This is a genomic window from Pseudomonas sp. MH9.3 (assembly GCF_034354675.1).
Classification (GTDB): Bacteria; Pseudomonadota; Gammaproteobacteria; order Pseudomonadales; family Pseudomonadaceae; genus Aquipseudomonas.
The window spans coordinates 171,909-287,251 of sequence record NZ_CP133785.1; the positions used below are offsets into that span (position 1 = coordinate 171,909).

At 61.3% G+C, this 115,343-nt stretch carries 94 protein-coding genes (2 of these 94 cut by a window edge); 58 read left to right on the plus strand and 36 right to left on the minus strand.

The genetic code is table 11. The features are described 5' to 3' along the window. The 3 genes from RHM60_RS00785 to RHM60_RS00795 form a co-directional block, all read left to right on the plus strand. Positions 1–1,005, plus strand: partial view of an efflux RND transporter periplasmic adaptor subunit gene (locus RHM60_RS00785; RefSeq protein WP_322213282.1) — the 3' portion only. Its footprint begins 96 nt before the window's first position; 1,005 of the gene's 1,101 nt are visible here — the last part of the coding sequence; its start codon lies off the left edge, out of view; it ends in the stop codon at positions 1,003–1,005. Continuing rightward, positions 1,002–4,064 carry an efflux RND transporter permease subunit gene (locus tag RHM60_RS00790; protein WP_322213283.1) on the plus strand — a complete coding sequence of 1,021 codons (3,063 nt, stop codon included), beginning with the start codon at positions 1,002–1,004 and terminating at the stop codon, positions 4,062–4,064. The genes RHM60_RS00785 and RHM60_RS00790 overlap by 4 nt, the downstream gene beginning before the upstream one ends. A 280-nt stretch (positions 4,065–4,344) precedes the next feature. Continuing rightward, on the plus strand, positions 4,345–4,839 hold the full coding sequence (locus RHM60_RS00795; RefSeq protein WP_322213284.1) for a DUF2165 domain-containing protein: 495 nt from the start codon (positions 4,345–4,347) through the stop codon (positions 4,837–4,839). Between the two features lie 226 nt (positions 4,840–5,065). Here the strand turns inward: RHM60_RS00795 and RHM60_RS00800 are convergent, their stop codons facing one another. From RHM60_RS00800 to RHM60_RS00835, 8 genes are all read right to left on the minus strand, one after another. After that, the gene (locus RHM60_RS00800; RefSeq protein WP_322213285.1) at positions 5,066–7,000 is read right to left on the minus strand and encodes an avidin/streptavidin family protein; all 1,935 of its coding nucleotides are present in this window, start codon (positions 6,998–7,000) and stop codon (positions 5,066–5,068) included. 132 nt (positions 7,001–7,132) lie between these two features. Continuing rightward, positions 7,133–8,476, minus strand: a complete 1,344-nt coding sequence (locus RHM60_RS00805; protein WP_322213286.1) for an MFS transporter — start codon at positions 8,474–8,476, stop codon at positions 7,133–7,135. Positions 8,477–8,501: 25 nt separating this feature from the next. After that, entirely contained in the window at positions 8,502–9,323 is an 822-nt protein-coding gene (locus RHM60_RS00810) for an aspartate/glutamate racemase family protein (protein ID WP_322213287.1), read from the minus strand. 24 nt (positions 9,324–9,347) lie between these two features. Beyond that, positions 9,348–10,238 carry a hypothetical protein gene (locus tag RHM60_RS00815; protein ID WP_322213288.1) on the minus strand — a complete coding sequence of 297 codons (891 nt, stop codon included), beginning with the start codon at positions 10,236–10,238 and terminating at the stop codon, positions 9,348–9,350. A gap of 127 nt (positions 10,239–10,365) precedes the next feature. Then, a complete protein-coding gene (locus RHM60_RS00820) occupies positions 10,366–12,024 on the minus strand; it encodes a hydantoinase B/oxoprolinase family protein (RefSeq protein ID WP_322213289.1) in 1,659 nt (552 codons plus the stop codon). Next, the gene (locus RHM60_RS00825; protein ID WP_322213290.1) at positions 12,024–14,120 is read right to left on the minus strand and encodes a hydantoinase/oxoprolinase family protein; all 2,097 of its coding nucleotides are present in this window, start codon (positions 14,118–14,120) and stop codon (positions 12,024–12,026) included. Before RHM60_RS00825 ends, RHM60_RS00820 begins: the two co-directional genes overlap by 1 nt. A 162-nt stretch (positions 14,121–14,282) precedes the next feature. Beyond that, positions 14,283–16,937 (minus strand): LuxR C-terminal-related transcriptional regulator, encoded by a 2,655-nt coding sequence (locus tag RHM60_RS00830; RefSeq protein ID WP_322213291.1) that lies wholly within the window; start codon positions 16,935–16,937, stop codon positions 14,283–14,285. 286 nt (positions 16,938–17,223) lie between these two features. Beyond that, positions 17,224–17,901: a GntR family transcriptional regulator gene (locus tag RHM60_RS00835; RefSeq protein ID WP_231421760.1), complete on the minus strand. Its 678-nt coding sequence runs from the start codon at positions 17,899–17,901 to the stop codon at positions 17,224–17,226. Positions 17,902–18,196: 295 nt separating this feature from the next. Here RHM60_RS00835 and RHM60_RS00840 point away from each other — a divergent pair, with 295 nt between their 5' ends. The 6 genes from RHM60_RS00840 to RHM60_RS00865 all read left to right on the plus strand — a co-directional run bounded on the left by RHM60_RS00840 (position 18,197) and on the right by RHM60_RS00865 (position 25,518). Then, the gene (locus RHM60_RS00840) at positions 18,197–19,282 is read left to right on the plus strand and encodes a phosphotransferase (RefSeq protein ID WP_322213292.1); all 1,086 of its coding nucleotides are present in this window, start codon (positions 18,197–18,199) and stop codon (positions 19,280–19,282) included. A 25-nt stretch (positions 19,283–19,307) separates the two neighbouring features. Then, the gene (locus RHM60_RS00845) at positions 19,308–20,663 is read left to right on the plus strand and encodes an aspartate aminotransferase family protein (protein WP_322213293.1); all 1,356 of its coding nucleotides are present in this window, start codon (positions 19,308–19,310) and stop codon (positions 20,661–20,663) included. Positions 20,664–20,855: 192 nt separating this feature from the next. Then, positions 20,856–21,524 carry a haloacid dehalogenase type II gene (locus tag RHM60_RS00850; protein WP_231421763.1) on the plus strand — a complete coding sequence of 223 codons (669 nt, stop codon included), beginning with the start codon at positions 20,856–20,858 and terminating at the stop codon, positions 21,522–21,524. 4 nt (positions 21,525–21,528) lie between these two features. Beyond that, a complete protein-coding gene (locus RHM60_RS00855; protein WP_322213294.1) occupies positions 21,529–22,401 on the plus strand; it encodes a GNAT family N-acetyltransferase in 873 nt (290 codons plus the stop codon). A gap of 69 nt (positions 22,402–22,470) precedes the next feature. Then, positions 22,471–23,748, plus strand: coding sequence for an NAD(P)/FAD-dependent oxidoreductase (locus RHM60_RS00860; protein ID WP_231421765.1), 1,278 nt, complete (start codon positions 22,471–22,473; stop codon positions 23,746–23,748). 132 nt (positions 23,749–23,880) lie between these two features. Continuing rightward, entirely contained in the window at positions 23,881–25,518 is a 1,638-nt protein-coding gene (locus tag RHM60_RS00865) for an ABC transporter substrate-binding protein (RefSeq protein WP_231421766.1), read from the plus strand. A 14-nt stretch (positions 25,519–25,532) separates the two neighbouring features. On the opposite strand, the gene RHM60_RS00870 is transcribed toward RHM60_RS00865, so the two are convergent. Continuing rightward, positions 25,533–26,411, minus strand: coding sequence for a LysR family transcriptional regulator (locus RHM60_RS00870; RefSeq protein ID WP_322213295.1), 879 nt, complete (start codon positions 26,409–26,411; stop codon positions 25,533–25,535). Positions 26,412–26,569: 158 nt separating this feature from the next. Between RHM60_RS00870 and RHM60_RS00875 the strand changes: the two genes are divergently transcribed. From RHM60_RS00875 to RHM60_RS00925, 11 genes are all read left to right on the plus strand, one after another. Beyond that, positions 26,570–27,607: an amino acid ABC transporter substrate-binding protein gene (locus RHM60_RS00875; RefSeq protein ID WP_209981045.1), complete on the plus strand. Its 1,038-nt coding sequence runs from the start codon at positions 26,570–26,572 to the stop codon at positions 27,605–27,607. A gap of 35 nt (positions 27,608–27,642) precedes the next feature. Next, on the plus strand, positions 27,643–28,797 hold the full coding sequence (locus RHM60_RS00880) for an ABC transporter permease subunit (RefSeq protein WP_322213297.1): 1,155 nt from the start codon (positions 27,643–27,645) through the stop codon (positions 28,795–28,797). 2 nt (positions 28,798–28,799) lie between these two features. Beyond that, complete coding sequence (locus RHM60_RS00885; RefSeq protein ID WP_209981049.1) at positions 28,800–29,894, plus strand: amino acid ABC transporter permease; 1,095 nt, start codon at positions 28,800–28,802, stop codon at positions 29,892–29,894. Further along, positions 29,891–30,661: an amino acid ABC transporter ATP-binding protein gene (locus RHM60_RS00890; RefSeq protein WP_209981052.1), complete on the plus strand. Its 771-nt coding sequence runs from the start codon at positions 29,891–29,893 to the stop codon at positions 30,659–30,661. The genes RHM60_RS00885 and RHM60_RS00890 overlap by 4 nt, the downstream gene beginning before the upstream one ends. Next, a complete protein-coding gene (locus tag RHM60_RS00895) occupies positions 30,658–31,626 on the plus strand; it encodes an isoaspartyl peptidase/L-asparaginase family protein (protein ID WP_209981054.1) in 969 nt (322 codons plus the stop codon). Before RHM60_RS00890 ends, RHM60_RS00895 begins: the two co-directional genes overlap by 4 nt. A gap of 56 nt (positions 31,627–31,682) precedes the next feature. After that, entirely contained in the window at positions 31,683–32,786 is a 1,104-nt protein-coding gene (locus RHM60_RS00900; RefSeq protein ID WP_209981056.1) for an alpha/beta fold hydrolase, read from the plus strand. A gap of 244 nt (positions 32,787–33,030) precedes the next feature. Continuing rightward, a complete protein-coding gene (locus RHM60_RS00905; RefSeq protein WP_322213301.1) occupies positions 33,031–34,377 on the plus strand; it encodes an OprD family outer membrane porin in 1,347 nt (448 codons plus the stop codon). Between the two features lie 126 nt (positions 34,378–34,503). Further along, complete coding sequence (locus tag RHM60_RS00910; protein WP_322214563.1) at positions 34,504–36,135, plus strand: methyl-accepting chemotaxis protein; 1,632 nt, start codon at positions 34,504–34,506, stop codon at positions 36,133–36,135. A 126-nt stretch (positions 36,136–36,261) separates the two neighbouring features. Next, on the plus strand, positions 36,262–36,618 hold the full coding sequence (locus RHM60_RS00915; protein ID WP_209981062.1) for a hypothetical protein: 357 nt from the start codon (positions 36,262–36,264) through the stop codon (positions 36,616–36,618). A gap of 70 nt (positions 36,619–36,688) precedes the next feature. After that, on the plus strand, positions 36,689–37,021 hold the full coding sequence (locus RHM60_RS00920; RefSeq protein WP_209981064.1) for a hypothetical protein: 333 nt from the start codon (positions 36,689–36,691) through the stop codon (positions 37,019–37,021). 144 nt (positions 37,022–37,165) lie between these two features. After that, on the plus strand, positions 37,166–37,807 hold the full coding sequence (locus tag RHM60_RS00925) for a glycoside hydrolase family 25 protein (RefSeq protein WP_209981066.1): 642 nt from the start codon (positions 37,166–37,168) through the stop codon (positions 37,805–37,807). 89 nt (positions 37,808–37,896) lie between these two features. Here the strand turns inward: RHM60_RS00925 and RHM60_RS00930 are convergent, their stop codons facing one another. Continuing rightward, a complete protein-coding gene (locus RHM60_RS00930; RefSeq protein ID WP_209981068.1) occupies positions 37,897–38,673 on the minus strand; it encodes a hypothetical protein in 777 nt (258 codons plus the stop codon). Between the two features lie 195 nt (positions 38,674–38,868). Here RHM60_RS00930 and RHM60_RS00935 point away from each other — a divergent pair, with 195 nt between their 5' ends. Continuing rightward, the gene (locus tag RHM60_RS00935; RefSeq protein WP_322213303.1) at positions 38,869–40,182 is read left to right on the plus strand and encodes an APC family permease; all 1,314 of its coding nucleotides are present in this window, start codon (positions 38,869–38,871) and stop codon (positions 40,180–40,182) included. Here the strand turns inward: RHM60_RS00935 and RHM60_RS00940 are convergent. The 7 genes from RHM60_RS00940 to RHM60_RS00970 form a co-directional block, all read right to left on the minus strand. Then, positions 40,172–41,800, minus strand: coding sequence for a methyl-accepting chemotaxis protein (locus RHM60_RS00940; RefSeq protein ID WP_322213304.1), 1,629 nt, complete (start codon positions 41,798–41,800; stop codon positions 40,172–40,174). The genes RHM60_RS00935 and RHM60_RS00940 overlap by 11 nt on opposite strands. Before the next feature lie 158 nt (positions 41,801–41,958). After that, on the minus strand, positions 41,959–43,545 hold the full coding sequence (locus RHM60_RS00945; protein WP_322213305.1) for a rhamnogalacturonan lyase B N-terminal domain-containing protein: 1,587 nt from the start codon (positions 43,543–43,545) through the stop codon (positions 41,959–41,961). Then, on the minus strand, positions 43,545–44,768 hold the full coding sequence (locus tag RHM60_RS00950; protein WP_322213306.1) for a pectate lyase: 1,224 nt from the start codon (positions 44,766–44,768) through the stop codon (positions 43,545–43,547). Before RHM60_RS00950 ends, RHM60_RS00945 begins: the two co-directional genes overlap by 1 nt. Positions 44,769–45,185: 417 nt before the next feature. Next, entirely contained in the window at positions 45,186–46,424 is a 1,239-nt protein-coding gene (locus RHM60_RS00955; RefSeq protein WP_209981079.1) for an alginate lyase family protein, read from the minus strand. Beyond that, positions 46,421–49,489, minus strand: coding sequence for an efflux RND transporter permease subunit (locus RHM60_RS00960; protein WP_322213307.1), 3,069 nt, complete (start codon positions 49,487–49,489; stop codon positions 46,421–46,423). The genes RHM60_RS00955 and RHM60_RS00960 overlap by 4 nt, the downstream gene beginning before the upstream one ends. Then, positions 49,486–50,604 carry an efflux RND transporter periplasmic adaptor subunit gene (locus RHM60_RS00965; protein ID WP_322213308.1) on the minus strand — a complete coding sequence of 373 codons (1,119 nt, stop codon included), beginning with the start codon at positions 50,602–50,604 and terminating at the stop codon, positions 49,486–49,488. Before RHM60_RS00965 ends, RHM60_RS00960 begins: the two co-directional genes overlap by 4 nt. Continuing rightward, positions 50,601–52,082: an efflux transporter outer membrane subunit gene (locus RHM60_RS00970; RefSeq protein ID WP_231421776.1), complete on the minus strand. Its 1,482-nt coding sequence runs from the start codon at positions 52,080–52,082 to the stop codon at positions 50,601–50,603. Before RHM60_RS00970 ends, RHM60_RS00965 begins: the two co-directional genes overlap by 4 nt. 96 nt (positions 52,083–52,178) lie before the next feature. Here RHM60_RS00970 and RHM60_RS00975 point away from each other — a divergent pair, with 96 nt between their 5' ends. From RHM60_RS00975 to RHM60_RS00985, 3 genes are all read left to right on the plus strand, one after another. Beyond that, a complete protein-coding gene (locus RHM60_RS00975; RefSeq protein WP_209981087.1) occupies positions 52,179–52,868 on the plus strand; it encodes a response regulator in 690 nt (229 codons plus the stop codon). 5 nt (positions 52,869–52,873) lie between these two features. Then, positions 52,874–54,049, plus strand: a complete 1,176-nt coding sequence (locus RHM60_RS00980; protein WP_231421777.1) for a sensor histidine kinase — start codon at positions 52,874–52,876, stop codon at positions 54,047–54,049. A gap of 256 nt (positions 54,050–54,305) precedes the next feature. After that, entirely contained in the window at positions 54,306–55,553 is a 1,248-nt protein-coding gene (locus tag RHM60_RS00985; protein WP_231421778.1) for a glycoside hydrolase family 68 protein, read from the plus strand. A gap of 53 nt (positions 55,554–55,606) precedes the next feature. Here the strand turns inward: RHM60_RS00985 and RHM60_RS00990 are convergent, their stop codons facing one another. The 4 genes from RHM60_RS00990 to RHM60_RS01005 all read right to left on the minus strand — a co-directional run bounded on the left by RHM60_RS00990 (position 55,607) and on the right by RHM60_RS01005 (position 58,827). Next, positions 55,607–57,919 carry an FdhF/YdeP family oxidoreductase gene (locus RHM60_RS00990; protein ID WP_231421779.1) on the minus strand — a complete coding sequence of 771 codons (2,313 nt, stop codon included), beginning with the start codon at positions 57,917–57,919 and terminating at the stop codon, positions 55,607–55,609. Between the two features lie 60 nt (positions 57,920–57,979). Next, a complete protein-coding gene (locus tag RHM60_RS00995; RefSeq protein ID WP_209981097.1) occupies positions 57,980–58,225 on the minus strand; it encodes a hypothetical protein in 246 nt (81 codons plus the stop codon). Beyond that, positions 58,222–58,479, minus strand: a complete 258-nt coding sequence (locus tag RHM60_RS01000) for a DUF6555 family protein (protein WP_209981099.1) — start codon at positions 58,477–58,479, stop codon at positions 58,222–58,224. Before RHM60_RS01000 ends, RHM60_RS00995 begins: the two co-directional genes overlap by 4 nt. A gap of 66 nt (positions 58,480–58,545) precedes the next feature. Continuing rightward, the gene (locus tag RHM60_RS01005) at positions 58,546–58,827 is read right to left on the minus strand and encodes a hypothetical protein (RefSeq protein ID WP_209981101.1); all 282 of its coding nucleotides are present in this window, start codon (positions 58,825–58,827) and stop codon (positions 58,546–58,548) included. A 206-nt stretch (positions 58,828–59,033) separates the two neighbouring features. Here RHM60_RS01005 and RHM60_RS01010 point away from each other — a divergent pair, with 206 nt between their 5' ends. The 9 genes from RHM60_RS01010 (at position 59,034) to RHM60_RS01050 (ending at position 66,852) form a co-directional block, all read left to right on the plus strand. Then, positions 59,034–59,735 carry a glycosyltransferase gene (locus tag RHM60_RS01010; RefSeq protein WP_209981102.1) on the plus strand — a complete coding sequence of 234 codons (702 nt, stop codon included), beginning with the start codon at positions 59,034–59,036 and terminating at the stop codon, positions 59,733–59,735. A gap of 2 nt (positions 59,736–59,737) precedes the next feature. After that, the gene (locus RHM60_RS01015; RefSeq protein WP_003235658.1) at positions 59,738–59,986 is read left to right on the plus strand and encodes a hypothetical protein; all 249 of its coding nucleotides are present in this window, start codon (positions 59,738–59,740) and stop codon (positions 59,984–59,986) included. A gap of 236 nt (positions 59,987–60,222) precedes the next feature. Further along, positions 60,223–61,113, plus strand: a complete 891-nt coding sequence (locus tag RHM60_RS01020) for an amidohydrolase family protein (protein ID WP_231421781.1) — start codon at positions 60,223–60,225, stop codon at positions 61,111–61,113. A gap of 33 nt (positions 61,114–61,146) precedes the next feature. Further along, positions 61,147–62,115, plus strand: a complete 969-nt coding sequence (locus RHM60_RS01025; protein ID WP_322213309.1) for an alpha/beta hydrolase — start codon at positions 61,147–61,149, stop codon at positions 62,113–62,115. Between the two features lie 343 nt (positions 62,116–62,458). After that, on the plus strand, positions 62,459–63,388 hold the full coding sequence (locus RHM60_RS01030; RefSeq protein ID WP_231421783.1) for a GlxA family transcriptional regulator: 930 nt from the start codon (positions 62,459–62,461) through the stop codon (positions 63,386–63,388). 208 nt (positions 63,389–63,596) lie between these two features. After that, entirely contained in the window at positions 63,597–64,286 is a 690-nt protein-coding gene (locus RHM60_RS01035) for an ABC transporter permease (protein ID WP_322213310.1), read from the plus strand. Beyond that, positions 64,283–65,254 (plus strand): ABC transporter ATP-binding protein, encoded by a 972-nt coding sequence (locus RHM60_RS01040; protein ID WP_322213311.1) that lies wholly within the window; start codon positions 64,283–64,285, stop codon positions 65,252–65,254. Before RHM60_RS01035 ends, RHM60_RS01040 begins: the two co-directional genes overlap by 4 nt. Positions 65,255–65,256: 2 nt before the next feature. Continuing rightward, positions 65,257–65,925, plus strand: coding sequence for an ABC transporter permease (locus RHM60_RS01045; protein WP_209981115.1), 669 nt, complete (start codon positions 65,257–65,259; stop codon positions 65,923–65,925). Positions 65,926–65,964: 39 nt separating this feature from the next. Beyond that, positions 65,965–66,852, plus strand: coding sequence for a glycine betaine ABC transporter substrate-binding protein (locus tag RHM60_RS01050; RefSeq protein WP_231421785.1), 888 nt, complete (start codon positions 65,965–65,967; stop codon positions 66,850–66,852). Positions 66,853–66,966: 114 nt separating this feature from the next. Here RHM60_RS01050 and RHM60_RS01055 read toward each other — a convergent pair whose 3' ends face one another. Continuing rightward, complete coding sequence (locus tag RHM60_RS01055; protein ID WP_416195171.1) at positions 66,967–67,170, minus strand: hypothetical protein; 204 nt, start codon at positions 67,168–67,170, stop codon at positions 66,967–66,969. 222 nt (positions 67,171–67,392) lie between these two features. On the opposite strand from RHM60_RS01055, the gene RHM60_RS01060 reads away from it, so the two are divergent. The 3 genes from RHM60_RS01060 (at position 67,393) to RHM60_RS01070 (ending at position 73,825) form a co-directional block, all read left to right on the plus strand. Beyond that, positions 67,393–67,542: a hypothetical protein gene (locus RHM60_RS01060; RefSeq protein WP_209981120.1), complete on the plus strand. Its 150-nt coding sequence runs from the start codon at positions 67,393–67,395 to the stop codon at positions 67,540–67,542. Between the two features lie 295 nt (positions 67,543–67,837). After that, positions 67,838–69,559 carry a ShlB/FhaC/HecB family hemolysin secretion/activation protein gene (locus RHM60_RS01065; RefSeq protein ID WP_322213312.1) on the plus strand — a complete coding sequence of 574 codons (1,722 nt, stop codon included), beginning with the start codon at positions 67,838–67,840 and terminating at the stop codon, positions 69,557–69,559. 45 nt (positions 69,560–69,604) lie between these two features. After that, entirely contained in the window at positions 69,605–73,825 is a 4,221-nt protein-coding gene (locus RHM60_RS01070) for a YDG domain-containing protein (RefSeq protein ID WP_322213313.1), read from the plus strand. A 109-nt stretch (positions 73,826–73,934) separates the two neighbouring features. Here the strand turns inward: RHM60_RS01070 and RHM60_RS01075 are convergent, their stop codons facing one another. Next, entirely contained in the window at positions 73,935–74,819 is an 885-nt protein-coding gene (locus tag RHM60_RS01075) for a LysR substrate-binding domain-containing protein (RefSeq protein WP_322213314.1), read from the minus strand. 148 nt (positions 74,820–74,967) lie between these two features. Between RHM60_RS01075 and RHM60_RS01080 the strand changes: the two genes are divergently transcribed. Beyond that, positions 74,968–77,997 (plus strand): FAD-binding and (Fe-S)-binding domain-containing protein, encoded by a 3,030-nt coding sequence (locus RHM60_RS01080; protein WP_322214564.1) that lies wholly within the window; start codon positions 74,968–74,970, stop codon positions 77,995–77,997. Here the strand turns inward: RHM60_RS01080 and RHM60_RS01085 are convergent. From RHM60_RS01085 to RHM60_RS01115, 7 genes are all read right to left on the minus strand, one after another. Further along, complete coding sequence (locus RHM60_RS01085) at positions 77,987–78,856, minus strand: oxaloacetate decarboxylase (RefSeq protein ID WP_322213315.1); 870 nt, start codon at positions 78,854–78,856, stop codon at positions 77,987–77,989. The two genes, RHM60_RS01080 and RHM60_RS01085, sit on opposite strands and share 11 nt — an antisense overlap. A gap of 128 nt (positions 78,857–78,984) precedes the next feature. Next, complete coding sequence (locus RHM60_RS01090) at positions 78,985–79,296, minus strand: hypothetical protein (RefSeq protein ID WP_209981133.1); 312 nt, start codon at positions 79,294–79,296, stop codon at positions 78,985–78,987. A 241-nt stretch (positions 79,297–79,537) separates the two neighbouring features. Then, the gene (locus RHM60_RS01095; protein WP_322213317.1) at positions 79,538–80,599 is read right to left on the minus strand and encodes an ATP-binding protein; all 1,062 of its coding nucleotides are present in this window, start codon (positions 80,597–80,599) and stop codon (positions 79,538–79,540) included. After that, positions 80,596–81,324 carry a response regulator gene (locus tag RHM60_RS01100; protein WP_322213318.1) on the minus strand — a complete coding sequence of 243 codons (729 nt, stop codon included), beginning with the start codon at positions 81,322–81,324 and terminating at the stop codon, positions 80,596–80,598. The genes RHM60_RS01095 and RHM60_RS01100 overlap by 4 nt, the downstream gene beginning before the upstream one ends. Before the next feature lie 438 nt (positions 81,325–81,762). Then, positions 81,763–83,100 (minus strand): c-type cytochrome, encoded by a 1,338-nt coding sequence (locus RHM60_RS01105; protein WP_209981140.1) that lies wholly within the window; start codon positions 83,098–83,100, stop codon positions 81,763–81,765. 15 nt (positions 83,101–83,115) lie between these two features. After that, the gene (locus RHM60_RS01110; RefSeq protein WP_322213320.1) at positions 83,116–85,353 is read right to left on the minus strand and encodes a xanthine dehydrogenase family protein molybdopterin-binding subunit; all 2,238 of its coding nucleotides are present in this window, start codon (positions 85,351–85,353) and stop codon (positions 83,116–83,118) included. Next, a complete protein-coding gene (locus RHM60_RS01115) occupies positions 85,353–85,808 on the minus strand; it encodes a (2Fe-2S)-binding protein (RefSeq protein ID WP_209981143.1) in 456 nt (151 codons plus the stop codon). The genes RHM60_RS01110 and RHM60_RS01115 overlap by 1 nt, the downstream gene beginning before the upstream one ends. 278 nt (positions 85,809–86,086) lie before the next feature. On the opposite strand from RHM60_RS01115, the gene RHM60_RS01120 reads away from it, so the two are divergent. The 3 genes from RHM60_RS01120 (at position 86,087) to RHM60_RS01130 (ending at position 89,418) form a co-directional block, all read left to right on the plus strand. Then, positions 86,087–86,833: a hypothetical protein gene (locus tag RHM60_RS01120; protein WP_322213321.1), complete on the plus strand. Its 747-nt coding sequence runs from the start codon at positions 86,087–86,089 to the stop codon at positions 86,831–86,833. Positions 86,834–86,960: 127 nt separating this feature from the next. Beyond that, a complete protein-coding gene (locus RHM60_RS01125) occupies positions 86,961–87,233 on the plus strand; it encodes a hypothetical protein (RefSeq protein ID WP_231421793.1) in 273 nt (90 codons plus the stop codon). A 73-nt stretch (positions 87,234–87,306) separates the two neighbouring features. Next, positions 87,307–89,418, plus strand: coding sequence for a TonB-dependent receptor family protein (locus RHM60_RS01130; protein ID WP_322213322.1), 2,112 nt, complete (start codon positions 87,307–87,309; stop codon positions 89,416–89,418). A 19-nt stretch (positions 89,419–89,437) separates the two neighbouring features. Here RHM60_RS01130 and RHM60_RS01135 read toward each other — a convergent pair whose 3' ends face one another. Further along, the gene (locus tag RHM60_RS01135) at positions 89,438–90,583 is read right to left on the minus strand and encodes a PAS domain-containing sensor histidine kinase (protein WP_209981151.1); all 1,146 of its coding nucleotides are present in this window, start codon (positions 90,581–90,583) and stop codon (positions 89,438–89,440) included. Next, positions 90,573–91,388, minus strand: a complete 816-nt coding sequence (locus RHM60_RS01140; RefSeq protein WP_322213324.1) for an alpha/beta hydrolase — start codon at positions 91,386–91,388, stop codon at positions 90,573–90,575. Before RHM60_RS01140 ends, RHM60_RS01135 begins: the two co-directional genes overlap by 11 nt. 130 nt (positions 91,389–91,518) lie before the next feature. Here RHM60_RS01140 and RHM60_RS01145 point away from each other — a divergent pair, with 130 nt between their 5' ends. Then, a complete protein-coding gene (locus RHM60_RS01145; protein WP_322213325.1) occupies positions 91,519–92,718 on the plus strand; it encodes a TPM domain-containing protein in 1,200 nt (399 codons plus the stop codon). 9 nt (positions 92,719–92,727) lie between these two features. On the opposite strand, the gene RHM60_RS01150 is transcribed toward RHM60_RS01145, so the two are convergent. After that, a complete protein-coding gene (locus tag RHM60_RS01150; RefSeq protein ID WP_209981156.1) occupies positions 92,728–93,222 on the minus strand; it encodes a DUF1543 domain-containing protein in 495 nt (164 codons plus the stop codon). Between the two features lie 106 nt (positions 93,223–93,328). Between RHM60_RS01150 and RHM60_RS01155 the strand changes: the two genes are divergently transcribed. Next, the gene (locus RHM60_RS01155; protein WP_231421797.1) at positions 93,329–94,150 is read left to right on the plus strand and encodes an aldo/keto reductase; all 822 of its coding nucleotides are present in this window, start codon (positions 93,329–93,331) and stop codon (positions 94,148–94,150) included. 69 nt (positions 94,151–94,219) lie between these two features. On the opposite strand, the gene RHM60_RS01160 is transcribed toward RHM60_RS01155, so the two are convergent. Continuing rightward, positions 94,220–94,735 (minus strand): Hcp family type VI secretion system effector, encoded by a 516-nt coding sequence (locus tag RHM60_RS01160; protein ID WP_003235468.1) that lies wholly within the window; start codon positions 94,733–94,735, stop codon positions 94,220–94,222. A gap of 556 nt (positions 94,736–95,291) precedes the next feature. Between RHM60_RS01160 and tssA the strand changes: the two genes are divergently transcribed. The 16 genes from tssA to RHM60_RS01240 all read left to right on the plus strand — a co-directional run bounded on the left by tssA (position 95,292) and on the right by RHM60_RS01240 (position 114,934). Next, positions 95,292–96,761, plus strand: a complete 1,470-nt coding sequence (gene tssA / locus RHM60_RS01165) for a type VI secretion system protein TssA (RefSeq protein WP_322213328.1) — start codon at positions 95,292–95,294, stop codon at positions 96,759–96,761. A 36-nt stretch (positions 96,762–96,797) separates the two neighbouring features. Then, the gene (gene tssB / locus RHM60_RS01170; protein ID WP_209981164.1) at positions 96,798–97,295 is read left to right on the plus strand and encodes a type VI secretion system contractile sheath small subunit; all 498 of its coding nucleotides are present in this window, start codon (positions 96,798–96,800) and stop codon (positions 97,293–97,295) included. A gap of 25 nt (positions 97,296–97,320) precedes the next feature. Continuing rightward, complete coding sequence (gene tssC / locus RHM60_RS01175; protein ID WP_322213330.1) at positions 97,321–98,796, plus strand: type VI secretion system contractile sheath large subunit; 1,476 nt, start codon at positions 97,321–97,323, stop codon at positions 98,794–98,796. Continuing rightward, complete coding sequence (tssE, locus tag RHM60_RS01180) at positions 98,793–99,212, plus strand: type VI secretion system baseplate subunit TssE (protein ID WP_245228934.1); 420 nt, start codon at positions 98,793–98,795, stop codon at positions 99,210–99,212. Before tssC ends, tssE begins: the two co-directional genes overlap by 4 nt. Continuing rightward, complete coding sequence (tssF, locus tag RHM60_RS01185; protein WP_322213331.1) at positions 99,202–100,989, plus strand: type VI secretion system baseplate subunit TssF; 1,788 nt, start codon at positions 99,202–99,204, stop codon at positions 100,987–100,989. Before tssE ends, tssF begins: the two co-directional genes overlap by 11 nt. Then, on the plus strand, positions 100,953–101,960 hold the full coding sequence (gene tssG, locus RHM60_RS01190; RefSeq protein WP_322213332.1) for a type VI secretion system baseplate subunit TssG: 1,008 nt from the start codon (positions 100,953–100,955) through the stop codon (positions 101,958–101,960). Before tssF ends, tssG begins: the two co-directional genes overlap by 37 nt. A 6-nt stretch (positions 101,961–101,966) precedes the next feature. Beyond that, positions 101,967–104,411, plus strand: a complete 2,445-nt coding sequence (locus tag RHM60_RS01195; RefSeq protein ID WP_322213333.1) for an AAA family ATPase — start codon at positions 101,967–101,969, stop codon at positions 104,409–104,411. Then, the gene (locus RHM60_RS01200) at positions 104,408–105,928 is read left to right on the plus strand and encodes a sigma-54 interaction domain-containing protein (RefSeq protein WP_322213334.1); all 1,521 of its coding nucleotides are present in this window, start codon (positions 104,408–104,410) and stop codon (positions 105,926–105,928) included. Before RHM60_RS01195 ends, RHM60_RS01200 begins: the two co-directional genes overlap by 4 nt. Positions 105,929–105,996: 68 nt before the next feature. Further along, positions 105,997–106,140 (plus strand): type VI secretion protein, encoded by a 144-nt coding sequence (locus RHM60_RS01205; protein ID WP_209981176.1) that lies wholly within the window; start codon positions 105,997–105,999, stop codon positions 106,138–106,140. Positions 106,141–106,142: 2 nt separating this feature from the next. After that, positions 106,143–107,315: a type VI secretion system-associated FHA domain protein TagH gene (tagH, locus tag RHM60_RS01210; RefSeq protein ID WP_322213335.1), complete on the plus strand. Its 1,173-nt coding sequence runs from the start codon at positions 106,143–106,145 to the stop codon at positions 107,313–107,315. A 5-nt stretch (positions 107,316–107,320) separates the two neighbouring features. Further along, a complete protein-coding gene (gene tssJ / locus RHM60_RS01215; protein ID WP_209981179.1) occupies positions 107,321–107,806 on the plus strand; it encodes a type VI secretion system lipoprotein TssJ in 486 nt (161 codons plus the stop codon). 1 nt (position 107,807) lies between these two features. Next, complete coding sequence (gene tssK, locus RHM60_RS01220) at positions 107,808–109,136, plus strand: type VI secretion system baseplate subunit TssK (protein WP_322213336.1); 1,329 nt, start codon at positions 107,808–107,810, stop codon at positions 109,134–109,136. A gap of 5 nt (positions 109,137–109,141) precedes the next feature. Continuing rightward, the gene (icmH, locus tag RHM60_RS01225) at positions 109,142–110,008 is read left to right on the plus strand and encodes a type IVB secretion system protein IcmH/DotU (protein WP_209981183.1); all 867 of its coding nucleotides are present in this window, start codon (positions 109,142–109,144) and stop codon (positions 110,006–110,008) included. A gap of 14 nt (positions 110,009–110,022) precedes the next feature. Further along, positions 110,023–113,385: a type VI secretion system membrane subunit TssM gene (gene tssM / locus RHM60_RS01230; protein ID WP_322213337.1), complete on the plus strand. Its 3,363-nt coding sequence runs from the start codon at positions 110,023–110,025 to the stop codon at positions 113,383–113,385. After that, positions 113,382–114,101, plus strand: a complete 720-nt coding sequence (locus tag RHM60_RS01235) for a PP2C family serine/threonine-protein phosphatase (protein ID WP_322213338.1) — start codon at positions 113,382–113,384, stop codon at positions 114,099–114,101. Before tssM ends, RHM60_RS01235 begins: the two co-directional genes overlap by 4 nt. Beyond that, positions 114,098–114,934 carry a serine/threonine-protein kinase gene (locus RHM60_RS01240; protein ID WP_322213339.1) on the plus strand — a complete coding sequence of 279 codons (837 nt, stop codon included), beginning with the start codon at positions 114,098–114,100 and terminating at the stop codon, positions 114,932–114,934. The genes RHM60_RS01235 and RHM60_RS01240 overlap by 4 nt, the downstream gene beginning before the upstream one ends. 7 nt (positions 114,935–114,941) lie before the next feature. On the opposite strand, the gene RHM60_RS01245 is transcribed toward RHM60_RS01240, so the two are convergent. After that, positions 114,942–115,271 carry a DUF6388 family protein gene (locus tag RHM60_RS01245; RefSeq protein ID WP_209981191.1) on the minus strand — a complete coding sequence of 110 codons (330 nt, stop codon included), beginning with the start codon at positions 115,269–115,271 and terminating at the stop codon, positions 114,942–114,944. Between the two features lie 22 nt (positions 115,272–115,293). Beyond that, a protein-coding gene (locus RHM60_RS01250; protein ID WP_209981193.1) for a hypothetical protein crosses the window boundary here: on the minus strand, positions 115,294–115,343 show its 3' end. 205 nt of this gene lie beyond the right edge of the window; 50 of the gene's 255 nt are visible here — the last part of the coding sequence; the start codon falls outside the window, past its right edge; it ends in the stop codon at positions 115,294–115,296.

Here is a 115,343-nt window from a genome sequence, read left to right on the forward strand (position 1 = left end):
CAACCGCCTCTGGTCAGGGCTGCCGCTCTCGCAAGGGCTGATAACACCGAGCGTTCCTTTACCGGTGTCGTGGTCGCGCGCGTTCAGAGCGACTTGGGATTTCGAGTGTCCGGGAAGGTGCTGGAGCGATTGGTCGATACCGGTCAAACCGTCAAACGAGGTCAGCCGCTCATGCGTCTTGACCCCATTGATCTCAGCTTGCAGGCGCAGGTCCAACAGCAGGCGGTTGCGGCGGCTGCAGCAAGAGCCAGGCAGACCGAGGAGGATGAAGCCCGTAATCGCAAGCTGGTAGCGGCCGGTGCGATATCCGCTTCAGCCTACGACCGCATAAAGTCCCAGGCTGACACGGCAAAGGCAGACCTGAATGCCGCGCAGGCTCAGGCCAACGTTGCTCGTAACGCAACCGGGTACGCCGTTTTACTGGCTGACACCGATGGCGTAGTGGTCGACACCTTGGCTGAACCCGGACAAGTCGTCAGCGCCGGCCAGCCCGTGGTCAGGCTTGCAAAGACTGGACAGCGGGAAGCCATTGTCCAGTTACCCGAAACATTGCGCCCGCCCATCGGTGAGCAGGCTCAGGCCAGGTTGTACGGCAACAGTGCGAGCGTTTTCCCTGCAACGCTACGGCTGCTCTCAGACGCTGCGGATCCGCTTACGCGCACTTTCGAAGCCAGGTATGTGCTCGAGGGCGCAAATGCCAATGCGCCGTTGGGCTCAACGGTCACGCTCGATATTGCGGGTAGCAAAGGTGCACAGGATGCGCTGACGGTACCCATTGCCGCCATCCATGACCTTGGTCAGGGGCCGGGTGTTTGGGTCATTGCCGGTACGCCGACACAAGTGACCTGGCGTGCTGTTCAAGTGCTGGGTCTCAGTGACGATTCGGCGAGGGTCAGTGGCGCTCTTGAGACCGGTGAGCAGGTCGTGGCACTGGGGGCACATTTACTTCACGAAGGTGAAGAAGTGCTGATGCCGGGTACTGGCGGCACCGGGGAACGACCATGAGCGTGGGACGTTTCAATCTGTCTGCACTGGCCGTTCGCGAACGGTCCATCACGCTGTTTCTCATCTTCCTGATCGGAGTGGCCGGTACGCTCTCATTTTTCAAACTGGGGCGTGCGGAAGATCCACCGTTTACCGTCAAGCAAATGACCGTCATTTCTGCATGGCCTGGCGCAACTGCGCAGGAAATGCAGGATCTGGTCGCTGAGCCGCTTGAAAAACGCATGCAGGAATTGCAATGGTACGACCGTAGCGAGACCTACACCCGGGCCGGTCTGGCATTCACCATGGTGTCACTGCTGGACAAAACCCCGCCGTCGCAAGTGCAGGAGGCGTTTTATCAGGCGCGTAAAAAACTCAGTGATGCGGCGAAAACCTTGCCCGCGGGCGTTATCGGTCCGATGGTCAATGACGAATTCTCGGACGTGACCTTTGCGCTCTTTGCGTTGAAGGCCAAGGGCGAACCGCAGCGGTTACTGGTGCGCGACGCTGAAGTGCTGCGCCAGCGTCTGCTGCATGTCCCTGGCGTGAAGAAGATCAATATCATCGGTGAGCAGGCCGAACGCATCTTCGTATCGTTCTCCCATGACCGCCTGGCCACCTTGGGCGTCTCGCCTCAGGACATTTTTTCAGCACTCAATAACCAGAACGTTTTGACACCTGCAGGCTCCATTGAAACCCGTGGGCCCCAGGTGTTGCTGCGCTTGGAGGGGGCCCTCGACACGCTTGAAAAAATCCGCAACACGCCAATTGTCGTGCGGGCTAAAACGCTGAAGCTTTCTGACGTCGCGACAGTGAAGCGCGGTTACGAGGACCCTGCAACTTTTCTGGTGCGCAACCAGGGCGAGCCTGCGTTGTTACTGGGTATCGTGATGCGCGACGGCTGGAATGGTCTTGACCTCGGTAAAGCGCTGGATGCCGAGACGGCTGACATCAATCAAAGCATGCCATTGGGCATGACACTTTCGAAGGTCACTGACCAGTCGGTAAACATTGGTTCGGCCGTTGACGAGTTCATGATCAAGTTCTTCGTCGCGCTGCTCGTGGTGATGCTGGTGTGCTTCCTCAGTATGGGCTGGCGGGTCGGGGTGGTGGTTGCTGCGGCTGTGCCGCTCACACTGGCTATCGTCTTCGTCGTGATGGAAGCCACGGGCAAGAACTTTGACCGAATCACTTTGGGGTCATTGATCCTGGCGCTGGGCCTGTTAGTCGACGACGCCATCATTGCCATCGAAATGATGGTGGTGAAAATGGAGGAAGGTTACGACCGGATCAAGGCATCGGCTTACGCCTGGAGTCACACAGCGGCACCCATGCTTGCCGGCACATTGGTGACTGCTGTTGGCTTCATGCCTAATGGTTTTGCGCAGTCGACTGCTGGCGAGTACACCAGCAACATGTTCTGGATTGTCGGTATCGCTTTGATTGCCTCCTGGGTAGTCGCAGTGGTCTTTACGCCTTATCTGGGTGTGAAGATGCTGCCTGAAATCAAGCCGGTTGAAGGCGGGCATGCTGCGATCTATGACACGGCACATTACAACCGTTTTCGACGAGTACTGGCCCACGTTATCGCCCGCAAAGGGTGGGTGGCGGGCGCAGTAATCACCGCGTTTATCGTGGCGATTCTCGGAATGGGGCTGGTTAAAAAACAATTCTTCCCGACCTCGGACCGTCCGGAGGTGCTGATCGAAGTGCAGATGCCTTATGGCACATCCATTGAGCAGACCAATGCCGCAACAGCAAAAGTAGAGGCATGGCTGCAAAAGCAGGATGCAGCAAAGATCGTCACGTCTTACATCGGGCAGGGTTCGCCGCGTTTTTATCTGGCAATGGCTCCGGAATTGCCGGACCCCTCGTTCGCAAAAATCGTGGTGCTGACTGAAAGCCAGGAAGCACGTGAGGCGCTCAAGCTAAGGATTCGTGAGGCGGTGGCCCAAGGACTCGCACCTGAAGCTCGGGTTCGCGTCACACAACTCGTGTTTGGCCCTTACTCGCCGTTTCCTGTGGCGTATCGCGTGACGGGACCAAACCCCGACACATTGCGTGAGATCGCAGCACGGGTTGAAGCCGTCATGCTGGCGAGTGCGATGCTGCGGACGGTCAACAGCGATTGGGGATCTCGAGTGCCCACGCTGCATTTCTCTCTGGACCAGGATCGATTGCAGGCAGTCGGCCTGACGTCGAGTTCGGTTGCCCAACAGTTGCAGTTTTTGCTTTCCGGTATCCCCATCACTTCTGTGCGCGAAGGCATCCGTTCAGTTGAGGTAATGGGGCGAGCAGCGGGTAATATCCGCCTGGATCCTGCGAAGATCGAGGGCTTTACGCTCGTGGGCTCCGCCGGTCAGCGCATTCCTCTTTCACAGATAGGAGAGGTCGGAGTACGTATGGAGGATCCGATTCTGCGCCGTCGCGACCGCGTACCCACCCTCACTGTGCGCGGCGACATTGCTGAGCATCTGCAACCTCCGGATGTGTCCTCCAGCATCATCAAGGAGCTGCAACCGGTCATGAATAGCCTGCCGAACGGCTATCGCATTGAGCAGGCTGGATCCATTGAGGAGTCCGCCAAGGCCACTGTCGCGTTGCTGCCGCTGTTTCCGATCATGGTCGCAATCACTTTGCTGATCATCATCCTTCAGGTGCGATCGATAGCGGCGATGGTGATGGTGTTTCTTACCGCGCCGCTTGGGTTGATTGGCGTCGTGCCGACATTGCTTCTGTTCAACCAGCCCTTCGGTATCAACGCCCTTGTCGGGCTGATCGCGCTGTCCGGGATTCTTATGCGTAATACCCTGATCCTGATCGGCCAAATCGATCTAAACGAAAAGGAGGGGCTGGATCCATTCAACGCGGTGGTTGAAGCAACGGTACAGCGCGCTCGACCAGTATTGCTCACGGCCGTGGCTGCGATCCTGGCCTTCATTCCTCTGACCCACTCAGTATTCTGGGGCACCCTGGCTTACACCTTGATTGGAGGCACCCTGGGAGGGACTGTCATGACCCTGGTCTTCCTCCCTGCGATGTACTCGATCTGGTTCAGGATCCGTCCTTCCAAACACTGAGAAAAACGTGCTCATAACCCTTACGGGGTTTTCGCGGTCGCAAATACGCTCAAGCCCTGATCGATTCCAATACGCTTGCGGCGTCTCTCGCCGGAGGCAGTCCAAAAACTTGAGCATAGTCTCGACTGAATTCTTCTCTCGGAAAGACTAAGCACCCTGTCGACCGTTGTGCGCAGGCGATTCAGACGGTTCTTACTTAACAAACGGATATTTGCCGGATTTCGCGCTGTGGCGCAGGTGTAGCGTGCTGAGCACTTCAGCGCTCACTCAGGAAATCAGCATGCTTACCCGTTACGCAAAAATGGTCATGGTCGCGATGTTGGCGGCCTTCGCTGCGCTAGCGGCGTTCAATAACCTCAGCGATTACACCTCCAATTTCAACTTCGTCCAGCACGTACTGAGCATGGACACCACCTTTCCCGGTAATCGTGCCATGTCGCGCGCGATCCATGCGCCATGGCTGTGGCATGGCGCCTATTGGTTGATCATTGCCACAGAGGCGTTGACGGCCATACTGCTGAGCGCCGGTGTGCTGATGTTGTGGCGCGCCAGGCACCGCAGTGGTCAGCAGTTCAACCGCGCCAAGGCCTGCGCCGTTGCGGGCTTCACTGTGGGCCTGCTGGTCTGGTTCTTCGGCTTTATGGTGATCGGCGGCGAGTGGTTCTTGATGTGGCAATCCGAGGAATGGAACGGCCAGAACGCGGCATTCAAGTTCTATGCGGCGATTTTGGGCGTGCTTGTGTTTCTCAACCAGTCGGATGCGGATCGCGACTGACGTGCTTCATGCCTGCATCCACCTGGATAACAGATGCGTCCAGGGCCTCACCAATCTCCACTGAGGTTTTCAAGCGCTGACCGGGGAGGATTCGAAGCCTGTCGAGCACCCTGCGCTGCGCATTGGAGACCTAGAGTGTTTCGCAGCTCTGGTCGGTGGTCTGGAAGGTTGTCCGAGACGCTGCGAGCCTCGCTAATCGTGAGTACTACAATCGCTGGAAAGCAGACTAGCTGATCCGCTTGAACGTGGCTGACGACAACCGTGTCTGTACATAGGTCAGGGTTGGCGCGGTGGGTGTGCAGGTCAGGATTGACAATTCAAGCACGTCGCTCTTCAAATCCAGCGTGCCGCACAGCGACAGTACGCCGGTTTCCAGCGCAGCAGTGATTGCTGTCGATTGCAGGGTGAGCCCACGTTCAACAGCGCAGATGTCGGTGAACCCGGTTACCTCCATCGCTCCTGCAGGGCCTGACAGCGTGCCAGTCACGCGGCCAAAGCGGCCTTTGCTCTGCGCCTCTACAGTCAGCGTCAGCACGTTTGCATCAGGTGTCATCCAACGGCCGGTTAATGGGTTATCGATCTTCGTTTGAAGGAAGGTGTTTGCGTCCAGACGCTCTGTCACACCAGGGCTGCACCGACGATAGCGCAGCGTGTCGACGTAGGTACCCTGCTGCGCCAACCCCGGAAAGTCACTGCTGGCCACCAGAAGGTGCGAGAGCTCCAGCACCTCTTCATGTTCCACAAGGCTGATTTGGCCACAGAGCCCGGATGTCCAGTTCCAGCTTGGGTCCGCTGGCTCTTCACCCATGGAATGCCAGTCGATGGCGAGTGCGACGGGCAGGCCTAGATTCGCTGTCGCCGCAGAGCTTGATTGGTAGCCCGTTACTGCGTACTTGCCGGTGGACCCGGTGGACGACTGGTAAACCCCTGAAATCTGGTTGCCTGTGACGGTAAGCGTCATCACCGATCCATAGTCATTTTTCCAGGTGCCCGCTACAGACGTCGAACGCAGGGGGTGAACGGCGGGAGCGGGAAGGGTGACCTTGCCCGTCGCCACCGGTCGTGCGCCCGCAATAAAACCACGCGATGAAGATCGCGTGATGATCTGCGGCCCGTCCGGCCGGTTGAACAACCAGACGCCCACCGGTGCCAACGAGTAAACCTCACGCCCGCATTTCACCACCTGGTATTCGTACACGGTGTAGCAATGCTCCATGACCAGTGAGCCAACCAGTACCAGGTCCGCCAATCCCAACGGTGCAAATTGTGGCAGCGTCCTGCCCTTGTCGGGGCCTTCTTCGATCAGCACGTTGTACAACTGCGCCCCCAGGGTGATCTCACCTTCGGCAAATTCCAGCACGACCTCAGGACTTCCTCCCCGGGCAATCCGCGCCAGGGTTTGCTGCATGATGCGGTCATCCCCTTTGAACTGTGAGGATCCAGAGTCCAGCGCGAACGTGACGTCGGTGGCCAGTGTTTCATCGCCCACCGAATAGGACTTCAGGTCGGCAGACCAGATGTACTCCACGCCAGGCACTTTGCTGTACATCGACCACGGCAGAAACACATGCGGCCCGTGGGTTTTGGATTGATCGATGGCGCCCATTTGGCAAGTGCCCCCTCGATCATTCGCGTTCCAATCGAAGGCTACGTAGGGATGGGCCGGGTCGAGCTGTCCGCTGCGCAGCAGCTCCTGAAACAGGAATGAGCTGCGGCCTTCGACATAGGCGCTGCTGCACGGCAGGCCAATACCGCCATCCCAGTCCAGCTGTTTGAACTGTGCGCCGCCATAGCCCGCCGCGAGAAACAGCTTCATTGGCAACGTAGCGCCGCTGGGCGTGTTCAGTACGTCCGAGGCTGATTCAATCTGCAGGGTGCCCCAGGGGCCAAAGCTGTACGGGCGTTGCAGGCAATCGGTGAAGGTAAAACTGCTCGACGCCTGATAGTCGAACCGACCTGCGCCAAAGTGAGTGCATTGATCGGGTGGGCACAGTGTCGAGGTCACCCAGGTGATATTGGTCCCGCTGTCGATGGCCAGCTTCAACGGCTGACCCGGTGTACCCAGCGCTATGGTCGAGTACCAGGGTGTGGCGCCGTTATTCTGGAAGGGGCCGCGCTGCATTGGAAATACCAGCCTTTTGTCCGGTAACGAGGTGTTCATGATGAATTCCGTTTCTAAAGTGAGAGTTCCCCCGCAGGGTGCGGGAGCGCTCTATTCAAACGGACCGGCCGGCAGCGCGCTGTCGGGCAGGGGCGCGCTGTCCATTGCGAAACAGCGCTAACTGCCTGCCGATCAACGCAATGCCTCGCCCTCGGTTTCCGGGATAAATACCACCAGCAGTACAGAAACCAACATAAAGGCATTGATGAAGGTGGTGGTCACGTTGAACGACGCGCCATAGGCCACCAGCGCGCCTATCAGTGAGGGCGCGAGGATATTGGCCACGCGCTGGGCAAAGATCGCCCAGCCATACCCCAGCGTGCGCAATGGCGTGGGGTACAGTTCCGACACCCACGTCCCCCAGACCCCCCAGGCGCCAAGGCTGAAAAACGCCAGTGCGAAGTTGCTCAGATAGAGCATCTCCAGAGACTGTGAATTGGCAAAGCCGTAGCCCGCCAGCACTGCGGCACTGATGAACGTAATGAGGATCTTTTTGCGCCCGAAGCGGTGGGTCAACCAGGAGGCGGTCATGTAGCCCGGGATCATGCACACCGCCGACAACGCGATAAAACCATAGCTTTGCGGCAGGCTCAGGCCGCGCTGTTGCAGCAGGGTCGGCAGCCAGGTCTGCAGGCCCCAGTAACCCCAGGAAAAGGTGAAATTGACGAGTATCTGCAAGGTGCTGATCTTCAGCATCGGCGCAGTGAACAGGTCCCGTTGCCGGCCCCGGGTCGTCTGGTCGACCCCTAACTGGCAGTCTTCGGGTACTTGCACCGCGCCACGGCTGAGACGTTCGATCACCTTTCGCGCCTGGGCTTGACGGCCAACCCTGGCCAGCCAGTACGGCGACTCCGGCACCCAATACGCGATCACCAACGCCCACACGCTGCCCAATGAACTCAACACGATGATTGCGCGCCATCCCCAAGGCATCAGCCAGACGGTTGCCCCCAGTGCCAGCAGCATACCGATCGGCCAACCCGAGGCCAGGTAGACGGTCAGCGCGCCGCGATGTCGCACCGGCAACAGCTCCTGATAGTGGGCAAAGATGACCACCATCATGCCCACCACGGCGATGCCGGATAGCAAGCGCAATGCGTACAGGCTGACGTAGTCGGGCGCAAAGGCACTGGTCATCGAGATCATGCCGTAGAGCACCAGGCTCAAAAGAATCGCTTTTTTACGGCCGATACGTTCAGCGACATTGCCCCACGGCAGCGCGCCCAGCAGCATGCCGATGAACATGGCTCCGATCAGGTTGCCCACGGCGACTGCATCCAGGGCAAAGTCCTGAGCGATCAACGGCGCGGTGTAGACGATGATCATCATCTCCCAGGCCTCGATCGCCAGTAAAAAGAACAGTGCCAGGCAACACTTAAGGTGTTCGCGCGTCAGGGGGACATCCTTGAAGACATCGCCCACCTGCCGGTAAGACGTGTAGCCATCCATCAAGGGCGTCGAAGGGGTGGTGTTCATGGTGGTTTATCCCAGTGAGAGAGGGTTACGCCTTGACTCGATTGCCAATCGGCACCGGCCCTTGAAACAGCCCGAACGCCTTCATTTCGGCTTCCGGTGGCGGCTCGCAGCTCCCCACCCGGCTGGGTGACCAGCCAAACCGGCGCTTCATGCCGGCCAGGGTCTCGGCCATCTTGAAAGCGGCCACCACCGGGTCGATCACGGGAACACCGACTTCACGCTGCACCTGTTCGAAGAAACCGAATTCGATGGTGCAGCCGAGCACGATCGCTTCAGCGCCATCTTCTTCGACGGCGAGCATGGCTTGCTCAATGATTCTGCGACGGGTGACGGCCGGGTCTTTCTGGAATTCATCGACGCCCATACCCAGCGACCTCATCGACGCAAGCCGGTCCGCCGCGCCATAACGGCGCACCCGTTCGTGCATCTGCTCCATCCATTTGGTGCGGCCTACGATGATCGAAAACCGATTGGCCAGGTGCTCGACCACCTGCAGGCTGGCCTGGCAAGGCGCGACGACAATTGTGTCGCCGGAAATTTCCCGCGCATCCTCAAGGGCCGGGTCGTAGAAGCAGCCAATCACCAGCGCGTCGATGTGCTGTTGGCCGCAATCGCGCGCGATGCGCAGGGTGCGCTCATAGGTAAGTGCTTCATACGCGCGATATTCCAGGTGTGTCGGGCTGTGTGGCATGTCGAACGACACCACTTCGATTTGGGTGGACGGTTGCTTGATGCCATGCAGCAAGTCGGCAATCGGCGCGTCGAAGGTTGGGCAGCCGATGGGGTTGAGCCAACGCACGCTAACGGGAACATCCTGTGGCTGGGTGGCGAGGGTATGAGTGTCCATGCTGTATTCCTTGGAAAAACGCGCTTAGAAGAACTTCACCAGTGCCATGGTCAGCTCATTGGAGCGAGACAGGTTGGCGCTGCGGTAATAGTCGAAATTCAGATTGGCAGACAGGTAGAACCCTTGTTGGGCAAAGCCGGTGTACGTCATGGACGGGCCGATCTTTCCAACTCGCGATTCAGCAACGTCAGACGCGGCGGTGTTGTTGATGTGATAAACGTGATGCACGCCCAGCCATAAATCGTCGGTGACCAGGTAGCCGGCAGCGACGTCGGCCAGCCACAGGCTGACACCGCCACGCAGGCGCTGCGGATCAGCCGTGCCAACGTCGGTGGCATTGCGGTTACGGGCGGCGTAATGAATACCGGCGGGTGTGAAGGTGACCGCAAAGCGCCCGACGCGCAGATAGTTGGCGAGGCTGAAGCTCACGGCATAGCGATTGGCGAAGGCGCCGTAGCCGGCCACCTCGTCATTGCCATTGGGGAATTCGACCATCAGGGTCGGGTTGGTCCAGAAGGTGGTGTAGTCGTCCGCTCCGTACTCGGTGGTGGGTTCGACCACGTTGTAGTAATAGGAAAATCCTAGATTGGGCGAAGCAATCCCCCACGGGCTGGCGTCCCGTGCATCCTTGTTGCTGGCGTAGCCCGGAATCGCGCCGACCCAGAACTGCAACTGGTCACGCGTTGTGTCGGTAAAGCCTGTTTCGGAGAAGTACGCCAGCACGGTATTGCCACCGGCACGCACGTTGCCTTCGGCGGTACGGTTGAACACCGGAAATGATTCCAGCGCCCACTTGCCGGGCAGTCCCGGTTGACCGAAACCGATGAATTGTTCGGCGCGGGCGGTGGCCGCGTGGGTCAGACTGAAGGCGAAGAAAAGCCCCGCGCCGAGGCGCAGCAGATGCGGTGTAAACATGATGAGTCTCTCTTGTTGTTATGTGAGATGAACGATCACGCCATTGCGCCTTCGATCGCTGCGGCCTGGTGGCGTCGGGTATCAACCGTTGCTGCGAACATGGGTTACCTCTGCAACGGTTGCTGGATCAAAGCGGCACGCCATAGACCGAGCGGGCGGTGTCGACATCGACGTAGCCATTTTTCACGTCGTCCCGTACCGCCTGCGGATCGCGGTCTGCCGGCAGGCCATAGCCACCGCCGGCCCCGGTGCGTACCCGCACCAGATCACCGGCGTTGAGGCTGATGCTGCTGGCCATCGCATAGCGTTCGTGCGCGCCATCCTGGCGGACGACTACGATGTAATTGGGCGTGCCTTGCAGGCCTTGCTCCAGGCCCCAGGGTGGAATGACGGCGCGGGTATAGCCGCAGGTCAGAAAGCTGGCATCGGCGCGAACGCGGTAGTCGATGCAGATCCCGCGACCTCCGCGGAACTGCCCATGCCCACCCGGCTCGTCATTCAGGGCCATGCGTTCGACGTAGAGGCCATAACGGGCTTCACACACCTCAACAGGGCAGTTGAAGGTCTCCCCATGCAGGCCCGAGTACACGGCGTTATTACCGTCACGCCCGCGCTCGGCGCCCCAGCCACCGATCTCGGGTTCCACCAGGGTGAAGGCCCGCCCGGTGTCGGGGTGCACGCCGCCGATAATGGTGGCGCACACCGAGGCGAAGTTGCCGGCGGGCAGGCGCTCCGGAAAACGCTCGGCCAGGCACCGCAGGATCAGGTCGTGGACGCGGATCAGGTTCTCGAAATAGAACCCTTCGGCGGCGGGGGGGCGTGCATCGAACAGCGAGCCGGGGCGGGTCAGCACGCGCAGTGGACGAAACGTGCCGCCATTGGTCACGCCTTGCGGCGCAGTCAGCGCCTTGAACGCCATCTGAGCTGCGACCACTGCACCATCGCGGCTGAGGTTGGTAGGGCCTGCGCACTGGTCGGGATTGTCCCGCAGGTCGATGATCAGTTCGCGCTCGCTGATCTGAATGGCAACCTTGAACACGCTGCCGTCGTCCTGCAATTCCTCTTTTTGCAGTCGCCCGGGCGGCAAGCTGCGTAGCGCGCTCAGCGAGGTTTTCTCGCCCAGCTCCATAAAGGCCTGCATCGCCGCCAGGAACACCTCGATGCCGTATTTCCCACTCAGTGCCTGCAAGCGTGTGGCGCCGCCACGTACGGCAGCAATGCCGGCCCACAGGTCGCCTTCCATGAAATCCGGCATCCGTGTGTTGCAGCGCAGAATCTGTAACACCGAACGAATCGGCTGGCCTCGGCTGATCAGCTTCACCGACGCCAGACGCAGGCCCTCCTGAAAAATGTCCGTGGCCTCGGTCGACAGCGAGCCCGGCACCATACCGCTGACGTCGTTCCAGTGAGCGATATTTGCGGTCCAGGCCAGCAAGCGACCCTCGGCAAAGACCGGCATTGCCAGCACCACATCATTGAGATGGGTGACACCGCCGCTGTGGGGATCGTTGGTGATAAACACATCACCTTCCTCGATCTCGCCAGGCGCCGGATGTTGCAGCAGGATCTGCTTGACCGCTTTGTCGAGCACCCCGACAAACGCCGGAATACCCGCGCCGGAGCTGGCGATTTCGCCTTGGGCATCGGTGATGCCGGTGCCCATGTCCAGCACTTCATAGATGATCGGGCTCATGGCCGCCTTGCGCATGGCCGTGAACATTTCGTCGGCGATGGCCTGCAAGGAGTTCTGGATAATATCCAGGGTGAACACATCGAGGTGGCTCATCAGGCTGCTCCTTCCTGGGTGAGGGTGATATGCAGGTTGCCAAGCCGATCAACCGACACCTGGTTGCCCGGATGCACCACCACGGTGGAGCCGGCGTCTTCGATAATGGCCGGGCCGCTGAAGTGCATCTGCGGTTCAAGCAGGGCGTAGTCGTAAATCGCCGTGTCATGAATCCCTTCCAGGGCAAAGTCCACCGGGCGCTGGCCTTTGTGTGCGTCGGCCAGGGGGCGGCCCGTGACGGGTAGCGCTTGCAGGTTCAACTTGCCGATCTGCGCAACGGCCACCAGGTGGAAACCAATCACCTCCAGCGGCGCCTGCAGGCGGTAGGTGTAATGCTGCTCATAGAGGGCATGGAAGCGCTGCGCGATGGCCGGCCAATGCTCGGTCAGCGACTCGCCGATGTTCAGCGCAACTTCGACGGCGTGCTCCTGGTTTTGATAGCGCAACTTGCAATACACCTGCAGGTCGACCTGCTCCGGGGCGATGGCTTCGCTGATGAATTGCGCGCGGGCGTTGTGCATCAGTTCGTCAAGAAATACCTGGGTCTGCGCCAATGCACCGGCGCGTTCAGCCTCGACAAAACGATTGACAAACAAATCGCGGCGCAGGTCCGACATGGTCATGCCCCAGGCGGAGAACACCGAGGCGCCGCGCGGTACGATGACTTTCCTGACGCCCAGTTCCTGGCCCAGCGCCACTGCATGCATCGCGCCGCCGCCGCCAAAGGCGACCAGGGTCAACTCGCGGGGGTCATGACCGCGGCTTAGCGAAACCAGCTTCAACGCATTGACCATATTGTCGTTGGCGATGCGCACAATGCCGCGTGCCACTTGCTCTATGGGCAGCTCCAGGCGCTTGCTCAACGGAGCGAAAGCCCGCTGCACCGCCGCCATATCGGCAACCAGTTCGCCGCCGCAAAAGTAATCGGGATTGATTCGACCCAAGACCAGGTTGGCGTCGGTGGTCGTGACCTGAGTGCCGCCATTGCCATAGGCGGCAGGGCCGGGCAGGGCACCGGCAGACTCGGGGCCGACATGCAATTTGTCGAATTCATCGACCCAGGCGATGGAGCCGCCGCCGTTGCCGATTTCCACCAGATCGACCACAGGCACCATGATCGGATAGCCGGCATTCAGGCGGTTGCGTTCGATCCAGTAATCGGTCTTGATCGACACCTGGCCGTTGCGCACCAGCGAACATTTGGCCGTGGTGCCACCGATATCGAGGGCCAGCAGGTTGGGTTCGTCGAGTAGCCGTCCGAGTTCGGCTGCCGCCCAGAAGCCACTGGCCGGGCCTGACTCGACCATGGTGATGGGAATATCACGGGCATGTTTGACGCTGTCGACGCCGCAGTTGGATTGCATGATGTACAGCGGGTGCTGGTAGCCGCCCTCTCGCAGGCCCGCTTCCAGATTGTCCAGGTAGCGCGCAGCGATAGGCTGCACATAGGCCGAGAGTACGGTGGTGCTGGAGCGTTCGTATTCACGCCATTCGCGGGTGATTTGGTGAGAGGCAACGACTGACACTTCTGGCCAAAGACGCCGTACCTCGCTTAGCACGGCTTGCTCATGGGCGGGATTGGCATAGGCGTGCAGCAGGCAGATAGCGATGGCTTGCACGCCGTCTTCGCGCAAGCTACCCAGCATGTCAGGCAGCTGTGACAGATCCAGCGGCTCGCGCTCGCTGCCATCGGTATGCAGTCGGCCACTGACCTCCCGGCGAAGATAGCGCGGTATAAAGGGGGCCGGTTTGACCCACTTCAGGTTGAAGTAGTCCGGGCGATTGGCGCGGGCGATTTCCAGGATGTCGCGAAAGCCCTGGGTGGTAATCAACGCCGTCTTCACGCCGCGCCGCTCGGTCAGCGCGTTGATCACCACGGTGGTGCCGTGGACCAGAAAGTCGACGGTGTTCAAGTCCACCTCGGCCTTGTGGAGCACATTCAGCACACCCTGCGCAAAGTTCGGTGGCGTGGTGTCGACCTTGGCCGTACGAATGAGTTGATGGCCGGTGGCCGCATCGCTTTCGAAATAAACCAGGTCGGTAAACGTTCCACCGACATCGGTCGCTACACGTACAGTTTTGCCGTCCTTTCCCACGGGCAACTCCTGGAATAGTTGTTGTTATGAAGGCAGGAGACAGTGATTGCCCCCGCCGGTAGGACCGATGCTAGGTGCGGATAGACGTGCCCTGCCACGGGCGGCGAGGGTAGGTCGCAGGGGGGGTGGCTTGCGGCCTACCCGGATGGGTAGCGGGGTGGGTTACAGCGGCGGATCAAGCAGGCCAAGACGCAAGGCCGCGCTGATCGCGGCGGTGCGGTTGTCCACTGAAAGTTTGGAAAATATATGCTTGAGATGGAATTTCACGGTGTTTTCCGAGATATCCAGGGCCTGTGCAATCGCTTTGTTGGATTGTCCGTGGCCCAGCAATGTGAGGAGGTGGGTTTCCTTGCCGCTAAAGTGCAGACGCGGGCGTGCCGGGTGCGCGCGCCAACCGCGCAAGCGCGTGAGGATGGCAGCCTGGCCGGGGAAACGATCTGGACAGGCTTCCAGGGCGGGCAGCAGGCAGGGGCCGGCTTCAAGCAACAAGCCGGGGATGGCGTGTTCAATGACGGGCGCCAGCGGTTGCATCAGGTCACTGAGCGATTCAGGTAACTGGCCATTGCGATAAGCCGCCAGGGTCAGTAGTTGCAGGCGCCAGGTGGGCAAGCATAAGCCCTTGTTCTGCAGCGTCTCGCTGGCGCGTTTCAGCCGGCTCAACGCGGCGCTGGAGCTCCCGGTCGCCAGTTGCAAGCGGGCCAGCGCCAGGGTCGCTGCTTCGTGATTGCGCCAATCGGCGATATTGCCCGCCACGCCTTCCAGGTCGCTACGCAATGCTTCCTGACGACCCTGCACCAGCGACCCTCCCTGCACCAGCACATCCACCCGCCAGGCGCTGACCAGCCGCATCAGTCGTTGCCAGTTGCGGGCGCTGGCCAGTTGATTGACTTTTTCCAGCTCACCCAACGCGGCCTGTACGCCCTGCGCCCGCAACGCCGTGCGCCAAGCGACTTCGGCGGTTACGGCGGCAATGTCCAGCCAACCATCGGTGTGTTCGACAGCTGCCCAGCCGTCACGTAGCCAGGGAGTGGTTTCAGCCCAGGCGCCCTGCAAATACAGGTGCTGTGCCTTGAGGCAACCCGCCAGGGCCCTGACGGAGCTTTCACTGCCAAAATGGTCATCCGTAAGCGCCAGGGCTTCATCGACCCTACGCCTCGACGGTTGAATGTTTCCCGCCAGAGTGAGCGCCTGGGCCTCATGTACACGGCAGTAGTTTTCGCCGCGTGGATTGTTGATCACGCGCATCTTGTCGTGCGCTGCGCGGATTGTGTGCAGCGCGCCGGGCAGGTCGCCGCGTGTCAGGGCTTTGAGGGCGTGCACGCACTCCAGCGTGGCCTGGGTCAGGAGTTCGTCTGCGCGCAGTTGCTGCAGGTCAAACGCTTCGCCAGCGTCGTCTGGAAAGTAATCGGAGTAAGCGTTTACCAGGGTTTGGACGATATAAAAGTCCCGCGCCAGGCGTCGGTTGTCCTGGATGAGTCCACGCGCCAGCTGCAGCAAGTGAGCTGCCAGCACATGATCGCCAAGTTTGGCATGCAGATAGGCCTGTAACAGCAGAAGGTCAGGATCGTTGCGCAGGGTGGACGTGTCGAACTGTTGCAACAGGCTTTGCGTGTAGCGGATGCCGTGGTGCAGAACGGTCTCCCATCCGCCTGCACGCACCACCAGGCTTACCGCGAGCGCGCTGTCGTCGGCGCGCAATGCATGGCTGACCGCCTGCACCCAGTCGCGCTCCCGGGCCAGCCATTGGGCGGCGCAGCGATGAATCCGCTGGGCATCCTGAGCGTCAATCCTCAGACTCAGGAAGTCACGCAACAAGCGATGATAACGAAACCACTGACGTCCGACGTCCAGCGGCACCAGCAACGCGTCCAGGTGGCTTAATTGCGCCAGCAACTGCGCGCTGTCCCCACGCGCTCGAACCGCATCGGCGAATCCTGCGTTGAAGCGTTCAAGCAACGCAGTGTCGAGCAGAAAGGATTGGCAGTCCAACGGCAAGCGTTCGACCACTTGTTCGGTCAGGTACGCGGCCATATCGCTCACCCGCCCGGAGAACTCTTCCAGGCGGTAAAGCGAGCCGTTATCGCTGACTCGCCAGAGCCGCGCCAACTGCACGGCTACAGCCCAGCCTTCGGTTGTTTCGTGCAGGTGCTGCAGGTCGGGTTGTGAAAGGTCCGAGCCAAAAATACTGTGGGTTTCGGCAAGCGAAAGGGTCAACTCGCGCGCTGACACTTCATGCACCCAGCCCATGGTTTTCCAGCGCGCCAGCGGCCATTTGGGGCGTGTACGGCTGGCCACCACCCACTGCAACCAGGGAGCCGCCTGCTCCAGCAGGGTTTGCACCAGATGATCGATCTGCTCATTTGCTGCACTGTGGTAATCGTCCAGCAGCAGCGTGACCTGCCGGTTTTCTCGCGCCAGGGCATGCAGCAACGCGGTGATCGTGCGCTGTGGTTGGGCATCCAGCGACTGGGACTCAGCCAGTGGACGCAAATGCCCCAGATCAATACCCGCATGGTCAAGTGCGAGGATCAAATACGCGAGAAAGCGGTTGGGTTCGGTATCCACCTCATCGAGGGACAGCCAGGCAACGGTCGTGGCGGGAGAAAGGCGCAGCAGCTCCTGGCGCCACTGCATCAATAACGTGGTTTTTCCATAGCCGGGCGGTGCGATCACCAGCACCAGCGGGCCCTGAATCCGCGATTTTAACGAGGCCAACAGGGCCTGACGCGGCATCGAGGTCAATAACGTCAGCGGTGGCGTCAGTTTGCCTACCCAACGCCAATCCTGGGACGAGTTGCAAGAAAGGTCATAAGTCACGACGAACTGGCCCGTGCAGAGAGTAGCTGAAGGAGTTATCAGCAATAGCCGGACAGCGGTGATCTGATGGGTTACGGAATGTTTATTTTTTAAAGGAGCGTGTGGCGCCCAGCAGAATACTGGCGGGCATGTTCAGGCCGAATACGCAGTTATAGAGCGCTTGCTTGTTTGCTCCTACGCGAGGTGAAGGAATTTTCTGAATCTTTATGGAGGGGCGTTTTGTGCAATCGGTTGTCGAAGCGGTATGGGGGGGTGATCGTTGTGGTGATGCGGTGATTCATAACGCTCATCGCCGACTCTCGAAATTCGCGCGCAACAGCTTCGTGCTCAAATCCTCCCAGTGCTCGACAAACGCCGCCCGAGCCGTCTCGAAATCCCGACTGCGCAAGCACTCTATCAAGTGCTCGTGGTCGGCGACGATGTCCTTGGGGTCTTCGTAGCAGGGTTGTTGCAGCACCAGCAGCAATTCGATCTCGCTCTCCAGCATGGCGTAGCTGCGTTGTAATCGCGGGCTGCCGCTGGCGCGGATTATTGCCCGGTGAAAGTCACCATCGGCAACCACAACCTCTGAACGGGGCGCGTCGGCGGGGGTCTGGCGCAACTTTTCCACGGCGCTCAGTGCGTCAGGTGGGATCACGCCGCTCAGAATAATCATGCGCACCGCTTCGGTTTCCAGCACCCCGCGCAACCTGGCGATATCCACGATTTCGTTCGGCCCGAACTCGGGTATGCAAAAGCCGCGATGCGGCACTTTGAGCAGCAGGCCGAATGAAACAAGCAGCTGCGCAGCGCTGCGGAACGTGTTGCGGGCGACTTCGTATTCCTCCGCCATTTTGATGTCGCGCAGAAATTCACCGGGCTCGAAATCACCGTTCAGGATTCTGGCTTTGAGCTTGGCAGCCAACACCTCTACCGCCGACAGGTTGGCGGCAGGGGCTTGGATGTTGGTGGTCAGAAAATTCATTTCGTGCAAGACCCGGGTGGAGGCGCGGCTGAAGGCGATTCTAATACGTGTTGGGGATATTGCACCAGTGAGGATCTGAGTAGTTTCTAAAATTGTGCGACAATTACAAAAAATCAAAAAAATTTTAATTTAATTTTTTTATTAAAATACAGATAGTTATGCGTGAGTCGTGTGTTTTTCAAGACGGATTTTCAGCGAATCTCTATTTTCTCCTCTTTAAAATTAAAAAGTTGTAGCACAATATTGTTCCATCGAAGGCTGCTCTACACGGTCTTCCAAGGCCTGGAGTTCAGCAATGCGAGAGATGCACGAAGCTGTAGATACGGACGGCCTTACGGCGTTGCAGGGCGATCTGGCGGCCCCTTTTACCCCGATTGCATTAGAAAAGGCCGGGCTGATTCTGCAGGATCAGTTCGGGATCAAAGCCGATCTGACGCGCTTCTCGACGGAAAAGGACGACACATTTCGCTGTGACACGGCTGACGGAAAATCCTGCGTTCTCAAAATTTCCAACCCCCGGGAAGTGCCGGTTGAGCTTTCGCTGCAAATCGAGGTCATGCGTCACATTGAGCATACGGCCCCTGAGCTTCCGGTTCCCAGGGTTTACCCCTCGCTGCAGGGTGAGTACCTCACGCCCATCGAGACGGTCAGTGGCGATGTCAGGCACGTGAGGCTGATGAGTTTTCTGCCGGGCATGCCCCTGGATAAAACCAGCGCGAATGCTGAAATTCGTGAGCACATCGGCGAAATGCTTGCACGCCTGAGGTTGGCCACCGCCGGGTTTTCCCACCCGGGCGAGTCTCGAAAAGTGTGCTGGGATGTTCAGCACCTGAGCACGCTTGAGCCCTTGATGAGCTACGTGCCCGAGCGCGCGCTTCGGCAGTTGCTGGAAAAGGCGCTCACTCGATTCCTGGACATCGAGGGCTTGATTGCCGGTTGTCGCAAACAGGTGCTGCATAACGACTTCAATACCTCAAACATCGTCGTTGACCCGCACAACCCGACGTCCGTCAGCGGCATTATCGACTTCGGTGACGCCGTCAAAACGGCCATTGCCATTGATGTTTCCACCGCAATGATGAACCAGTTGGGCGTGGTCGGCGCAGGCAACGACGTGGATATCTTTGCCCCGGCAAACGATGTGCTGAGGGGGTATTTGCGTGTCGCCGATCTGACCGCCGAAGAGCTCTCCCTGATTCCCCATCTGGTCATGGCGCGTCTGGTCACCCGAGCCCTGCTAACCACCTGGAGGTCGCAGCTTTTTCCGCAAAACAGTGCCTACATTCTCAGGAATGCTGCCCCAGGCCTAGCTCAGCTGGACTGGATACTGGGCCGTTCACCGTCACACCTGTCAGCGCTTCTGATGCCCTTCGCCGATTGATCCATCCTTGAGAGTGAGGATTCAAATGAGTAATGCAAAAATCGAGGCTGTCCGCGGTGATATGCCCAACGGCTTCAACCCGGCCCATACCGAGCACCTGGACGCTGCGGCGCGCGAGCATATACAGCGGCGCACCAACCTGCTGGGGCCTGGCTATCGGCTGTTCTATAACGAACCGGTAGGTGTGGTCCGCGCCAAGGGTGCCTACCTCTACGACAAGGACGGTAACGAGTACCTGGACGCCTACAATAATGTGGTGTCGGTAGGGCATTGCCATCCGCGCGTTGTGGCGGCGATAACCCAGCAAATGAACACCTTGTGCAGCCACACCAGGTACATGCAGGAGGGGATTCTTGATTATGCCGAGCAATTGCGCGCTACCGCAGACGGTGAGATGGCGGCCGATGGCCAGATGATGTTTACCTGCAGCGGTTCGGAAGCCAACGATCTGGCAATCCGTATTGCACGCCATCACACCGGCAATACTGGCGTCATCGTCACTAGCGAGGCCTACCACGGCAACTCGGCAACGGTGGCGGCTTTTTCGCCGTCGCTGGGTGCCAATGCCAAACTCGATCCCTATGTACGTCGCGTGCCCGCGCCGGATTCTTACCGTATCCCGCGTGAAGCATTGGGGCGCTATATGGCCGATCAGGTCTCTGCCCAGATCCAGGATATTCAGCGCCATGGCGGCGGGGTCGCTGCCTTCATTGCCGACTGCCTGTTTTCGTCTGACGGGCTGTTCTGTGATCCGGTGGACGTGTTCGGGCCGATTGCCGACGTGGTGCGCAAGGCCGGCGGCCTGTTTATTGCCGATGAGGTGCAGTCGGGATTTGGTCGCAGCGGCACGCATTTTTGGGGCCATCAGCGCCACGGCGTGGCTGCAGACATCATCACCATGGGCAAACCCATGGGTAACGGCTACCCCGTTGCCGGGTTGATGGTGCGCCCGCAGGTGGTTGAGAGCTTTGGCCGTGACATGCGTTATTTCAACACCTTTGGCGGTAACAGCGTGGCCATTGCTGCCGCCCAGGCCACCCTCGACGTCATCCAGCAAGAGCAGCTCATGCTCAACGCCAAGCGCATCGGCGGACTGATCCTGGCAGGTCTCAGGGACCTCGCCGAGCGGTATGAGCAGATTGGCGACGTGCGCGGCACGGGCATGTACTTCGCCGTCGAGTTGGTCACAGACAGGGCCAGCAAAACCCCGGACATGAAAACCGCACTGCGGCTGGTCAACCATTTACGTGACAAGCGTGTGCTCATTTCCGCCACGGGACCTGACGCAAGCATCCTGAAAATTCGCCCACCCCTGATCTGGACCGAAAGGGAGGTGGGGCGGCTGCTGGACGCCCTGGAGAGCGCTTTCGCGGCGTTGTGAAAAACACACGCCGGCTGCCTCGGCAAAGTCTGCCGGAGCAGGCCTCTCAAACAGTGTTTTGTACCAGTTAAACGTTACTTTCAATCGGTTTACAGGGCGTCGGGGTGTTTCAATAAATCCATCACAAACCGCCGTGTGCACCGAGTAAGGCTTGACCCGTTGCGACCTCATTAATCATTCAGGACTGCACTCATGAGCTTTCTTCGCCCCAAGTACATTACTTTCGACTGCTACGGCACGTTGACCAATTTCAAAACCGCTGCCTTGACGCGCGAGTTTTTCGCCGATCGCGTCCCGGCCGAGCGGATGGATCAGTTCATCAAGGACTTCGCAGCCCATCGGCTCGACCAGGTGATGGGCGACTGGCGACCCTATGACGAGATTCTCAAGACAGCCCTGGCGCACACCTGCACGCGTTGGGGGATTGAATACCGGCAAGAAGGCCAGCTGTATTACGACGCAGTGCCGACCTGGGGCCCACACGCCGACGTACCCGCAGGGCTTTCAAAAATTGCCGGCAAGATTCCCTTGGTGATTTTTTCCAACGCCATGGACGAGCAGATCATGCACAACGTCGACAAGCTTGGCGCACCCTTCCATAAAGTCTTTACCGCCCAACAGGCGCAGGCTTACAAGCCACGCCTGGCGGCGTTCGAATTCATGCTCGATAACCTGGGTTGCGGGCCGGAGGATGTGTTGCATGTGTCCTCAAGTTTTCGCTACGACCTGATGTCTGCCCACGACATGAAAATCAAGCACAAGGCGTTCGTTGCCCGCGGGCATGAACAGCCGGCGAACGCTGCCTTTGGCTATCACCAGATCCCGGACATTGGCGGGCTGCCAGGCCTGGTCGGACTCTAACCCCATGAAAACCGCATCAGCGGACCCTCAAGTGATGCCCTTGCGCGCAGATCATCTGCCGCAGGCGGTCGATCTCTCACGCGCCTTGGCGTGGCCGTACCGTGAGGCTGACTGGCGCTTTGCCTTTGAGCTTGGCGCCGGTCTCGCGGTGGAGGCAGAGGGCCAACTGGTCGGCACTGCACTGTGGTGGCCGCAAGGCGAAAGCCATGCCACGGCAGGCATGATCATTGTGGCGTCAGCCATGCAGGGCAAGGGCATCGGGCGCGCGCTGATGGACGCTCTGTTGCAGCAGACCGGCGAGCGAACGCTGATGCTCAATTCCACCCAAGAGGGCCTGGCGCTGTATACCCGCCTGGGGTTCATCGCCCACGGGTGCATTTATCAGCATCAGGCGTTGCTGGAGCAGGCGTCCCATTTTGCCGGCCATGATGGGGCGCCTGTCAGGTTCATGCAGGCCGAGGATGAGCCGTCGGTGCGACAGCTGGACCGGGCTGCCACCGGCAGGGATCGCAGCGCATTGTTAAGTCACTTGTTCGACATCGGCAGCCTCCTCGTCGTTGATCACGGTGACGGCGTGGCGGCTTATGCCTGCGCGCGCGAATGGGGCCGTGGCGTGGTGATCGGTCCGGTGATTGCCAGTGGGTCAGAGGCCGTGCCGGATGGCAAAGCGCTTATCGCCGCACTTGCAGAGGCTCATCGAGGCCGTTTCATTCGCATCGACGTGACCGAAGACAGCGGCTTGTCACCCTGGCTGAGCGAGAACGGCTTGCCCTGCGTGGGTCATGCCACACCCATGGTGCGCACCACGCAAGCTACCCCCAACGCCGTTGAAACAGATGCGCGATTGTTTGCCCTGTCCAACCAGTCGATCGGCTGACCCCGGCAACCGCTGCAAAGCCTGCATGGCGCCAATGGCCCACTTACCCTCAGAGGATGGATGTTGCGTATGAAGATGATGCCCTATTGGCTGGACACCGCTCCCAGGTTTGCCGCGGGTGAACGTGACGCGCCCAGTGGTGAGGTCGACGTGGCGATTGTCGGCGCCGGTTTTACCGGCCTGTCGGCTGCCATCGCGCTGGCCAAAAAGGGCGCAAAGGTCGCGGTGTTCGAGGCCGGGCTGGTCGGCAACGCAGCGTCCGGACGCAACGGCGGGATGTGCAATAACGGCTTTGCGCAGGACTACCACGCGCTGTCGACCGCTATCGGACGCGAGCGCGCGAACCTGCTGTATCGCGCCTTTGACGCTGGCGTGAGTAAAGTGGAGTCACTGATCACGGAAGAGAACATTGACTGCAGTTTCAAGCGCGTCGGTAAGCTCAAACTGGCGGCAAAGCCTGAGCACTTCGACAAGCTGGCCCGGTCCCAGGCGCTCATGGCACAGGAATGCGACCCCGACACTTGCATGCTGACGCGCGAGCAGTTGAGCGGCGAAGTCGGCACAGACCGTTATTTTGGCGGGCTGCTCTTCGGCAAGAGTGCCGGCATGCACGTGGGCCGCTATGGTCAGGGGCTCGCCGAGGCCGCCGCCCGACGTGGCGTGCGTATCTACGAGCAGGCTCCGGTGCTTGGCCTGTCCCGTCAGACAGGCACCGTGCATCAGGTGAAGACGCCACGCGGCGAGGTGCGTGCCAAACAGGTCTTGCTGGCGACCGGCACGTCTGCGGTGGGGCCGCTTTCCTGGTTTCGCCGACGCATCGTACCGGTGGGGGCCTTCATCATTGTCACCGAGCCCTTGTCCGTCGAGATGCTCGACCGCCTGGTGCCGAGTCGGCGCATGTACACCGATACGAAAAACTTCGTTAACTACTTTCGCATCACGCCGGACAATCGTTTGTTGTTCGGTGGCCGTGCGCGCTTTGCCACGTCCAACCCTGCCTCCGACGCGAAAAGCGGGGTCATCCTGCAAAGAGCGCTGATCGATATTTTTCCCGAGCTGAGCGGTACGCGCATTGATTACTGCTGGGGAGGCATGGTGGACATGACCCGCGACCGGCTGCCCCGTGCCGGTGAGCACGACGGATTGTTCTACTCCATGGGTTACAGCGGCCACGGCACGCATATGGCGACCTACATGGGCGCGATCATGGCCGAGGTGCTCGATGGTCGCGCCGACCTCAACCCATGGCGGGACTTTGATTGGCCCGCTATCCCGGGGCATTTCGGCAACCCCTGGTTTCTGCCGTTGGTGGGCGCCTATTACCGGTTTCAGGACTTGGTGCGCTAAGCCGCGACCTGGATCGTGACACGCTGCACGCTAGTTACATTGATGTTGGCATCACCGTCGTTCGCGTTTGAAAGGACGTTCCGCTCAGTCGGGACACGCCGTTTTTCTCATTTTTCGACAGGTACAACTGAAATGACCGACACCGAAATCGACTCCCAACTGATCAGCGGCCAGGAAAGTCTGCGCGTCTTCGAAAGCCTGAATCGTGATGTCTCTCGACGCAGAACGCTGCAGATGCTGGGACTCGCCGGTGTCGCCGCCGCCGGGGCCGGTAGCCTGTTCGGCGCCGCCGGCAAACTGCTCGCCGATGAAGCGGCCGCCCCCGGCAAAGGCAAGCCCGGTGGACGTATCCGTGTCGCCGGCATGAACAGCTCCACCGCTGACACCCTCGACCCGGCCAAGGGTTCCGGCTCTACCGACTACACGCGCCATTACATGTTTTACAACGGGCTGACGCGTTTCGACAGTCACATGGTGCCGCAGCTGGAGTTGGCCGAGCGCTTTGAGACCACCGATGCCACGCTCTGGGTGATCACCCTGCGAAAAGAGGTGACCTTCCACAACGGCAAGCCCCTCACGGCGGCCGACGTCGTGTTTTCGTTGTTGCGGCACAAGGACCCCATCTCCGGCTCCAAAGTCCTGTCGCTGGCAGAGCAGTTCAGCGAGATCAAGGCACTCGGCCAGAACGAAGTGCAGATCCGCCTCACTGGGCCGAACGCCGAGCTGATGTCGATTCTCGCGGTGTCGCACTTCCTGATCGTGCCCGAAGGCACCACTGACTTTAACCTGGGCATCGGCACGGGCCCGTTCAAGGTCAAGGAGTTCAAGCCCGGCGTGCGCTCGATTGCCGTGCGCAATAGCCACTACTGGAAACCGGGGCTGCCTTACCTGGATGAAATCGAATTCATCGGCATTGCCGACGAACCTGCAAGGATCAACGCGTTGCTTTCGGGCGATGTGCATATCACCAATGAAGTCGACCCGCGCTCCACCGTGCGCATCAAGGCCAGCAACACGCACAAGGTGATTTCATCTCCTTCGGGCAACTACACCGACCTGATCATCCGGCAGGATCAACTGCCAGGTCAGAATCCGGACTTTACCCTGGCGATGAAATACCTGCTGGACCGTGAGCAGGTGGTATCCGCCGTGTTCAGGGGGTTTGCCGTGGTCGGCAACGATCACCCGATTGCGCCGAGCGCGCGATACTTCAATGCCGCGCTGCCGCAACGCGCCTACGACCCGGAAAAAGCCAAATTCCTGCTCAAAAAAGCCGGCATGGAGAGCATCACCATGCCGCTGTTCGCCTCGCCGGCGGCCACCGGCTCGGTTGAAATGGCGGTGCTCCTGCAACAGTCGGCGAAACAGGCCGGGCTCAAGCTCGACGTCAACCGCATGCCAAGTGATGGTTACTGGAGCAATCACTGGGCCAAGCACCCGCTGACGTTCGGCAACATCAACCCACGGCCGAACGCCGACGTGATGTTTTCACAGTTCTTCAAGTCGAACGCCCCTTGGAACGAGTCCGCCTGGAAGAACGAGCAATTCGACCAGTTGCTGCTGCTGGCCCGTGCCGAAACCGATGACGCCAAGCGCGGCACTATGTACGCCGACATGCAGACACTGGTGCACGATCATTGCGGCATTGGCGTACCGGTGTTCATCAGCAACATTGACGGTGTCGATCAGCGCGTCAAAGGCTATGGCGCCAATCCGCTGGGCGGTTTCATGGGCTATATGTTCGCCGAGCAAGTCTGGCTGGATGCCTGATCGAGGCGGTGCAATCAGGCGCCCGCCAGACGCGCCCATAATGCTTGCGCCTGCGTGTTGCGGTTACCCAGCCAGCGCACCAGTATGACCTCGAGATGGTCAGGCTCCATTTGCGGATACAGCCTGACCAGCTCGCCCTGTTCAATCATCCCCGCGACCATGGTGTGGGGCATGCAAGCGACACCGTGGCCGTTGGCGACCATGGATTTGAGCGCCTCGGACACCGTCGCTTCGAATACCCGTTGCAGGCGTTCGGGTTGAGGGTGGCGACTGACCTGGGTGCGCGAGAGTTCGTGCAATTGGGCGCTGCGCGAATAGGTCAGCCACGGAATCGGGCCATCTGACTGAGTGCAATGCTCGGCCAGTTGGGGCGTGGCCACCCAATAAAGCTCGTCGTGACCCAGCGACAGTGTTTCGAACTCCTCACGCTGGGCGTAAGCCTGCGATTCGGCTTCCCGATAAAACAGGATGAAGTCGCAGCGGCCGGACAACAAGGCCATGTAGTAATCATCCGTGCTGCGGTAGCTGGTGTCGATGCGGGTAAACACCCGCTCGCCTGGCGGCATTGCGTGGCTGATCCAGTCCGGAAAGAAATTGCAGGCCAGGGTGTGCAGCGATGCGAAGCTCAACGGGCAGTCGAGAATCTTCACGCTCTGCTCACAGTCGCGCGCCAGACGTACCAGTTCCAGGGCGTTCGGCAGCAAGGCCTGGCCGGCGACCGTCAAGCGGATGGGATTCTTGCTGCGGTCGATCAGGACTGCGCCCAGGCGCGTTTCCAGCAATTGGATGCGCCGACTCAAGGCGGATTGCGATGAGCCACGCATGCTCGCAGCGGCGGTAAATTTTCCCGTGTCTGCCAATGCGAGGAAATCCTCATACCACTCAATATCCATAGTTATTCCAATAGTCGATAGGCCGAACTGGAAAGTGAATCAATCGGCGCTAACGTTACCTTTCGATGGCTGGTTATTGTATTGACGAACCCAAGCCTGCAAAGACCCTTTGGGTGCATCGTCGATCATAAGAACAACTACCGCTCTGGGGCAATGTTATGCATAAAGTGAATGGTCTGAACGCGTTGCTCAAGACGTGCTCGCTGGCGTTGATCCTGTTCGGCGCCTGCACGGCACAGGCAGGTGTGCTGGAAAACGTAAAAGCGCACGGTAGCCTGCGTTGTGGCGTCGCCAGCGACAAGCCGGGGTTTTCGATCATCGATAACCAGGGCCGATGGACCGGCATGGATGCTGACCTTTGCCGAGGCATCGCGGCTGCAGTGCTGGGCGATGCGAACAAGGTGGAGTTCATTGCCACCACCGGCAAAAACCGTTTCACCGCGCTGGCTTCTGGCGAAATTGACGTGCTGTCGCGTTCCACTTCATGGACGGCGGACCGCGTGGCGAGCCTGGGCGTCGACTTTACGGCGATCTGGTTCTATGACGGGCAAGGCTTCATGACGCACGCCGAGGACAAGATCGCCAAGCTCACCGACCTGGCAGGCGCGACCTTCTGCCTGTCGCCAGGCACCACCTCTGAGCAGAACCTTGCAGACTATTTCGGCAAGCGCGGCCTGACCTTCCGCACGGTGGTCATTGAGAAGAGCCCTGAACTGTTCGCCGCCTTCCAGAAGGGCCGGTGCAATGCCATCACCAACGACATGTCCGGCCTGGCGGCGCGCCGCGCGTTGTTCAACAAGCCTGACGATTACCCGCTGCTGACTGAGGTCATTTCCAAGGAACCGCTGGGGGCCTACGTCGCGCAGGGCGATGCCGTGTGGCGCAACATCGTGACCTGGACCGCCTATGCGTTGATCACGGCCGAAGAGCTGGGCGTGGACTCCGACAACGTCGATAAACTGCACGCGGACAAAACCGCGTCAGCCGACGTCGCGCGTTTGTTGGGCACCGATGGCAACGTCGGCAAGGCGTTCAGCCTGGACAGCGATTGGGCGTACCGGGCGATCAAACAGGTCGGCAACTACGCGCAGATTTATGACCGTAACCTCGGTCCACAAACCGGTTTGAACTTCCCCCGTGAAATGAACCGCCTCTGGAAAGACGGCGGGTTGTTGTATGCGCCGCCGATCCGCTGAGTGGCCAACTTCAATCAACGAAACGGGATGTCGTCATGCTGACCCAACGTTTTAACCGTGCACGCCTGCTGAGTGCGCTGCAGCAGGGGCTCGTGCTGCTGCTGGTGGTGCTGGTGTTTTATGGCCTGGCACACAACGCAAGCCTCAACCTCAAAGCCCTGAACATTGCGTCCGGTTTCGGCTTTCTGACGGACCGGGCAGGCTACGACATCAGTTTCCAGCTGATCGACTACACGCCCTCCGACAGCTACGGGCGGGCGTATCTCGTTGGCCTGCTCAATACCTTGCTGGTGTCAGTCATCAGTATCGTGCTGGCAACGCTGATCGGTGTGCTGCTGGGCGTTGGCCGGGTTTCGGAAAACTGGCTGGTCAATCGCCTGTGCGGGATGAGTATCGAGTTTCTGCGCAACGTCCCGTTGGTGGTGCATCTGATCTGGTGGTACGGATTGATGCTCGCACTGCCCAGCGTCCGCCAGGCTTTCTCGCTGGCAGACGTGTTTTTCCTGAGCAACGCGGGCCTGCAGGTGCCGTGGCCGCAGCAGGGCGCAGCCGTCGGCTGGGGCCTGGTGTTAATGGGCGTGGGCGCACTGTCCGCCATCGTCGCCTTCAAGTGCCGTGATGCCCGTGCCCGCTGGCGTGGTATTACGCCACGCCGCTGGCCCTGGGTGCTGGCGTGCGCGTTATTGCTGCCGCTGCTGGTGTACGCGGCCAGCGGTACTGCGTTGCACTGGGACGTGCCGACCCGCCAGGGCTTCGGGTTTCACGGCGGTGCCACCCTGGTGCCGGAGTTGCTGGCGCTGTGGCTGGCGCTTTCTTTCTACAGCGCCAGTTACATCGCTGAAACGGTGCGTGCCGCCATCCAGGCGGTGCACCGAGGCCAGTACGAAGCAGCGAAGGCGCTGGGCTTTGTGCGAGGCACCGCCATGCGTCAGCTGATTGCACCGCAAGCGCTTTACGCCATGGTCCCGCAAATAACCAACACCTACATGAACATCGTCAAGAACTCATCGCTTGGCGTTGTGGTTGGGTTCATGGAACTGGTGTCGTCGACTGGCGGCACCACGTTGAACCAGACGGGGCAGGCTATCGAATGCATTGTGCTGGTGATGGCGACCTATTGCGTGATCTGCCTGGTGATTTCTCTGGCGATGAACGTTTACAACTATCGCATCGGCAAGCGGGGGCACTGAGCATGAACGAATTGACTCATATCGTCCCGGTGCGTTTGCCACCGCAGTCGACCCTCTCGGTGCGCGTCTGGCGCTGGGTGCGCCAGTCGATGTTCCCCAGTGTCGGCCACTCGTTGCTGACCCTGCTGGTGCTAGCTTTGCTGGCAGTGTGCATCCCCAAGGCGCTCAACTGGCTGGTGCTGGACGCGACGTTCGTCGGCAGCACCCGCGACGCCTGCAACCCTAACGCCGCCTGCTGGTTACCGGTCATCGAGCGCTGGAATCTCTTCGTTTACGGTTTCTACCCGGAAGCTCAGCGCTGGAGAGTCAACCTGGCATTCCTGCTGGCGGTCGGTGCGTTTGTCCTGTTGTTTTTCAAGCGTCTGGACCGCCGCGCCTTACTGGCGTACCTGGTGATGTTGCCGCTGCTGATGTGGTGGCTGCTCAAGGGCGGCGCAGGCCTGCCAGGCGTTTCGTCAACGCAGTTTGCCGGCATGACCGTGACCGTGATGCTGGGCACCATCGGCATGATTTTCGCGCTGCCGCTGGGCATTCTGCTGGCGCTGGGGCGGCGCTCGAAGAAGCCGGTCATCCGCCTTCTCTGCGTGCTGTACATCGAGCTGGTGCGCTCGGTACCGGTGATCAGCCTGTTGTTCATGGCGTCGCTGATGATCCAGTTGTTCCTGCCGCCGGGTGTGGCGTTCGACATTCTGCTGCGGGTGCAGGTGGTGCTGATCCTGTTCACCGCGGCCTACATGGCCGAAACCGTGCGCGGCGGCTTGCAGAGCTTGCCCAAGGGGCAATACGAGGCGGCGCAGGCGCTGGGCTTCGGTTACTGGAAAACCATGGGGCACATCATCCTGCCGCAGGTGCTCCGGCAGACCATTCCTCCACTGTTGACCCAGTTTATCGGCCTGTTCAAGGAAACCACGCTGGTGATGGTTGTCGGCGTGCTGGACATCGTCGGCATCGCCAGCAGCACGGCCGCGTCCGCTGAATGGGCGGGGCATGACCACGAGATCTACATCTTCCTTGCTCTGTACTTCTTCATTATTTGCTTCGCGTTGTCGCGCTATGCCCGCCATCTCGAAAATAACCTGGAGCATGACCGCTCATGAACATTGCCAATCACACCGATGTCGGCCCTGTCGTGCGTATCGAAAACCTCAACAAGTGGTACGGACAGACCCACGTGCTGCGCGATATTTCACTGTCGGTGGCGCCGGGTGAAAAGCTGGTGATCTGCGGGCCTTCGGGCTCCGGCAAGTCGACGCTCATTCGTTGCATCAACCAGCTCGAGCAGCACCAGCAGGGCACGATCGAAGTCCTGGGCCACGCACTTGACGGCAAGCATCTGGAGCAGTTGCGTCGCCAGGTGGGTATGTGTTTCCAGAGCTTCAATCTGTTCCCGCACCTTACGGTGCTGAAGAATTGCACCCTTCCTCAAACGGCCAACCTGGGTGTGCCGGTGGCCGAAGCCATCGAGCGCGCCTTGCAGTTGCTGGACAAGGTGATGATGCGTGATCACGCCAACAAGTATCCCTCGCAGCTCTCCGGCGGCCAGCAGCAACGCATCGCCATCGCGCGCGCACTGTGCATGCAGCCACGGATCATGTTGTTCGATGAGCCGACCTCCGCACTGGACCCGGAAATGATCGCCGAAGTGCTTGAGGTGATGACCGGCCTGGCCGAAGACGGCATGACCATGATCTGTGTGACCCACGAAATGGGTTTCGCTCGCAAGGTGGCCGACCGTGTGGTGTTCATGGATGGTGGAGAAATCATTGAGCAGGCGCCGCCTTCCGAGTTTTTCCATTCGCCGCAGTCGCCACGCACGCAACGCTTCCTCAACCAGATTCTGAACCATGGGGCGCAGCCGGCATGACATCTCCTATCGCAATCGCGTTGCACGGCGGGGCCGGCGTCCTGCAAGCGGGCGTTTTGAGCGCCGAAGACGAGAACGCCGTGCACGCCAGTCTGCTGAGCGCGCTCAAGGCCGGACTGAGCATCCTGGAGGGGGGCGGCAGCGCGCTCGACGCCGCCCAGGCCAGCGTGGTGGAACTTGAGGAGTGTCCCTGGTTCAACGCGGGCAGAGGCGCCGTATTCACGGACAAGGGCGATCATGAAATGGACGCCGCGATCATGAGCGGCGACCACCGTGAAGCGGGCGCCGTGGCCGGGATCCATTTTGCGCGCAACCCCATCAAGGCTGCGCGTGCGGTGCTCGAACACAGCGACCACGTGCTGTTGTCTGGCGTCGGTGCCGACCAGTTCGTTGCCGCCCAGGCGCTGGAGCAGGTCGACAATGCATGGTTCGACACCGAACTGCGCCGCAGGCAATGGCAAGCCCAGCGCCTGAGCCCGCAAACGCTCAGCCTGGAACCCGGCGGTATCGAGAAAAAGTTCGGCACGGTGGGGGCGGTGGCGTTGGATCGCAGCGGCCAGGTGGCCGCAGCGACATCCACCGGCGGCATTACCAACAAGCGTTACGGACGCATCGGTGATACGCCGCTGATTGGTGCCGGCACCTGGGCCGACAACCGCAGCGCGGCTATTTCCGCCACCGGGCATGGCGAGTTTTTCATTCGATGTGCCGTCGCCCACGACATCGCCGCACGCATGCGATACGCCGGCGCCAGACTGCGCAAGGCGTGCGACCAGGTGGTGCTGGGTGAGCTGAAAGCGGTGGGCGGCAACGGCGGCGTGGTTGCCGTGGCCCCCAACGGTGACACCGCGCTGGTGTTCAATACACCCGGCATGTACCGCGCCTGGCGCGATGCCGAGGGCGGGCTGCATACGGCGATCTACGCCGCAGAGGATCGGTTGCACGTTCAAGAGGCAACGACCTGAGCGTTTTGACGAATGTTGATGTTGTGATGAAGACCCCTTCAACCTGGAGCGCAATGATGAAAATAATAAAAACGTTGAAGAACGCCAAAGGTGTTCTGCTGTGTGTCCCCTTGTCCATCGCACTGTACGGATGTCAGCAGTTACCGCCTAAAGCGGTGGTTGCCAACGCCGACGCCGTACTGGATGAACCGGTTAAAAAAGTAGGCAATCAGCAACTGCTGGTCCGTGGCCCGAGCGGCGAAGGCGTGATTCCGGTGTTTGCCAGTGGCGATATCAACGCGGTAGCGCCGGACGTCACGAAAGTGTTTATCGTCATACATGGCACGCTCAGAAACGCCGACACCTATTTCGCAACGGGTCAACAGATCCTCGCGGGCGCTGGATCGCTGGGCAAAGGGGCAATGATGGTTGCCCCGCAATTTCTGACGGCTCCGGATGTGAAAGCCTTTTCGCTGCCTGCCCGGAGTCTGGCGTGGACGCAGGAGGGCTGGAAAGGTGGAGAGGCGGCGGTCGGGCCTGTGCCCCTCAGTTCCTTCGCGGCGCTTGACGCGCTGCTCGAGCATTTTGCCGATAAACGTCTGTACCCGGCGCTGTCCAGCGTGGTGTTGATGGGGCACTCGGCCGGCGCGCAGATCCTGCAACGTTATGCCGTAGTGGGGCGCGCCGATCCGATATTGACGCGTGCCCATATCGATCTTCGCTACGTGGTTGCCAATCCATCCAGCTATTTGTACTTCAGTGACGAACGCCCCGACAGCCAGGCTCTGGCAGGCGGTGCGTGCCCGGAAGCGACCAAATGGAAATATCAACTCAAGGACGGCCCCGAGTATGTGTCATCGCAGAATGTGAAAACGCTGGAGTCCGACTATGCCGCGCGCAATGTCGTGTACCTGCTCGGTGAGGCAGACACAGACCCCTACAAACACTTCATCGATCGGTCATGCGCGGGTATGTCGCAAGGGCCTTATCGGCTCGCGCGAGGACGCGCTTATTTCGATTACATGAAAAAGCGGCACCCGGCGCACTTGAAACAGAAGGTGGTCATGGTGCCAGGCGTCGGCCACGATAATTTGAAAATGTTTACCTCCAACTGCGGGATGGCTGTGTTGTTTGATCAACCGACACCCAAGACCTGTCCGGTTATAACGGGCGCTAAATAACCAGCGTGGACTCAAAGCGTCTTTTGATAGCGCTCCATGAGTTAGCGCGCCAATAAGACGCTCCGCGTTTGGATACTGTTAGTCAACAGGTCAGAAAGTTCCAGCGTTTTCATTAATCTCAGGGGTGCCCGTCAGTGATCATCATTGATGGGCTGGCCCGCGGACCCATTCAACTATAAAAAAGCGCTGCTTATCGCTGCGGTGTTAATAAGCCACGTTCGTTGGCACACTATTTGGGGGCAGTATGAACAAGCAAACTCTGGCGGTGGCCATTGCGCTCGCCAACGTATCGTCGTTCAGCGTATATGCCGGCGAAGCAGCAGGCGCAGGCGACTTTATCTCTGGATCCAAGGCAAGCATCAGCTCGCGCACCCTGTATTTCAATAACGACAACCGCGCCGGTGGTGCGGATCAAAAGGAAGCCGCCCAGGGGCTGCTCTTCAATTATGCGTCGGGCTATACCCAAGGCACGATTGGCCTGGGCCTGGATGCGCAAGTGCTCACGGGGATTCATCTGGATGGGGGCAGGGGGCATCATCCGGATAAAAACACGTTTTCGCCAAGCGATTCGGATGGCTCTGCTGAACAGACCTGGAGTCGCGCGGGCGCCAACGTGAAGGTCAAACTCGCCGATACAACGCTGAAGGTGGGCAATGCACTAAGTCCTGAACTGCCGATTCTCAATGCCAGCGAAAGTCGTGTGCTGCCGCAGACTTTCCAGGGCGGTATGTTAACTTCCAAAGTATTCAATGATGTAACGCTGAACGTTGGCAAGATCACGGACGCTGTTGGCCGTGCCTCCAGCAATAGTTCCGGTCTGTCTGTATCCGGCGCAACAAAGGACTCCAACAGTTTCCAGTTTGCGGGAGCCGACTGGAAGATCACCAGGAATTTGACTGCTCAAGCCTATCACTCTCAACTCAAGGATTTTTACAATCAAACCTTCCTCGGCCTGGTTTATCTGGTGCCGATTGGCAATGATCAAACCCTGAAAACCGACCTGCGTTACTTCGATAGCAACTCCGATGGCAAGAATGGCCAGGTGGGTTATCGCTTCAACAACAATGGTGGTTACGCAAAAGATACAGGTGAGGTTTCCAACAAGACATGGAGTGCCATGTTTACTTATGCCCTAGGTGGTCACTCCATCATGGTCGGTCATCAGCGCGTGAGTGATGATGGCGGGTTTGTGTGGGTCAATAATGGAAGCATCGCCGACAGCCGTGGGCGTAACGAGGGCCAGGGCGGGTCGGATTTCTATCTGTTCACCAACAGCATGATCAATCAGTTCGCCCGTGCAGGGGAAAATACGACATTCGGCCAATACAGCTTCAGCTTCGCTTCCATGGGCATCTCCGGTTTGAAAATGAGCGTCGCCTACTTGCACGGTGATGACATCAGGGACGTGAAAAACGGCAGTGATCATTCTGAATGGGAACGCGACATGCGTGTTGCCTACACCGTGCAGGAAGGACCGCTGAAAAACCTGAGCGCGACGCTGCGACACGGTGCGTATCGAGGCGACGGCTCGGGGGGATCCAATACCGATCAAACCCGCCTTATTTTCGATTACACCTATAACTTCATGTAAGGCCAACGGGAGGAGAAGTTGCATGCAGCAGCGGGGGAGGTCGTTAGAGCTCAAGGCTTATAACGGCTCTCGCAACCGACTCCCGCTGATTCGCTATTGGCCTGTATCCTATTGAGTCGCCCCATCATTACGCTTCGTAATCTTGGTATCGCGCCGCGTGCCTCACTCTTTTTTGCCTTCATGGCCTTGCTTGTACTGTTCCTCGGTGTAATGAGCCTGGGCAAGATGGCTGACCTGTATCACACGACCCAGTCCATCGTTAAAGGCGGGCTGGCGCCCACTCGCCTTCTGGGAGAATTGGCGGACACGACAGCGCGCCTTCGCACCATGTCTTATGCGGTATTGGTCAACCGTAGCGCAGGCCAGGCGGATATTGAAAAGTCTGATGCGCGCATCGAAGAGTTGACTAAAAAAGCAGACCGAATAGTCAATGACTACGAGCCGCTGCTCAATGGCGATGAAGAAACGGCCAGGTTTGGCCAGTTCAAGGAAGCGCTTGGTCATTATGTGAAGGCGCAGGATGAACTGCGCAAGGCATCGCTGGCCAACCGTGAAGATGAGATCCGGGCTTTGATCAAAGGGGATCTCAAGAAGTACTCAAGCCAAATGGCGCCACTGGTTGACTGGCTGCTGGAGGATAACCGCAAGGATTCAGAAGCTGCAGTGATGGCGTCTTCCAGCAACTACCTGACGGCACGTAACGTCATCATCGCAGTACTGATATTGACGGCCGTTCTGACCGCGTTACTGGCCGTTATCCTGACGCGAAGCATTATTCGTCCCCTCAATGACGCCCTACGAACAGCCGAAGACGTAGCCCGAGGTGATCTGACCCAGACTGTGCACATTCAGGGCCGTGACGAGGTGACTCGCCTGCAACAGGCTTTGACAGCCATGCAGACCAACCTGCGCGATACCTTGCAGCATATCTCCGGCTCGGCGACCCAATTGGCGTTGGCCGCCGAAGAGCTCAACGCCGTCACCGAGGAAGGCTCAAGTACGCTCGAGCAGCAGAACAACCAGATCGAGCAGGCGGCGGCAGCCGTCAATCAGATGACCGCCGCCGTTGAAGAAGTGGCCAGCAATGCTGTGAGTACGTCGACCGCCTCGCAACAGTCGAGTGCGGCGGCGATGCAAGGCCGTCAGCGCGTCCAGGACACGGTCAATGCCATTGAGCAGATGACCACCGATGTCGAGGTCACTGCCGAGCAAGTGGGCAGCCTGGCGGGTCAGACGCGCGACATTGGCAAGGTGCTGGATGTGATTCGCGCCATTGCCGAGCAAACCAACCTGCTGGCCCTCAACGCGGCCATCGAGGCTGCTCGAGCCGGTGAGGCGGGCCGAGGTTTTGCCGTCGTTGCCGACGAAGTGCGGGCGCTGGCTCATCGCACGCAACAGTCCACTCAGGAAATCGAGGTGATGGTCAGCGGCATACAGCAGGGCAGCAGCCAGGCGGTCGCGTCAATGCAAAACAGCAGTGTTCGAGCCCAGGCCACACTGGGTGTGGCCCGCAGTGCGGGGCAAGCACTGGAGGAAATTACCCGCAGCGTTGGCGAAATCTGCGAGCGAAACCTGGTGATTGCCAGCGCCGCCGAAGAGCAGGCCCAGGTGTCGCGAGAGGTTGACCGCAACCTGGTTAACATCCGTGATTTGTCACTGCAAACATCAGCAGGTGCCCATCAGACCAACTCGGCGAGCCATGAGCTTTCGCGCCTGGCGGTTGAGCTTAATCAGAGGGTCATGCGGTTCAAACTATAGATCGCGACACGCCTGGCTTTTTCCGAGGGGCCGGAAAGTCTGTATGACAACGTTCCCTGCATGTCTGCCAAAAAAACCAACAGGGTGTCAGCCTGGTAACAGTGGTAAAAAAACAGGAGTTCCTCAATGGATCATCACTTCGAGCACCATATTAAACACGTCTTCGAAAGCGCCATGAGTGCTGCGCAGATGGCAGCGCTATGCAGTCTTATGGACGACTCGAGGGCTGACGCGAAACCTGTGCGTGGTCATGCCGATATTGTTGTAATCAATGCAAGTGAAAGGCTGCTGGACGCGCTCGGTACCTATACGAAAGTCGCTGAAGTAAAGCCAGGCCTGTGGGTGCTGGGTGATTTCACGCACAGGCTGGTCGACTGTTCACTCTTTGTCAAAGAGGCCGCCGTTGACGCTGCATTAAGTATCTTGTCGGAAGGGGTCGACGAAACGGATGGCCATTTTCGCGCGCCCAGTTGGGTCGAATAGAAAGTTTCCGGGGTCGTCTGTGTCACACCGCTGTCTATAACGTGCGTATTTAAAATGGAGTGCTACGGCTATGAAGTATCGGCTTTTATTATTGATTGCAGGCGTGTTGTCCGTCTCGTCGCTCAACGCTGGAGCGACGGAAATAAAGACGCCTTCGTCACACGTCCCGTCCACGTTCATCGTCTTGTGTGATTGTAATACCCACCTCAAGCGCACGCTGATCCAGCGTGAAATCAATAAAGCCGGCGCAAAGATCCTGTTTACTTATGACAATCTTGGCGGCTTTGCCGTCAAGACGCCGAAGTCAGATAATCCCGACCAACTTGAACAGAGGTTGCGTGGCATACCCGGAGTCAAGTCGGTAGAGCTTGATGGCGAGGCAGGCATCAATACTGGGAGCTGAACAGGGGAGACGCCGGTGCATCCTTGAGTAGGCGTGACTATGCAAGTCCACTACGCGCACCCCCAGAAAGTGCTACTCCGATAGTGCATGTGAGCTGATCGCCGATGGAAAAATGCGACGATCACCCATTGCAGGAGAGCAGAGATGAGTTGTGAAGAATCGAACAGTCGGGAAAATGCATGCGGTATCGACGTGTCGCGCTGGCAGGGCAACATCGACTGGGCGCGCGTGGCGGGCGCCGGCATCACCCATGCGATAGCGAAGATGACCGAGGGCGGTGACTACACCGATCCCACATTTGTCGAGAACTTCCAGGGGATGAAGGCGAACGGCTTGAAGGCCGGGGTTTACCACTATTTCCGTGCGTTGAGCAGCACGCCGTGTGAGCAACTGGCCAATATCAAGGCGCGCCTTGCCGAGGTGGACTTCAAGCTCGGGCAGGACATTTTGGCCATTGATGTCGAGACCCATCGCAACGAAAGCGCCACTGCGGATCAGATGGCGGACGCCCTGTTCCAGTTGGTGACGCTTGTTCGGGTTTCGCTGCTGGAGGGGGCCTATCCGCATATTTATGCCTCGCCCAACATCTGGAACAACCGCGTGGCCTGGCACACATATGACTTTAGCGAATGCCCGCTGTGGATCGCCAACTGGAACGTCACCGAACCTACAGTTCCGCAAACATGGAACAAGCAGGGCAAGAGTTGGCGATGGTGGCAGCACAGCAGCAAGGGACAGGTTGACGGTATTCAGGGGGCGGTGGATCTGAATTGGGTCAGGCTCTGATCGCAAGCAGCACAACGGCGCTTATGTGGGCCGTTGTCTGCTGCGCGAAGATCAGCGCCTGTTGCCCTCCTTGCCAGCGCCCCCGACCGCTAAGCAGCAGGCCTGACCCGAAAGGCCAGAAACACCGGGCCTGCGGGAAAGGAGCTGATTTCCAGCTCGTCCAGTGGATTGAGCGTGTTCATGCGGCTGCCGGCGTTGCTGTACAGCGTATGGTCGCCCGCAGCAGCGAGGTTGATCTTGCCGGCGGCGGCCTGGATCAGCGTCACCTTGAACCCTTCGGTGACTTCCTCACCTATCGTCAGGGTGACGTCGGTGTTGCTGATGACCAGAATCGATTTGCCTGAATCGGCCATGGTCAGGGGGCGACTGCCGGTGATCGAGGTGTTGGTGTGCACGTGGCCACCGGCGTGGTAGGTCACCATCCTGGGGTCGGCAAAGACGCGGGCGAAAGCGCCCACGTAATTGACGCTGGCGCGCATGTCATCAAATTGCTCGACCACATAAGTGCCGATGCTGCCGGTGGTGTCGGCATCGGAGTCAAACACCCATTTGCGACCGACCATCAGCCCGATCTGGGTGTTGGTGCGTACGCCCGTGCGCAGTTCTTCGAGGTACAGCGTGCCGATCTGGCCGCCGCCCTTGCCCTGCACGTAGGTAAGCCGCGCAATGGAGTGGCTGTCGCCCGTCGGGCTGCCCTGGGAGGTGTCGACCCGATAGTCGACACAGTCTGCCGAGAGGATGGTGGTGGTGGTGTTGGTATTGGGGGCCCAGGTGAACTCCAGCACCCTGCCGGCCTTGGCCTGTTCCAGTGAGACAGTGGTCTGCGAAGTGGTGCTGGAGCCTGACTGCTTCAGATCGTCGGTCATGATACTTGTCCTTAAGTGAGGTGTTTTTTTACTGTTCATTTATACAGTAGTTGCGATGTGGACGGTGCGCGAGGTGAGGCGACGAAATGCACGGGCGAGCCTCATTTGCCCGCAGCTTCGCCATCCTGATGGAACTTCAACTGTGCAACAGTCCTCCACCAAGGATGCCTTCATCACCTGCCGCCAGAGCCGCCCATGACCCAATCCCCCAGTAGCGCCAAACCGTCCCTGCGCCGGGCCATTAGCGGCCCGATGCTGTTTCTGTTCATCCTCGGTGACGTGCTCGGCGCCGGCGTCTATGCGCTGGCCGGCACCATTGCCGGCGAGGTGGGCGGGGCGATCTGGGTGCCGCTGCTGGTGGCACTGTTCTTCGCCATGCTCACTGCCGGCTCCTACGCGGAGCTGGTGACCAAATACCCGCACGCGGGCGCCGCGTCGGTGTTCGCCGAAAAGGCCTTCAAGTCGCCGCTGATTTCCTTTCTGGTCGGCTTCAGCATGCTCGCCGCAGCGGTGACCAGCGCCGCCGGGCTTTCGCTGGCGTTTGCCGGCGACTACCTGGCAGCGTTCATCGATATCTCGCCCCCTCTGGCTGCGCCGATCTTTCTGCTGGTGATTGCGCTGCTCAATGCGCGCGGAATCAAGGAGTCGCTGGGCGCCAACATGCTCATGACGGCGATTGAACTGTCCGGGCTGTTGCTGGTGGTGGTCGCGGCGGCCTGGTGTTTCCAGATGGGCGACGCCAACCTGGGCCGCGCGTTCGAATTCAAGCCCGGCATCAACCCGATGCTCGCCGTGCTCGGCGCGGCGTTGCTGGCGTTCTACTCGTTTGTCGGCTTCGAGACATCGGCCAACCTCGCCGAAGAAATCCGTGACGTGCGCAGGGTGTACCCGCGTGCGCTGTTCGGCGCGCTGATGACGGCGGGCATTGTTTACATGGCGGTAGGTGTCGCCGCGTCCACCGTGCTGCCAATGGACAGGCTGATGGCGACCTCGGCGCCGTTACTGGAAGTGGTGCGCGCCTCAGGCTTGAATATCCCGCCCAGGCTGTTTGCGTTCATTGCCCTGGTGGCGGTGGCCAACGGCGCGCTGCTGACCATGATCATGGCCAGCCGCCTGACCTACGGCATGGCCCGCCTGGGCCTGCTGCCCGAGCCGTTGTCGCGGGTGCTGCCCAAGCGGCGTACGCCCTGGGTGGCAATCATCGCCAGCAGCCTGGTGGCCATTGCTTTGACGTTGACCGGCACCCTGGCGGCCTTGGCGCAGACGGTGGTGCTGTTGCTGCTCTTTGTGTTTCTGAGCACTAACCTGGCGGTGCTGGTACTGCGCCGTGACACCCTCGACGTCGACCATTTTCGCGTGCCCACCTGGGTGCCGGTGCTGGCGATTGTGTCGTGCCTGCTCCTGCTCAGCCAGCAGAGCCTCGACACCTGGTTGCGGGGCGGCGCGCTGCTGCTGTTGGGCATGCTGTTGTACGGCTGCAACCGGCTGGCGACCCGGCCTAAAGCTTGAACTGGCGGGTCAGCTGATTGAGGTCGGTCGCCAGCTTGGTCAGTTCGGCCGTGGCAATCGCCGTCTGGTTCGAGCCTTCGGAGGCCTCGCTGGACAAGTCGCGGATGCTCACCAGGTTGCGATCCACTTCGCGCGCGACCTGGGCCTGTTCCTCGGCGGCGGTGGCAATCATCAGGTTGCGCTCGTTGATCTGACTCAGGGAGTCGGTGATGTCGCCCAGCACTTTGCCGGCGCCGTTGGCCATGTCCAGGGTCTTGCTGGCTTGAGCGCTGGTCTGGTTCATCGACGACACCGCATTGCCCGTGCCCGTCTGGATCGAGCTGACCATCTGCTCGATTTCCTGGGTGGATTTCTGCGTGCGATGGGCCAGGGCTCTTACTTCATCGGCCACCACCGCGAAGCCACGACCGGCTTCACCGGCGCGCGCGGCTTCAATGGCGGCGTTCAAGGCCAGCAAGTTGGTTTGCTCGGCAATCGCCCGGATCACGTCCAGCACCTTGCTGATGTCATTGGCCATGGTCGCCAGCACTTGCACTTCACCGGAGGTGGACTGCACGTTGGCGACCATCATGTTGATGGCCGCGACCGTGTCGTTCACCTGATTGCGCCCGGCGATGGCGGCCGAGCTGGATTGCGCGGTCAGATCGGAGGTGGTGGCCGCATTGCCTGCGACTTCCTCCACGGCGGCGGTCATTTCGGTCACGGCGGTGGCGGCCATTTCGATTTCATGGTTCTGCCGCTGGATGGTGCGCGACGCGCCCTCGGTCACGGCGTGCATTTCTTCGGCGGTGGCCGCCAGTTGCGTGGAGGAGTCGCCGATCAGCGCCAGTGCATCACGCAGATTGGACTGCATGGTGGCGATGGCTTTTGACAGTTGCGCCGCTTCGTCGGAGCCGTCCACCTCGATGCGCTGGCTCAAGTCATTGGCGGCAATGCGCTGGGCCATCAGCAGGGATTGATTGATCGGCACTGTGAGGCTGCGGGTGTAAAGCCAGGCCAACAGTAAAGAGGCGGTTATCGACAGGAGCAGGAACACGCCGACGATCATCAGTGTTTGCGCATAAACGTCATCGGCCTCCTGTCCGGCTTTTTTTGCTTTGTCCTGGTTAACGCTGATAAGCGCCTTTAATGCAGTTTCGACATTATCCGCCGCTACTTTCATCGGCCCGTTTGATATGGCGACTGCGCCTTCCAATTGCTGTGCGCTAACTAACGCAAGGTAATTGTCCTGAGTCTTGAAATAGTCGGCTTGTACTTCGCGTAAACGTGCAAACGCTTCCTGGCCTCGCGGCGTGACGATAAAGTTGTTCAAGGACTGCGCATATTGATCGATCAACTGCCGCGATTGCTGGATATCGCTGACCGCCTTGGTCCGGCGCTCCTGGGGCTCAATCGGGTTGCGCACCCGGGCGTTGTTGCCTCGGATGGTGACAAACTCCCGGTCCAGTTGGCCCAACAGTTGTACGCTGGGCAACACGTTGGTTTCGACATACTTCTCTGCTGTTCTAAGCAGCCCGGCTTGCCTGAGTGCCAGCAACCCCATCGCAATAATGATCAGGCAGAAAAAACCGAAACAAACAGCCGATCGCGGTGCGAGATTTAGTTTTCGCAAAAACATGGTAACTCCTCAGGTGTGGGCGCTTTCACCCGTGGAATTAATATCGACACTCTTGTTCGAAACTTTAAGTTTGTTCGAAATATAGTGTTGATTTTTTTTGGCTCTGTATTGAGTCTAATAACAATTAGATGTCTAATTGTTTCAGGGTTCGCGAGGCATCAGTCCTGCACCCACTGCACACTGTCGAACACAAAGCCCGGGCTCAGAAAACCCTGGCCCGTTTTACCCGAAGCCACGCCAATCTCCAGCGAATTTACCCCTGCATGCAAGGCCGTGGCCGGCACATTGACGTCGAACACCGTGTTGTTGCCTCGATACGTCCCACGGGTGATGCCACGGCTGTCCGGCTGGTTGGAGGCCTGCGGCACCGGCGCCGTCCACTGCTGATTCACGCTCACCGTCGGCCGCCCGCCAGCCTGGGCCAGCGAGATGAACAGGCGCAGGCGGTAAGCGCGCAGCTCATTGGCAGCCAGGACGAATTGGATGCGCGTAGGGCTGTTGACGTCGCGCCATTGCGCGGCGGGGAAGGCGTCGGGCCTGCTGGTGCCAACGCTGTAGGTGACGGGCGCCCAAGGGGTCATGCGCGCATCACTGGGATGGGCGCAGCGCAGCAGACGCGCATTGAGAAACCCGGCCGGCGTGCCATCGGGTGTGCCGATCTGCCATTTCACCTGACCCGCTGGCGGGTGTGCCTGCAAGCTCGCCTGGCTGGTAGCGCCTGCGCTGATATCCACCCAGCTCTGCGCCACCTCACGTTCACCCTGATACAGCGTCATGCGGTAATGCCCCGGCCGCATCGCCGTCAACTGGAACCGCCCGTTGCCGTCGGCCCGCGCCCAGTATTGGGCGTTGGCATTGCTCAAGCCCACCACTGCCGGCAGGCCATGGGCCACGCCGCCAACCTGGCCGGCGAGGGCACCGCGTTCTGCGCTGCCGACAAAGCCGGCAAGTCCCAGGCGGTCGTCGACGAACCCAAGGTCGGTCAACGCTGCGCCTGGCGCGTCACCGTCGGTGAACAGCAACCCATAGACGCCGTGCAGGCCGCCGCGATAGGGCTCGGTCTGGGTGTGGTTGGAGAACATATAGTTGTACAGCTCGTGGGTGACCGGGGTTTTCTGCGTGGCGATGTCCTTGAAGAACGGGCCACCCGCGCTCAGCTCGCGGTTGCCCATCAGCATGTACACCGCCACCCCCGGGCCTTTGACGCCGTGCAGGGGGTCATCGATCATCGGTTGCGCCGAATAGAACTTGGAACTGGTGCGCCCGTCGGCCAGCAAAAACACGTCCTTGCCTTCGATGGCCGTGCCGACATTGGAGTCGGTGCCACGCTGGGCCTTGGGCAGCTTGCTGACATCCAGCCGCGCCACAAAGCGCAGCTCGCCCACCGGCAGCAGGGTCGGCGCGTAGGTCGCCATGTAGATCGCCGCGCGGCCTTTGTTGGCGAGGTAGTAGTGGATCAGCTCACCTGACCGAGCGCTGATCACAATCACATCGCCCACGGTGCGCGCCTCCACCTGAGCACTGCCAAGGCCCGAAGCAATCTGCGAAGCCTTGGGTTCGGTGGTCTGCAGTTCGTTGCCGCGATAGCGCATCGAGACCAGGTCGCCGTTGTGCGTGTCCACACTGAAGACCAGGTTGGCGCCGGTGTCGACCACGATGTGCGAGTCACTGCGGGTAAAGCCGAAACCGGCGGAGTGGGCCTGGGCCGCCAGGGTGCACAGCATGATCAGCATGAGACGTCGCATCAGCTTTTCTCCAGGTTCATATGGCCCGCACCGGCATCGCGGGGCACCTGCAGGCGCACCCTGTCGGGCGGTTGCGGTGCGACGAGGTACTGGCGGTATTGGCTGAACGCCTCCAGTGCCGCCGCGTCCTGCGGTCGATAATCGTTGCCACTCTGATGCTGCTGGTTCGGCACACAGGGCCTGCCGATGGCTGCCCGGCACGCGTTATCGGCGGCCGGGGCGAAGAGGGCGAAGGCGGTGCCGGGCTGGCGGGTATCGTTGAACAGCGGGTGGGACACGTCGTCGAAGACATTGCCTTCCACCAGCAGATGGGCGCTGGCGGTGCGCGACATGATCGCGCCCTGGTAAGTCAGGTGGGCGAACACATTGTTGACCAGTTGCGCACGCACCTCGGCATCGCCCATTCCGCCGGCGTGAGGCGCACGTCCCGAGGTGTCGTGCACGTAGTTGCCCACCAGCGTCAGGGTGTCGTGGTGACCGAGAAACAGCCAGACCCAGTAGTGGTGACTGTCACAGGTCGCCGAATAGGGCGTGCGGCCGTCGAATTCATTGTTGGAAATCGTCACATGGGTGGCGCTGCCCCAGCCGCTCACGATCATCTGCCGGCCGATCCGCGCGAAGGTGTTGTGGTCGATCCACACGCCGTCGGCGTCGTCCAGCGTCAGCGCATCGCCGCCCCAGACCACGCGGGGGTTAATGTCCGAGAGCGTGAGGTTACGCACGATGACATTGCGCGCGCCGCCGCCGATGAACAAGCCCATGCCCTGAATCCCGGCATGGGCGCCCACGCCCAGCAACGTTTTGTTCGAACCGACTTTCAAGCGCTGCAGGCCGGCCTTGTCATAGCTCACCGTGGCCGGCGGCTTGGACTGGCAAAAATGGTTGGCGCCGTCGATGGCCCACTGGCCACCGCCCTTGGGGCAGGCGTTGGCCATGCAGCCGGCCTCGGTCACCCGGGCGCTGCCGTCGGTTACTACGGAGCCGCGAAAATCGAACGTATGGTCCAGAGCGATCACGCGCGGCGTGGTGTCGATGCAGTTGCCGCGCGCATCGAAGCGGTCGCACAGAGCGTTTTTCAGCTCCGCCAGGGTGGCGGGGTGCACGGCGGCAGCCTGGCCGCCGCCGCTGACCCCTCGGGCAAAGCCTTCAGGCGCCGCAGCGGCGTGGCACAGCGGCGCCGCCAGCAAACACAGGCAGAGCACAAAAGAATTTCGACGCATCATCGGCATGTTCCTGAGTGGCCTACCGCAGGCCGGCCATCATCCAAATACCCGGACGGCTTTATCAAATGGTTTGAAACCGATTGCGATGTGCTTCAGCTGCCGTTCAGTTGCGGGCAAACCGGCGCTGTGGCTAAAGAGCTTATTGTGGCGAGCGTTTTTTTTGTGGTGAGCGAGCGTGTTGTGGCGAGCGGGCTTGCCCCGCGTTGGGGTGCGAAGCGCCCCCAATCGAGCAAAACGCGGTGTACCTGATACGGCTCAGCGCCTGGCTTTGGGGCTGCTGCGCAGCCCAACGCAGGACAAGCCTGCTCGCCACAGGGAATCTGCGCTTAACTGAACGGCATTAGGGCTTGCCACAACGAGCCCGCTTGCCACGCAAACCTGCTCCCTATACCAAGCTCGATTGCCACAACGCCTGCCTCACGGCACCAGTTCAGCCTTGCTCAAACCATACTCCCCCAGCGAATACAGCAAGGTCCCATACCCCAACTGATCGTAACCGCCGCTGTCGGGGCCGTAGTCGCCGCCGCCGCCTTCGGGCTGGACCTTTTGCGCGAAGGCTTTCACATAGGGCGCGTTGAGGCCCTTGAGTACCACGTAGTGGTTGTAGAGCAATTCCCAGATCGGACGGATATCGCCACGCTTGTCGGGCGAGATCACCTTCTGCTTGAACGCGCTGTTGATAAATGGGGTGAACGGCACTTCATGGTTCAGGTTGTACTTGGCCACATACTCGGCGCCTTGCAGCACGCGGTTGTTCTGATAGCCGAACAGATCGTCGCCCTGGCTCCAGGCCATCTGGCAGAAGCTGCCGAGCAGGGCGATGTCGAGCATCGTGTGGGCCTGGTCGCGGCCGCTTTCCTGGACTTGGCCCAGGCCCTCGGGGTAGAGCTTCCACACCGCGTGTTCGATGGCGCCGTTGCCGGCCCCGTGCTTGAAGTAGTCGATGGCTTCGTTATAGAGATCGCGGCGGTCGGTCAACACGCCGATGGCCAGGATCGAATTCATGTTCGCCAGGTCCCAGTTGGCCCAGTGGTGATCCGGCAGCATGCCGTCCTGATGGACCAGGAAGTCATGGTTGATGGGGTAGAACACGCTGAGCATCATGCTTTGAAATCGGTGAAAGTCCTCAGCCTTCCATTTCGGGTAGCCGCGCAGGATTTCCCCGGCATTGGCCAGTTGGTAACCGTACAAGCCTGCCGCCAGGGACCTGCCGTTTTCGCCCTCGATGCCGGTGAGGGTGGAGGCCCACTGGTCGAGGATACTCACGGCCTTGTCGGCATAGGCCGCATCGCCGGAGATCTGCCAGCGCAGGGCCAGGGCATAGGCTGCCGCGGCGTCGTTGAACAGTTTGTTGTAGTTGTTGGGGCCGCCGGAGGTACGGTAAACCACCGGCACCGGGTTGGCTTGCCAGGTCAGTGACGCGTGCCTGTTGTCGATCAGCTTCTGCCAGCCCTCCAGCCAGGGATGGTTACGGTTGACGATTTTTTCGCGGATGCGCGTGAAGTCCTGCTGGGTCTGCAACAGGCCCGGGTGCACGAAGGCCCCGGTGTGTGTGGTGGAGGCGAGGGCGCCGAGACTCACCGACAACGCGCCAAGCAGCACGGCCCCTTTGGATAATTGCTGGATACCGCGCGTTGCCTTGAGCAGAACGTTCATCGTGTTGTCGCCTCTGTGTGTGGAATCCTGCGCTGCGTGAACAGCATGACGTAAAGCACCGGGATCAGTCCCAGCGTGACCAGGGTGCCAAGCGCCAGGCCGCCCATCAGGGTGATCGCCATGCCTTCCCATAGCGGCCCGGCAAACAGCATCAGCGGGACCAGCCCGATGATGCAGGTCAGTTTGGTCATGACGATGGGGCGCAGGCGTTTGACGGCGGCATTCACCACCGCGTCGTGCACCGCCAGGCCGTCCTGCAGTTCCGCTTCGACGCGTTCGAGCAGCAGCACCGCGTTGTTGACGATAATCCCCGCCAGTGACAGCAGACCGAACGTGGCCATGAAGCCGAACGGGTAGCCGGTGATCAGCAGCGCGGCCGCCACGCCGATCAACACGAACGGGATGGCCGAGACCACGATCAGCACCTTGCGCAGCGAATTGAATTGCCAGACAAACAGCAACAGCATGGCCACCAGCGCGTGTGGCAGGTATTGCAGGAGCGCCTGGTTGGCCTCCGCCGAATCTTCGATCTCGCCGCCCAGCTCAATCCGGTAGCCGGGCGGCAGGCGCAGGGCGGCCACGTGCGGCGCGAGCCGTTCGACGATGGAGGTGGCGGTCAATCCCGGGTTGTGCCCGACCACGGTGATTGCCCGCTCCCCATTGCGGCGCACCAGGGTCGACGGCTCGCTGGACGCACGAATCTGTGCAATCGCCGTCAACGGCACGGGCGTCGAGCCATCGGCCGGATACACCAGAATGCCGCGCAGGTCAGGCGTGGCGCCGCTCACCGGCGCCGGCTCGCGCACCACCAGCGGCACGCGGGTTTCACCGTCCTGCAGGGACGAAACCTGGAGGCCGCCAAAATGCAGTTGCAGGGCCTGGGCGATGGCCTGGGTGTCCACGCCGGCGCGCCGCGCGCCGGGCTGATCGACCTCGACGGTGTAGCGCGTGAGCCGCGTGCTCCAGTCGTCGCGCACATCCAGGGTGCCCGGCACGTGCAGCAGGGCGGCTTCGATCTGCGCAGCGAGGGCGCGCAATACGTTTTCATCCGGGCCGATGACGCGATAGATCGCCACGCCGGCCTCGGTGGTGCCCAGGGAAAACCGTTTGGGCTCGGCGCGCAGTTCCGGGTGTTGCTTGAGCAGGTAGCGGCGCACGTTGGCGATCACCGCGTCGAGGTCGCTACCGGCCTTGACGCTGACGGTGAAGTACGCGGTCTCCGGCGCCGGCAGCGGCGGGTTGAGGCCCAGCACGATGCGCGGCCCGCCGTCGCCGACGTAGCCGATGCTGTCGACCACCGCCGGCTCCTTGCTCAGCCACAAGCTGATCTCGCGCACGCTTTGCAGGGTCTTGCGCGAACCGCTGCCCGGCTCCAGGGTGATCGGCACCTGGAACTGCAAACGGTCCGACTGCGGCAAAAAGTCATAGGGCACGCGCATCAGCTCGAACACGGCGGCGGCCAGCAGCACCAGCATCGCCATCAGGAACAGCAGCTTGTGCTGCAACACGCGGCTGATCACCGCGCGATAGCCACGGTAAAAGCCGCTGTCGTAACCCTCGTCCGCCGACTCGTTGGGCGCGGCCCTGGTGAAGTACAGGCACAGCAGTGGCGTCACTGTGATGCTCAGCAGCCACGAGCCGAGCAGTGTCAGCGCCAGCACGATGGCCAGCGAGCGCAGGTATTCGTTGGTGCTGGTCTGGCCCAGAAAGAACGGCGAGAACGCCAGCACGATCACCAGCGACGAAGTCAGCAACGGAATCGCCAGGGTCCGTCCGGCCTCCACGCAGGCCTGGCGCCGTGCCTCGCCGGCATGCAGGCGACGCTCGATGTCCTCGGCGATCACGATGCCGTTGTCCACCAGCAAACCGAGGGCGAGGATGATCGCCGCAATCGACACGGTCTGCAGTTCGACGCCGAGCATGCGCATGGCAATCAAGGTGCCGAGAATGGTCAACGGCACGATGGCGCCCACCACCAGCCCGGTGCGCCAGCCGAGAAACAGCATCACCACCGCCATCACGATGACCACCGTCTCGATCATCACGTGCTTCATCTTGCTCATCTGCTGATCGACCACATCCGCCTGGAACGTCACCATATGGGTGGCGAACCCCAGCGGCAATTGCGCTTCCAGCTGCGCCAGACGGCTGCGCAGCGCGGCGCCGAACTGCTGGATGTTCTGCCCGGCGGCCATGGACACGGCCAGCACCACCGCGTCTTCACCCTGATAGATCGCGGCAGTCTGCGGCGGGTCGGCGGCCATCACCGACACCTGTGCGATGGCGCCGAGCGCGACCGACTGCGCGCCGCCGGCGGCGCCCGGCAACTGGATCGGCAACTGGCGCAGTTGCTCCACGCCGAGCAGTTCGCCGCTGACCGTGAGGGTGGTGCTCTGCCCGCCGATCTCGGCGATGCCGCCGGGCGCCAGCACGTTCTGTTGCTGCAACTGCTGGAACAGCTGCTGTGGCGACAGGCCCAGCCCCGCCAGGCGCTGCGGGTTGAAGTCGATGGACAGTTGCTGCTCCTGAACGCCGTGTAACGTCACCTGGCCGATGCCGGGCAAGCCGCCCAACTGATCGCGCAGGCGTTTGAGCGGCCCGCGCATCTCGCTCATGCTGTAACCGGGCGCGGTGACGGCAATGGAGGCCACGGCGACCCGACCGAAATTGTCGTCCACAAACGGCCCCTGGGTGCCGGGCGGAAAGCCCGCGCCAGCCTCGGTCGCCTTGTTGCGCACCTGTTGCCACAGCACGCCGAGGTCCTTGATGTCGTCGCGGGCGGTCACCTGGATGATCACGCTGCCGGGGTGGAGGGTGGTGGCGATGGTCTTGATCTGCGGCAACTCGCGCAGTTTTTCTTCGGTGGGCCGCGCCAGCAGTTCTTCCACGCGCTCGCTGGGCAGCCCCGGGAACTGGATGCTCACCAGTGCATCGCGGAGGGTGACCGACGGTTCTTCCTGGGTCGGGAAAGCGAGGAAGGTGGCCACGCCCGCCAGCAGCATCAGCAGGGCGCTGAATAACGTCAGCCGGCTGGCATTCAAGGCATGCAGGGTCAGGTTACTCATTGGGTGACGCTCAAGCGGCTGGAAGATGGCAGCAGGTTGACGGGCTGGCCGTCATCGAGAAACGCAACGCCGGTGGTCACCACCTGTTCGCCGTCCGCCAGGCCCGCGTCGATGGCGACGCGGCCCTGGTCGATCAGGCCGATGCGGATGTCGCGCAGCGTGACCTTGCCCTGGGCCGGGTCATACACGAATACCTGCACCTGCCTGGGGTCGGCGCCGATGCGCAGCGCCTGGGTCGGAATGGACAGCGGCAGCGGCGCGCCACTCACCAGATTCACCGTGAGGTTCACGCCGCTGGGCAGCGCAAGGTCGTTGGCGAGCAGGCGAAAGCGCGCGTTTTGCAGCACGCCGTTCTGCGCGCGCATCGACAGGCCCTCCAGCACCAGCGGCAGGCTTGAGCCGGGCGCGCTCGGGTCGGTGGCGACGGCGCGGTCTCCCGGTTTGAGGCCGATGGCCTGTTCCACCGGGATCGGTACGATGACCTGCGCAGCATCGGCGGCCTCCAGCTCCATCACCACCTGACCCGGCGACAGCTCGCTGTACAGCTGCGCCGTGCGCGCCACGATGCGCCCGTTGAACGGCGCAACAAGCTGGCCCTGGCGCTGATCGCGGCGCAGCAGATCCAGCGCCGTTTCATCCGCGGCCTGTTGCGCGACGGCCGCTTGCCAGGCCGTTTCGGCTTGCTCCACGGCGCTGGCGGCGACGCTGCCCTGGGCAAACAGCTGTTGCTGGCGCAGCCGGTTGCGCTTGCGTTCGCCGGTCTGCGCGACGCTGGCAAACAGGCTGACCTGCGCCTGCTTCAGGCGCAGTTGCACCACTGCGCTGTCCAGGCTCGCAAGGACCTGGCCCTGCTTTACGGTATCGCCCACGTCGACATTCAACGCGACCAGGCGTCCCGCGCCCTCAAAGGCCAGTTCGGCACGTTGGCGCTGGCGCACCACGCCGGTCAACGGCAGGCCCTCGGCATCGGCAGCGTGCACGCGGGTGACCTTCACCGACCTCACGGCCGGCTCCGGCAGCGGCTCCTCGCGCGAACAGGCTGCCACCACCAGGCAGGTCAGGCCAAGCAGCAGGCAATGGGCCCAGAGGCGAAGCGCGGAGGTGCTCACGTTCATGGTGAAACCCTGTCTGCAAAGGAGGCCAACGGTGCGCCCGACAGCGCGCGATACAGCGCCAGGCGATTGAACAACACGGGGTAGGCGGCGTTGCGCAGTTGGAGGGTGGACTCGGCGAGGCGAATCGCGGCGACCGGTTGCTCCAGTTGCGCTGCCGCACCGACGGCAATCTGCTGCTCGACACGTCTGACCTGCGCTGCCGTCAAAGCCGCCACCTCGACCTGCGTGGCGGCATCGGCCAGGGCTTGCCGGCGCTGGCTCAGCAGGTCGGCGATGTCGCGGAAGGCGTCCTGCACGGTCTTTTCGTACTGGGCGACGGCCGCTTGCTGGCGCACGTGGGCCAGGTCAAGGTTGGCCTGATTGCGCCCGCCGTCGAACAGCGGCAGGTTCAGTTGCGGCGTGAACAGCCAGGCACCGCTGCCGGAGGCGAACAGGCTGCTCAGGTGCGGGCTGGCGATGCCGGCGCCGGTGCTCAAGGTGATCGACGGGAAGAACGCCGCACGGGCGGCACCGATGTTGGCATTGGCGGCGCGCAGTGCCTCTTCGCACTGGCGCACATCGAAGCGCTGCAACAGCCGTTGCGAGGGCAGGTCGACCAGCCATGGCGGGGTGCTCAGGTCCACCGAGGGGCCGAGGGTGGCCGCCGTTGAAGGGGCCACCTGATAGCCGCTGACCCACGACAGCGCCTGCACGGCGCGCTCATGCCCGGCACGCGCGTCCTGCGCTTGCAGCGCGGCGCGGCGCACCTGCAGGCGTTGCGTGTCGAGTGTGTCCTGGGCCACCAGGCCTGCCTGTTGCTGGCCGTCGATCAGGTGCAGCAGTTGGTTCTGGTGCTCGAGGAGGGTCTGGGTATCGAGCTGGATACCGGCCTGCAAGCGCTCCTGCAAATACAGGCGCGCCACCTCGACGATCAACGCCTTGCGCGCGGCAAGGGCGCCGTAGCGTGTGGCCAGGTAGTCATGCCGGGCCGCGTCGGACAGGCTGCGGACCCGGCCGAAAAAATCCAGTTCGAAATCCGCAATGCCCACGGACGCCACCGCGATGTCCTGCCCGTAGCGCTCGTCGGCGGCCTGGTCGTGCAGGTGCTGGCGGTTGCGTTGCAGCCCCAGGCCGACGGTGGGCAGGCGCTCGGCACGAGATAGGCCGTACTCGGCGCGGGCCTGTTCGACGCGCAATATCGCCAGGCGCAGGTCGCGGTTGTAGGCCAGCGCCTGCTCAACCAAATGGGGCAACTGCGCCGAGCTATCCAGCCCGGTCAGCAGTTGTGTTTCTTCGCCGGACAGCGGCTCCACGGGGTTTTGCGTGGTGGGCGCCAGCGCGGTTACCGGTGCGTCGGTCCAACTGCCCGGCACTGGCAGCGCTGGCGTCTGGTAGGCAGGCGCCAGTGAACAAGCAGTCAGCGCGCCGTTAAGCAGCAAAACCGCACAGAGGCGTTCAGGCAGCTTGATAGGCTTGGACAGCGGTGCGGTGGTCGGCATAGCATCGGTTCGCGAAAGTCGGGGTAGGGCGATACTGACAGCGGACTTTCAATAAACCGTTCGTGAATTATCAAGGTTTCATCAAGAGGCTTCTTTGTGTCAGGAAAACGTATCCTCATTGTCGAAGACGACGCCGACAGCGCCAATATCCTCGAAGCCTACCTGCGCCGCGACGGCTTCGAGGTGGCCCTGGCCGAGGATGGCCGGCGCGCGCTTGACCTGCACAAAAGCTGGCAACCGGACCTGATATTGCTCGACGTGATGCTGCCGCACCTGAGTGGCACCGACGTGTTGTCCGCCGTGCGCCGCAGCAGCGACACACCTGTGATCATGGTCACGGCCATGGGCGACGAGCCGGAAAAACTCGGTGCCCTGCGCTATGGCGCCGACGACTACGTGGTCAAGCCCTACAGCCCGCGCGAGGTGGTGGCGCGGGTGCATGCGGTGCTGCGGCGCACCGGCGCCAGCCAGCCAGTGGAGCAGGTGCTGCGGCACCAGAACCTGCGGGTGGACCTCGACGCCTTCACCGCCGCGATTGAACAGCGTGACGCGCCGCCGCAGTGGCTGGACCTCACGCCCACCGAATTCAAGTTGCTGGCGACCCTGCTCAAGACCCCGTCCAAGGCCTTCACCCGCGACGAGTTGCTGGAAATCTGCCTGCCCGACAGCGAAGCGTTGGCCCGCGTGGTCGATGCCCACGTGCATAACCTGCGGCGCAAACTGGAAACCCATGGCATCGCCGGCGTGCTGGTGACGGTACGCTCCATTGGCTATCGGTTCCGGTAATCGCCATGACTGAGACGTCTCGCGTCAACGACAAGCCCCTGTGGCGTTGGGTGGGCATGCGCATGAGCCTGCTGGCGATTGGCGCGGTGGTGGTGATTGCGCTGTGCATGTGGATCAACTTCTGGGTGTCGGACTGGTATTTCCTCCAGCACCTGCCGCCCGAAGCGCGCGAGGAGTTGCTGCAACTGCGCGCCGAGCCGCAACTCAACGAGGTGCGCCTGCGTCAGTTGGTGGCCGAGTATTACCCGGTGGAGTTCTTCCAGCCGGACATCGCCAATCGCGACTGGCTGATCCTCGCCGGCCTGGTGCTGGTCGCCATTCCGATCATTATTTTCTTTGGCCTGTGGTTTTCGCGGCCCTTGTCCAGCCAGTTCTCGGCGATTGCCCAGGGCGCGCGACGGGTCGCCGGGGGGGATTTCCTCACACGCCTGCCGATCCAGCCGCATACACCGGACGAACTGCGCCGCCTGATCGGCGACTTCAACAGCATGACGACCCAGTTGCAGCGCTACGAGCGCGATGTGCGCGAGTCCAGCGCGGTGATCGCCCACGAGTTGCGCACCCCGTTGAACGCAGCCATGGGCCGGGTGCAGGGCATGCTCGATGAGGTGTTCCCCAGCGATGCCGTGCAACTGAGTATGGTCAAGCGCCAGCTCGACCAACTGCGCAAACTGGTGGATGACCTGCACCTGTTGTCGATGGCCAGGGCAGGGCGGCTGGTGCTGGAGCGCGGCGAGTTCTCCCTGGCAGCGCTGGTGAGCGAACGCTTGGCGTGGTTCCAGCCGCAACTGGACGAGGCCGCCATCGAGACCCACGTCAGCATTGCCCGCACGTTGTCGATCAATGCCGATCGCGACCGCCTGGGCCAGGTGCTCAACATCCTCATCGACAACCTGCTGCGCTACGCGGCCGGTGGCGGCGCGTTGACCATCACCGCGCAGCAGGTCCAGGCGCGCATCGTGATCGAGATCGCGGATCGAGGGCCGGGCATCGAAGCCGAGCACCTGGACAGCGTGTTCGATCGCTTCTGGCGTGCGGAGCGCTCCCGTGCCCGTTACTCCGGCGGCAGCGGCCTGGGCCTGTCCATCGCCCGCGCCATCTGCCAGGCCCATGGCGGGTCGATCACCGCCAGCAACCGCGAGGGGGGCGGTACGCTGATCAGGGCGGAATTTTTGCTGTAGCGGCCGGGTTGGTTATATAGCAGTCTTGATTGATCTAGTTGTAAGTAGTTGCTCAAGGCCATCAACTTGCCATGTTGTAGATAGTGGCCTTTGACTCCTTAAATAATTTTTCATAATGCCTGTTGCAAGTTCTATGTTAAACCTTGTTTCGCACTATTAGCGCTGTTCGACTGAATGCCATTAATCATTCGAAGTCATTGTGCGCCTTGAATTCAAATACCGCTTGTCACTTGAGCGTCAGTAAAAGGACATCAACATGAAACCTGCGAATCACACACCCACACGCTGGACCCGGGCTGATGCGCTGAAAGTCAATGAAAATGACCCGACTACCACGCAACCGTTAGTACGGCCTGACTTCCCCGTCATGAGTGACACTGTCTTTATCTGGGACACCATGCCCCTGCGCGACCTCGACGGCACGGTGGTTTCCGTCGATGGCTGGTCGGTGATCTTCACGCTCACCGCCGACCGCCGCCCCCACGACCCGCAGTTTATCGATGCCAACGGGCGCTATGACATCAAGCGCGACTGGGAGGATCGCCATGGCCACGCGCGCATCTGCTACTGGTATTCACGCACCGGCAAGGACTGGATTTTCGGCGGCCGTGTCATGGCCGAAGGTGTGTCGCCCACCACCCGGGAATGGGCCGGCACGCCTATTCTGTTAAATAACAACGGTGATATTGACCTGTATTACACCTGTGTTACGCCGGGCGCGACCATTGCCAAAGTAAAAGGCCAGATCGTGACAAGTGAAGAAGGCGTGCAACTTGTCAATTTCAATAAGGTGAAGTTTTTATTTGCGGCAGACGGCACTTATTATCAAACCGAAGCACAAAACGCGACGTGGAACTTTCGTGACCCGAGCCCGTTTATCGATCCGCAGGACGGCAAGTTATATATGGTGTTCGAAGGCAATGTAGCCGGCGAGCGCGGCACTCATACGGTCGGCCCTGATGAAATGGGCCTGGTCCCGCCGGGGCATGAAGAAGTCGGCGGCGCGCGTTTTCAGGTGGGCTGTATCGGCATCGCCGTGGCCAAGGACCTGACGGGCGAAGAATGGGAAATACTGCCGCCTCTGGTGACGGCAGTCGGCGTCAACGACCAGACCGAACGCCCGCATTACGTATTCCAGGACAACAAATACTACCTGTTCACCATCAGCCACAAGTTCACCTATGCCGACGGCGTTACCGGCCCGGATGGCGTCTACGGTTTTGTCAGCGAACACCTGTTCGGCCCGTACCGCCCGATGAACGCCTCCGGGCTGGTGCTCGGCAATCCACCCGCGCAGCCTTTCCAGACCTACTCGCATTGCGTGATGCCCAACGGCCTGGTGACGTCATTTATCGACAGTGTCCCCACTCAGGATGGCGACTTCCGCATCGGCGGCACCGAGGCGCCCACCGTCAGAATCGAGCTGCACGGCGACCGCTCGTTTGTGCGCGAAGCCTATGACTACGGCTATATCCCGCCAATGCGCGATGTGGTGTTGAGTTAAGCGATAAACCCCCGCTTGCCTGCGTGCAGCAGGCAAGCGCCTTGCGGCCACCTTCAGTGGCCGTTTACCCTTTTCGCGCTGAGCCGCACCGGCACCGATTTGGCGGCCGGCACCTTGCTGCGTTCGGCGTGGTGCCACAGCGGCAGCAGCGGGTTGCATTCAGGGTAATACGCGGCGGCGCAGCCTTCGGGAATGTCGTAGGCGATGATCTCGAACGGCCCGACCTGGCGCTTTACCGCAGGCTCGATGGCGGTGGTCAGCATGACCTGCTGGCCGGCCGCGAACCCCAGGCGCACGATGTCGTTGGCATGCAGGAAAATGACCTCACGGGTGCCGCTTACCCCGCGAAAACGGTCGTCGAACCCATAGATGGTGGTGTTGAACTGATCGTTGCTGCGCAGCGTCATCAGTTGCAGCACATCGCGGTCAGGTTCGGCGAGGTTAACGTCATCGTCTTCGGCGAGGGTCACGGGGGTGACGAATTGCGCCTTGCCGCTGGGCGTCTCCCACTGTCTTTGCGCGGCGGCAATCGGGCGATGGAAGCCGCCGGGCTCGGCCATGCGGGTTTCCATGTCGTGGAAAATCTTCGGATAGACCGTGGCGATGGCGGTCCGGATCCTGGCGTAGTCGTCGTTCCAGGCTTGCCAGTCGATGGTGCAGCCGTTGGCGAGGGTGGCCATGGCCAGCCCGGCGACGATGCTGGTTTCGGCGCGCACCTGCGGCCCGACTGGTTCGGCATTGCCGCGCCAGCTGTGGATGCAGCCGGTGCTGTCCTCGGTGGTATACAGCTGCGGTACGCCGTTCTGGCGATCGATTTCGATGCGTCCCAGGCAGGGCAACAGCCACATGGCGCGCGCGGGCAGCAGGTGAGTGCGGTTGAGCTTGGTCGCCACTTGCACATTCAGCTGCAGATTTTGCCAGGCCGGTTCCATGCGCGAGGTGTCGGGAATAGCCCGCAGGAAGTTGCCGCCCAGGCCGATGAAGCCGCGCACACGGCCGTCGAGAATGCCTTCGCAGGCATCCACCGTGCACAGGCCCTTGTGCGGCGGCACGCTGAAACCGAAGTGCTGTTCGATCAGGTCCACCGGGACTTTCTTCGGGTCTTCGGTAATGCCCACGGTGCGCTGGCCCTGCACGTTGGAATGGCCGCGCACCGGGCAGATGCCCGCGCCCGGCTTGCCGATATTGCCGCGCAGCAGCAGCAGGTTGACCAGCATCTGCACGTTCGTCACGCCGTGTCGGTGCTGGGTGATGCCCATGCCATACACCAGCATCACGCGCTGGCTGCGCGCATACACGGTGGCGGCGGCTTCCAGCGCGCCACGGGTCAGCCCGCTCTGGCGTTCCAGTTGCGCCCAGTCGCAGCCGCGTACGTAGGTGGTGAACGCCTCGAAGCCTTCGGTGTGGCTGGCGATGAAGTCATAGTCCAACACCGCCGGCGTGCCGTGCTCGGTGGCCTGGTCATCCATGGCCAGCAACGCCTTGGCGATGCCGGTGATGGCCGCCGTGTCGCCACCAATGGCGACCTGGTGGTATTGGGTGCTGATCAGGGTCGACTCGGGCGTGAGCATTTCTCTGGGCGACTGCGGGTTGACGAAGCGCTCCAGGCCGCGCTCGCGCAAGGGGTTGAAGGTGATGATCGGCACGTCGCGCCGGCGTGCATCCTGCAGTGGGTGCAGCATGCGCGGGCTGTTGCTGCCGACGTTCTGGCCAAAGAAGAACAGGCAGTCGGTGTGCTCGAAATCGTCGAGGGTCACGGTGCCCACCGGCACGCCGATGCTCTCCTGCAAACCCACCGAGGTGCTTTCGTGGCACATGTTGGAGCTGTCGGGCAGGTTGTTGCTGCCGTAGGCACGGGCGAACAGCTGATACATGAACGAGGTTTCCAGCGACGCACGCCCCGAGGCATAAAACACCACGCTGTCCGGGTCCATGGCCTTGAGCTGCGCGCCGATGTCGCGGTAGGCCTCTGCCCAGGAGGTTTCGCGGTAGCGGTCCGTGACGGGGTCGTAGCGCATGGGGTGGGTCAGGCGACCCTGTTGCTCCAGCGCATAGTCCGACCATTCGCGCAGCTCGCTGAGGCTATGCTCGGCAAAGAAGGCCGGGTCGGTCTTGAGTGAGGTGAGTTCCCAGGCGGTGGCCTTGGCGCCGTTCTCGCAAAACTCCAGCGCATGGGGACGGCCGGGTTTTGCCCAGGCGCAACTCACGCAGGCGAAGCCGTCCGGCTTGTTCTGTTTGAGCAATGCCGCCGGCGCTTTACCCAGCGCCTGTTCGCGCCACAGGATGCGCATTACCGATTGGGCAGAACCCCATCCGCCACTGGCGTGGGTGTAGGGCTGGAAGTGACTCTTGGGGTAGATGAGCATCAGGCACTCCCAGGCATCGGCCGGAACCGGTCAAGGTCCCTGTTTGGTGCAAGCTTCGCGCTACGTGCGCATTGCGCGCTGAATGCGCATCCATTCGCGATACGCCGCTGTGCGCTGGGTATCAGCGAGTTTTTTCGCTTCGGTAAAACGTGCCCAGGTGAGCGGATCGCCGCTGTAGGACTCGATCAACTGGTACGCCAGGGCGTCCAGTCGGTCGGCTTCGAAGAACAGGGCGGTGTTCTGCGCGATCTCGTCATCCCAGGTATGGCTGGGGCTGGTGCTGCGATTGAGTGTCTGACTGTTCATGATGTAACGCTCTGTGCCCAATTAATCTCGGTAGCGCTGCTCCACTGCACATCAGTGATGCCGTATTTCTCGGCCGTGGGGCGGGAGACACGCTTGAGGTTCTGCTGACCAAACCTGGGTATCACAGCCACCCCTGCATCGCAGCTTGCCCAATGCCAGGCTTCGGCATTGTTCATCTGCGATGCCCGCACGATGAAGGACTTGGGGTCACCGTGCAGCTGGTAGTAAATAGTGAATAAATCGTTGCGTTTCATGAGACCTCCCTATGCTCATGAGTAACAGATGATTGACGTCACAGAAGATTCAAAATAACTGAGACGTCAATCGTCCACGGTGAAGGTGACAAAGCCTGGCCCGTCATTTGGCCGTTCAATCTCGACGATCACACCACCCACGGTGGTGCCATCAGGCAGGTTGACGGTCACATGGTTGGGGTGACCCGGCCACTGCAGCGGCGTTTGGAAACTCAGGCGCACGATGGTCGGTTTACCACTGCCGGTCATCTGGATATCAACCGACTCATTCAGGCGTTCAACGGCCTCGGTGCCCAGGTGGCGCGACGCGGTGATAACGCTGGCAGGACCTTGATAGTCGTAAGACATGCGGAGTTACCTCAGGTGATAGGGGCAATCTTGCCAAGCGGTAGAGCCCGCGGCGCGGGCGATCGTTCAATGCAAATATCGTAGTGTGCATCCTGTTGGCATCCATGTACTGCCTGGAAAGACTGCGCACCCGCACGTTCAAAACTCTTTAAACCTTCTGCTCACGCACAGTGTCGATTGCTCAGGACACGTCGGAGGGAATGTAAATGATAGGGATCGTGATACCTGCCCATAACGAAGAGCACTATATCGGCGAATGCCTCGACTCCGTGTTGCGCGCCACCGAGCATCCGGCCCTCAAGGGTCAGACGCTGGAGATTCTGGTGGTGCTGGACGACTGCTCGGATGGCACGCCCGCGCAGGTGTCGGCAAAGCAGGTAGAGCGCCTGGACGTGTGCTTTCGCAATGTCGGCAAGGCCAGGGCCACAGGCGCCGAGCAGCTCTTGAAGCGCGGCGCGCGCTGGCTGGCCTTTACGGATGCCGACACGGTGGTGCCGCCGGACTGGCTGGCACGCCAGATCGGCTTTGGGGCCGACGCGGTGTGCGGCACCGTCGACGTGGATGGCTGGAGTGAACACGACGAAGCCGTGCGCTCGCGGTACATGGCGCTGTACCAGTTCATCGAAAACCATCGCCATATCCACGGCGCCAACATCGGCCTGAGCGCCGAGGCCTATCTGACGGCCGGCGGCTTTCAGCACCTGGCTGCCCACGAGGATGTGCGCCTGGTGGCAGATCTTGAACGGACCGGTGCACGCATCGTCTGGACCGCCACCAACCCGGTGATCACCAGCGCACGTCGCGACTACAAGTGTCGCGGAGGGTTTGGCGAATACCTGGCCACGCTGGTGCCCGGCCTTGGCGTCGACGCGTGTCCGGGAGCGAGCGCTGCGCTCGGGGTGGAGTAGAAGTGGATCTGGTTGACTGGGTGCAATGGCCCGCCATGGCCGTGACCGTGCTTTCGGCCTGGTTCATCGGTTCGCAACGCCCGCGCCGACGCATGCTCGCGTTCTGGGGCTTCATCCTCAGCAACACGCTGTGGGTGGCTTGGGGCTGGCATACCAATGCCTACGGCTTGATCGTGCTCGAATGCGTTCTGCTGGGCATGAACGCGCGGGGCTTCACAAAGAACCTGCGCGCGCAGCGCAATGCCGGATGATCTTGATCAGCGATTTTGCACTTGTCTTTATTTCGTATCGACGCAAAACCCGCAAATCAATATCACACGGAAGATAGGGCTGACGGGTTCTTTGAGTCCTACGCCGACAAAGTGGACGGGTGACGCGGGTAGGCATGCCTTGCATGGCGAGAATCTGATAAGCCCCGTCGAATTGCCGGGAGCGGCCAGGCACCTCCCACGATTATTGTTCCTGCACCTTTGCAGGAACGATCATCATGCAGCCGCCGCTCCCAAGCATCGTCAGTCGATTCGATAATCACGTTCACTTCTACTCGTCAGCCGATCTTCAGCGCGTGTCAGGCTCGTTGCCCTACAGCTTGCCGGCACCGCATCCGCTGACGGCGTACCTGGACCGGCTGATCGATGCCGGCACGCTCCCCGCCGTCATCAACAATGTTCACCTGAGCATCCTGCCGGACTCGCACAATGTGTTCGCCTCATTCGATGAGCTGAAGGCGCTTAAGGCTGCCGACCCCCGGCGGTATGGCGGTGTAAGGCTGGTCGGCACGATCAAGGCGCACCCGGTCTACGCAACCCACGCGCGCCTCGCTCATCCGCAGGTTATTGGCGCGCGTATCGTGCTGCACGATGCGCCGCCTGAAAGCATTCATGGGACGCGCTTTTGCACCGCGCACTGGTTGGCGTTCTACGCTCGGTTGCTGCCGCACCAGCACGTGCATATTTATGCAAAGGAAGCCGCGACCACTCTGTGCGTGTTACGTCAGGTGCCGCAAGCCGTGCGGGTCATCATCGATCACCTGGGCAGTTGCCACGGCGAACGTGGCGCGATGGAGCCTGCCTATCTTGCGCTGCTCACTGAAGCGCGACGGCGCGGTACGGTGTGGTTCAAGGGGCCGGGTTATCGAACCTCGACCAACCCGCAGACGGCTGCCCAATTCGTCACGCAGATTGTGCGCACCGTCGGTGCCGACAAGCTGCTGCTGCAAGCCAGCGATGCGCCGCACGTGGGAGTCGACGAAAACGGTGTGCCCTATGCCCACGGTCTTGACGTGGCCAGTGCCTTTGAGTTTGTCGACGCCGTTGCGCGGCACGTAGGTGAGGCGACCCGCCTGCCGGTCAGTCAGCTGCTGCGAGGCACTTGCTGAACCACTCCTTTTCACCGTCCGGGATACCCAGTAATGAACAGCATCCGTAGCAAGGAAATGACCTTCGCCGTCCACTATGGCGATGCAACGTTAAACCTCAAGGGCTGGGTGTTCGAGCCCGATTCGGCTTCGTCCACCTCATTGCCACCGGTGGTCTTCAACTCGGGCTTCACCGGCGGCGTCAGCATGTACGGCCAGTTGTTCGGGCGTGCGCTGGCGGCGCGGGGTTACCGCGTGATGACCTATGACGTGGCGGGCTTTTTTTCCAATAAATACGTACGCAACACGCTCAAGGCCGAGGGCATGGAAATCACCCGGGTGATACTCGAAGACCAGCGGGACGAAGTCCTCGGCGCCGTTGCCTGGGTACGTGAGACCTTCGGTGAAATGCCGGTGGTGGCGTCCTGGGCGCTGGGCGCGGTGGCAAGCCTTGGCGCCGTGGCTGAACTCGCGGCGGCGGGGGGCGAGCAGATCCGTTTATGGGTGCCGATGAGCTACACCGGCACCCGTCAACTGCAAGCCTTGCGCACCGACAGTCAAGCGGCCGATGCGGCGATCCAGCAATTGCCGGATGACGCACCGATTCCGCCGTTCGATATCGGTACCGAATCAACCCGTCTGGGCTTTTATCCGCTGGACCCCGAAACCCAGGCCTACGTGGACCAGCAGTTGGGCAGCTATACCGAGGCGGGCGGTGCTGATCGTTGGCCGGGTTGCAGCCACGTGACGGCAAAGTCCTACAAAGCCTGTGTCGCCTATGACCCGGAGCGCGGTATCGAAGGCGCAGCAGGCTTTGCGCCTGCATTGATTATCCACGGCGCCGACAATACCCTGCACAGGCCGTCCGAATCCGAGCGGCTGTATCGACACTATCCCGGTGATGCCGGCGCGGGCGTGCTGCTAATCGCGCAGATGCAGCACGGCCAGCAGAATCAGGCGGACAATCCGCTGTTCCAGAGCATGATCCACAGCATCGATGAGGCGATTCGTGCGCGCGGCTGAATAGGCCGTCAATCCTCAGGGTCTGCAAATGTGGTGAGCGGGCTTGCCCTAATGCCGTTCAGTTAAGGAAATTTTGTGGGCTTATTGTGGCGAGCGGGCTTGCCCCGCGTTGGGGTGCGCAGCGCCCCCAATCAAGCAAAACGCGGTGTACCTGATACGGCTCAGCGCCTGGCTTTGGGGCTGCTGCGCAACCCAACGCAGGACAAGCCTGCTCGCCGCAGGGAATCTGCGCTTAACTGAGCGGCATTAGGGCTTGCCACGGGTCTGGTTTAAACACGTTTCCCCAGGTGGGCGCCCACACGAGAATTCGGCGATGACGACTCCCAGGCACATTGGTTTGCTCATGCTTCCCCAGTTCTCGATGATGGCGCTTGCCGGCGCCAGCGAGCCGCTGCGGGCGGCGAATCGGCTTCGCGGCACACGGTTGTATGAGTGGACGCTGCTGAGTGAAACCGGTGGGCCGGTGTGCTCCAGCAGTGGCCTGGAACTGCAGACGGTGGCGATCGAACACGCCCCCGCGCTGGACCGCGTGTTCGTGCTGGCCAGCCTGGATATCGAGACACAGAAACCGCCGAAGATGCTGCGCTATCTGCAACGCGCGGCGGCCCGGGGCATAACGGTAGGCGCCTTGAGCACGGGCACTTTCATTCTTGCCCGCGCCGGTTTGCTCGATGGAAAACGCTGCACCCTGCACTGGGAATGCATCGGCCAGTTTGCCGAGGAATTTCCCCTCATCGAAGTGACCCGCGACCTCTACGTCAACCATGACAACCGCTGGACCTGCGCCGGTGGCACGGCGGCCATCGACCTGATGCTGGCGCAGATAGCGCTGGATTTCGGCAACCCGCTGGCGGCAGGCGTCGCCGAACAATTTTTGCATGCCCGAATCAGGGCGCCCGAAGAACACCAGCGCATGTCGATCCAGTGGCGTTTCGGGGTTCACGACCGGCGGCTCACGGCGGCGATTGCCGCGATGGAAAACAACCTGGAGCACCTGGTTGGCATCGAGGTGATCGCCGAGCGCTGCAACCTGTCCCATCGTCAGTTGGAGCGCCTGTGGCAACAGCACTTCGGCAAGACCCCGAAAAAATTCTACCTGGAACTGCGGCTTAACGAAGCGCGCCGCCTGCTGCGTGAGAGCGCCCAGCCTATCGCCCATATCGCCCACCGTTGCGGCTTCGTTTCAGCCTCGCACCTGGGCGATGTCTACCGGCGCACATGGGGCTGCACGCCCGGCGAGGAGCGGCGGAAATTTGATGAAACCCATTCCTGATGTCAGGGCATGACCCGGCAGCGCTAATCTTTTGCCACCTCGTCATACGGGCGCTGGCGCACTCGGAAACGTCGATTTTTTGATATAGCTCGTCGGGGATACAGCGCAGATACCGTGCGCTGACGGGGTAAGGTTCGTGGCAGGTTCAGCGCGCCTTTCGGCGCTGTGCCAATCACAACAACAATGACCTGAAGAAGGCCCTGCAACCATGGAAACCTTGCGCTTCATTCTGGACAATCACGGCCTGATCAGCTTTCTGTTGGGGCAGCACCTGTTCATCGTCGCGCTTGCCGTCGGTCTGGCGATCCTCACCGGTGTGCCCGTCGGCATCGCGATCTCCCAGCACGCCGGCTTGCGTCGCTGGGTGCTGGCCTTCGCCGCCGTGCTGATGACCATTCCTTCGGCCGCGTTGTTCGGGCTGATGATTCCCGTGCTGTCCCTGGTGGGCTACGGAATCGGTGTCGTACCGGCGGTCATTGCGCTGTTTCTGTATTCGCAGCTGCCGATCATCCGCAATACCAGCACTGCGATTTCCAACATCGACCCGGCCTTGCGCGAAGCAGCCATCGGCATGGGCATGTCCCCCTGGCAGCGCCTGCGCAAGGTCGAACTGCCGCTGGCGGTGCCGCTGATCATGGCGGGCGTCAGGATGGCCACGGTGATCAATATCGGCATCGCAGCCATTGCCGCCTACATCGGCGCCGGCGGCCTGGGCAGTCTGATCATTCGCGGTATCACGCAAACCGATACGCGACAATTGCTGGCCGGTGCCCTGGTCATCAGCGTGATCGCCATCGCGGCCGACTATGCGCTGTACGCCCTGCAGCGGCTGCTGACACCCCGCGGCCTGAACACCAGCACGCTGATAGCCGGTCGACTGAAAGAGGCTACGACATGATCCAGATCGAACACTTGAACAAGACCTTTGGCGCCATCACCGCGGTAGAAGACGTCTCGTTGAGCGTCGCCGAGGGGCAGATCTGCATCCTGCTAGGCCCGTCGGGCTGCGGCAAAACCACCACCCTGAAGATGATCAACCGGCTGATTGCGCCTACCTCCGGCACCATCAGGATTGCCGGGCGCGATACCGCCGAACTGGACAGCGTCACCCTCAAACGCTCCATCGGCTATGTGATTCAACAGGTCGGTCTGTTCCCCAACATGACCGTCGAGGACAACATCTGCGTGGTGCCCGATCTGCTCGGGTGGGACAAGAGCAAAAGCCGCAGGCGCGCCGCTGAGCTGCTGGAAGTAGTGGCACTGGACCCGGCGACGTTTCTCAAGCGCTACCCCTGTGAACTTTCGGGCGGCCAGCAGCAGCGGGTTGGTGTGGCCCGTGCCCTGGCGGCCGACCCGCCGGTGATGTTGATGGACGAGCCGTTCGGCGCCATCGACCCGATCAATCGCGAAGTGATCCAGGACGAGTTCATGCGCATCCAGCGCCAGGTCGGCAAGACCGTGCTGTTTGTCAGCCACGATATCGACGAGGCCATGAAGATGGCCGATTGTGTCGCGTTATTCCATGACGGCAGGATCGAACAGTTCGGCACCCCGGACGATCTACTGGCCCGGCCTGTCAGCGAGTTCGTCGCCAGCTTCATGGGCGGTGACCGCATCATGAAGCGCCTGCGCCTGATGCGCTCGGTGGATGTGGCCAGCCAGGTGCCGCCTCGGCAGGGCGGTTCTTCCTCCGCGCAACTGGTGGTCAAGCCTGGGGATGACCTGCGTCAGGTGTTTTCGCAATTGCTGGGGTGCGGTCAGGACTGGGCGCTGTGCAATGACAGTGACGGACGTTTTGTCGGCTACGTGCACCAGGCCGATATCCTGGCGCGGCTGGCGGACCACACGACGCATGGGGTGCACTGACGATGCCTGAGTTCATCAGCCGATTGAGCGCCGGGCTTGAGCTCTATTGGGGCGATATCAGCTACCTGAGCGTTCAGCACCTGCAAATCGTCGCCATCAGCGCGGCACTGGCCTTGCTGGTGGCGCTGCCCCTTGGCGTATGGATGAGCCGCACGGCGAGCCAGCGCCATGCCATGGCGTGCATGCAGCTTCTCAATGTGGGGCAGGCCATTCCCAAGCTCGCCCTGCTGGCGCTGGCCATGAGCTTTGTCGGCGTGGGCAGTAGCGCGGCCATCTTCGCCTTGTGGGTGGCAACCTTGCTGCCCGTGGCGGTAAACACCTGCGAAGGTTTGCGCGCGGTGCCCCGGCACGTGATCGAAGCGGCCGAGGCCATGGGCATGACGCCGACGCAAGTGCTGTGGAAAGTCGAGATACCGAATGCGATGAACGTGATCTTCGCCGGTATCCGTACGGCCCTGGCCATCAACGTCGGCACGGCGCCGCTGGCCTTCCTGGTCGGCGGGGGCGGGCTGGGCGAATTGATCTTTACCGGTATCGACCTGAACGATTTCGACATGATGCTGGCCGGTGCCGTGTCCACCGCATTGCTGGCCATCGTGATCGACCTTGCGTGCGGCCTGATCCAGAACCTCAGCGTTTCCCGTGGATTGCGTTTGGCCGGACGCGTTTGAAATCTGTCGACACACAACACTGAAACGAGGTGCAGGATGATGTATCGAGCGTTGGTCAGTCTGATGTTTACGTTGTGTCTGGTGGGCGGTGCCTCCGCCAACAGCACCCTCGTCGTCGGCGGCAAGAAATTTACCGAGCAGCAACTGGTGGCCGAACTTACCACTCAGTTGCTGCGCGCCAATGGCTATCGGGTGGATAAACGCCCGGACCTGGGCTCCTCGATCCTGCGCGCGGCGCAGGAAAACGGCCAGGTCGACGTGTACTGGGAATACACCGGCACTGCGTTGATCGTTCACAATAAGGTCAATGAAAAGCTGGATGCCGAAGCAGCCTACAACAAGGTCAGTGCCCTGGACGCGCAGAAGGGCATCACCTGGTTGAATCCATCCGGCGCCAACAACACCTACGCACTGGCCATGCGCAAGGAGCAGGCGGACAAGGACGGCATTGCCTCGATCAGCGACCTGGCCAGGAATATCGGCGACGGCAAGCTCTACACATTTGCCTCCAATGCCGAATTTTTTTCGCGCTCTGACGGGCTGCGACCGCTGCAACAAACCTATGGGTTCGAGTTCGGGCGTAAAAACGTGATCCGAATGGACGGCGGCCTGACTTACCAGGCCCTGCGTGACAGCCAGACGAACGTGGCGCTGGTGATGTCGACTGATGGACGCATGTCCGCGTTCGGGTTTGTTGCGCTGAAGGACGACAAGGGATTTTTTCCCAGTTACGCACTCACCCCCGTCATCCGCACCGAGGTTCTGAAGGCCAACCCGAAGGTCGGGCAGTTGCTCAACGCACTGTCTTCCACGCTGGATGACGCCACCATTGCCGCGCTTAATGCGCGTATCGAAGTGGGCCGTGAATCCATCGAAAATGTATCCCGTGAATTCCTCCAGCAACGCCAACTGTTCCAGATGAACTGACTAAACGCTGTCTGGAGGCGACCCCCGGCCTCTTTGGCGAGCAGGCTTTTTGTGCAAGCCCGCGCGGGGCTTCACAAAGAACGTGCGCGTGCAGCGCAATGCGGATGATCTTGATCAGCGATTTTGCACGTTCTTTCTGAAGCCGCGCAGGTTCATCAGGCACAGGCATATCTGCAGCACGATCAGCGCGTACGCATGGGCATGCACGCCCCAGATGACCCACAGAATATTGCTCAAGATAAAACAGAAAAATCCTGCCATCCGCCTTGCTGGGCGCTGAGACCCGATCAGCCATGCCGCCATTACGGTGACGGCCATGGCAGGCCATTGCACCCAATCCACATCGCTCAAGCCAGCGTCCTCGTTCTTTATTCCATATAAAACACAGAGGGCCGCCTGGGTGAATGATTCAGATTTTTTGCCGACGGTGCCTTGACCGCCTGTCAGCCAGGCAGACTATTTGTTGAACAGGCACAGGTGTGTCCGGGCCAGATAAAACAAGGGCTGACGGCCCGTGTTTGAATTCGCCTGGAGATGATCATGAAAAGACTCTCGATGTGCCTGAGCCTGTGCAGCGTGTTCCTGCTGCACGGGTGCTTTGACAATGCCGACAACACCACCAAAGGCAATACCGATGGAAGCAAGTCGTCGGTGCAGATGCAGGAAGGGAAGGTGGAGGGGGGGAAGTGAGTGGTAGTTGAGCCATGGCGGGCCGCCTGAAGTGCATGATGGGCGGCAGTCTGTTGCGTGTGACTTTATTGAGTTATCGGTTTTTGATTCCGCAATGACAGTGGAAGAGTTGCTCAGGTTTCAGGCCGAACACTCTCTTCTTATTAGTAAAAGTTTGATTGATCATGTCAGCCAGCCAATTGCCAGGAGCCAAAACGACCGCTAATGAAAAATTCATAAAAGCTGCCTGGATAAAGTATGAAAATAATCTAGATTAAATGCTCGTGTGTTACGTGTTTTCAACCGGACATTAACAATGCGAACGACGTGCTCATGTGGTGAACGTCCAATAACACGTCTGGTCATAGGCGCCGCTTTTTTCTGTGCTTCAGCGGCTCAAGCCCAGGTTGCGCCGGACGCGGGCCAGCTTCAGCGCCAGATAGACCAGAACCTGCAGAGGCCGGTCGTTGCACCGTCGCCAGCCGCACCGGCGCCCATTTCAGGCGCTGATCACCGCGGGCCCAAGGTTGTTATTCGGCGTGTCGATATTGTCGGCGCCAAACTGATACCGGTTAACGAGCTTGCATCTCAACTCGACCCTTACCTTAATCGTCCTTTGACGTTGGGTGAAGTGCAGGCTGCCGCACAACAACTGGTAGGTTACTACCGCGAGCGCGGATGGTTTGTAAGAGTGCAATTGCCTACGCAGGATGTCAGCGACGGTACGCTGCGCATCAACATCGTTGAAGGGCGCTTTGGACGTCTGCAAGTTGCACCCGGTACAGGTCGTGTCCGCAGAGATTTCGTATCCACTCTAGCCGGCCGAGATCTCAATGCTGATGAACCGTACTCTCTGTCACAACTTGAGCGCGGGCTATTGCTGGCCAACGATCTACCTGGAGTTCGGGCTGAAGGTACGCTGCGCCCAGGTCAGGCGCCGGGCACCAGTGATCTGGCGTTGCAGATCAGCGACACGCCTTTATTCGCGGGGCTTGTCGGCGCCAACAACTTTGGCAACCGTTTCACCGGGCGAGGGCAGGGCTTCGGCACCGTCAGGCTCGACAATCCCAGCGGCTTCGGTGATCAACTGCAGATCAGTGGGATTCTTAGTGAGCGACTCGATTATGAGAGCGTTTCCTACAGCGCGCCTGTGGGTTATGACGGCCTGCGCGCCAGCGTCGGCTATGGTCAATTGCATTACCAACTGGGTAAAGAGTTTGCCGATTTGGACGCACGCGGCCAGAGTCGCACCCTGTATGCGGGCCTGAGCTATCCATTGTTGCGCAGCACAGAACGCAATATCACGGTGGGGCTGGACGTCAGCCATGCGCGTCTGGAAGACGAGGCCTTTGATGTCACCCTGCGCCGGCGAGATATTCAACTGGCGACGCTCGAACTGCGCGGCGACGCCAGGGATGGTTGGGGCGGTGGCGGTGTCACCGCCGCAAGATTCTCACTGGAGGGCGGGCGCGCCGCGCTGCGGATTGCCGCGGACCGTGATCAGGACGCCCAAAGCGCGGGCGTTGAAGGCGGCTTCGCTGCGCTTGGGGTCGAACTTCGCCGCGATCAGGTACTGGCTCCGGCGCTCTATCTGAGAGGGCGCTTCGCCAGTCAGCTCGCTTTCAATAACCTTGCCTCGTCGCAACAGTTCAGCCTGGGTGGCCCCTATGGCGTGAGGGGGTATCCGGTCAACGAGGGCAGTGGCGACAGTGGTGCCCTGATGCAACTGGAACTGCATAGCCTGCTACCCATGCTGGGTATTGCGAACCTGGATGGTTATGCCTTCTTTGATGCGGGTGTCACACGCCAACATCAAACTCCCTGGCGAGGCTGGGATACTGCAGGTAGCGGCCGTAACACCTATCCCCTTTATGCCAGCGGCGTCGGTCTTGCCTGGACCCATGCGCGTGGTTTCGCCATCAATGGGATATTCGCGGTGCCGCTGGGCAACAATCCCGGTGGTACCCGCAGCGATCAAGACCAGGATGGTGGCTCGACCGGACCGCGTGTCTGGCTCACCGCCAGTCAAAGCTTCTAGGTTGATTGACTCACAACTGCTCAGACTTTTGCGCGGGACATAACCATGAAACGACAAGCCCCCCTTGCAACTCCCTGGCCTGCGGCGTCACGTGCACTGAACTGCGAACCTGCGGCGTGGTTGAGGTGGACTTTCAGGGTTAATGTCCCCTATCGAAAACCAGCGTTTCATTCAGTGCTCCTGGCGATGGTGGTAAGCCTGTTGATGGTGTCCACACCTGGCGTGGCGCTTGAGCCCGGTGCACTACCAACGGGCGGGAAGGTCGTCGGCGGCCAGGCATTACTTCATCAGCAGGGCAATCAGTTGGTTGTCGAGCAGCATTCCGATCGTGCCATCCTTGACTGGCAATCCTTCGACATAGGTCAGAACGCAAGTGTGCGCTTCAACCAGCCAGGCGCGAATGCGACAGCCCTTAATCGCGTCACGGGCGGCGGTGGTCAATCGCTGATTCAGGGCAGCCTTTCCGCTAATGGCAGGGTGTATCTGGTCAACGGCGCAGGCGTACTCTTCGGCCCCAGCGCCCAAGTGAACACGGGAGGTCTGGTCGCCTCGACGCTGGATATTGCCAACGAGGACTTCCTGGCCGGGCGGGACCGATTCGTGCTCACAGACCAGAGCAAGGGCGAGGTTATCAACCAAGGTCACATCAGCGCCAGGAATGGCACCGTAGCACTGCTGGGGCGAACCGTCGGCAACACCGGCAGTATATCGGCCGATAACGGCAACGTCGTGCTCGCGGGCGGTCAGGAAGTCAGCTTCGCGGCGGGTGCCGACGGCCATCTGCAGATTGCCGTCAGTGCGTCTGAGTTGCAGTCCAGCATCCGTAACGGCGGTGCAATCTACGCTGATGGTGGGCAGATCGTACTCAATGCTCAGGGCGCTAACGCGCTCGCCTCGGCAGTGGTGAGCAATACTGGCACGCTGCAGGCTCACACGGTGGCGGAACACGAGGGCAAGATTCTGCTATTGGCCGATCTGGAGCACGGTGGGCGTGCCGAGGTGGCCGGCACTCTGGATGCCAGCGCCATCAACGGTGGCAACGGCGGTTTCGTCGAAACGAGTGGTGCACAGGTACAGATAGCACCGGCGACTCGAGTCACTACTCAGGCGCCCAAGGGACAGACCGGCAAGTGGCTTGTCGACCCCACCGATTTCACCGTATCGGCGGGTGGCCGAGCTCAAACCACCAGCGGCATTGGCGCAGACACTCTCGTCTCCAATCTGGCCAGCACCAATATTCTTCTGCAAACTGACGCTCAAGGCAGCGAGCCTGGAGATCTGAATATCCAGGCGCCAATCAGCTGGAATGCCGCGACTACCCTGAGCCTGCTTACGTTGCGCGACCTGAATATCAATGCGCCCATCAGCGCCGTCAATGGCGGCCTGACACTGAGCATAGCGCGCAACGTTAACGTCAACGCTGCGATTGATGTGGGAACCTTTAACTTCCTGGGGGGAACCTGGACTCAAAACAGTGCAAACCTATCTACATTTCAGGCCCATGACTTTCGCTTGAATGGCGGCTCCTTCCTGCGCGCGAACGGGGGGGATGGAAGTTCAAGCAACCCTTACCTGCTCACCGACGTTTATGGTGTGCAGGGGATGCAAGGGTTCCTGAGCAGCCACTTCAAACTGGCCAATGATATCCAGGCTGTAGGTACCCAGAACTGGAACTGTGATTCCTCTTGCAGTGGATTTGTGCCTATCGGCAACTTCGATCGACCTTTCACAGGCTCTTTGGACGGTGGCGGTCACCTGATCGATAAGCTTCAGGTCTCGGTCCATGCCTCCTCGCAAAGCACCAACGCTGAGGCCGGGCTGTTTGGCACTTTAGGAAGCGCGGCTCATGTTACCCACTTGGGCCTTACTGACGGTTTTTTCTCGGCTTCCGGCGGCAATGATAATTTTGCTGGTGGCCTCGCCGCGCGCAATTTGGGGAGTATCGACAGCAGTTATTCCACGGGTTCCGTTACAACTGGCGACGCCAACGCGGATCAAAATATCGCTGGAGGATTGGTAGGCAATAACACCTCCACAACGGTGAACGGTACCGCGCAAGGGGGCACTATCAGCGGCAGCTACTCCACGGCGTCAGTCATCGCGTCCGAGGGCAAAACGTCTGCATTCGCGGGAGGTTTAGTCGGTACCAATGTCCAGGGAACCCTCTATCAAAGTTACGCCGTGGGATCTGCGTCCGCCAGTGACGGTATCGATTCGAACTATGCCGGCGGGTTGGTCGCAAGCAATATCGGTACAGTGCAGCAAAGTTACGCCTTGGGCAGCGCAACAGCCTTACGGGGTAATCGGACCTTCGTTGGCGGTTTGCTCGGGCAGCACAGTGGCAATGCCATCACCGACTCCTTCTACGCGACCACCGATAGCTCAGGTGCGGGCATTAATAATGCGAGCAATTACAACAGCTTTGGCATCGGTAAGAGCCGGAGCGAGCTGACCACGCTCAGCACTTTCCAGAACTGGGACATCGATGCTACGGGCGGGACCGGGAGGGCTTGGCGCCTATACGAGGGGCAGACGACGCCGTTGCTGCGCAGCTTTCTCAAACCAGTGAATGCAACGGTGAACAATAATGGCCGGGTCTACGACGGGAGCACTGCAACGGTAAGTGGAAATGGCTTTACGCTATCAGCTAGCAGTGTCCAGGTCCTGGGCACGCCGATCTATGCTAGCACCTCTGCCCGTAATGCCGGAGCCTACGCCCTGAGCATGAGTGGCCTCTACTCCGATCAGCTCGGCTACGACATCAGTTACGTCCAGGGGACATACACCATCTCCCAACGCGCGATTGGCGGTGCATTCACCGCCGACAACAAGGTCTACGACGGCACGACTAGCGCCACTGTGCATGGCGGTCTCGACAGCAACACAGTCGTGGCGGGTGATGACTTGAAAGTCACCACCAGCGGTCTTTTTGCCGACAAAAATGTCGGTCAAGGCAAAGCCGTCAGCGTCTTCGGCAGTCTGACCGGAGCCGATGCGGGCAACTATCAATTTATCGCTCCGAGTAATGGCAGCGTTGTCGCGGCCATTACCCCAAGGACGATTGGCGGTGCATTCACCGCCGACAACAAGGTATACGACGGCACGACTAGCGCCACTGTGCATGGCGGTCTCGACAGCAACACAGTCGTGGCGGGTGATGACTTGAACGTCACCACCAGCGGTCTTTTTGCCGACAAGAACGTCGGCCAAGGCAAAGCGGTCAGCGTCTTCGGCAGCCTGACCGGAGCCGATGCGGGCAACTATCAATTTATCGCTCCGAGTAATGGCAGCGTTGTCGCCGCCATCACCCCAAGGACGATTGGCGGTGCCTTCACCGCCGACAACAAGGTCTATGATGGCACCACCACCGCCACTGTGCATGGCGGTCTCGACAGCAATACTGTCGTGGCGGGTGATGACTTGAACGTCACCACCAGCGGTCTTTTTGCCGACAAGAACGTCGGTCAAGGCAAAGCCGTCAGCGTCTTCGGCAGCCTGACCGGAGCCGATGCCGGCAACTATCAATTTACTGCCCCGAGTAATGTTGTCGCGGCCATCACGCCAAGGACGATTGGCGGTGCATTCACCGCTGACAACAAGGTCTACGACGGCACCACCACTGCCACAGTGCATGGCGGTCTCGACAGCAACACAGTCGTGGCGGGTGATGACTTGAGCGTTACCACCAGCGGCCTTTTTGCCGATAAGAACGTCGGCCAAGGCAAAGCGGTCAGCGTCCTCGGCAGCCTGACCGGAGCCGATGCGGGCAACTATCAATTTATCGTTCCGAGTAATGGCAGCATCGTCGCTTCAATACTTCCGGCTACCTTGAAGATAACGGCGAACGACCAGGTTGTGCCTTGGAGCGGTCGCCCCTATTCGGGAGGTAACGGCGTCCGTTATGCCGGATTCGTGGCAGGCGAAGATGCAAACGAACTCGCTGGTCTGCCCCTGCGCTATGCAGGCTCCGCCCAAAACGCTGTTGCAGCGGGAACTTATTCTATTGCACCGCTGGGGCCACTAACGTTCGGCAACTATATTATTGGTTACGAGAATGGGAGCTTGCGGATCACATCAGTTCCCGTTTTACCGAACTTGATACCTCCTCCAGCAGGCGAAATTGAGCGTGGTTTGAGTCATTCCCAGAGGGTCGAGTATTTGGGGGTCGAGGCGGTGCCACTGCGGGGGGATGACGACTTAAGGAGTGGTCGTTACAGACTGCCACTTAACTTCACTCCTGGTGGTTTCATCCACGCGGGCAATTAACCCCGAGCTGCGCAGTTCATAGCGCGTTTCGACATTATCGGCGGGAGCCGCTAACGACACATGGAGTTGCAGGGCTGGCTTAAAAATGCCTGAAGGGCTGCGGCCTCACTCACAGTTGCTCCAACAGCCAGGTGCGAAACGCAATCAACGAAGGCAGCCTTTCATTGCGCGGCGGATAAACCAGGTAATAACTGCGCTGACTGGCGAAGGGCTGCCCCAGGCTGATCAATTCGCCCTTGGCCAGTTCGTCGCTCACCAGGATACGCGGCACCAGGCCGATGCCGATGCCTGCGCGCACGGCCTGGATCAGGTGCGACGTCAGCTCAAAGCTCGGCCCCAGGCGCATCAGGCGATGGGGCAGGCCGTGGTGGCTGAACCACTCGCCCCAGACGCTGGCATTGTTTGCCACATTCAACAGCGTCTGCTGCGCCAGGTGCTGCGCTTGCCAGTCTTTATGGGCCAGGGCGGCTTCGGGCGACATGATCACCAGCAGTTCTTCCATGTGCAGCCGATGGCTGATCAGTCCTGGCAGATCGGCACTGCCCACGACGATGGCGGCATCGATGCCGCTGGTTTCGAAGTCGATGGCGTCGATCCGCGAATGGATGTGCACCAGCATGCCGGGGTGGCTTTTGTAAAAATCATGCAGGCGCGGCAACAGCCACTTTGAGCCAAAGGTCGGCAAGGTGGCCAGGCGCAGGGTGCCGCTGCCCGATTGGTAGGCCAGGGCCTGCAACGTGGCGCTGCGGATCAGGCCGAGCGCATGGCTCATCTCGCGCTGATACAGCCTGCCCACGTCGGTCAACTGGACGTGCCGGCCTTCGCGGCGAAACAGCGTCAGGCCCAGTTGCTGCTCCAGTGCCTGAACCTGTCGACTCACGGCGCTCTGGGTCAGGGACAGCTCCACGGCCGCGCGGGTGTAGCTTTCGTGCCGCGCAGCGGCTTCAAACGCCAGCAGCAGCGACATCGAAGGGGTGAGGTGACGGTAATTCATTCGTAAAAGTCATCGATAGCGGCAGGATTATGCGTTTGTAGCGCGCCGTAACCTGCAGGATCATGGGCCAAACCAACGACCTGAGGCTGACCTATTAATGCCCAGGCGACAAGTATTTCGACTTTCCGTGACCAGAGACCTGCCCGCGATGATCGCCCCGTTGCCTACCGCTGCACCTGCGCCGCATTACCCGGAGTTTCTGCAGGCCTTGCAGGCCAGCGGCTTTCGCGGCCAGCTCAGTGCCGACTACGCCACCCGCACCGTGTTGGCCACCGATAATTCGATCTATCAGCGCCTGCCCCAAGCGGCGGTGTTTCCCCTGGACGCCGACGATATTGCGCGCATCGCCACCCTGATGGCCGAACCGCGCTTTCGCCAGATCAAACTGACCCCGCGCGGCGGTGGCACCGGCACCAACGGCCAGTCGTTGACCGATGGCATCGTGGTCGACCTGTCGCGCCACATGAACGCGATTCTTGAGATTAACGTGGCCGAGCGCTGGGTGCGGGTGCAGGCAGGCGTGGTCAAGGACCAGCTCAATGCCGCGCTCAAGCCCCACGGGCTGTTCTTCGCCCCGGAGCTGTCCACCTCCAACCGCGCCACCGTGGGCGGCATGATCAACACCGACGCCAGCGGCCAGGGCAGTTGCACCTACGGCAAGACCCGCGACCATGTCCTTGAACTGCACAGTGTGTTGCTCGGCGGCGAGCACCTGCATAGCCGGCCGCTGTCCGACAGCGAGCTTGACGCGGCGTGCGCGCAGGGCGGGCGTATCGGTGAGGTGTACCGTACCGCGCGGCAGATCCATGACACTCAGGCCGAACTGATCGCCTCGGTGTTCCCCACGCTCAATCGCTGCCTCACCGGTTACGACCTGGCGCACCTGCGTGACGAGCAGGGGCGTTTCAACCTCAACAGTGTGCTGTGCGGCGCCGAAGGCTCGCTCGGCTACGTGGTCGAGGCCCGGCTCAATGTGCTGCCGATTCCGCGCTATTCGGTGTTGGTCAATGTGCGCTACGCCAGCTTCATGGACGCGCTGCGCGATGCCAACGCCTTGCTTGCGCACGCGCCACTGTCCATCGAGACCGTGGATTCCAGGGTGCTGCAGCTGGCAATGAAGGACATTGTCTGGCACAGCGTCGCCGAGTATTTCCCCACCGAGGCCGTGCGCCCGACGCTGGGCATCAACCTGGTGGAATTCAGCGGCGACGATGTGGCGCAGGTCAACGCACGGGTGGCGGCCTTTGTCGCGCACTTGCAGAGCGACGCCACCCTCGAGCGGCTGGGCCACACCCTGGCCGAAGGCGCCGAAGCGGTGACCCGCGTCTACGCCATGCGCAAACGCTCGGTGGGGCTGCTGGGTAACGTCGACGGTGAGATTCGCCCGCAGCCCTTTGTCGAAGACACTGCCGTGCCGCCGGAGCGTCTGGCCGATTACATCACCGAGTTTCGCGCCTTGCTCGACAGCTATGGCCTGGCCTATGGCATGTTCGGCCATGTCGACGCCGGCGTGCTGCACGTACGCCCGGCGCTGGACATGAAAGACCCGGCCCAGGCCGCCCTGGTCAAACCGATCTCCGACGCCGTGGCCGCCCTGACCCAGCGTTACGGCGGGCTGCTGTGGGGCGAGCACGGCAAGGGTTTGCGCTCCGAATACGTGCCTGCATTCTTCGGCGAACTGTACCCGGCGTTGCAAGCGCTCAAGGGCGCCTTTGACCCGCACAACCAGCTCAACCCTGGCAAGATCTGCACGCCGCCAGATGCCGCCCAGGGGTTGCTCAAGGTTGACGAAGTGACGCTGCGCGGCGACCTCGATCGGCACATCGACGAACGCGTGTGGCAGAGCTTCGGCACCGCCATGCATTGCAACGGCAACGGTGCCTGCTACAACTACGACCCCGACGACGCCATGTGCCCCTCGTGGAAGGCCACCCGCGAACGCCAGCATTCGCCCAAGGGCAGGGCGTCGCTGATCCGCGAGTGGTTGCGCCTGCAGGGCGCAGCCAATATCGACGTACTGGCCGTGGCCCGTGGCCGACTGGCCTGGTTGGGCGGGTTACCGGCGAGGCTGCGCAACAACCTGGCGCGCTCGCGCGGTAAGGCGGACTTTTCCCATGAGGTGTATGACGCCATGGCGGGCTGCCTGGCGTGTAAATCCTGCGCGGGCCAGTGCCCGATCAAGGTCAATGTGCCGGAGTTTCGCTCGCGGTTCCTGGAGCTGTATCACGGTCGCTATCAACGTCCGTTGCGCGACTACCTGATCGGCTCGCTGGAGTTCAGCATTCCCTACCTGGCTTACGCGCCGGGCCTGTACAACGCGGTCATGGGCGCCGGTTGGATGAGTCGCCTGCTGGCGCGCCATGTCGGCATGCTCGACAGCCCGCTGATCCACCGCCACGACCTGCAGGCCACGCTCAACGCGTGCAAGGTCAAGGTTGCCAGCGTGCCGACCCTGCGCGAGCTGACGCCTGCGCAACGCGAGCGCAGCGTGGTGCTGGTGCAGGATGCATTCACCCGTTACTTCGAAACACCGTTGCTGGCGCACTTTATCCAACTGGCTCATCAGTTGGGCTATCGGGTGTTTCTGGCGCCCTATAGCGCCAATGGCAAACCCTTGCATGTGCAGGGCTTCCTCGGCGCCTTCGCGAAAGCGGCGATTCGCAATGCCACGCAACTCAAGGCGCTGGCCGACTGCGGCGTGCCGCTAGTGGGGCTGGATCCGGCGATGACGCTGGTGTATCGCCAGGAGTACCGCAAGGTGCCGGGGATTGGCGAATGCCCGACGGTGCTGCTGCCTCAGGAATGGCTGGTCGACGCGCTGCCGGAGCGCACGACCCACCGCTCGCAGACCTTCCGGCTGCTGGCGCACTGCACCGAAAAGACCAACGCCCCGGCAAGTACCGCGCAGTGGCAAGCCGTGTTTGCCCGATTGGGGCTCATGCTGGTCAGCGAGGCGAGTGGCTGTTGCGGGATGTCCGGCACTTACGGGCATGAGGCCCGCAATCAGCACACGTCGAAGACCATTTTCGAGCAGTCATGGGCGGGCAAGCTGGACCCGCCCGGTGAGGCGCTGGCCACCGGGTATTCCTGCCGCAGTCAGGTCAAGCGTCAAGCCGGCAAGCACCTGCGCCACCCGTTGCAAGTGGTGCTGGAGCATGCCGTCAGCCTTACTCTTTGACGTCCATGAACTCTTCGGCCCACGCCATGTAGCTGGCCGGCAACGTGTAGGTGTGCGTGAGTTCGGTGGCGCTGAGGTTGGAGGTGCGGTGGGTCAGTTGGCGCTGCGCGCGCAGGCTGTCGTAGGTGGCCTTGATGGCCGCAAAGTAGGCGCCATGGCCGGCCACCACCACGCGCACACCGAGGCTGGCCAGGCGTGCTGCGTCGTTGAGCTTGGGGTTGGCGTAGGTCACCAGCATCAGCGGCACGCTGAGGTTCTCGGCGATCTGCTCCAGGTGCTCGAAGTCCTTGACGCCGACCATGCAGATGCCGTCGGCACCGGCCTTTTCGTAGGCCCTGGTGCGCTTGATCACGTCCTCGGTGGGCAGCACGCCGGCGTTGGTGCGCGCGATGATCGACAGCGCGGGATCGACCCGAGCCTCGAGGGCTGCCCTGACCTTGCCGATGCCTTCGTCGATGGAAATCAGATCGGTGGATTTGCGCCCGAATTGCGCGGGCAGCAGGGTGTCTTCGATGGTCAGTGCGGCCACGCCGGCGCGTTCGAGCTCTTCGACGGTGCGCATCACGTTCAGGGCATTGCCGTAACCGTGATCGGCATCGGCGATAAAGGGCAGTTGGGCGACGCGACCGATGCGCGTGGCCTGTTCGACGAACTCGCTGAGGGTAATCAGCGCGAAATCGGGCGCCGCCAGCACCTGCAACGAGGCGACCGAGCCGCCCAGGATGCCGACCTCGAAACCCAGGTCGGCCGCAATGCGTGCGGACATCGGGTCGAACACAGAAGCTGTTTCGACGCAGTGGGGGGCGGCAAGCAACTCACGAAAATTGCAGCGAAGCGCTGAGTGGGAAATTTTTGGCATGATCTTTCCTGGTTCTGGCCATCGTCTAATGCACGATCAATGCCTGTTTATAAACCAGCGAGCCTACCACGCAGATGAAATCAGCGTTATGACGTTTAAGAATGGGCCATGCGCCAGGCACATAACCCTCAAGGGCAGGCATAGCGATGCCTGGCGGTCCTGAGCAGGTCGCGCAGTTTATCGGCCTGCAACGCCAGCGTCATTTGCCGCTCGTCAATCACGATTTCGGCGACGATCAACGCAAGGATCAACGGCGCGGTCACCATCCAGTGCGCATAGAACTCGGTGATCAACGAGAAGAACACCCCCAGAATCCACAGTCCCAGGACCCATTTTGGTGCGCGCTGCTGCAAGGGCACCCACAGCCGCTGCCACTTTTTCAACCGGGTGGTGTGCAGTCTCAGTGAGTCTTCAAGCTTGGACAGATACGTGTTCGACATAAGAGTAGGCCACTGCGTACAGGATGAAGGTTGTTAAACGGTTCGGGCTCTGCCGGGCAACGGTCTGCCCAGCCAGCTCAGGTTGATCTCATGGACGGCGACCCAGTCCCCGTTGGCAGGCTGGGCCGTACAGCGTTTGAATGCGATACACACGCCCTGGTTATCCAGTAAAGCGAAGTCCCGGTAGTCGGGGGTGGAGCTGAACAGCCAGGCAAAGACGCGCATCGCGGTATCCGGTTGATCAAATGGGCCAGCTGAATTCGAACAGAGTGCCGCCGTTTTCCATGCGTCGGCAGCTCACCGCACCGCCGTGGGCGAGGGCAATCGCGCGCACCACCGCCAGGCCCAGGCCGCTGCCGCCCTGGGCCCGGGAGCGCGAGTTTTCGCCGCGCTGGAAAGCTTCGAACAGGTGCACGGCAAATTCGGCGTCGATGCCGGGGCCATCATCGCGCACCCGCAGATAATGGATCGCGTCGCGCGTGCTCAGGTGGATGTTGACGTTACCCGGCGTGGCGTGGCGGCGGATATTGTCCAGCAGGGCGAGCAAGGCCTGGCGGATCCGCCCGGGATCGCAGCGCATCAAGCCGCGTTGCAGGTCCAGGTGCAGCACAAACCCGGCGGCCGTGAGGCTCGGTTCGAACAGCCGCACATCGTCCTCGATCCCGGCAGCGAGGTCGGCGTTCTGCAGGTGCAGTTCCAGGTAGCCGCTGTCGGCCAGCCCGACCACCCGCAGGTCTTCGATCAGCCGCGTCAGCCCTTCGACCTGACCCAGCAGGCTGTAGAACTGCGCATTGTCCGGTTCGAACACGCCTTCGGCCAGGCCTTGCAGGCGTCCGCGCAGGATGGTCAGGGGCGTACGCAGCTCGTGGGCAATCGCCGCGTTCCAGAACGCCTGCTCCTGGGCCATGCGTTTAAGGCGCTGAGCCATGCTGTTGAAGTCATCCACCAGAATCGCCGCCTCGCCGATGGGGTGTTCACCCGCCACGGCTTGCGCTTCCAGGTCACCGTCGGCCAGTTTGCGCAGGTTCTCGGCGACCGAGTTCAAGGGCATCAGAATCCGGCGCGACAACTTCAACGCCACCACCGCGCCCACGGCCAGGCCCACCAGGGTGATCAGCCCCATCCAGGCCCACTCGATATTGGACGGCATCCACGTGTCCACGTCTTCTTCGGACAGCGGCCAATAGGCCCACAACAGCGAATAGAACACGTAGGAGCCGACCACGGCGAGGGTGATGACGCACAGCACCACGGCTGACATCGACACAATGATCTGGCGGCTCAAACCGTTGAGGATTTTCACGTCACACTCCCAAACCGGTAACCCACGCCCCGGATACTTTCGGGCACGCCTTGCAGGCCGAGGTCTTCGATCTTGCGGCGCAACTTGCTGATGTGGCTGTCCACCGTGCGTTCCAGGCTGTCGCTTTCCGGCGAGCACAGCGCCAGCAGCTCGGCGCGGCTGAACACGCGCTTGGGCGCTTTGGCCAGTTGCGCAAGCAACTTGAATTCGGTGGCGGTGAGCAGCAGCGTTAATGCCTCACCCGCTCTGCGCACCGTGACTTCGTGGCTTTCGATATCGATCTCGAACGCATCCACGCGCAGCACGCTGCTGGCCGACACGTATTGATAGTCGGTGGTGCGGCGCAGCACGGCCTGGGTGCGCGCCACCACTTCGGCCGGATTGAACGGTTTGACGATGTAGTCGTCGGCGCCGATGCGCAGGCCCATCAGCTTGTCCAGGTCCTGGTCCTGCGCGGTCAGCATGATCACCGGCGTATTGCCGCGATGGCGTACTTCGGCGAGCACCTTCCAGCCGTCCACATGGGGCATGAGCACATCGAGCAGCAGCAGGTCCGGCTTGAGCGTCTGATGCAGCTCCAGCGCGCGTCGGCCGTCCAGCGCATGGGCGGTGCGAAACCCGGCGCGCTTGAGATAGGCGATGAGGATGTCGGCGATTTCGGGTTCGTCTTCGGCGATCAGTACCAGCGCCCGGGTTTCCCGGAGGCTGTTGGGCAGGTCATTCATGGTGGGCTCGGTGTGGTTGCCGTGGGGGCGGGGGATTGTGCGTAATTACCATGCGCTTTTGTGGGAGGGTTTGTGGAGAAATGATGGAGAGGGGGATATTGGCAAAAATGTTACGGGTTTGGGGGCTTTTGATGGGGGGATAGCCGTTGCTGCGGGGGATGGCTGCTATGGGTTGCGCCCTTACGGCGGCCCACGGATTCAAGCCGGCGTTCGGCCTGCGTGGTTGACGGGGCGCCTAAGATCAAGATCAAAAGCCAAAGCAGATCAAAAGCAGTGTGATATCCATCAGACCAATGGAGATCAAAATGTGGGAGGGGGCTTGCTCCCGATGGCAGTGGGTCAGCTACACATAAGCTGACCCACCCTCATCGGGAGCAAGCCCCCTTGTTGTACAGCGCTCGGCAGACCATCCCGGTCGGCTCTCAGGCTGCCCCGCTCTTAGCGCATATGCAAAATGATCGGGCTACTGCTGGCCGGGTCGGTGTGGCCGCGCAGTTTGTTGACGTCCTTGGCGTCGACTGCGCCGCCAGTGTTGCCCCAGGTACTGCGCATGTAGGTCAGCACCTGGGCAATTTCCTGGTCGGACAGTTGCTCGCGGAACGCTGGCATGCGGTAGGCATCGGGTACGCCAGCGGCGACGATGCGTTGGGAGCCGTTGAGGGTGATGTTGATGGCCGAGGCGGCTTCCTTGGCCAGCGCCGAGGTGGCGCCGGCCAGGGGTGGCATCCAGTCGGGCTGGCCCTTGCCGTCCGGGCCGTGGCAGGAGGCGCAGCGTGTCGCGTACAGATGGGCGCCGGGGCGTGCGTCGGTGGCGGCGGCCTGGTACTGCCAGGGCGCACCGTCGCGCTGCGGATCGCCGGGCAGTGCCTTGAGGTAGCGGGCGATGGCGGCCAGGTCGTCGTCGGTCATGAACTGCGTGGAGTTGTTGAAGGCCTCGGTCATCGAGCCGTACACCACCGCGTGCTGGTTGCGCCCGGTCTTGAGGAATTGCACGATCTGCGGCTCGCTCCAGCGGCCCAGGCCGGTGTTGTGGTCCTGGCGCAGGCTCGGCGCGTACCAGCCATCGAGCAGCGCACCGGCGAGGAACGGCGTGCCGGTCTCATCCAGGGCTTTTTCGTTAAAGGCCAAACCGCGCGGCGTATGGCAACTGCCGCAATGACCAGGGCCCTGGACGATATAGGCGCCACGGTTCCACAGCGCATCCTGGCCGGGTTTGGCGGCGTAGGTGGCCGTGGGGGCGAACACGCCGTTCCACAGGGCGATGGGCCAGCGCATATTCAGCGGCCAGGGGATGGCGCCGGGAATATTGGGCTCGCTGGCCGGTTGCACACCTTTCATGAAGAACGCATACAGCGCGCGCACGTCATCGTCGCTGAGCTTCACATAAGACGGGTAGGGCATGGCCGGGTAGAGTCGGCGGCCGCCCGGCGCCACGCCTTGGCGTACCGCGCGGTCGAAGTCGGCCAGGCTGTAGGCGCCGATGCCGACGTCTCGATCCGGGGTGATATTGGTGGCGTGGATCGCCCCCAGCGGCGTGGCCATCTCCAGACCGCCGGCAAAGGGCGCCTTGCCGGCGAGGCTGTGGCACGCCACGCAGTCGCCGAGGCGCGCGACATACTCGCCACGGCTGACCAGCGCCGGGTCGAAAGTTGTGGCCTGTTCCTGCTCGAATGGCGAGGCAGGCTCACGGGTGACATACCAGGCCAGCAGGCCGGCAGCGATCAGGCAGGGCAGGGCAAGCCAGCCTGCGGTTCGGGCGAATCGTCGGGTGTTCATGGGCGTTCCCTGTCCTTAGCTGAAGGTGTATCGGCTCAATGGCAAGCTGCGGATGCGCTGGCCGGTCAACTGCGCCACCGCGTTAGCCACGGCCGGCGCCACTGCGGGCAGCGGGGGTTCGCCGATACCGCCCATTTTTTCGCCACTCTCGACGATTTTCACGTGCACCTGCGCCATACGCGAGGGCGGCAGGATCGGGTACAGGTCGTAGTTGCGTGCGCGTGGCTTGCCGTCCACGTACACCGCCTCCTCGATCAGGGTTTGCGACAGACCCAACGCCACGGCGCCGGCCACCTGCGCCTGCACGATGGCAGGGTTGACGATGCTGCCGGGGTCGATCGCTTCCCAGATGTGATGCACCTTGACCTGGCCGTGCTCGATCGACACTTCGGCGACCACCGCCGCATGGGAGCCGAACGGCGACGCCATCGCCACGCCACGGGCACGGCGGCTGCCGTCTTCGGCGGTGTAGGGGCCCCGTTTCCAGCCGCCGGACAACTCGCCTGCAGCCTTGAGCAAGGTAGTCAGTCGCGGGTTGTCGCGCAGCAGGTGCAGGCGCAACTCATAGGGGTCGTGACCGCCCTTGTCCGCCAGTTCATCGAGGAACGCTTCATAGAAAAAATCGTTGAGCGAATTGCCCACCGAACGCCAGTACCCGAGCATGGCCGGGCCTTTGACGTAGATCTGCGCGGTGCGTTTGTTGGCGATTGCGTAGCTTTTGCCCGACAACCCTTCAAGGGCCGCAGGGTCAATCTTGTCGCCCTGTTTGCCGGCGAGGGCTTCGGTCGGGCCTTCGGTGGCGCTGACTGCTTCGATGGCGACCGGCAAACCTTTGTCATCCAGTGCAGCGCGGAACTTGACCACCGCCAGCGGGCGCAACACGTCACGCAGGAACTCTTCCTCGCGGCTCCAGATCAGTTTGACCGGGCGACCCACGGCCTTGGCCAGCGCGATGGCCTGCGGGTAGGGATTGGCCGACTCATAAAGGAAGTGCCGACCGAAAAATCCGCCCAGCAGCGGCGAGTGCAGGGTAATGTTCGCAGGATCAAGGCCGGTGCGCTTGGCGATGTCGGCGCGGAACATGTCCGGTGCCTGGTTGGGCAGCCACACCTCGAGTGAGCCATCGGGGTTGAAGCGCGCCAGCGCCGACGGCGGTTCCAGTTGGGCATGGTTGAGGTATTGGTTGTGGTAAGTGGCCTCGACCCGGGTTTTGGCGTTTTTCAGCGCGCCGGCCACGTCGCCTTCGTTCTCGTCGTCGCGGGTCGGACCTTGCTGGGCGGCGAGGAATTCGCGGTGTTTGTCGCTGGAAAAGTCGGCAGGCATTGCGCGCAGCTTCGAATCGGCGGCCGCTTCCAGCCAATCCACCTGAATCGCTTCGACGGCGCGTTTGGCGTGCCACCAGCGTTCGGCCACCACCGCCACGGCGCCGGGCAGGGTGTGCACCGAATGCACGCCTTTCATCGCTTCGACCTGCGCCTGATTGCGCAGGCTGCCGACGGTCATGCCCAGGCGGGGCGCGTGCTGCACGGCGGCATGGAGCATGTCGTCGACTTTCAGGTCGATGGTATACAGCGCCTTGCCGGTGGATTTGTCGTAGGCGTCCAGGCGTTTCACCGGTTTGCCGATCCAGCGGAACTGGCTCGGGTCGCGCAGGGTGATGCTGGCCGGGTCGGGCACCGGCATGTCCAGGGCGCGCCCGGCCAATTCGCCGTAGCCCAGCGAACGGCCGGACGCTGCGTGCACCACGCGGCCGGGCTGGGTGGTGAGTTCGGCGAGCGGCACGCCGAGCTGTTCGGCGCCGGCCTGCAGCAGCATGGCGCGCGCGAGGGCGCCCAGGCGGCGCATGGTCGGGTAGCTCATGCGCACCGACATGCTGCCGCCGGTAATGCGCATGCCGTTTTCCATCACCACGTAGGCTTCGCCCGGTGGAGCGGCCTCGACCAAGAAGGTGGCGGGATCGGCGTCCAGCTCTTCGCCGACGATCTGCGCCATGGCGGTGTGGGTGCCCTGGCCACCTTCCATGAAGGGGCTGAGCAGACGCACGCTGCCGTCCGGGCGAATTTCCAGAAACGCCGGCACCTGGGTGCCGCGCTCTGCGGCGTTGGCCGTGGCAGCCTGCACCCGGGCCGAGCCCATCGGCAGGCCGAAGCCGATCACCAGCGCGCCCACGGCGGTGCTGGCCAGAAAGCGTCGGCGCGACAGGTTGACCGGATCACCCAGGGGCAATTCAGGCAGGGGCAGATGCGTATTCATCAGGCACGCTCCTGCTTGGCCAGGTCATCCATGGCGGTGTGGATCGCGTTGTACGTGCCGCAACGGCACAGGTTGACCATGGCCGCGTCGATCTGCGCCGTGGTGGGCGCGGGGGTGTGCTTGAGCAGCGCGGTGGCCGCCATCACCTGCCCGGACTGGCAATAACCGCATTGCGCCACCTGATGCTCGACCCAGGCGGCGACCACGCGCTTACCCACGTCATCGGCTTCGATGGCCTCGATGGTGGTGATTTCGCGGCCCGCCACGGCGGCCACCGGTGTAACGCAGGCGCGTACCACGTTGCCGTCCACCAGCACCGAGCAGGCGCCGCACTGGGCCAGGCCGCAGCCGTACTTGGTGCCGGTCATGCCCAGGTCATCGCGGATCACCCACAACAGGGGCGTGTCGGCGTCGGCCTCGACTTGATAGGCTTTTTGGTTGATGCGTAATTCCATGGCGGGTTCACCTGCTGATCATCGGTCGGTGTAGCTGAGTTCTTATAAGAGGTGCGACGCAGGTCGCCCATGTTTGCACTCTAGACCACCGGGCCAGGGCTATCTATCCAATCGGCGGCAACTCCGTAGGATCAGGCAAGTATTCAACAGGAATGCGCTAGTGCAGGGGTGTAGTCCTTTACTGATCTGCCGGGCAGGGCTGCACTTTTTTTCATTCTTCTGATCTATCCCTGTCACGAGCGCGCGCATTCCGCGCGCAGGCAGCAGGACCCGACCGGATGCGGATGAACCACCTTTCAACCTGTTTAATCAAACGCTGGCCGCTGCTGTTCGCAGCGATGCTGGCGCTCTGTGCCACGGCGTGCAGCCAGCAGCAGGGCCGCGATATGGCCCGGCAGTTCAGCGAAGGCAAACCTGATGAGTTCTTCCAGACCAGCGTGGACCGCATGGCAACGTTGGGCATGCGCGATAATCTGCAAAGCCTGTATCTGTTGATGAGCAAGCTCTACCTGCGCAACCCGAGCCAGTGGCGTCAGTCGGGCTACCCGGATGCCGTGACCGCCGCGCGGACAATCCGCCAGGCCATTGAAAACCGTCAGCCGTTGCCGGCACTTGGCGAGCGTCGTGACCTGGCAGCCTTGAGTTACTCGCTGAGCCCGGAGTTTCGCGGCGACCGCGTCGGCGCATTCATCTACGCCATCGGCAGCATGCTGGTCACCGCCCATGGCGGGCGCACCCAGTTTTACGTGACCGATTCGATCAACCCGCAATTCGTCAGCAACGCCGCGCGCAATATTGAAAAGGCCACCTGGCTGCTCGGCCAGCGCCAGGACGCCAACGGCGTGTTGCTGCTGTTTTCCAACGAGATCTCGGAGGAGGGCAGCAACCTCAGTTTCGCCGTGGAATTCGGCAAGATCGTCGCGCGCCTGGACCTGCTCACCCAGATCCTCGACGAGCGCTACCGCCGCATTGGTCTCAATTATGCGCAAAGCCTGTTGTTGATGAATTTTCTGCCGGTGCAGTGATACCCAGGGCCGGGGAGTGCGGCGTTTCGCTTTCCCATGTAGGAACTGGCCTATCTTGCAACAGGCCGCTTGAAACACCCCTCCAGCGGCAATAGCCTCGGACTTTTCCTAAAAGTCGAGGCCTACCTTGGGTAAGCGAAAAACGGTTTGGCTCACGGATCGCGACATTCGTTTGCGCTTCATCCTGTTTGCGGTGATCGACACTGCAAGCGTCCAGGGCGTCGCGGCGGAGCTGCTGCTGCCGGCGCAGAAACTGCTGCAGGACTCGCCGACCGAAGCACAGTTGCGCAACACCCTGGACGCGATTCTGGCCACAGATGAAATGTACGGTTTCAGGTTTCCCCCGGGGTCGGAGGCCGATGACTTCATGCAGGCACTGGAGGCTGTTGCCGCAAGCTGATGATTCGTTTGTAAGGAGTGACCCGTCGAAGCCGCCAGGCTTCTTATGCTTCCGAATGCCAAGGACCTGCCCCATGCTGTTGCGCCAATCCCCGCTCCTGTTTGCCGCCCTGACCCTTAGCCCGACGGTGCACGCCGAAACCCTGCAACTGGCACCGGTCGAAGTCAGCACGGCGCCCGCCAGTGCCGGTGAAATAGCTCAGGCGCAGCTCAAGAGCGTGCCTGGCGCCACTAACTACATCGACCTGGACAGCGTGCAACAGGGGCGCGTCAGCACCAATGAGGATGTGTTCAAGTACCAGGCCGGGGTGTATGCCAAGGCTGCGAATAATGAAGGGGTGAAGCTGTCCATCCGTGGCTCGGGCCTGAACCGCAGCCCTGGGTCCCATGCGTCCGGCCTGTTCGAGATGCTCGACGGTTTGCCGCTCACCGGGCCCGGCGGCACGCCCTATGAACTCAAGGACCCACTGTGGCACAGCCGCGTTGAGGTGCTGCGCGGCGCCAACGGCTTTGATCGCGGTGCGCTGGCGTTGGGGGGGGCGGTCAACTACATCACCCGTACCGGCTATGACGCGCCGACTTTGCAACTGCGCTATGAGGCGGGCAGTCGCGGTTATGCCCAGCGTGAAATCAGTTCCGGCCAGGTGCTGGGCGACGCCGACTACTACATCAGCCTCACCGACGCCGCGTCCGACGGCTATCAGCAGCAGAGCGCCGGTAGCGGCAAGGGTATTGCCGCCAACTTCGGCTATCGCTTCAACCCGGACCTGGAAACCCGCTTCTATTTTCGTTACCGCGAAACCGCCAACGACACCCCCGGCAAGCTCACGCGTTACCAGATCAGCCATGATCCGCGTGCCGCCAACAGCCTCAACGCCGCCCGCGATTCCAAGCGCCTGCAACCAGGCTCCACCTGGATCGCCAACAAAACCACCCTGCAATTGGATGAAAACTCAAAGGTCGAGGTCGGCCTGGCCTATCACGATTACCCCATGGACCTGCGCGAAGGCACCAACCGCCTGAAAGTCGCCTACACCGATATCAGCGGCACCCTGAACTACATCCGGCAGGACAGCCTGTTCGGCCATGACAGCAAAACCACCCTCGGCCTGCGCACCACCCAGGCGATGCCCAACAATGGCGCGTCGGAATATGTACGTACGCCGGCCGCAAATACCGCCAGCTACGCACCAGGCACCAAGACCCGCGATTATTCCTACCTCGGGTCCGATACCGTGCTGCATATTGGTAATGACCTGGAACTGTTGCCGGACCTGTGGCTGACCACCGGCCTGGCGGCCATTTATACGCGCCGCGAAACCCAGGTTACCTACCCGCAAGGTCAGGCGCCGCTCAGTCAGCATGACTGGGATTACGCACCGCGCATTGGCCTGCGTTATGACTTCAATCCGCAATTGCAGGTATACGGCAACCTCAGTCGCTCGGTCGAGCCGCCGCATGCGTGGTCGATGATCTGGGGTTCCAACAAATACTTCACCAGCGGCCCGGCCAAGGGGCTGGCGCGTGAAGGCGTGAGCCTGAGAAACCAGACCGCCACCACCCTGGAAGTCGGCGGACGGGGTGAAGCGTGGCTTGGTGCCTGGGACCTGGCGCTGTACCGCTCCGAAGTGCGCCACGAACTGCTGGCCGTGGAGACCCAGGCCCAGACCGCCACCAGCAACGCCGTGATTGCCGAGGCCAACGCCAGCCCCACGGTGCATCAGGGCGTGGAACTGAGCCTGCTCAGCCCGCTGTGGGACGGCGGCCGCGAGGGCCGGCTCGATCTGCGCCAGGCCTACACCTTCAGCGACTTCCACTACCGTGACGATGACCGCTTTGGCAGCAACACGCTGCCGGGCATCCCCAGGCATTATTACCAGGCGCAAGTTCGCTACAGTCACCCGGGCGGCTTCTACACCAGCCTCAACACCGAGCACTCTTCGCGGGTGGCGGTGGACTATGCCAATTCCTATTACGCGGCCGCCTATACCTTGCTGGGCGCGACCTTTGGCTACGACGCGCCGAAGCAGGACTGGCAGGCGTGGGTCGATCTGCGCAATCTCACCCACCGCCGCTATGCCAATACGGTCACGCCGGGGTATGACGACAAGGGGCTGGACGTCGCGCGTTCGACCCCGGCGGATGGGCGGGGCATCTATACCGGAGTGTCCTGGCGCTGGCGTTGAGTTCAGGATCCGCAACGGATTAATGGGTGGCAGGCAATTTCACGGTGAAGGTTGTGCCGGCCTCTGCCGATGAACTTACCGCCACATCACCGCCATGCACCTTGGCCAGTTCGCGCACGATATACAGGCCAAGGCCCACGCTGCGCACCTGGCTGCCTTGATCGGTGCCACGGGTCATGGGTTCGAACAGATTGGCGAGCAGCCCCTCGGGAATCGCGGTGCCATGGTTGTGTACGGCGACTTCACAGACGTTATTACCGATTCGCGAGGTGATGCGGATTTCGCGCTGCAGGTCGCCATACGCCACGCTGTTGGCCACCAGGTTGCCGATAATCTGTTGTACGCGGTCGGCATCCAGGCTCGCGCTGCCAAAGCCCTCGATATGGTGCACCAGTGTCGCTTTGGGGAAGGCGACACGCAGTTCCTCGACGGCATGGTGAATGACTGTGTGAAAGTCCAGCGGCGCGGCGCGGATAATGATGCCCTGACCAACCCTGGCCTGGGTGAAGTCAAGCAAGTCGGCGATCATGCGCTGGGCGCGCTCGGATGACTGGTCGATATGCCCCAGCAGTTGGCGCTCCTTTGGCGTGCACTCACCCCGGCTGAGAAAATCCGAAGCCATGCGAATGGCCGTGAGCGGGTTTTTCAAATCGTGGCTGACAATCGCCACCATCTGTTCGGCGAACATCGCGCGCCGCTGCGAGATGGCATAGGCTTGCTTGAGTTCCGCCTGCGCCTGATGCAGGGCGATTTCAGTGGCGGTTTTTTCCTGCAACAGGGCTTCGGCCAGCTTGCGCGCGTTCAACAGCTCGCGTTCGTACTTGTCACGGTCAGTGGTACCGAACAGTGCCAGGTCGTACACCACGGCGTCGCCGAGTTGGCGACGATTGCCATTGAGCAGCACCGTCACTTTCTGCCCGTCGCGGTGCACGGTGTCGAGCTTCACCTCGGTGACGCTGCCATGCATGCGCAGCATCGGCGCCAGGTGCGTTTGATGGAAAATTCGCCCGCCCATGGTCAGCAGGTCCTGGAAGCGCCGGCCACACAGCTCCTGGGCACTGAACCCCAACCAGTCGGTGAAGCGTGCATTGACCTGCAGAATCGTGCCGTCTTCGGCAGTCACGGCCAGCGCACAGGCGGCGCTGTCGAACAGGTCAATGGGCATGGGCGGCTGCCCACGGCGCCAGGAAGCTGTGCATCGCCGCCGCGCACGCCACTGGCGCGCTCATGTGCGGACAATGGCCTACGTTGTCGATCAGGCAATAAGTGCTGTTGGGGACTACGCGATGCAGGTATTCACCCACCACGACCGGGGCAATCAGGTCGTCGCTCGATTGCAGGATCAACACCGGGGCGGCCAGGCCGGTCACATCTTCACGGTTGTCCGCCATGAAAGTCACGCGTGCGAATTGCCTGGCAATGTCCGGTTCGGTGCGGCAGAAGCTCTCGGTCAGGGCTTCGCCGAGTTCCGGTTGCCCGGGCGCACCCATGATCACCGGGGCCATGGCACTGGACCAGCCGAGGTAATTGCTGTCGAGTGTGTCGAGCAGGTCATCGATGTCGCTGCGCTTGAAACCGCCGATGTAGCCTGCGTCGTCGATGTAGCGGGGCGATGGGCCAATCATCACATGGGCGGCGATGCGCCCGGGCTGCAGGCGGTCGGCGAGGACGCCGATCATCGCGCTGACCGAGTGGCCCACCAGAATCACCGGGCCCCGGGCATAGGCGTCAATGATTTCATTCAAGTCACGAGCATAACCGTCCAGCGTGCCGTACTTGGTCTTGTCGAAGGCGACGAGGTCCGACAGGCCTGCACCCACCAGGTCATACATCACTACGCGGAAACGCTCGGTAAAATGCGGCGCCAAATAGTTCCACATCGCCTGGTTGCAGCCGAAGCCATGGGAGAACACCAGGGTCGCCATGCCGTCGCCCATCACATTCACATTGTTGCGGTGGCGTAGGTCCATGGAGGTCTCAAAATTATGGCGTATTGCTATTTGAGGCGCAGTTTAGATAGTCAACGCCTTTGGGTCACGCGTTATAGCGACGATAGGTTACAGTCAGCGCCATTCAGGACGAAACTTCAGGTAACAAAACATGATGCGGTGGGTACGGCTGTCCGTCTTGAGTCTGCTGGCACTGATGTGCTTCGGCGTGTTTATTGCCGCCCAGGCTGATGTTTCGCCGCTTGGCGTGGCCCTCGATCAGCGGGTGATCGACCTCACCAACACCCTCGACGCCGACACCACCGCCCGTCTGAAAAGCCGGCTAGCCGACCTCGAACAGCGCAAAGGTTCGCAGATTGCCGTGTTGCTGGTGCCCGGAACCGGCGGAGCCAGCATCGAGGATTACGCCAATCAACTGTTTCGCGCCTGGCAACTGGGCCGCAAGGACGTCAACGACGGCATCCTGCTGGTGGTGGCCAAGGACGACCGCAAGGTGCGTATCGAAGTCGGGTACGGGCTGGAAGGCACAGTCACCGATTTGCTTGCCCGCCGGATCATCGAAGAACACATCACCCCGGCGTTTCGCCAAGGCGATTTTGCCGGTGGCGTCAGCCAGGGTGTGAACGACCTCGTTGTGCTGGTTGAGGGCGGCGACTTGCCGGCAGTCGCCGTTCCGGGCGTCAGTCCCCAGGCCATGGCGATACTGCTGGCACTGATCGCCGGCGGCATCGGTGGTGTGTTGATGGCCGCAGGCATGTTGCACTGGCGCCGTGCCTTGATTGCCACGGCTGGAGTGACCCTGCTGCTGACGGTGTACATCGGTGGACGTGAGTGGCCGATATTCCTGCTGGTATTACCGCTGACGATGCTGATCGGCGGTGCCACGTTTGGCGCATTGTGGCTGGCGCGCGCAGTCTTTTACTGCGTGATGGCTGCACTGGCGTATATCGTCGGCGTGCTGGCAGCGGCTCGGTTTGTCGAACTCAGTCTTGTCCACTGGCTGCTGTGGCCGTTGGGCGCGGCCGTGGTGCTGGGTCTGTACGTGGGGTTGTTCTTCCTGATCAAGGCATCATGGAAAAGCAGCCCGCGTTTCTTCCTCGTGCGCGTACTGGCGGTTGTCGCGATTTATACCGCGGCGGGCCTGCTGTTGGGGCACGGTGCTCAAGGCTGGTGGGTGGCGATACCGGTGGCGACGATTGCGGCGTTTATCCTGTTCGTGCAGAGCGTCTCCAGTTCAGGGTCGGGCTCGAGCAGCCGCTCCAGTTCAAGCTCCGGCAGCTCGCGCTCCAGCGGCAGCTCGTCCGGCGGCGGCGGATCCAGTGGCGGCGGCGGTGCGTCGGGCAGTTGGTGACACGAGCACTCAGGACAATACGAGGTAATCATTGCGTTGCACGATGGGCGCGTGCGCGCCCTGCACCAGATGCACATAGCGACCGTCCACCAGGTCGATGGGCAGGCAGTCATCCACATCCATCACGGCATCGGTATGCGCCTGGGACCAGCCGCGCAGCATCTGGCGTTTGCCCAGCGTCTTTGCCTCCTGCTTGTTGCGCGCGACGACCAGCAGGTAGTGATGGGCCTCGCCGAAACTGTGGGTGTCGTACCCGCCAAGGTTGATGAAATACAGGCGCGGCGCTCCGGCTTGCGGGGCCAGCGGGCTGAGCTCGACTTTCCAGCCATCGACGCCATCCACCGCCATCCAGGCGTCGATGTGTACGCCCTTGGCGCTGCCGAACCAGTTTTCACGCAATTGCGGGTAAGTGGCTTGCAGGGTATCCGCTACGGCGAATACCACATCATGGACTTCGATCCTCGCCCGCGGGTGCTTGCCCCCGAGCATCACGACAAACAGCATTGCAGGTTCTTCCTGGCGACTTGGCAGAGGGCAACCATACTTCGATTGAACCCTTTTGTCCGGTCAATGCCCCACTGTTTACTTGCGAACTCATCAGGAGGTTGTCATGCGTACCATTGATCTGGCCGGCGTACCGGTCCCCGTCATCGGCCAGGGCACCTGGCGCATGGGGGAAGACCCCGACCAGCACCGTGCTGAAGTGGCGGCATTGCAACTGGGGATCGACGAGGGCATGACCCTGATCGATACCGCCGAAATGTACGGTGAAGGGGGCGCCGAGTCCGTCGTCGGCGAAGCCATACGCGGCAAGCGTGACCAAGTGTTCCTCGTGAGCAAGGTCTACCCGCACAATGCCAGCCGAACGGGCATCCCTCGTGCCTGTGAAGCCAGCCTGCAACGGCTTGGCACCGACTTTATCGACCTGTACCTGTTGCACTGGCGCGGCCAGTATCCCCTTGAAGAAACGGTCGAGGCCTTCGAGCGTTTGCGCGAAGCCGGCAAGATCGGCCGTTGGGGTGTCTCCAACTTTGATGTGGCCGATCTGCAGGAGCTGGCCTCTGCGGCCTGCGCCACCAATCAGGTGCTCTACAACATCGAGGAGCGGGGGATCGAGTTCGATCTGCTGCCCTGGTGGCAACAACATCATTTGCCGCTGATGGCTTACTGCCCCATCGCCCAGGGCGGCAAATTGCTGTCCAGCCCGACGCTCAAACAGATCGCCCAGCGTCACGAGGCAACGCCTGCCCAGGTCTGCCTGGCGTGGGTACTGCGTCAGGACGGCGTGATCGCCATCCCCAAGGCCGTTACGCCGGAGCATGTGCGACTCAATGCCCGTGCTGCGAACCTGGTGCTGGATGAACATGATCTGGACGCGATCGATCGGGTATTCGGCGCGCCCAAGCGCAAGCATCCGCTGGCGATGGTCTAGCCCTCAGTAACAACCCATCTCGATAGAAACGGCGCCCGTCCCTGGGCGTCGTTTACACATCACATTACGTCAGCTGGACACCGGGCTACGCCAATCGTCCGAGCCGGAGGTGCCCGACACTTCGTGGGTCCAGACAATCTTGCGATACGTGAAATACACGTCTTCCAGATGCGTGAAGTGCGCGTTGTCCGGGTCCTGGCAGTTGGGCATGCGCGATTGGATATCGACGATGGTCGCGCCCTCGAGTTCGATGGTGAAGTAATGCTCCTGGGTGCCGGCCGATGAAGTGCGCAGCCACTCCAGCCGGCATTTCACCTCCTCGCCACTGGTGAGTGCGCTGAAAAGCAGGGGCGATGACTTGTCGAACACCTTGCTGATCATCAATGGTTTATGCACCCGTTGCCCTGTTGGCTGACCGGATTGCGGATCGCGCGGGATGATGACCTGGTGCGCAAACGCCTGGACGAGAATCTGGTCCTCGTGCCCTTCCTGGTAAATATTGCCTACCGAGTCCTGAGTAAAAGTACCTGCCGTAATCAAACCTTGTTTGACGCCAGTGATGGAGAGATACGCGGGTGTTGGCATGACGGGTTTCCTTGTCTGCTTGATAGGGAGTCCATCCCATATTGAAACCGGATGGCCCTGTCTCCTTAACAAAAAACGTGCCGGAAAGTGCAAGGCCTAATGAAATATGGGGGCAGGGTTAGTCGGCGAGTGTCTTTTAATAAGTTGCTGTGAATAAGTGTGTAAGTTTATTGAGGTTGTTTGCGCATGAGTGCGCAATTAGTTGCCGTTTCATCGGGCGGGCGGCAGTGGGCTGGATAAACCATATTTGAGTATTTCTTCAAAAAAAGTTGCGCAATTTTCTGCGCAGGCCTTGTTTTGCGGGTGTTGTAGGATAAGTCTCAAGTTTATTTTTTTCGCTTGATGAATCTCTTTATCGTGGCTAGTGTTTGCAACTCTTAAAGAGGCTTCTCATCGCTGCCTCAATAGCGTTTTAATGCTTTATTGCGTGTTCAGTGTGTTTTATGAGGTGAGTAGTTGTGCGTGGAGCAAAATGGATTATTTGAAAACGCTGTATGATTATTATCTTGAGTTGGCGCGGCAACCTTGCTCGCATGCAAGTTTCGCCGGCAATGAAATGCGCTTTTCCAGCGAATATGAGGCCCTGGAAAACGAGCTGGCGAAAATGCAATCGATACACGGTGAACGCCAGCCGGATTGGCAAAAAGTCGTTGAAACCAGCGAGTGCATGTTGCGCGAGCATTCCAGGGATCTGCGTGTCGCGGTATGGCTGGTCTGGGCGCTTTACCAGCGTGAATCGTTTGCCGGCCTGTTGGCCGGACTCGGCCTCCTGTTGCATCTCTGCGAGCAGCATTGGGCGGTTGTCTACCCGCTCAAGCTGCGCACCCGCAGTGCGGCTTTTGGCTGGCTGGTATTGCGCCTTGAACCGGTGTTCGACCAAAGCCTGTCGGTTGCAGGCCAGCAGCAGGTGTTTCATCTGCTCCACGAACACCTGTCGCGCCTCGATGAGTGCTGGCGTCAGCGTCTGGGTAATGATGCTCCATTGCTGCTGCCGATTCGCAGGCAATTGTCGGAGCGCCTTGAACATGCCACGCAAGGCAATCCCGCTCCAGCAGCATTGCCGCATGGGATGACCCAGGTCAAACAGGTGGCGGCTCAATTGCTCAAGCCCGAGCCCGCAATCGAAAACGAAAGGGACGCGGCGAAACGCCTGCGTACCTTGCAGGACCAGGCCCGCCCCCTGTGCAAGTGGTGGTTGGGCCAGGGCGCTGCAGACCTGCGCGCCTTGCGCCTGAGTCGAACACTGGCCTGGCTCTCACTGACCGGTTATCCGGACGCAGACAGCCAGAGAACCACGACCTTGCGTGGCCCTGCAGGCGACAAGCTCAAGCGGTGCCAGGAGCGTCTTGCCCAGGGGCATTACGCCGATCTGATACTTGAATTCGATGCGAGCCTGAGCAGCGCAATGTTCTGGTTTGACGGACTGCGCATGCAGTGGGAGTGCCTTGACGCCCTGCACGCCAACCTGGCGAAGGCCGAGCTGGAAGTGAGTTTTGCGCTGTTGCTGCAGCGGCTGCCGGACCTGCCTGAGTATCGCTTTTACGACGGAGTGCCGTTTGCCGATGCCAGCACCCGTGACTGGATTGCGCTCCATGTGGCCCGCCATCTGCAAACAAACCAACCCCTGGCGCAGGCGAAAAACATCGACGCCGCACCGTGGGAGACGGCATTGCAGGAAGGGCTGCCCAGGCTGCGCAAGGACGGGCTCAAGGCTGTCGTCGGCGAGTTCACGCAAAGCCTGCACGCCGAGCGAAGCGAGCGCGACCGTTTCCATTGGCGCCTGGCCCAGGCCCGTCTATGTGTGCTGGCAGGCAAGCACGAGTTGGCGAAGATCCAGCTCGAACAACTGGATGATCACCTGCAGCACGCAGGGCTTGAGCGCTGGGAACCTGACCTGGCGCTGCAAGTGGCACAGCTGCTGTTTCGCTGCTGTGAGCTGCTGCCGCAAGACCAGGCCGTGCGTGAGCGCAAGGAACAAACCCATCGCAGGTTGTGCCACTTCGATCTTGAAGCGGTACTTGAATAGGCTGCAGAGCCGCACGCAAAAAAGGAGAAGAAAACCATGCCCAAAGAGGGTTCGGTAGCACCGAAGGAACGCATCAATATCACCTTCAAACCCGCCGTTGGTGGCGCGCAGGAAGAAGTCGAACTGCCGTTGAAACTGCTGGTGCTGGGAGACTTCACCCAACGCGAGGACCTGCGCAAGCTCGAAGACCGCAAGCCTGTCGGGATCGACAGGAACAACCTGGATGAAGTGCTGGCCAAGCAGGCACTGAGCTTGACGCTCAGCGTACCCAATCGTCTTCAGGACGACGCCGAGGTGGAGGAGCTGGGTATTCAGGTGCACATCAATTCAATGCAGGACTTCAATCCGGCGAGCCTGGTCGAGCAGATTCCCGAACTGAAAAAGCTGATGGCGCTGCGTGAAGCGCTGATGGCATTGAAGGGCCCGTTGGGTAACACGCCGAGCTTTCGCAAGGCTATCGAACAGGCCCTGGCCGACGACGAGTCGCGCACGCGTGTACTCGCCGAATTGGGGCTGGACCGGCCTTCCGTATGATTTTTCAGTAAAGGGACACTGATCCATGAACACTCAAGCCACCTCACTGGCCGCCCCCAGGGCGGACGAGTCGAGCATCCTCGACAACATCATTGCGCAGACCCTGCTGACGGCGGATGACGAGGCCTATGGCATCGCCAAGCGCGGCGTCTCGGCGTTTATCGAAGAATTGGTCAAGCCGCATAACAGCGCAGAACCGGTCAAGAAACGCCTGGTGGACCGGATGATCGCCGAGATCGACAGCAAGCTCAGCCAGCAGATGGACGAAATCCTCCATCACCCGCAGTTCCAGGCACTGGAAGCTGCGTGGCGAGGTTTGCAGTTGCTGATCGAACGCACCAATTTCCGTGAAAACATCAAGATCGAATTGCTGAATGTGTCCCGCGAGGACTTGCTCGATGACTTCGAAGACTCGCCGGAGGTCAGCCAGTCCGGGCTCTACAAGCACATCTACAGTGCCGAGTACGGCCAGTTCGGTGGCCAGCCCGTGGGAGCCATCATCGCCAATTATTTCCTTTCACCCAGTGCGCCCGACGTAAAGCTCATGCAGTACGTCTCCAATGTCGCCTGTGTGGCTCACGCGCCTTTTATCGCAGCGGCCGGGCCGGCCTTTTTTGGCCTGGAAAGCTTTACCGGTCTGCCTGACCTGAAGGATCTGAAGGACCATTTCGAAGGCCCGCAATTTGCCAAATGGCAGAGCTTCCGCCAGAGCGAAGACGCGCGCTACATTGGCCTGACCGTACCGCGTTTTTTGCTGCGCACGCCCTACGATCCCCTCGAATCTCCGGTCAAGACCTTTGCCTATCAGGAAAACGTGGTCAACAGCCACGAACACTATCTGTGGGGGAATACGGCTTACGCATTCGCCACGCGCTTGACTGACAGCTTCGCCAGGTTTCGCTGGTGCCCCAATATCATCGGTCCGCAAAGCGGCGGGGCGGTGGAAGACCTGCCTTTGCATCACTTTCACAGCATGGGTGAAATCGAAACGAAGATCCCCACCGAGGTGCTGGTCTCCGATCGACGCGAATATGAACTGGCCCAAGAGGGTTTCATCGCGTTGACCATGCGTAAGGGCAGTGACAACGCCGCCTTTTTCTCCGCAAGTTCGGTGCAGAAGCCCAAGTATTTCGGCACCAGTGTCGAGGGCCGGGAAGCGGAGTTGAATTACCGGCTGGGCACCCAGTTACCGTACATGATGGTGGTCAACCGACTGGCCCATTACCTGAAAGTGCTGCAGCGCGAGCAACTGGGGTCGTGGAAGGAGCGCACCGACCTTGAGCTTGAACTCAATAAATGGATTCGTCAGTACGTCGCCGACCAGGAAAATCCCAGTGCCGAAGTGCGTGGTCGTCGTCCCCTGCGTGCGGCACGCATCGTCGTCAGCGATGTTGACGGTGAGCCAGGCTGGTATCGCGTCAGCCTGAGTGTGCGACCTCACTTCAAGTACATGGGGGCGGACTTCACCCTGTCCCTGGTCGGCAAGCTCGACAAAGAATGAGCAGGCACCCAGGGATAACCTGTCACCACAGCCTTTTCGAACGCCTTGAAGGCCCCGCATCCGCCCAATCGGGCGGCATGGCCTCGGTGGCCGCCCACTTGGGGAAAATGCTCAGCACGCGGGCCGGCAGTGCCCAGACCGCGAGCGATTACGGCCTGCCGGATCTCAATGACATGCGCCAGAGCCTGCATGAGTCCTTGAGCCAGTCGCGCCTCTCGATCGAGCGCTTTATTCAGGCCTACGAACCACGCCTGACGAATGTGCGGGTCAGGGCACTGCCGCGTGATCGCGACCCTCTGGTCCTGGCATTTTCCATCGCGGCGATGCTGACGATTGAGGGTGAGACGCGAGCCGTGGCTTTCAGCGCGCGCCTGGGTGGCGGCGGGCAGGTGGAGGTCACGCCGGATGGCCCTTAATCGCTATTACCAGAGTGAGCTCAGCGCCTTGCGCCAGCTTGGGCGACGTTTCTCGGAGCGCAATCCGGCGTTGGCACCTTTCCTGGCCGCAGGCGGGCAGGACCCGGATGTCGAGCGTTTACTGGAAGGTTTCGCGTTTCTCACTGGGCGCTTGCGACAAAAGCTCGATGACGAGTTACCGGAGCTGACCCACTCGCTGATGCAATTGCTGTGGCCCAACTACATGCGGCCGTTGCCCTCGTTCAGCATTCTGCAGTTCGACCCGCTCAAACGTGCGGGGCCGGCCATCCGGGTAGAGCGGGATACCGCAGTGGAAAGCGTGGCGATCAATGGCGAGCGCTGCCGTTTTCGCACCTGCTACCTCACCCAGGTGATGCCGCTGCAACTCAGTCGTGTGGACTACGCATTCCAGGGTGAGCGCGCCTTGCTGGATCTGCACCTGGACATGAGTGCACCGGGCAATTTCACCGAGTTGGCGTTTGAGCCTCTGCGTTTGCACCTGGCAGGCGATCGTTATGTCAGCCAGGGACTCTACTTGAGCCTGCTGCGTCATCTTGAAGGCATTGAGCTGTTGCTGCTGGACGAGAATGCATGCCCCGTTGACGGTCCTGACGGACGACCGCTGTCGCTGCGGCTGGCTGCCAGCCAGGTACAGCCGGTCGGGTTCAGCGAAGACCAGGCATTGATTCCTTATCCGCCGAATACCTTCAGTGGCTATCGCCATCTGCAGGAGTACTTTGCCTTTCCCGACAAATACCTGTTCGTCGATGTCGCGGGCCTGGACGCCTTGCACGGGGTTCCCCACGCACAGCTCAAACAGGTGCGCAGCATGGTGATGCGCTTCGAACTGCGCACCCAGGGGCATGAGCCGCAGCGCCCGGGGCTGGATAACGTAAAGCTGCATTGCACACCCATCGTCAACCTGTTCAGCCATGATGCGGTGCCGATACGCCTGGATGGCAAGCAGGACGAATACCTGCTGGTGCCTGGCGAATACACGCGGGGCCATGCAGGCGTGTTTTGCGTGGACTGCGTGACGGGCTGGCGCCCAGGCGGGCTGGGCCATCGGGCGTTTGTGCCATTCGAGTCCTTCGAACATGACGCCGATGCCGGGGCATCAGTTGCGGCGCCCAGTTTCAGCATCCGTCAGCGTCCATCCGCACAGCATGCCGGGATCGACACCTGGATGGCATTCGGTAACGGCCACAGGAGTGAGCAGGAAACACTGTCGATCGAGCTGACCTGCACCAATCAGAACCTTCCACAGCAACTGGCCATCGGCGAGATCAACCACCCCGGCGAGCACACTCCGGAATTCCTGACGTTTGGCAATATCACGGTGCCTACCGCAAGTTTCGCGCCCCCCCTGGACCAGGATTTCCTGTGGCGGCTGATCAGTAACCTCTCGCTCAATTATCTGTCGCTGACCGATATCAACGCCTTGAAAGTGGTTCTGGAAACCTACGACCTGCCGCGTTATCACGGTCGGCAAGCGCAGCAGATCAGCCTGAAGAGGCTCGGCGCATTGCAGGCCGTCAGTCACAAAGCGGTGGACCGCCTGCACCAGGGCCTGCCGTTTCGCGGGTTGCGCGTGGACCTGACGATCGATCCCCGGGGTTTCCTCGGTCAAGGCGATGTTTTTGTCTTTGCCTCGGTACTCAACGAGTTTTTTGCGCTTTACGCCAACCTGAATTCGTACCACGAACTGCGCGTTATCAGCACACAAGGAGATGTGTACCTATGGCCACCCCGGTTGGGCCAACAGCCCCTGCTTTAAGCGAACTGTCGCGCTGTATTCGCGAGTATTCGCTGTTCCAGGCGGTGCTCCTGGTGGTTGAGCGCCTGCGTGAGGCTCATCCGTTGCTGGACGAGGACGCGTTGTATGACCAGCTGGAATTCCAGGCCAATCCCAGTCTTGGCTTTCCCGGACACGACATAGACCAAGTGGAGTTCTTTGTGGAGCAGGGCCAGTTACGCGCGCGGCTGCGCCTCAATGTATTGGGGCTGTTTGGCGCAGGTTCACCGCTGCCGGCGTTCTATGGCGAGCAGGCGTGTGCAGAACCCATGGGGGCCAACGTCACGCGAGACTTCCTGAACGTCTTTCACCATCGCCTGCAGCGGCTGATGTTGCCGATCTGGCGCAAGTACCGTTATCGAGCGCGTTTCCGAACCGGTGCCAGCGATGGGTTTTCGGCACAGATGTTCGCCCTGATCGGCCTGGGCAGTCGGGAAGTTCGCGCAGCGGCACGTCTGGATTGCAGGCGTCTGCTGCCTTACCTGGGCTTATTGGGGCTGCGGGCACATTCGGCGTCGATGATCGAGACGGTGTTGCGCCATTACTTCAAGCACAGCCGAGTGTTCATCGAGCAGTGGGTGGCGCGCCGTGTCTGCATCGACCCGCAGCAGCGCAACCAGTTGGGCGTTACCCACCACGCGCTCGGCCACGATCTGGTGCTGGGGCAGCAAATAGCGGATCGCTGCGGCAAGTTCAAGGTGCACATGCTGGGGCTGAGCTGGCAGCGCTTTCACGAATTTTTGCCCTCCGGTGAGGCGTTCCGGCCCTTGTGTTCATTGGTGCAGTTAACCGCACGCGCGCCCCTGGAGTATGACCTGCGCCTGGTGCTGGCCGAGGGCGAAATGCGTGCGCTGCACCTCGGCGAGCGCAATGTCTGTCGCCTTGGCTGGACCAGTTGGCTGGCCCACGAACGTGCTGATGGAGCGGTGACGCTCGCCGGCCACTCTGATTAGGGATCGATGATTATGATGAATGTAGATCTGCAACAACTTATCCGCACCCTGGCCGCGCAGACCCGATACGACCTTGAGCGATCGGCTGAGCGCTGTGTCGCACGCGGTGGCCGCGAGGTGCTGGTAGAGGACCTGCTGCTGGTGCTGCTGGAGCACGTCGACGGTCTGCTGGCGCGGGCCCTGGCAGACGCGGGTGTACAAGTGTCGGAGCTCGAGTCGACGCTTTATGCAAAGAGCGAACACTGTGCAACCTGCAACCCGGTTTTCGCTGCGACGCTGGTGCACTGGTTGCAACAGGGACGGAGGGTGGCACAGGTGGAACTGGGGCAGCCGGAGGTCGATCAGGGCGCCTTGTTGCTGGCGCTGCTGCGTCATCCTCTGGAACACGCAGGCAGCGCCTGCCAGAAGGTGCTGAGCCGCCTGGATGCCGACCGCGTGCGCGACTTTCTGCTGAGTCAGCAGCCGCACGCAAATAGTCCGGCGGCGGACTCGTTGTTGCAACGCTTCACCCATGACCTCACGCATCAGGCGCGTGAAGGTCTGATTGACCCGGTGCTGTGTCGCGATGCCGAAATTCGACAGCTGGTCGACATCCTCACCCGCCGGCGCAAGAACAACCCGATTCTGATCGGGGAGGCCGGGGTGGGTAAAACCGCGATTGTCGAGGGCTTTGCTTTGCAAGTCGTCGCATCGCGGGTGCCGCCGTCGCTCCAGCAGGTGCGTGTACTCACGTTGGATCTGGGCCTGCTGCAAGCGGGGGCGGGGATCAAGGGCGAGTTCGAGCGCCGCCTCAAGGGCGTGATCGACGAGGTCAATGCGTCGCCCCAACGAGTGATCCTGTTTATCGATGAGGCCCATACCCTGGTGGGCACGGGCGGGCAGGGCGGGGCGTCCGACGCGGCGAACCTGCTCAAGCCCGCGCTGGCCCGTGGCGAGCTGCGCACCATCGCCGCCACCACCTGGTCGGAATACAAAAAGCATATCGAGAAAGACCCGGCGCTGGCGCGACGCTTTCAACCGGTACGGGTGGGCGAACCCGGTGTCGAGCAAGCTGTCGCCATCCTGCGCGGGCTGGTCCCGGTCTACGAGGCCAGCCACGGTGTCTACGTACGCGACGATGCCGTCGTTGCGGCGGCACGCATGAGCGCGCGTTACCTGGCAGGGCGCCAGCTACCGGATAAAGCGGTGGATGTGTTGGACACCGCGTGCGCAAGGGCGCGTACACATCTGGCCGTGCCCCCCGAGGCGTTGCAGCGTGTGAATGCCGAACTGGCCGAAGGCCGGCAGCAACACCATGCGCTGCGCCGCGACGCTGATGCCGGCTTGCCTGTCGATGGGTCCGTGCTGCAAGCGCTGGAATCGCGGCTCGAGGCTGTCGAACGCGAGCACCAGGCGTTGGAGCAGACCTGGCTTGAACAGCGCGAACAATCACCCGAACAGCCTGAGGTTTGCCCACGCCTGGTGGCTCAGGTCATCAGCGCATGGACCGGCATTCCCACCGAGCAGCTGGTGCTTGAACACAGCGACAAGGTGCTGGGTTTTGCCGATGCGCTGGGCGCACGGATCCTCGGCCAGGATCACGCGGTGCAGGCGCTTGACCGCTGCATGCGCGCCACGGCGGCCGGGCTGAACGAGCCTGACGCGCCAGTGGGTGTGTTTCTGCTGGTCGGACCGAGCGGCGTGGGCAAGACCGAAACGGCACTGGCGCTGGCGGACCTGCTGTACGGCGGACGGCGGTTTGTCACCTTCCTTAATATGTCGGAATACCAGGAGCAACACTCACTGTCCCGGTTGATCGGCGCGCCGCCCGGTTATGTCGGTTACGGCGAAGGCGGCGTCCTCACGGAGGCGGTGCGTCAGCGTCCGTATTCGGTGGTGGTGCTTGATGAAGTGGAGAAGGCTGACCCGCAAGTGCTGAACCTGTTCTACCAGGTGTTCGACAAGGGCTTGGCCAATGATGGCGAAGGTCGTGAGATCGATTTTCGCAACACTCTGATCCTGATGACCTCCAACCTCGGCAGCGATTGCATCAGTGCCTTGTGTGCCGACGGTCGGCGCCCCGGGCTCGAGGTTTTGCACGAGGCGCTTCTTCCGTCGTTGCGCGCCTGCTTCAAACCCGCATTGCTGGCGCGGATGCGTGTGGTGCCCTATTACCCGATTACCGCCGAGGTGTTGGGTGAGGTGGTCAGGCTCAAGCTCGTTCGTCTCGGGCACCGGCTGGTCCGGCGCAAGCTGGCCTTCACCTATACGCCGCAACTGCTTGCGCACATGGCCCAACGCTGTGCCCATGGTGACAGCGGCGCACGTTACATCGACCAATGGATCGAGACCGACCTGCTGCCACAGATCGTGGACCGCCTGCTCGCGGCAACGGCCGTAGGAGAGTCTCTCTCGCTGGTCCATGCGTCGCTGGACAGTACCGGTCGACCGGCGTGTGAGTTCAGCCAATGACCGACGAAATGTTTAGCCGACTGCCGCAGCCCCTGGCATACGCAGAAACCTTGATGGGCTGGTTCTGCCGGCTGGGCCGGGGGGCTGATGAAAACACCCTGGCCGACCTTTGCGTGGCGGGTGTGGCACAACTGAGTCAGTGCGAGCTTGGCCAACTGTACCGGCTTGATAAATCCACCGGCAGGCTTGAGCTGATTGCCCAGCATTTGCACGGAGGTCGGTCGTCGAGCGATCCGGCTCTGGGCCAGGGAGCGCAGGATGAGCAGCTGTTGCAGTACGTCCTGACCCAGGGGCAAGCCGTCGCCCTGGATGACGTGAGCCAGTGTGTGTATGACTGCGGTTTTTTGCCTGAGGCGACGACACCCTGGCGCTCTCTTTGCGCTATCCCGTTGTGTTGCCGAGGCGACGCCGTCAGTGCAGTCCTGCTGTGTGCCAGCCAGCGTCCGCTTGCGTTGCAAGGCTATGTGGCGTCGTTGGCGCAATTGGGCAGCTTTGCCCTGGGGCAACTGGCCAGGGCGTCGCGTGCCGCGCCTGAGCTCACCGAGTTGAAGTCTGACGCTTCGCTGGCGCGCGTGTTTGGCCTGATTGGCAGCAGTACGGCGATGGAAGCGACTTGCCGTCTGATCAGCAAGGTTTTGCGCACGCCCTATACGGTGTTGTTGCGTGGCGAAACCGGTACCGGCAAGGAAGTCGTGGCGCGCGCCATCCACGCCGCGGGCCAGAGGAGTAACAAGGCCTTTGTGGTGCAGAACTGCGCGGCGTTTCCAGAGGGGCTGCTGGAGAGCGAACTGTTCGGTTATCGCAAAGGTGCGTTCACCGGAGCGCTGCGTGACTACGCGGGGCTATTCGACGCGGCCGACGGTGGCACGTTGCTGTTGGATGAAATCGGCGATATGCCGCTGTCGTTACAGGCCAAGTTGCTGCGTGTGTTGCAGGAAGGCGAGATTCGGCCCTTGGGGGCGAATGCCTCGCACAGGGTCGACGTGCGAATCATTGCCGCGACGCACCGCGACCTCGCGGCAATGGTCGCCGATGGCAGTTTTCGTGAGGATCTGTATTACCGGTTGGCACAATTTCCGATCGAGCTGCCGGCGCTGCGTGATCGAGACGGCGACATGCTGCAGCTCGCCCGGCATTTCGCGGACAAGGCCTGTGTGGCACTTGGACGAGGGCCCGTCGGCTGGTCCAGTGAGGCCCTCGACCAACTGACGAATCACGACTTCCCCGGCAATGTGCGCGAACTCAAATGCCTGGTGGAGCGTGCCGTGCTGATGTGTGACGAAGACGTGATCCTGCCGGTGCACCTCGCGTTGGCCCCCAGCCCGGTCACTGTCGTGGACACCACGTTGCGCCAGCGTATGGAACGCGTTGAGCGCACGGTGCTGATCGATTGCCTGCACAGAAATCGCGGCAATCGCACCCGCACCGCGCGTGAGTTGGGGGTGGCGCGGCGCACGCTGCTCTACCGCCTTGCGCGTTTGAATATTCCCTGCGGCGAGGCCAGGGGCGAATGCTGACTATTTCTTCTTATCACCGGCGCCCCGTCTATCCGGGCCGCCCCGCGTCACTTTCCGGGAGATACCTGATGCTTGACTGTCCGTGGCAGGCCCTGGTGCTTGCGCTGTTTTTGCTGAGCGGCTGCAACGCCAACTACGTGTTTGACGATGCTGATTACCGTCCGCTGGGCGATCCGCAGGCCGGCACGCGTAGCCTGCAAAAGGAGGTATGACCATGCAACTGGTGTTTGAAGTGTATGAAAGCGCAGGCGCAGACTCCGCATCCACGGCCCCCAAACGGTTCACCGAGGCCGGCGGCGTTATTGGGCGTGGCGCCGGTTGCGACTGGGTCATTCCCGACCCGAGTCGGCTGCTGTCCAGCCACCATGGGTTGGTGAGTTTTCGCGAAGGTCAGTATTTTCTGACCGACATCAGCAGCAATGGAATCTGCGTGGCGGGCAGCGGCGAGCGGCTGTGCAAAGGGCAGGCGCGCCTGGTCGAAGATGGCGACATATTCCAGTTGGGTGCACTGGCCATAAGGGCGCGGCTGGACACATCACCGGCCCGGCATGGCGGACTGCAGATGGCAGCCAGTGAGCCGATTCCCGATGATGCTTTTCTCGGGCTGGATCCTCTCCGGGCGATGGATCGGGCTCAGTCGTCACCGGATGAAACCGTCGCAACCAACGACGAACCCTCACAACGGGTTTATCAGCAGGCGCCGGAAAGGGACTATATGAGTCTGCCGCGCCGGGCCGAGCCTGTTCCCGATGCGCCTGCGCGTGCATACCGGGAAAAGACGCCGGCTTTGCATGCGTCGTTCTGGGGGCAGTTTTCGGCGGCACTCGGGCTTGACCTCAATGGCGTCGACACCCCACGGCGCGAAGCGTTGGCGATCAAGGTTGCCAGTTTGCTCAAGCAGGGTGTCGAGGGCTTGCAGCAGAGTCTGCGCACCTGCGACGAGCTGAAAAAAGAGTCGAACCTGACACCTCCAGAATCCCGCTTACAGAGCGCCAACCCGCTGCGCCATTGTTCCGACAGTGAAGCCGCATTGGCGGCTTTGCTGGGCATGAACGAGTGGGGGCAATTGCCGGCCGAGACCGCCATGGTCCAAGCCCACCGGGACCTGCAATCCCATCAGGTTGCCCTGCTGACGGCGTGTCGTACCGCGCTGCGCAATGGGTACCGCGTGTTCGCGCCAAGCCACCTGATGTTGTGCTTCGAGCGCCAGGCAAAAGCGCCCAGGTTCAACGCCGACGGTGCGCACTGGCGCGCCTACCAACGCCACTATCAGCGCCTGCTCGAGGAAGAGCCGTTAAACGAGGGCCTGTTGGGCAATGACTTTGCCAAGGCCTACGACGAGCAGGTTCGCCTGATTTCCACCCTTCATGCGGCTTGCCCGGGATGATCTTCATGCACAGAGTCACCTTTGTATCAATGCTGGTGCTGCTCGGCTTGCTGGCCGGGTGCAGCGCATTGTCGCCCTTTTCGACCCTAACCAAACTCGACCTGACAGTGGCGGCCAGCGAACGGGTCAATCCTGACCTGCACGGTCGTCCCTCTCCGGTGGTCATGCAACTGATTGAGCTGCGCCACCCCGCAGCGTTCGAAAACGCGGACTTCTTCAGCCTGTATGGGCGTGCCGAGCAGACGCTGCCCAAGGACTGGGTGAGCGCAGAAGAACTTGAAATGCGCCCCGGCGATCGCCTGGCACTCAAGCTCAGCGTCGGGCCGCATAGTCGCTATGTGGGTGTGCTCGCAGCCTATCGCGACTTGCCTCACGTGCAATGGCGGCTGGTAGTGCCGGTGACCCCGGGCCGACTGACCCGTGCCGATCTGGTGCTGGACGAGGACGGCATACGTCTTGCCAACCTGCCCGCCGATGCGTTGGAGAACTGATATGCAGGTTCATAACGTTATCTGGCAGGAAGGCATGTTGTTGCGGCCCCAGCACCTGCAACACCAGGACCGCTACTACAACCAGCAACTCAATCGCACCCGCTTGCTGGGCAGTGATGCCTGGGGGTTTCTCAGCCTCGAAGTGGATGTGCAGTACCTCAAGCTCGGCAAGTTTGTCGTGACCCAGGCCAGTGGCGTACTGCCCGATGGCAGCCTGTTCGAGCTGAGCGGCGCCATGGAACCGCTGATGCTGCAGGTGCCGGCCAACGTCGGCAGACAGGGTATTTACCTGGCATTACCGTTGGCGATCGGTAACCAGATCGAGGCCCGTCAACCGGAGCAGGCCGAGGTGGTGGCCCGCTATGTCACCTGTACCACAGAGGTCGGTGATTCGAATGCCGGGGTCGACTCACGCTGCCAGATCAGCTGCGGACATCCGGATCTGCGCCTGTTGCTGGGCGAACAGCACAGTAACCAGACGTTCGTGACGCTGCAGGTCGCTCAAGTCCTGGACGCCACGCAGGACGACGGTGTGAGCCTGGATGCGGACTTCGTGCCGACCTTCATCTATCTCCAGGGCGCGGGTTATGTGGGCGCGTGCCTCAAGGAAGTGGTCAGTCTGCTGGCGTGTCGCGGGGACGCCATTGCCGAGCGGGTTCAGGGCAATGGTGCGGCTTCGGGTACGCACATTGCGGACTTTCTGATGCTGCAGTTGATCAATCGGGGCGAGCTGGTGCTGCGCCATTACCTGAGCCAGGCCCAGGTTCGTCCGCAAGCGTTGTACCGAGAGTTACTGGGCATCCTCGGCGAATTGTCGACCTTTGCCCATGACACCCGGCGGGCGCAGTGGGACGTGCGTTATCGGCACAACGACCAGGGCGCCAGTTTTCGCGGCTTGATGGAAGGGCTGCGAAGCGCGCTGTCCATGGTGCTGGAGCAGCATGCCATGGAACTGGTGCTGCAACCGCGTCAGTACGGCGTGCTGGTCTGCCCCGTGGGCGACCTCAAGTTGCTGGGCAGCGCGACCTTCGTTCTCGCGGCCAGCGCCCACTGTGAGTCGGAGGAGCTGCGCCAGCGTTTGCCGGCGCATCTCAAGGTCGGACCGGTGGAGCGTATACGCGAGCTGGTCAACCTGCACCTGGCCGGTATCAAGGTCAAGCCGCTGCCGGTGGCGCCGCGCCAACTGCCGTTTCATGCCGGCAAAACCTATTTCATGCTCGAACTCAGCGCCCGCGATATCACGCAACTGGAGCAGTCAGGTGGTTTTGCCTTCCATGTGGGCGGCGAATTTAGCGCGCTCGAACTCAACTTCTGGGCCATCAGGAACTGAACATCATGAACAGGGACAGTGACTACCCTCAGGACGAGAAAACCGTTCTGCTCGACCGCGACGGTCCGGGACCGGTGCAGGGGCCGCTGACGGATTTCGCGTTGCCGCCGCGTTTCGAACAGCTGGAAGACCGCATGATCTACGCCGCACAGGCGCAGGGTCTGCAGATGTTCAATGCCGGCCTCAATCCCCTGGTATCCGCTGCCTGGGAGCTGCTGTCGCAGCCGCATCGGCTCAGTGCCAGCGTCGGCCGCGAGAGTTTGCATAGCCTCAATGAGCGGCTGTCGGCGGGGGTCACGCAGTTCGAGACACGCGCCCTGCATGAAGGCGCGGATCACGCCGCAGTCATGTCGGCGCGCTATGTGATCTGCAGCGTGCTGGATGAAGCCGTGGTGACCACCTCATGGGGGACCGCCGGCGACTGGTCGAAGATGAGCCTGCTCAGTCGCTTTCATAACGAGACCTTCGGTGGCGAAAAGGTCTTTCAGTTGCTGGAGCGAGTGTCCCGCGACCCGCTCAAGCACCTCGCGCTGCTTGAACTGCTGTACCTGTGCCTGTCGCTGGGTTTCGAGGGCAAATACCGGGTCATGGAACGCGGCGTGGTGCAGCTCGAAGCGGTACGCGACGGGCTGTATCGACAGATCCGGCAGGTGAGGGGAGACCCGCCTGCCGTGCTGGCGTTGCCGTCGGCAATCGAGCCGGTACGCCGCAAAAGGCTGTTGCTGATCTCTGCACCCTGGGCGGCGGCAGTGTGCCTGCTCTGCCTGTTGGCGATGTACTCGGGTTTTGCCTGGGTGTTGGCCACCGAGCGTACGAAGGTCCTGCAACCCTTTCAATTTTCGGCGCCGGACCTGACTCGGACGCCCCTGTAACGATGGAGCAATGAATGAACGCATTCGTAAGGAACGCGGGCGCCGTGCTGGCTCAGATGTGGGTGTGGAGCCTGCTGCTGGTGTTTTCAAGCGCACTGCTGGTCTGGTTCGTGGGGCCTTTGCTGGCGGTGGACGATTACCGGTTCTGGGCGTCGTCGACTGCTCGCCTGTTGACCATCAGCGTGTTGTTTCTGCTGTGGGGGCTGGCCATGGTTGTGGCCGGCGCGCGGCGTGCAGCGCGCCTTCGAACGCCTGAGCACCAGGCCGACCAGACGCAATACCAGCGCATTGAAAACGAGCAGAACCACGTGCGAGGTCGCTTCAAGGAAGCGCTGCACACCCTGAAAACCTCTGGCCGATACGGCGAGCGCAGCCAGCGCTGGCGTGACGATTTGCCCTGGTACCTGCTGATTGGTGCGACGCAGAGTGGCAAGACACGCCTGCTGGCCGCCAGTGGCCTGCAATTTCCGCTCGACCGGCTCGAACCCACGTCGACCGGACAGACACCTTATTGTGATTGGTATTTTGCCGATGACGCGGTCCTGGTCGACACCGCCGGCCGCTACCTGACCCAGGCCGATCGGGCGGTGGACGCGGCGGGCTGGTCGATGCTGCTGCGACTGCTGAGGACACGCCGGCGTGCGCGTCCGCTCAATGGCGTCGTGGTGACTCTGTCGGTGGAAACGCTGCTGGGCCTGAACGATCACGATCTGGACCATCACGCGCGGCATGTGCATACACGGCTGCAGGACATTCAGCGAAGCCTGCATGTGGACGTGCCTGTCTACCTGGTCCTGACCCAGGCCGACCGATTGACGGGTTTTGCCGAATACTTCGATTCAACCCAGGGTGATGCTGCCGAAGCGGTACTGGGGGAGTGCCTGGTTGCAGACGCGGGGGGAGTCGAAATAGCCCAGGTGCGCCAGGCGTTCGAAGCCTTGTTACAGCGCTTGAGTGGTGAGCTGATCCCGCGTCTGCACCAGCAGCGTAACCTGCAGCATCGTGGGCCGATGCTGGATTTTGCACAGCACGCGGCGCAACTGGGCGAGCGCCTGTGCGTGTTTATCGAATCGGGTTTTTCAGCGCATCGCTACCAGCGCATCAACGGCTTGCGCGGCTTTTACCTGACCAGTGCTGCCGAGCCGCGTGCCCGTTTTATCCAGGGCCTGTTCAACCGGGTGATTTTTGCCGAGGCAGGCCTGGCTGCGCTCCACGGCCAGGAGCAACAGCGCATTCGCCGGCGCCAGTGGGCAGGGGCGCTGGCCGCGTCGCTTGTTATCGGTGCGGCGGGGTGGTTGTGGGCAAACAGTTATGCGCTCAATCAGCAGCGTCTGACGCGGTTGGTGGCACTGGCAGTGGAGCTGCCGGTGACGGACGATACGCTGGAGGCATTGCCGCTGTTGGATGCGCGCCTGGCGGCAACCGGGGTTTTTCCACCATCGCGGGAGGTCGGTTGGCTGGAGCGCGCGGGACTGTATCAGGGCGCGGCGAGCCGCCCGACGTTGATGGATGCCTACGCACAATCCCTGCAGCAACAATTGTTGCCGCGCGTGGCTGCGTTGCTTGAAGAGCAGGTGCGCAACAATCTCGGTGACCGTGAACGTCTGCTGGACAACCTGCGCGCCTACCTGATGCTGGCGCTGCCGGAACGTCGTGACAATCCTTGGCTGACGCAGCATATGGCCGCGCTGTGGTCTGCACGCCACGCCGCCGACAGCTCGGCGCAAACGCGCTTGAACCTGCACCTGGCGCGTTTGCTGGGGCAAACCTTCGTGGCGCCGCTTGACGATGACCTGGTGGCGCAGGCACGCCAGACCTTGCGCGGTGAGTCCCTGGCCGATGTGGTTTATCGGATGCTGCGAGAGCAGGCACGTAACCTGGAGCCTTTGCGGCTTGCCGAGGGCAGCCTGTTCGCTGCGAGTGATCAGCCAATACCGGGGTTCTACAGCAAAAAATACTGGCTGTATTTCGAGGCGCAGGGTGCGCGCCTGGTGAATGCCATCGCCCAGGATAACTGGGTGCTCGGTGAGGCGAGTGACCTCAGCGCGATGGACTTGCGCCGGCTGATGCTCGAACTGGAACAACGCTACTTCAGCGAGTACGCCGAGGCCTGGAGCGATGCACTGGGGCGCATCCGGCTGCAGGAAACCGACAGCCTCAAAAGAGCTGCCGAGCAACTGGCCGGCCTCACTTCAGCTCAGTCGCCACTGGTGCAGGTGTTGCAGCAGGTCAGGGAAAATACCCGGTTGTTGCCCACGAGCGAGCGCCTGGGCGACGTTGCGCGTCAGGCCAGGGAGCTCGGCGCAAAGGTCGAAGCGGCAGGCGCCATATTGGCCAGCCCATTGCTGGGGCATACCCAGGCGGATACCGCTCGACGCGCGTTGCAGCGACGTTTTGAGCCCTTGCACCAGTTGCTGGATGAGCAGCACAACCCTGGCACGGCAGTGAGCCATGTGCTGCAACTGTCCGATCAGTTGCAGCTGCAACTGGCGACGCTGACTCGGGAAAGTTCGCCGGAGCAGGCGGCCTTTCACAGGGTCAAGCGGCGCATGGATGGCCAGCAGGATCTGCTCGGCAATTTGCGCGACGGCGCAGCCCGGTTGCCGCTGCCGCTGTCTGCGTGGGTCGGCGCGATTGCGGATGACACCTGGCAGCGCCTGCTGGAGGAGGCCTACGTGCATGTGAACCAGCGTTACCAGAGCGAGGTGTACAGCGTTTACAGCAAAGCCATTCGCCAGCGGTATCCGTTCAATGCCACCGCGGGCGGCGATGTCGCCCTCAGTGACTTTCAGGAATTTTTCGGCCCTCAGGGCGTGCTGGCAAGGTTTCAGGAGACCTACCTGCGACCTTTTATCAGCGCCGATGGCAGTCGGCATCGCCTGCGGGGCATCGACGGTCGCAGCTTGCCTGTGTCGCGCGCGCTGCTGGATCAACTGAGCAAGGTGCAGCTTATCCGGCGCGGATTTTTCAGCGAGCAGGGCGAGTTGTCGGTGCGCTTCAGCCTGGCGCCCTACAGCCTGGATCAGGCGGTCAATCGCGCCATCCTGCGCCTGGGCGATCAACAGCTGGAATACCGCCATGGGCCCATCGTACCCATGGCGTTCCAGTGGCCTGTCGAGGGTGACAATGGCCGCAGCAGCCTGGTGCTGGAACGGGGCGCCGAGCGGCCGCTGGGTATTGAAAAAAATAGCGGAGCCTGGTCGCTGTTCAGGCTGTTTGACTTGCTGCACAGCGAGCCCGCCAGCGGTCGGGATGCGCAAGTGCTCAAGTCCGACCTCGCAGGCTTGCGCGCCAATTACCTGCTGACCAGTCAGCGGACGCCCAGCCCGTTCCAGATGGCGGACTGGCGCACCTTCCGGTTGCCGGAGCAATTGTGAGCCAGGCGCCTGCGCGCTGGCGCAGTGCCGGTCATACGCTATGCGGCAAGGATCGCTCACGCAATGAAGACGCGTTGCTCGACTGCCCCGAGCGGGGGTGTTGGGCGGTGGCGGATGGCATGGGTGGGCATCGCGCCGGGGACGTGGCCAGCCAGTGGGTGGTGAGCAACCTGGCGTCAATGGCTGGCCACGGCGACCTTGATCAGCGCGTGGGCGCTGTCCGGTGTTGCCTGCAAGAGGTCAACCGGAAGCTGCGGCATACGGCCCAGGGCCCGCATGACATTATCGGCAGCACCGTTGTAGCACTGCTGCTGGAAGGCGATCGCGCGGCGTGTGTCTGGGCGGGGGACAGCCGCTGCTATCTGTGGCGTGGGCGCAGGCTTTACCTGCTGTCCCGGGATCATTCGCGGATGCGGCAACTGATGGAAGAGCACCGGATGAGCGCGCAGCAGGCCGGTGCCCAGCCGGATGCCAGGTCGCTGACCCGGGCGGTTGGCGCGCGCGAGCGCTTGCATCTTGAGGTGCTGGAACTCGGTACACGTCCTGGCGATGTATTTCTGCTGTGCAGCGACGGTGTCTACCAGGCACTCGATCATGGCGAGCTGGGCCAGGCGTTGAGCCTGGACACACCGCAACAGATGCTGGATCGGGTGTTTGAGTCGGTATTGTGCGGCGCGGCGCGAGACGACCTCACGGCCGTGGTGATCCAGCGATGACAACGCTCCTGTGCACCGGCGACCTGCTCGCCGGTCGCTATCGGCTCGAACGCGTGCTGGGCATCGGAGGCATGGGCGTGGTCTACCGCGCCCGCGACCTGTTGCATGAGCAGTTTGGCGAGCCTTGCTCCAGCGTCGCCTTGAAAGTGCTCGGCGAATGTTTTTCCGAGTGCCCCGATGGCCATGTGCTGTTGTACAGCGAGTTCTCCCTGACACGCGGCCTGTCGCACCCTGGAGTGGTTCGCCTATTCGGGTTCGACGTCGACACCTCCCGCCAATTGGCGTTTTTCACCATGGAGTTGATGCACGGCATGACCCTCGACCGGGTCATGCTGGAGCGTCCTGACGGCCTCGGCTGGCATGAGTGGCAGCCAATGGCATCGCAACTGCTGGACGCATTGGCCTACGCCCATGGGCGGGGCGTGCTGCATGGCGACGTGAAGCCGGGCAATGTCATGGTGGGGGAGACGGGGATACGCCTGTTCGATTTTGGCCTGGGCCAGTCGCAGGCAGTGACCGGGCTGCCAGGTCTGGACCGCCATCGCATCAGCGCCTGGACGCCCGCTTATGCCGCGCCGGAGCTGCTGGGCGGGGGAGAGCTTTCAGCGTCGGCGGATGTGTATGGCGTAGCGTGCGTGTTGTACGCAATGGCGCAAAGGCGGCGTCCGGGTGAACGCCACCCCACTCATGTGCTCAAACGACCCCGCCAGTTACCGCGCCATTGCTGGTCGGCCTTGCGCGCGGCGTTGGCGATGGATCCGCAGCAACGAACGATCACGGTTGCGGAAATGCGGGAGGCAGTGGCTGGTCGATCATGGCGCTGGTTCGTGTAGCTCGGGGTTACTCGGCCACGTCATACAGCTCGCAATATTCCGACCAGCTCAGGCCGGCCATTTGTGCCACTTCCCTGTGCACTTCGAGGCGTTGGGCGGCGAAGGTTTCGGGCGATTCGGCGGTGAGCTTGAGTGTCAACTCCCAGGCGAACAGGCCCTGACGCTCGGCTTCGGCTTCAAAGGCTTCGTTCAGGCGCTCGGCGCGGTATTCGGCCAGGGTTTCACCCTTGGCCCGGGCGGCGAGCGGGTTCAGGGTGTCCAGCTCGGTTGCAAGTGCCGGGTGATCGCTCAGGAAGCGATCCAGGGCCAGTTGATGGTTATCGCCGGGTTGGGACAAGGGCGTGCTCCTTTGCAAGATCTCAGAGGTCGGTCTGCAGGTTGCGCCGTGCGCGTTTGCGCAGACGACGGT

What these genes read in the sequence shown, in the direction of transcription:
- RHM60_RS00790 (WP_322213283.1), top strand. Translation starts at nt 1,002, where the DNA reads ATGAGCGTGGGACGTTTCAATCTGTCTGCACTGGCCGTTCGCGAACGG.
- RHM60_RS00795 (WP_322213284.1), top strand. Translation starts at nt 4,345, where the DNA reads ATGCTTACCCGTTACGCAAAAATGGTCATGGTCGCGATGTTGGCGGCC.
- RHM60_RS00800 (WP_322213285.1), bottom strand. Translation starts at nt 7,000, where the DNA reads ATGAACACCTCGTTACCGGACAAAAGGCTGGTATTTCCAATGCAGCGC.
- RHM60_RS00805 (WP_322213286.1), bottom strand. Translation starts at nt 8,476, where the DNA reads ATGAACACCACCCCTTCGACGCCCTTGATGGATGGCTACACGTCTTAC.
- RHM60_RS00810 (WP_322213287.1), bottom strand. Translation starts at nt 9,323, where the DNA reads ATGGACACTCATACCCTCGCCACCCAGCCACAGGATGTTCCCGTTAGC.
- RHM60_RS00815 (WP_322213288.1), bottom strand. Translation starts at nt 10,238, where the DNA reads ATGTTTACACCGCATCTGCTGCGCCTCGGCGCGGGGCTTTTCTTCGCC.
- RHM60_RS00820 (WP_322213289.1), bottom strand. Translation starts at nt 12,024, where the DNA reads ATGAGCCACCTCGATGTGTTCACCCTGGATATTATCCAGAACTCCTTG.
- RHM60_RS00835 (WP_231421760.1), bottom strand. Translation starts at nt 17,901, where the DNA reads ATGAATTTTCTGACCACCAACATCCAAGCCCCTGCCGCCAACCTGTCG.
- RHM60_RS00840 (WP_322213292.1), top strand. Translation starts at nt 18,197, where the DNA reads ATGCGAGAGATGCACGAAGCTGTAGATACGGACGGCCTTACGGCGTTG.
- RHM60_RS00845 (WP_322213293.1), top strand. Translation starts at nt 19,308, where the DNA reads ATGAGTAATGCAAAAATCGAGGCTGTCCGCGGTGATATGCCCAACGGC.
- RHM60_RS00850 (WP_231421763.1), top strand. Translation starts at nt 20,856, where the DNA reads ATGAGCTTTCTTCGCCCCAAGTACATTACTTTCGACTGCTACGGCACG.
- RHM60_RS00855 (WP_322213294.1), top strand. Translation starts at nt 21,529, where the DNA reads ATGAAAACCGCATCAGCGGACCCTCAAGTGATGCCCTTGCGCGCAGAT.
- RHM60_RS00860 (WP_231421765.1), top strand. Translation starts at nt 22,471, where the DNA reads ATGAAGATGATGCCCTATTGGCTGGACACCGCTCCCAGGTTTGCCGCG.
- RHM60_RS00865 (WP_231421766.1), top strand. Translation starts at nt 23,881, where the DNA reads ATGACCGACACCGAAATCGACTCCCAACTGATCAGCGGCCAGGAAAGT.
- RHM60_RS00870 (WP_322213295.1), bottom strand. Translation starts at nt 26,411, where the DNA reads ATGGATATTGAGTGGTATGAGGATTTCCTCGCATTGGCAGACACGGGA.
- RHM60_RS00875 (WP_209981045.1), top strand. Translation starts at nt 26,570, where the DNA reads ATGCATAAAGTGAATGGTCTGAACGCGTTGCTCAAGACGTGCTCGCTG.
- RHM60_RS00880 (WP_322213297.1), top strand. Translation starts at nt 27,643, where the DNA reads ATGCTGACCCAACGTTTTAACCGTGCACGCCTGCTGAGTGCGCTGCAG.
- RHM60_RS00885 (WP_209981049.1), top strand. Translation starts at nt 28,800, where the DNA reads ATGAACGAATTGACTCATATCGTCCCGGTGCGTTTGCCACCGCAGTCG.
- RHM60_RS00890 (WP_209981052.1), top strand. Translation starts at nt 29,891, where the DNA reads ATGAACATTGCCAATCACACCGATGTCGGCCCTGTCGTGCGTATCGAA.
- RHM60_RS00895 (WP_209981054.1), top strand. Translation starts at nt 30,658, where the DNA reads ATGACATCTCCTATCGCAATCGCGTTGCACGGCGGGGCCGGCGTCCTG.
- RHM60_RS00900 (WP_209981056.1), top strand. Translation starts at nt 31,683, where the DNA reads ATGAAAATAATAAAAACGTTGAAGAACGCCAAAGGTGTTCTGCTGTGT.
- RHM60_RS00905 (WP_322213301.1), top strand. Translation starts at nt 33,031, where the DNA reads ATGAACAAGCAAACTCTGGCGGTGGCCATTGCGCTCGCCAACGTATCG.
- RHM60_RS00915 (WP_209981062.1), top strand. Translation starts at nt 36,262, where the DNA reads ATGGATCATCACTTCGAGCACCATATTAAACACGTCTTCGAAAGCGCC.
- RHM60_RS00920 (WP_209981064.1), top strand. Translation starts at nt 36,689, where the DNA reads ATGAAGTATCGGCTTTTATTATTGATTGCAGGCGTGTTGTCCGTCTCG.
- RHM60_RS00925 (WP_209981066.1), top strand. Translation starts at nt 37,166, where the DNA reads ATGAGTTGTGAAGAATCGAACAGTCGGGAAAATGCATGCGGTATCGAC.
- RHM60_RS00930 (WP_209981068.1), bottom strand. Translation starts at nt 38,673, where the DNA reads ATGACCGACGATCTGAAGCAGTCAGGCTCCAGCACCACTTCGCAGACC.
- RHM60_RS00935 (WP_322213303.1), top strand. Translation starts at nt 38,869, where the DNA reads ATGACCCAATCCCCCAGTAGCGCCAAACCGTCCCTGCGCCGGGCCATT.
- RHM60_RS00940 (WP_322213304.1), bottom strand. Translation starts at nt 41,800, where the DNA reads ATGTTTTTGCGAAAACTAAATCTCGCACCGCGATCGGCTGTTTGTTTC.
- RHM60_RS00945 (WP_322213305.1), bottom strand. Translation starts at nt 43,545, where the DNA reads ATGCGACGTCTCATGCTGATCATGCTGTGCACCCTGGCGGCCCAGGCC.
- RHM60_RS00950 (WP_322213306.1), bottom strand. Translation starts at nt 44,768, where the DNA reads ATGATGCGTCGAAATTCTTTTGTGCTCTGCCTGTGTTTGCTGGCGGCG.
- RHM60_RS00955 (WP_209981079.1), bottom strand. Translation starts at nt 46,424, where the DNA reads ATGAACGTTCTGCTCAAGGCAACGCGCGGTATCCAGCAATTATCCAAA.
- RHM60_RS00960 (WP_322213307.1), bottom strand. Translation starts at nt 49,489, where the DNA reads ATGAGTAACCTGACCCTGCATGCCTTGAATGCCAGCCGGCTGACGTTA.
- RHM60_RS00965 (WP_322213308.1), bottom strand. Translation starts at nt 50,604, where the DNA reads ATGAACGTGAGCACCTCCGCGCTTCGCCTCTGGGCCCATTGCCTGCTG.
- RHM60_RS00970 (WP_231421776.1), bottom strand. Translation starts at nt 52,082, where the DNA reads ATGCCGACCACCGCACCGCTGTCCAAGCCTATCAAGCTGCCTGAACGC.
- RHM60_RS00980 (WP_231421777.1), top strand. Translation starts at nt 52,874, where the DNA reads ATGACTGAGACGTCTCGCGTCAACGACAAGCCCCTGTGGCGTTGGGTG.
- RHM60_RS00985 (WP_231421778.1), top strand. Translation starts at nt 54,306, where the DNA reads ATGAAACCTGCGAATCACACACCCACACGCTGGACCCGGGCTGATGCG.
- RHM60_RS00990 (WP_231421779.1), bottom strand. Translation starts at nt 57,919, where the DNA reads ATGCTCATCTACCCCAAGAGTCACTTCCAGCCCTACACCCACGCCAGT.
- RHM60_RS00995 (WP_209981097.1), bottom strand. Translation starts at nt 58,225, where the DNA reads ATGAACAGTCAGACACTCAATCGCAGCACCAGCCCCAGCCATACCTGG.
- RHM60_RS01000 (WP_209981099.1), bottom strand. Translation starts at nt 58,479, where the DNA reads ATGAAACGCAACGATTTATTCACTATTTACTACCAGCTGCACGGTGAC.
- RHM60_RS01005 (WP_209981101.1), bottom strand. Translation starts at nt 58,827, where the DNA reads ATGTCTTACGACTATCAAGGTCCTGCCAGCGTTATCACCGCGTCGCGC.
- RHM60_RS01010 (WP_209981102.1), top strand. Translation starts at nt 59,034, where the DNA reads ATGATAGGGATCGTGATACCTGCCCATAACGAAGAGCACTATATCGGC.
- RHM60_RS01020 (WP_231421781.1), top strand. Translation starts at nt 60,223, where the DNA reads ATGCAGCCGCCGCTCCCAAGCATCGTCAGTCGATTCGATAATCACGTT.
- RHM60_RS01025 (WP_322213309.1), top strand. Translation starts at nt 61,147, where the DNA reads ATGAACAGCATCCGTAGCAAGGAAATGACCTTCGCCGTCCACTATGGC.
- RHM60_RS01030 (WP_231421783.1), top strand. Translation starts at nt 62,459, where the DNA reads ATGCTTCCCCAGTTCTCGATGATGGCGCTTGCCGGCGCCAGCGAGCCG.
- RHM60_RS01035 (WP_322213310.1), top strand. Translation starts at nt 63,597, where the DNA reads ATGGAAACCTTGCGCTTCATTCTGGACAATCACGGCCTGATCAGCTTT.
- RHM60_RS01040 (WP_322213311.1), top strand. Translation starts at nt 64,283, where the DNA reads ATGATCCAGATCGAACACTTGAACAAGACCTTTGGCGCCATCACCGCG.
- RHM60_RS01045 (WP_209981115.1), top strand. Translation starts at nt 65,257, where the DNA reads ATGCCTGAGTTCATCAGCCGATTGAGCGCCGGGCTTGAGCTCTATTGG.
- RHM60_RS01050 (WP_231421785.1), top strand. Translation starts at nt 65,965, where the DNA reads ATGTATCGAGCGTTGGTCAGTCTGATGTTTACGTTGTGTCTGGTGGGC.
- RHM60_RS01055 (WP_416195171.1), bottom strand. Translation starts at nt 67,170, where the DNA reads ATGGCCGTCACCGTAATGGCGGCATGGCTGATCGGGTCTCAGCGCCCA.
- RHM60_RS01060 (WP_209981120.1), top strand. Translation starts at nt 67,393, where the DNA reads ATGAAAAGACTCTCGATGTGCCTGAGCCTGTGCAGCGTGTTCCTGCTG.
- RHM60_RS01065 (WP_322213312.1), top strand. Translation starts at nt 67,838, where the DNA reads ATGCGAACGACGTGCTCATGTGGTGAACGTCCAATAACACGTCTGGTC.
- RHM60_RS01070 (WP_322213313.1), top strand. Translation starts at nt 69,605, where the DNA reads ATGAAACGACAAGCCCCCCTTGCAACTCCCTGGCCTGCGGCGTCACGT.
- RHM60_RS01075 (WP_322213314.1), bottom strand. Translation starts at nt 74,819, where the DNA reads ATGAATTACCGTCACCTCACCCCTTCGATGTCGCTGCTGCTGGCGTTT.
- RHM60_RS01080 (WP_322214564.1), top strand. Translation starts at nt 74,968, where the DNA reads ATGATCGCCCCGTTGCCTACCGCTGCACCTGCGCCGCATTACCCGGAG.
- RHM60_RS01085 (WP_322213315.1), bottom strand. Translation starts at nt 78,856, where the DNA reads ATGCCAAAAATTTCCCACTCAGCGCTTCGCTGCAATTTTCGTGAGTTG.
- RHM60_RS01090 (WP_209981133.1), bottom strand. Translation starts at nt 79,296, where the DNA reads ATGTCGAACACGTATCTGTCCAAGCTTGAAGACTCACTGAGACTGCAC.
- RHM60_RS01100 (WP_322213318.1), bottom strand. Translation starts at nt 81,324, where the DNA reads ATGAATGACCTGCCCAACAGCCTCCGGGAAACCCGGGCGCTGGTACTG.
- RHM60_RS01105 (WP_209981140.1), bottom strand. Translation starts at nt 83,100, where the DNA reads ATGAACACCCGACGATTCGCCCGAACCGCAGGCTGGCTTGCCCTGCCC.
- RHM60_RS01110 (WP_322213320.1), bottom strand. Translation starts at nt 85,353, where the DNA reads ATGAATACGCATCTGCCCCTGCCTGAATTGCCCCTGGGTGATCCGGTC.
- RHM60_RS01115 (WP_209981143.1), bottom strand. Translation starts at nt 85,808, where the DNA reads ATGGAATTACGCATCAACCAAAAAGCCTATCAAGTCGAGGCCGACGCC.
- RHM60_RS01120 (WP_322213321.1), top strand. Translation starts at nt 86,087, where the DNA reads ATGCGGATGAACCACCTTTCAACCTGTTTAATCAAACGCTGGCCGCTG.
- RHM60_RS01130 (WP_322213322.1), top strand. Translation starts at nt 87,307, where the DNA reads ATGCTGTTGCGCCAATCCCCGCTCCTGTTTGCCGCCCTGACCCTTAGC.
- RHM60_RS01135 (WP_209981151.1), bottom strand. Translation starts at nt 90,583, where the DNA reads ATGCCCATTGACCTGTTCGACAGCGCCGCCTGTGCGCTGGCCGTGACT.
- RHM60_RS01140 (WP_322213324.1), bottom strand. Translation starts at nt 91,388, where the DNA reads ATGGACCTACGCCACCGCAACAATGTGAATGTGATGGGCGACGGCATG.
- RHM60_RS01145 (WP_322213325.1), top strand. Translation starts at nt 91,519, where the DNA reads ATGATGCGGTGGGTACGGCTGTCCGTCTTGAGTCTGCTGGCACTGATG.
- RHM60_RS01150 (WP_209981156.1), bottom strand. Translation starts at nt 93,222, where the DNA reads ATGCTGTTTGTCGTGATGCTCGGGGGCAAGCACCCGCGGGCGAGGATC.
- RHM60_RS01155 (WP_231421797.1), top strand. Translation starts at nt 93,329, where the DNA reads ATGCGTACCATTGATCTGGCCGGCGTACCGGTCCCCGTCATCGGCCAG.
- RHM60_RS01160 (WP_003235468.1), bottom strand. Translation starts at nt 94,735, where the DNA reads ATGCCAACACCCGCGTATCTCTCCATCACTGGCGTCAAACAAGGTTTG.
- tssA (WP_322213328.1), top strand. Translation starts at nt 95,292, where the DNA reads ATGCGCTTTTCCAGCGAATATGAGGCCCTGGAAAACGAGCTGGCGAAA.
- tssB (WP_209981164.1), top strand. Translation starts at nt 96,798, where the DNA reads ATGCCCAAAGAGGGTTCGGTAGCACCGAAGGAACGCATCAATATCACC.
- tssC (WP_322213330.1), top strand. Translation starts at nt 97,321, where the DNA reads ATGAACACTCAAGCCACCTCACTGGCCGCCCCCAGGGCGGACGAGTCG.
- tssE (WP_245228934.1), top strand. Translation starts at nt 98,793, where the DNA reads ATGAGCAGGCACCCAGGGATAACCTGTCACCACAGCCTTTTCGAACGC.
- tssF (WP_322213331.1), top strand. Translation starts at nt 99,202, where the DNA reads ATGGCCCTTAATCGCTATTACCAGAGTGAGCTCAGCGCCTTGCGCCAG.
- tssG (WP_322213332.1), top strand. Translation starts at nt 100,953, where the DNA reads ATGGCCACCCCGGTTGGGCCAACAGCCCCTGCTTTAAGCGAACTGTCG.
- RHM60_RS01195 (WP_322213333.1), top strand. Translation starts at nt 101,967, where the DNA reads ATGATTATGATGAATGTAGATCTGCAACAACTTATCCGCACCCTGGCC.
- RHM60_RS01200 (WP_322213334.1), top strand. Translation starts at nt 104,408, where the DNA reads ATGACCGACGAAATGTTTAGCCGACTGCCGCAGCCCCTGGCATACGCA.
- RHM60_RS01205 (WP_209981176.1), top strand. Translation starts at nt 105,997, where the DNA reads ATGCTTGACTGTCCGTGGCAGGCCCTGGTGCTTGCGCTGTTTTTGCTG.
- tagH (WP_322213335.1), top strand. Translation starts at nt 106,143, where the DNA reads ATGCAACTGGTGTTTGAAGTGTATGAAAGCGCAGGCGCAGACTCCGCA.
- tssJ (WP_209981179.1), top strand. Translation starts at nt 107,321, where the DNA reads ATGCACAGAGTCACCTTTGTATCAATGCTGGTGCTGCTCGGCTTGCTG.
- tssK (WP_322213336.1), top strand. Translation starts at nt 107,808, where the DNA reads ATGCAGGTTCATAACGTTATCTGGCAGGAAGGCATGTTGTTGCGGCCC.
- icmH (WP_209981183.1), top strand. Translation starts at nt 109,142, where the DNA reads ATGAACAGGGACAGTGACTACCCTCAGGACGAGAAAACCGTTCTGCTC.
- tssM (WP_322213337.1), top strand. Translation starts at nt 110,023, where the DNA reads ATGAACGCATTCGTAAGGAACGCGGGCGCCGTGCTGGCTCAGATGTGG.
- RHM60_RS01240 (WP_322213339.1), top strand. Translation starts at nt 114,098, where the DNA reads ATGACAACGCTCCTGTGCACCGGCGACCTGCTCGCCGGTCGCTATCGG.